Genomic DNA, 112,313 nt, shown 5'->3' on the forward strand with positions numbered 1-112,313 from the left:
GTTCGATGTCGGCAGCGGCCTTGCGATCCGGACCGCAAACGGGGAGGGCCGGCGCCATGGCTGACGTCACCCTGCGCAACGTCACCAAGCGCTTCGGCGCGGTCGAAGCGGTCCGCGACCTCTCGCTGACGGTGAGCGACGGCGAGTTCCTGGTCCTGCTCGGACCGAGCGGCGCGGGCAAGACCACGACGTTGCGGCTGATCACCGGACTGGAGAGCCCTGATACCGGCTCCGTCGTGATCGACGGCCGCGACGTGACCCACGATCCGCCCGGCTCGCGAGACATTGCGTTCGTGTTCCAGCAGTACTCGCTGTATCCGCATCTCACGGTCTACGACAATCTGGCATTTCCGCTGCGCTCGCCGGCGCGGCGGGTGGCTGAGCCGATCATCCGCAGGCGCGTCGAGCAGACCGCCGAGCTGCTGCATATCGCAAGCAAGCTGAACAACCGCGCCACCCGCCTCTCTGGTGGCGAGATGCAGCGTGTGGCGATCGGCCGTGCCCTGGTCCGCGATCCCTCGATCTATCTGATGGACGAGCCGCTGTCCTCGCTGGACGCAAAGCTTCGCAGCGAGCTTCGGCTCGAGCTCAAGCGGATCCAGATCGAGCTCGGCGCGACCATCCTCTATGTCACGCACGATCAGGTCGAAGCGATGACGATGGCCTCGCGCATCGGCGTGATCAAAGACGGCCAGTTGCTTCAGCTCGGCACGCCGCGGGAAATCTACGAAAGCCCGTCCAGCAGCTACGTCGCCTCGCGGCTCGGGACGCCGCAGATCAACTTCCTGCCGGCGCGCCTGCTCGCCGATGTCGCGATGCCGCCGGGAACCGAGACGGTCGGCATTCGCACCGAGCATCTTCAGCTCGCCGCGCGCAATGGCGGGCAGATGGTCGGTCGCGTGCACCGGGTCGAGCACCTCGGCGAGCAGAATCATATTCACCTGGACTATAAGGGCGAGACGCTGGTGACGCTGGCGGATCCGCATCAGCCGCTGCAGGCCGGCCAGGAGGTCGACTTGCATCTGGTGCACCCGTTGTGTTTCGACCGTGCGGGGCAGCGCATTGCTGCGGCGGTTCATTAGAGGGGCGAGAGGATCGAGGAGATGTCGGTGCCATCAGAGACATTCAAATCGTTGGTCAAGGCGGCCGCAGAGCAGGTCATCGCCAGCGCGCCGGAGCTGACGAGCCTCGATCAGGCGATCGGCGACGGCGACCACGGGACCAACATGAAGCGCGGTTGCGAGGCCGTGCTCGGCAAGCTCGATGCGATCTCGGCGCAGCCGCTCGACGAAGCGTTCAAGATGATCGGCAAGACCCTGGTGATGACGGTCGGCGGCGCCTCCGGGCCGCTCTATGGCAGCTTCTTCCTCGCCGCGGGCGAGGCGCTCTCGCACGACAAGCACCTGCCCGAGGATCTCGCCGATGTCTTCGGCAGCGCGGTGAACGCGGTGAGCGCGCGCGGCCGCTCGCATGTCGGCGAGAAGACGATGCTGGATGTGCTGGTTCCCGTGCTGGAGACGTTGAAGTCGGCGGCCGGCCAGCCGGACCTGATTGCGCGGGTGCGCAGCACCGCGGCCGAGGCGGTCGAGCGGACCGCGCCGATGCAGGCCACCAAGGGGCGCGCGTCGTTCCTCGGTGCACGCAGCGTCGGGCATGTCGATCCTGGCGCGCGGTCAAGCTGCGTGCTGGTGCAGGCGGTGTGCGCGGGGCTGGAGGCACGGGCATGACCGACACCGTAGGGATCGTGATCGTCTCGCACTCCAGCGACATCGCCAAGGGAACCGCCGACATGGTGCGGCAGATGGTCGGCAGCGAGGTCAAGGTGGCCTTCTGCGGCGGCAATCCCGATGGCGGATTGGGCACCAGCGTGCCGCTGATCATCGACGCCATCAATGCCGCCTGGTCTCCGAAGGGCGTCGCGGTGCTGGTCGATCTCGGCGGTGCCGAGACCAACAGCGAAATGGCGGTCGAGATGCTGGAGCCGGCGCGGCGCGACCTCGTTGTCGTCTGCAACGCGCCGATCGTCGAAGGCGCCGTGATGGCGGCGACCGAGGCGGCGGGCGGCAGCTCGTTGGCTCAGGTCAAGGCGGTGGCCGAGGAACTCTCTGCCGACTGAAATGTCGGCGATGCGATGAATGGATGATGAGCATGCTTGATAGAGCGGACGGACAGATCTTCACCGGCAATGTGCGGCTGGTGCATGCGGTCGGCATGCACGCGCGCCCGGCGGTCAAGCTGACCAAGCTCGCCAAGAAGTTCCAGGCCCAGATCTCGGTGCGGGTCGCGGGTGCGGGCGAATGGATCAACGCCAAGAGCGTGGCCAAGATCATGGCGATGCGAGCCGCGCACGGCAGCACGATCGAGATCAAGGCCTCCGGCAGCGACGCCGAGGCCGCCGTCGCGGCGCTGGTCGATCTGGTCGCCAGCGATTTCCCGGATGGAGCAGGCTAGCATGCAGGGCGGCGCTGCAGGATCGGCCTACCGCGGCAGGACCGCCTCGATCGGCTTTGCCCATGGTCCGCTGGTTCGCGTCGACGCGGGCGCGGGCGGCGAGCGGGTGGCCGGCACGCTGGTCGAGGAGGCGCTCGCTTGCGCAAGGCGATCGATCTCGCCAGCGGGCAGATCGCCGATCTTGCCGCCAGCGCCGGCGGTGAAGCCGCGCAGATCCTCGAATTCCAGGTCGCATTGCTGGAGGACGAGGATCTGATCGAAGCGATCTTCGCGTCGATCGGCGAGGGACGTCCGGCCGACGTCGCATGGCGTTCGACGCTCGACGAGCAGATCGCGGAGTACAATTCGGCGGCGGATGAGTATCTGCAGGCGCGCTCGTCGGACCTTGCGGACCTGCGCGACCGCGTGGTCCACATCCTGCGCGGCGACGAAGGCGAGCCGCTGAAGATTCCGAGTGGAGGCGTCGTCTGTGCCGACGACCTGCCGCCGTCGCGCTTCCTGGAGATCGACTGGTCCGGTGGCGGCGGCCTCGCGCTGCTGCACGGCAGTCCGACGAGCCATGTCGCGATGCTGGCGCGCGCGCGCGGCATCCCGATGGTGGTGCAACTCGGCGCCATTCCGGATGCCGGCGCCACGGCGCTGCTCGACGGCGAAGGCGCGACACTGGAGCTCGATCCCAGCGCCGAGCAGGTACGCATTTTCGAGAAGCGGCGCGAAAGCCATCGCAAGAGCCGGGCATCCGCGCGCGCGATCCTGCGGCGGCCGACCGCCTCGTGGCGCGGCGAGCACATCAAGCTCCTGATCAACATCCAGCGCGTCGACGATCTCGAGCATGCGGATGCGCAATATGCCGACGGCATCGGCCTGATGCGGACGGAATTCCTGCTCGCCGGGCACAGCGAGCTGCCGGATGAGGAGACCCAATTCCAGGCTTATGATGCCGTGTTGCGCTGGGCCGGGCAGCGGCCCGTGACGATCCGCACCTTCGATGCCGGCGGCGACAAGCCGGTGCCCAGCTTTACCTTCGACGGCGAACCCAATCCGTTCCTCGGCGTCCGCGGCTTGCGGCTCTGCCTTGCCCGGCCCGAGATTTTCGCCGTCCAGCTCCGGGCGCTCGCCCGCGCCGCGGTGCGCGGCAATCTCAAGGTCATGTTCCCGATGGTGACGCAGGCCGACGAACTCGAGGCGGGGCGGAAGCTGTTCGCCGACGTCGTGCAGCGCTTGCAGGCGGACGGCATTGCCGCGATGCTCCCGGAGCTCGGAATCATGGTCGAGGTTCCGGCGGCGGCCCTGGCGGTCTCGAGCTTCAAGGCCTCCTTCTTCTCGATCGGCTCGAACGATCTCGCGCAATATGTCCTGGCTTGCGATCGTTCCAACGGAGCTCTTGCCCCCCTGATGGACCCCCTGCATCCTGCAGTGCTCGAACTGATTTCGCGGACCGCGGAGCACGGCCGCCGCGCCGGCGTCAGTGTCAGCCTGTGCGGCGACATGGCGGGCGATCCGCGCTGTCTTCCCGCGCTAATGAATTGCGGCCTGCGCGAATTGTCCGTGAACGCATCGGCGCTGGCGCAGATCAAGCAGACCATCGACCGGCTGAGCAGCGGAGGCGGTGTTGGCTGATACGGCGGCCGATGAAGCGCCCGAAGCCGGCGCGGTTGCGGCCTACAAGCGCATCTTCAAGGAGGTGCTGGAGAGCCGTCCGTCAGGCATGCGGCTGCGCCTCGCCCATGCCATGGGCAAGAACCGCAGTTTCGTCAGCCAGATCAGCAATCCGGCCTATCCGGTGCCGATCCCGGTGCAGCATCTCAACACGATCTTCGATGTCTGCCACTTCCCGCCGCAGGCGAAGGCCGCCTTTCTTCGCGCCTATGCGCGGGCGCATCCGCGCCGCGTCGGCCGGCTCAGCGAAGGCTCGCACGAGCGGACGCTGACCTTGCATCTGCCGGATCTCGGCAGCGGCAAGCGCAACGCCGAGCTCGACACGCTGCTGCAGGAATTCACGCGGCGCCTGATCGGCATCATGCGGGAAAAATAGGCGAAAACGCCGGACCGACGAAGCGGGGAGGACACCATGAAGAAGTTCATCAATGCGATCGACAACGTGCTCAGCGAGAGCCTCGACGGCTTCGCGGCCGCGCATGCCGATCTGGTCACGCTGGGCGCCGAACGCAAATTCGTTCGCCGCCGCGAGCTGAACCGCAACAAGGTCGCGCTGGTCTCGGGCGGCGGCAGCGGGCATGAGCCGCTGCATGCCGGCTTCGTCGGCCACGGCATGCTGGATGCCGCCTGTCCCGGACAGGTATTCACCTCGCCGACGCCGGACCAGATCGTCGAGGCCGCGCAGGCGGTCGCGGGCGATGCCGGGGTGTTGTTCATCGTCAAGAACTATGCCGGCGACCGCATGAACTTCGAGATGGCGGCCGAGATCGCCGAAGGCCGTACCGCCACCATCGTGACCGATGACGACGTCGCGGTCGAGAAATCGACCTACAGCATCGGGCGTCGCGGCGTCGCCGGCACCTTGATCGTCGAGAAGATCGTCGGCGCCGCCGCCGAGAAGGGCGCCGATCTTGCGACCTGCGTGGCGCTCGGCGAGCGCGTCAACGCGCGGACGCGCTCGATGGGCGTGGCGCTGACCAGCTGCACCGTGCCTGCCGCGGGCACGCCGACCTTCGCGCTCGGCGAGGACGAGATGGAGATGGGCGTCGGCATCCACGGCGAGCCGGGCCGTCGCCGTGTCAAGCTCGCACAGGCCGACGCGATCGCTTCGGAAATGACGACCGCCATTGCGGAGGATCTCGCGGCCCCCGCGGGCTCCGAGGCCCTGCTGCTGGTCAACGGCTTCGGCGGCACGCCAACGATCGAGCTCTATCTGATGTACAATGCGGCGCGCCGCATGCTCGAGCAGTGCGGCCTACGCATCGCGCGCTCGCTGGTCGGCAGCTACGTCACCTCGCTGGATATGGCCGGCTGCTCGCTCACGGTAAGCCTGCTCGACGCCAAGACGGCCGCGCTGTGGGACGCCCCGGTGCGTACCGCCGCACTGAAATGGTGATCGTCGCCGCAACGAGAAACGCCTTCACGCTCGCCGCGTTTTGGCGAGCGGCCTAGTCCCGGCCAGCCTCAATGAACTTGTCCGCCGTCAGCCCGGGATTTGTCAGGAGCACTTCGTGACTCCCCGCCATGCCGACCAGACGGAAGACACCAAGCCGATTGGACAAGCGCGGGTGACGGCCCCATTCGCCTTGCGAAATATCGTTGTCTTCGTAGGGCGCGAGATAGCTGAACGCCGGCGGCACCTTGTCCCAACCGGTCATGTCGGCCTTGTCGGTGAACGCCCCGAACGGTTGCGGCCGGAGCATGTCGTAGGCCTCCCGGGCGTGTTCCGCCGTTCCGTCATTGAAAAACGCATCGCGCCAAACCATGAACGGCAGCACGACGGAGCCGTCCCTACGCTCGTCGGCGCTTGCCTGCAGCGCCGCGCGCAGGTGCGGCGGGATTTCGTCCACGAGCGCGCGCCCGTGCCCCGGCACGAACGCGGCGAAGAAAACAAGGCGGCGGACGCGCTCGGGCATTTCGATCGCCACACGCGATATCAGATAGCCGCCCCAACTATGTCCGACCAGCACATAGTCGCGCAGGTCGTGCTTTCTGATGTAGTCGATGATCGGCGCTGCTGCGCCATGCAGACCGACTTGCTTGTCGTCATGCGGGCCCAGCCCTCCGGCGGTTGGAGTATGAACCTCGTGGCCGGCCGTTTCCAGGTGGCTACGTACCGGATCCCAGAGTTCGCCGTAATGCCAGGCGCCATGAACAAGTACGAACCGCATGAGCCGCTCCATCGTTGCCGCCGTCCTGATGACGGCGTCGGATCGGCAGATGCTCCATCGATCGAAGCAATGTCGCTAGCGGCTTCACGAATATCGAAATCGGAAACGCGCATTTCTGCTGACGCTGCGATCGTTCAGGTCCGCTTCGCCAGGACGTCGGATGGCCTTCGGCCGTAGCGCGCCTTGTAGTGTGCGGCGAATTCTCCGAGGTGGAGGAAGCCCCAGCGCAAGGCGACGTCGGTGACGGAAACGCTTCCGGGCGCGGCTGACGACAGGATCGCATGAACCCTGTCCAACCGCTCGGTCCGCAGCCAACGGCCGGGCGAGGTGCCGAATTCGCGCTGGAAGGCGAGTTGCAGGCTCCGCAAGCTCAGGCCGGCGTGCCGCGCGACATCCGTGAGCCGGATAGGCTCCTCGATATGATCCCGCATATACTCGATGGCGCGGCGCATCTGCGCGGTAGATGCGTGCCGGCTGACTGCCATGATCGAGTTGGTGAAATTGTTCGGCAGCGAAAGCAGCAAGGATTGAATGATCAGCTCTTCAAGCTGGACGGACAGCCTTGCGCGATCAAGCGCCGAGCCAGCCATCGAAAGGCTCGCGGCTGCTTCGAGGAGGTACAGCCAGAAGGCTGGCATACCGGCGACCGGGAGTTGGAAATCGACGGATTGAGGCTTCGCAGCGCCGATCATCGTGGCGCAAATCGTTTCGACGCGGCGACGATTCAATCTCAGCACGACCTGGTCGAATGCAGCACCGATCTCGAAACGAAATTGACGATAGGGGCTGACAATGGCGCCATGTCCCGGCGAGACCGACGCATCCTCCGATCCGTATGCGAATCGCGCATTGCCTCGCAAGGGCAGTGTGATCAGGAAATTGTCTTCCTCCGGCACCGCCGGAGCAACAATCACATCGGCGCCGTAGTGCAGACGATTGAGCGAGAACGTGCCGATCGGGAGATGATGAAGTGTTGTCGAGAGTGTCGTCCTCCGGTCTGTGATGCGGAGCTGGTGCGGTCGCAGTGCCCGGGTGCAGCCGTCGACGACCTCATCGAGGTCGTTGCTGCTCAGGACGAGCGACTGCTGTTGGAAAAGCCTGTCAGCCAGTTGCACTGTGGGCATCGCCATCGGTCACCTCGTGTAACCTCGTGCCGGTAGACTACCGGTTCTCCCTCGACTTTTGCACGCCCTTTGTTCTTGAAGGTTGGTTCTTGAAGGTTGCTCCGCCGGCAGCCTCTGAATTGAAGCAGCCGACTGCCCGTCGACAGCGTAACGCGAGGCAGCCGCCTGCCGGCGTCACTGAGCCTTTCGAATCGTTGCGCGTCGCTTCTTGCGAGACTCCGGTGACGTTGCTGCGGAGGTCCGTTGATCCTCCTCAAACTTGAGCGTCGCCTTGACATGCTCCGCAAGTTTCACCGCGCTGTCGGCGTTCGACGCGAGGCGGGACAGCAGCTGAGACAGCACCTTGAACTCATCGCGCGTCAGCATCCCGAACAGCGCATCGTTGACGGGGCGTTGCAGGGCGGCAAGACGGGTCAATAAACCGAGGCCGTGCTGGGTGAGCGTGAGTTGCACGCGCCGCCGGTCGTCCGGATGCGGGCTCTTCTCGAGGAGGCCGTCGGAGACCAGCTTGTTGATCTCGTTGGTGACAAAGGCGCCGCTCAGATACAGCCGTTCGGCGACCTGATTGACTCCCATCGGCTCTTCCGCCGTCGAATTCTTGATTGCGATCAGGATCAGATACTGAGTGGTCGACAGGTCGACGAAGTTCGCGAATATCTCACGGCAGGCTTCAAGGCTGCGTCCGAAGGCGAAATAGTCGTAGAGGACGCCGCGAAGCGTTCGGTCTCCCTCCTTGTCGAGCAATTCGGGCTTCGACGCCGTCAAGAGCGCTTCGGTCACCGTCGTTCTCCCCGCGAAATCATAGGCTTGCGAATTTGCCTAAGAAGCACGCATGCGCGCGCCCATCAAGAGGGCTTGACATTTCCAAATAGCTTTGTCAGAAAGCTATCTGAAAATTATAAATCAGGGTCGAAGCAGCGAGGCAGGTGTCCCATGGAGGACCGTGCATTCAGGCGAGTGTTGGGGGAGTTCGCAACGGGCGTTGCGGTGGTCACCGCGCGCAGCCAGGGCGAGGAGCTCATCGGCATGACCATGAGCTCGTTCAACTCCGTCTCCCTCGATCCGCCGCTGGTCCTGTTCAGCGTCGACCGCAAGGCAAAGAGCCTGCCCGCGATGCTCGAAGCCAAGGGCTTCGCCGTCAACATCCTTGCCCGCGATCAGGAACAGATTTCCAATCAGTTCGCGCGCGCCCTTTCCAACAAGTGGGATCAGGTCAAGACGTCAGTCGGCCACGCCGAAGCCCCGCTGATATCGGGTGCCCTGGCTCATTTCGAGTGCGCGCCGTTCGCAAGCTACGACGGCGGCGATCACGTGATCTTCGTGGTCCGCGTCGTCCGTCACTCCGCGCGCAGCGAGCCGGCCGCGCCGTTGATCTTCTTCCGGGGCCGCTATCGCGACCTCGTCGACGAAACCGAGCGCGAGCCGACCTGGCCGCTTCCCATTCATTACTAGCTTCGAACCGGAGAACCGCGATGCGTAGCGCAAAGGAATATCTGTCTGGCCTGAAGGACGGACGGACCATCTACATCAACGGGGCTGCGGTCGGCGACGTGACCGCGCATCATGCCTATCGAAATCTCGCCAGCTCGATGGCGGGGCTGTTCGACTTCGCGAGCGCCAGGGAGAACGTCGATCTCATGACGTTCGAGACCGATGCCGGACGTGCCAACCGGATCTGGCAGCTGCCGACGTCCTATGCCGATCTCGTCCAGCGGCGGAAGGCACTGGAGGCATGGGCTGCGCTGCATGCCGGCTTCATGGGCCGGGCCCCGGACCATGTCGCGTCGTGCATCTCGGGTCTCTACATGGGGCTCGACGTCTTCAAGGCGTACGATCCGGCCCGAGCGGGCGCGCTCGAGAACTACTACCGCTATGCGCGCGACAGGGATCTCTACCTGACCTACGTGATCATCAATCCGCAGGCGGATCGTTCGAAGGGGGCCGCCGAGCAGGCCGATCCGTTCCTCACCGCCGGCGTCGTCGATCGCGACGCAGAAGGGATCACGATCCGCGGCGCCAAGATGCTCGCCACCGGAGGCGTGGTCGCCGACGAGGTGTTCGTCACGACCATCCAGCCGATGCGCCCGGGCGAAGAGCGCTATGCGATGTCCTTTGCGATCCCGATGAACGCGAAGGGCCTCAAGATGCTGTCGCGCAAGTCCTACGAGGATGCGGCCGGTGCGGTGTTCGACAATCCGTTGTCCAGCCGCTTCGACGAGAACGACTCGGTCCTCTACTTCGACGATGTGAAGGTTCCCTGGGATCGCGTCTTCGTCGAGGGCAACGTCGAAATGTGCCAGAAGCAGTTTCACGCCACGCCCTGCCACGTCTATCAGAACTACCAGGCGATGGTGCGGCTGAGCGTGAAGCTCAAGTTCCTGGCCGGCCTCGCGCATCGGACCGCCGAAATGAACGGCGTCACCCAGTTCCCGCAGGTGCGGGAGATGCTCGGTCAGCTTGCAGCCGAGACCGGCATGGTCGACGCCCTGGTGGCGGCAATGGAGGCAAAGGGCGCGCAGGTCGGGCCCTACTTCATCCCGGACCGGCACACGCTCTATTCCGCACAAGTGCTGACGCAGCAGCTCTACGCGCACATCATCAATACGCTGCGCGAACTCGCCGGCGGCGGCATGATCATGCTGCCGTCGTCGGTCGCCGACTTCGATAACCCCGAGATTGCGGCCTTGATCGGCAAGACCCAGCAGTCGCCGAAGGCCAATTCGCACGACCGCGTGAAGTTCTACAAGCTCGCCTGGGATGCGGTCGGGTCCGAGTTCGGGTCCCGGCATCAGCAATACGAGATGTTCTACGCCGGCGCGACCTTCGTCACCAAGGGACACTCCTATCGCACCTACGACTGGTCCGGCGCCGATCGCCTGGTCCAGACCATGCTCGATTCCTACGACCTCAACGGCATCTCGATCGCCAGCAAAGCCGCCTGAACCAACGGAGACGACACATGCCCGTCAACAAGAACCACGACGAATTCTACACGCTCGACATGACCACCGGTTGGGAAACGCCCGCAGGCTATCCTGCCGGCATCCAGCAGAAGATCCTCGCGGGCGCGCTCGACGAGGAGAACCGGCGCGGCACGCGAACCCGGCTGCTGCGCTTTGCGCCGGGCGTCTACACGACCGCACCGTTTTTGCACGAGTATTGGGAAGAGGTCTATCTCGTCTCCGGCGACCTGATCGTCGGCAATGACGAGAAGGGCGAGGGCGGCAAGAGCTTCCCGCCGAATACCTATGCCTGCCGGCCGCCGCACGCGCCGCATGGTCCGTTCAAGTCCGTCAACGGCTGCCTGCTTCTCGAAATGCATTATTTCGATCCGGTCTGAGGCCGGCCCGCCCACAACATCGTTCGACCGCTCCAAGGGGGAAAATATGGCGTTCAAAAACATCTCGCTCGCATTCGCGCGTTGCCTGTCCTCGCTTCAACCGCGCTTCCGGTTCAATTGGGAACTGCCGCACGCCAATCTCCGCGTGGTGGTCGATGGCCTTGCGGGCGCTCTTGTGATCGGCGTCGTGGCGGCAACTCCGGTCGCTGCGCAGGACAAGCCGAGCTCGGTGGGACTTGGCGTCTTCACGTTCACGTCCGGTCCCGCCGCGGCCTACGGCATGCCCGGCAAGAACGCCGCCGATCTCATGATTGACGAGATCAACGCCAAGGGCGGGATTGGCGGCGTTCCCGTCACCGCGACCTTCGTTGACGAGGCGCAGGGCGCGCAGGGCGTGATCGCGGAATATCGCCGGCTCGCCGGAGATGCGAAGAACCAGGTGATGGTCGCCGCCTTGTCGAGCGCGACCTGTCTCGCGCTGGCGCCGATCGCCGAGCAGCTGGAGGTTCCGACCGTCGGCTGGAACTGCGACACCCACCAGCTGCTCATGGACGGCAAGAGCAAGTACGTGTTCCGTCCCAACGGCAACACCGTGCCCGAATTCATCGCCTATGCGATCTACCTTCTGGATCGCAAGCCGGACGTGAAGACGGTGGCGATCATCAATCCGGACTACGCGTTCGGCCATGACGCGGCCAAGATCTTCACCGCGGCGCTCAAGGCGCTGAAGCCGGACATCGAGATCGTCGCCGAACTCTATCCGAAGCTCGGCTCGCCGAATTACCAGACCGAGATTTCGCGCCTCACCACCGCGCGCCCGGACGTCGTGTTCTCCAATCTCTGGGGCGCCGACCTCGAAAACTTCGTTCGCCAGGCGACGCCGCGCGGGCTGTTCACGTCCAGTCAGGTGGTGCTCGCGCTCGGCGAGACCGTGCTGCAGCGCGTGCCGTTGCCGGATGGCGTGATCGTCGGGGTTCTGGGTGACGGCTGGTGGATGTCGCCGGACGCCAAGGCCAATCCCGAGACGGTGAAGTTCGCCGAGGCCTACAAGTCGCGCTTCGGCGAGTACCCGGTGTTTCCGTCCATCAAGATGGCCAATGCGCTGATCTACGTGAAGGCCGCCTACGAGGCCGCCATGCAGAAGAATGGCGGAAAGTGGCCGACGCGTGCCGAGCTCGCCGCCGCCATGAAGGGCAGCAAGGTCGCAACCTTGACCGGCATCACGCAGACGCGGGCCGACAATGACGGTCTCGTCGACCAGATCGTCGGAGTCACCGTGAAGACGTCGGCGCAGCCGTTTCCCGTCATCGGCGACATGGTCCGCTACAAGGGCGACAGCCTGATGCCGCAGGCCGGCCAGGATCCGCTGGCCTGGATTTCGACACTCAAGCCCGAATTCGCCAAGAGCCTTCCGAAGCCGGGAAGCTACAAGATCGGCGAACGATAGCGTCCACTCGCAACCAATCACGCAGGCGTTAAGCCGATGTCGAACGCAATCATTCCCTTGCTGCTGGATAGCCTGGCCAGCGCCGCGTTGATCTTCTTCGCGGCGGTTGGCCTGACGCTGGTGTTCAGCGTGCTGCGCGTCCTCAACGTGGCCCACGGCAGTCTCTACTCGATCGGCGGCTACGTCGCGGCGTCGGCCTGCCTGTTCATCGCGAGCCGGCAGCTCAACCCCTATCTGTCGTTCGCTGCGCTGCTGTTCAGTGCGGTTTTCGTGGCCGCCATCTTCGGTCCGCTGATCGAGCGCAGCCTGGTCCGGTGGACGTACGGCAAGTCCGAAGCTGTCCAGATCCTGATCACGTTCGGACTGTTCCTCATCCTGGAGGACCTGCAGCGGCTCGTCTTCGGCGTGCAATCTCTCTACGAGGACGCGCCGATGCGATTGCTCGGCACGTCGAGCATCGGTGGCGTGGTTTACCTCAACTACCAGATTCTGCTGGTCGGGATGGCGGTCCTGGTCGTCGTCGGGCTGCGGCTCCTGATCAACCACACGCGGCTCGGGCGCCTGATCACCGCCGTCGTGACCGACCGTGAAATGGCGCAATCGATCGGTATCGATACCAACCGGATCTTCATCCTGGCGTTCTCGCTCGGCGTGTTCCTCGCCGCGCTCGGGGGAGCTTTGTCGACGCCGACATCGGGCATCGCCCCGGGGCTTGGCGCCGACACCATGGTGCTTGCCTTCGCGGTGGCGGCGATCGGCGGGCTCGGCCAGATCGAGGGCGCCGCGGTCGCTTCGCTGATCGTCGGCCTGGCGCGCGTGCTCGCGATCTATCTCGCGCCTTCGCTGGATGCCGTCGCGCCATATGCGGCAATGCTGGTCGTGCTTCTGATCCGCCCCTACGGCCTGTTCGGATCGGTCACCGCGCGGAGAATATGATGCGGATCATCCTGACCGCCGCCGCGGTGCTCACGCTTGCTGTCCTTCCCGTCGCCGCGCCGTGGCTGCAATTCGTGTTGACGCTTGCGATCGCCAAGGGCTTTGCCGCGCTCGGTGTCGCGGTGCTGCTGCGTGCCGGGCTGATCTCGATCGGCCACGCGATGTTCTTCGCGGCCAGCGCCTACGGCGTCGCCTTCCTGGCCCATGCCGGCATCAACGATCTTGGATTGCTGTTGGTGCTCTCGGTGCTGGTCGCCGCGTTGACCGGCGCGATCGCCGGCGCGTTCCTCGTCCGGTATCGCGCGATCTTCTTCGCGATGTTGAACCTCGCGGTCTCCATGGTGTTTTACGCGCTGTGCGCCAAGCTCTACGGCGTCACAGGCGGAACGGACGGCATGCCGGTTCCGATTCCGGCGGTGTTCGGCATCATCTTTGCCGAGCCGGCGTTCAAGAGCGTGCTGTTCTATCTCAGCCTGGCGCTGATGGTGCTCGTCGGTCTCGCCGTTCAGCGGTATCTCGACAGTCCGCTGGGCCATGCGCTATCGGCCGTCCACACCAACGAGATCCGGCTCGAATATCTGGGCATTCCGGTCTGGGCGGTGCTGCTGATCGCCTATGTGATCTCGGCGGCCCTCGCCGGGCTCGGCGGCGCGATCTCCGCCTTTGCGATCGGTCGCGTGGTTCCCGACTTCGCGTTCTGGACCGCATCCGGCCATCTCGTCCTGATCGCCGTGCTCGGCGGCATCGGCGGCGTGCCGGGCGCGTTCATCGGCGCCTTGTTTCTCGAACTGCTGCACAGCGCAGCCGTGACCGTAACCGATGCCTGGAATCTGATCGTGGGCATGGCTCTGATCATCGTGATCATGTTCATGCCGCAGGGCATCTATGGACTATTCGCGCGCAAGGAGGCGTCGAGCCCATGAGGCGTCCTATCCTGGAGGCCAACAACCTCTGCGTCGCTTTCAACGGGGTCAAGGCCGCCGACGGGGCGAGCATTGCAATCCACGACGGCGAGTTCCTCGCGATCATCGGTCCGAACGGATCGGGCAAGACGACGCTGCTCAACATCTGCACGGGTTACATCCGCCCGGTTTCAGGCAGCGTGCTGCTCGACGGCAACGACATCACCCGGCTGTCGCCGCGTGCCATTGCACGACGCGGCGTCGCGCGCGCCTTTCAGATCCCGCAACTGTTCTCCGCGCAGCGCGTGATCGACAACATGATGCTGGCGCTTGCGGCAACCGACGGGCTGTGGAGCGTGGTCCGGCCGCTCGAAACCGCGAAGCGGCGCGAGGAGGCCATGGCCCTGCTTGGACTGGTCGGGCTCGACGGCGATGCCGACCGGATCAGCAGTACGCTTCCGGAGGGTCATCGCAAGCTGCTCGACATCGCGGTTGCGCTGGCGCTCAAGCCGCGGCTCCTGCTGCTGGACGAGCCGACCAGCGGCGTGAGTGCGCTGGAGCGCTTTCCGCTGATGGAGGCCCTGATGAGCGCGCTGCGCCAGCGCCGCATCACCGCGCTTTTCGTCGAGCACGACATGGACGTGGTTGCGCGTTACGCAAGCCGCGTCCTGGTGTGGAATGCCGGGAATATCATGGCCGAAGGGCGGCCAGATGAGGTGTTCGGCAACGCGCAAGTCCGCGAACGCGTCGTGGGAGTGGCCTAATGCTCAGGCTCGACAAGGTCAGCGTCTCGATCGAGGGCGTCCGCGTGCTGCGCAAGGTCAGCTGCGAAATCATCGCGCGCAAGACGACGGTGTTGATCGGCCGCAATGGCGCCGGCAAGACCACGACGCTTCGCGCGATCATGGGGCTCATCGCGCATGACGAGGGCTCGATCCACCTCGATGCTGACGATCTCGGCAGCCGGCCGGCCTACACGCGCGCCCGGTCCGGCATCGGATATGCGCCGGAAGATCGCCGGCTGATACCGGAGCTGAGCGTCGAGGAGAACATCCGCCTTCCGGCACTGGCGCTGAACCTTGCCAAGCCGGAAATCGTTTGCCGGCTGGACGAGATCTATACGCTGCTGCCTGAGCTGCATGTGATGCGGTCCCGGCCTGCGGGCGGCGTTTCCGGCGGGCAGGGCAAGATGGTTGCGCTGGGCCGTGCGCTGATGGTGGCGCGCAAGGTCCTGTTGCTCGACGAACCCTTCCAGGGGCTGGCGCCGGCCCTGGCGCTCGATTATGCACGGACGCTCGGTGAGCTGCGCAAGCACCGGCCGGAGCTCGCCCTGCTGATCACGGAATCCTCGCCGGCCCTGCTCGACCGCGTCGCCGATCGCACGTTGCAGATCGAGCGCGGCGAGATTCTCGTTCCGTCTACCAAGGATGACAAAGCCCATGTTCATGAAGTTTGACCGCCTCGCGAAGGATCGGACCGATCACGTCGGCGTCGAAATCGAATCGCTCGTGATCGCGGGCTGGGCGGGCAGGAACGCGACGGCGATCGAGCACCACATTGAGGAGCTCGCCGCGCTCGGAATCCCGCGCCCGTCGACGACACCGCTCTACTACCGTGTCGCAGCCCAGACGCTGACGCAGGCGGATCGCTTGACCGTGCTCGGTCCGGACAGTTCCGGTGAGGTCGAGCCCGTCGTGGTCGCCATGGCTGGCGGACTCTGGATCGGAATCGGATCCGATCATACCGATCGCAAGGCGGAAGCCGCAGGTATCGCACTTTCGAAGCAGCTCTGCGGCAAGCCGGTCGGCCGTCAGCTCTGGTCCTATGCGGATGTCGAGCCGCACTGGGATGAACTGGTGCTTCGCTCGTGGGCGACGATCGACGGCAAGCGGGTTCTCTATCAGGAGAGCCCGGTTTCCTCGCTGAGAACGCCGCGCGATCTGATACGCCGCTACGCGAACGCCGACATCCTTCCCGCCGGGAGCTTGATGTTCTGTGGGACGCCGGGGGCGATCGGCGGAATTCGACCGGCAGCGCGCTTCGAAATGGAGTTGAGCGATCCAGTTCTCGGGCGCTCCCTAGTCCACGGTTACGACATCGACGTCCTCCCGGTCGTCTCTTGACCACCAACGTCCGGTGAGGAGCGTCGACCAATGACGTTAGCACATGACCAATCTCAACCCACCGCCGTGGCACGATTGGAAGCCGCATTGACGCGCGCGCAATCATCTGACGCGGCGAATGCCTTCACCGCCCTGTTCGAGGAGAGCGCCCGGTGCGAGGCCGAAGCCGCCGATCGGCGCGCCGCTGCTGGGACGACGCGTGGCCCGCTCGACGGTCGCATTGTCTCGGTCAAGGCTCTGTTCGATGTTGCCGGCACCGTGACGAGCTCCGGTTCCGCCGTCCTGCGCGCTTTGCCTCCCGCCGCTGAAGACGCGCTGGTCGTGAAGCGTTTGCGCGCGGCGGGAGCCGTGATTATCGGCAAGACGCAGATGACCGAGTTTGCTTTTTCCGCGCTCGGCACCAACCCGAACGACGGGGTGCCCGGCAACCCCCGGGACCGCCGGCGCGCTCCGGGAGGATCCTCGTCAGGGGCTGTCGTCTCGGTCGTCGACGGTATGGCCGACATCGCCATCGGGAGCGACACCGGAGGGTCGATCCGAATTCCGGCAGCGCTGTCGGGTGCAACCGGCTTCAAGCCGACGAGCGGCTTCGTGCCCACCGCCGGCGCGTTCTCGCTGTCGTCGAGCCTCGATACCATCGGTCCGATTGCCTCGAGCGTTGCGGACTGCTTCGTGGCCGATCAGGTGCTTTCGGGTGGCGACGTGGCGTCGCGGCCGCAGCTTGCGTCTCCCTACACCTTTCGGCTCACTATCGCTCGCGGCCGCCTGTTTCACGGTTGCGAGCCGGAGGTGCTTGGCGCGTTCGAGAATGCCGTCGAGCGGCTTCGATCGGGTGGCTTGCAGATCGCGGATGGATCGATCGAGACGGCTCTCGACAATGTCGCAGAGATCGACAGCATCGGCACTTTTCCGTCGATCGAGGTCGGCGCTACGCTGCGCAGTCTGGGGCTATCGAGCCTGGATGGGGTTGATCCGAAAACCCGCGTTCGAATCGAGGCGGGCGCCGGCATCCTCGGTATCGACTATGTGCGCATGGTGCGGCTGCGGGAAGCGGCCATCCGGTCCTTCGAGCAGTCGTTCGGCAATGACGAGGTTTTCATCCTGCCGACGACGCCGATCCGCGCGCCGCTGCTGTCGTCGGTCGAGGAGGACAGTGCGTTTCATCGAGCCAATGGTCTGGTGCTGCGCAATCCACGGGTGGCCAATCTGCTCGATTGTCCGTCGATCTCGTTGCCGCTGCCGCTCGATGGTCTTCCCGTCGGCCTGATGCTGATCGGCCGCAGGAATGCCGACCGGCGCTTGCTGGAGATCGCGTACAGCGTGGAAGCAATGCTGCGTGGCCATTCGGATACCGTTTAGGACTTTCGACCGCCGCATCCGTTTGAACGAAGAGGTTGTGCAAAAGCGCGCGTGAAGCTGTAGCTTGCCGATTGTCGATATCGGGCATGGGTGCCGAAGCAGGGCGCTTCTGCGGCGGTGACCAATAGCGGGTTTGCGATGCGGCAGAACCATGTTGCCGATAGCCGCGATATCGTGCGCCAATCAGCCGATTGCGCTATGGTTGCGATGTTAAGGTGTCGCCGACGATTGGAGAGGAGCAGCAGTGATGGCCGTGTCGACCTCGTTCATCGCAGGTCGTCTGTTCGACGCCAAGCACCTGGTTCTTGCGAGCGGTGACCTAGACGAGGTCGTCGACGGATGCAGCAGGATGCTCCGGCCGCACGACCTGGCTATGCGAGGGCGGCGCGCGACGCTCGCCGCGCGCTTGCATCATCTGCCAATAGGGCCGATGTCGCTCAACCGGCTGCGCTATGGCGGCGATGTCACGGTGGTGCCCGAATTGTCGGAGGAGGGGAATTTCCTCGTCACGCTGCCGGTGCAGGGCAGTGCGCAGTTTCGCTGTGGCACGGCGGTAGCCGAGGTGACACCGGGCCACGGCACGATCGTAGGGCCATACCGGGAATTTCGCCTCGACATCGATGGCGCGTTCGACCAGATCCTGCTGCGGCTCGACCGCCGGCGGGTCGAGGTGGCCTGCGCGAACCTTCTCGGCCTCGACAAGGCGATGCCGGTGCATTTCGATCTCGCGTTGCGCGGCGTCCCCGCGTTCTGGCACAAGCTGCTCGAGGCCGCCGCGAGCCTGTCGATGTTCAGTGAGGCGCTGGCGCATCCGAAGATGCTGGTGCGGCTCGAGGAACTGATCATCGAATCGCTGCTGATAGCGCAGCCGAACAATTTCAGCGGCCCGATCGCTGCGGCGAATGGGGCAGCGCCGTCGGCGCAGGTGCGCAAGGCGATGGACTATATGCGGGAGCACATCGCCGATGCGGTCAGCCTGGGGCAGGTCGCGCGGCACTGCGGGCTCAGCCTGCGCAGCCTGCAGACCGGATTCCAGCGCGATCTCGGGACGTCGCCGAGCCGATGGCTGCGCGCGCAACGGCTCGACCGGGTGCACGCCATTCTGTTGTCATCCGAACCCGGCAGTGTTGCGGTGACCGACGTCGCGCTGCAATGCGGCTTCTTTCACCTCGGCGATTTCTCGGCGCGGTTCAAGGAACGGTTCGGCGAGAAGCCGTCCGTCGTGCTGGCAAAACGCCGCTCGTAGCGCCGCGTGTCCACGAAAATTTTCGCGATTCCAATAGCCGTCTTCGCGCGTGCGATAGCGCCGCGCCGCCCTCCGTCCAACATTCCAGCCAACGAAACCTGCCGCCGCCGTCCGGTGATGAGAGCAGGAGGCATTGGATCGGAGGGGACATGTTTTCTACAGGGATATTTACCACAGGATTGACGGTCGGCCTGGCGATGGCTTGCACGCAGGCCTCTGCGTTCGAGGCCGGCTATATCGGCTCAGCGCAGAAGCCGGGCCTTGTACTTGGAAATGCCGCGATCACGCCGCCGGCCGGCCTCTACATGTTCGATCAGGCGGTGGCCTATTCGGGATCGATCGTCGGTCCGGGCGCGCCCACCGCCGCGGGCGGCGGCAAGACCTCCGTTCACATCGCGGCCGGGGCCGCAGGATTGCTCTGGGTACCCGGATGGACGGTATTCGGCGCAACCTACGATGCGGTGATCGTGCAACCGTTCATGATGCTCGACGTCGGCTCGCCGGCGAACGTCAATCCGCTCGGCATGCACAATACGTTCCTGGCGCCGGCGGAGCTGAGCTGGAAGCTCGGCGACAGCGGCGTGTACGTCAAGTCGGGTTTCGGCATGTGGATGCCGACCGGCACCACCTCAGGCCCGAACGGGCTTGGAAATGTCGGCGCGCCTGGTGGACCTTCCAGCCGAACCTCGTCGTCTCCTATTTCAAGGACGGTTGGAATCTCACCGCCAACCTGTTCGAGGAAATCAACACCGCGAGCTCGGTGACCGGCTACACCAGCGGCAACGTGCTGCATGCTGAATTCACCGCGACCAAAACCATCGGCAACTGGACGTTCGGTCCGGTCGGCTACTACGTCGGACAGGTGAGCGACGACAAGTCCAGCGCATTTTATGGCGGGGCGGTCAATCTCAAGCGTTACGACATCTGGGCCGCCGGCGCGCTGGTCGGATACAATTTCGGTTCCGCCGCGTTGAGCGTGTGGGCGACGCACGAGCTGTCGGCCAACGTTTCCGGAGGGACGGCAGTGCCCGGCATCGACAGCGCGGCCGTCTCGCGCGGTTTCACGGTGTTCGCCAACCTGAGCTACCGGCTGTGGGCGCCCGATGCGTCGGCCCCCGCGCCAACGCGTACATCGTTTCGCAAATAGCAGCATTCGCGTCCGCGCAACGCTCGACACCGCGCTGCGCGGCCGCGCGACCGCACATCGCGCCATCGAAAATTGGAGACCATTGATGTCCTATGCAGTTGAAAATTGGGGTGGTGGAGGGGACCGGATCGTCTTTGTCCACGGCAGCCTTGGCGTCGGCGCCGCCGCATTTGGCGAGCAGAAACCGCTTGCCGACACCTTCGCCCTTGCAGTCATGACCCGCCGCGGCTACGGCGACACCGCGCCGATCGATGCGGTGGATGTCCTTCGCGACGCCGCTGATGTCATCGAGTTGCTCGGCGACGGCGCGCATCTGGTCGGCACGTCGATGGGAGGGATGGTTGCGATGAACGCCGCGGGCCGGCGTCCGGACCTCGTGCGTTCGCTCACGGTGATTGAGCCGCCGGCCTTTGCGCTGGCGTCCGATCTCGCCCCGGTGCGCCGCGTGGCGGAGGCGATGCGCAAGCATTGGGCCACCGCCGATCGGACGAAGCGCCACGCCTTCGTGACCGGTTTCCTGGCGGCGCTCGAGATGAACATGCCGATGCCCGATCCGCTTCCCCCGCCGGTTAACGCTGCGGCCGGCGTCCTCGTCACCGAGCGTCCCTGGAGCGTCGATGTGCCGGTCGGCGCGGTCGCCGAGGCGCGCTTCCCGAAGCTCGTCGTCACCGGCGGCTGGAGCGAAGCGTTTGACAGCATCAGCGGGCGGCTCGCTGACCTGTTCAACGTCGAATGCCACTGCCTGCAAGGTGCCGGTCACGCGGTCCAGAAGGTTGGCGAGCCCTTCAACGCGCTGCTGCGGCGGCACATTGCGTCCGCCTGAATCCGTTCATTCAAATACTTAAACCCAAGGGAGACTATCGATGACCATCACGACCGAAGACAAGATCGACATCCAGGAACTCACCGCGCGCACCTATATCGGGCTCGACAGCGAGGATGCCGGCGGGTTCGCCTCCGGCTTTGCCGACGACGGCGTCTTCGTCGCCCCCTACGGCGAGTTCGTCGGTCCCGCCGCAGTGAAGGAATTCATCACCAAGCACATCGCGGCCGGCAAGGAAGACGGCGTGCGGCACTTCCTTACCAACCACGTCGTCGATGCCCACGAGGAGGGGGCACGCTATCGCTTCTACATCACCAAGATGAACATCGCGACCGGGCCGGTTGCAATCGCCACCGCGGGCGGCGATTGCATCGTGAAGCGGACGGGTCAGGGCTGGCGCTTCAAGCGCTTTCAGTTGACGATCGACCCGGCGATGTTCGGCGACGCCAAGCCGGTGGTCGCACCGGTCGCCAAGAGCGCGTGACGGTATCAATTAGCAGGGTCTTGCTCGGCGGGCCGATGAAGCAGCTTTGGGCACTGGCATTAGCGGTTCACACGAAAGGCCGTCGAATCCACGGCGGCCGCGAAAGTTGGCGACGCCGCAACGATCACGCCGGGACGTCGATATGGTCCGGCGCAAGGCCCGCCCGGTGACGCTCATGCATCGCGGTGTAGGCGGCCTCGACATGCCGGGCGAAACGTTTGGTATCGAACAGCGGTGCCGTCAGCCGATTGGCCGCCAGCCTGGTTTTGAGCGCCGCGAGCCTCGAAGGATGGGTCGCAAGATCGACCGCCATCTGCTCGTAAGCTTCCGGCGATTCCGCAATCAGCTCGGGCAGACCGGTCGCATGGAGCAGGCTCGCCCCGACCCGACTGGCAAACGTATCGCCGAGAATGGTCAGCACCGGCAGGCCGGCCCATAGCGCGTCGCTGGCGGTCGTGTGGGCGTTGTAGGGAGTATTGTCGAGGAACAGGCCGGCGAGGCGATGGCGTGCAAGATGGTCGGGCATCGATATGCGCTGTGCAAAGACAAGGCGCTTCGCCGCGACGCCACGCGCGACCGCTTCCTTTCGCAGATTTGCGGCAGACTCGGCGCTGGCTTCGAGCAGCCACAACATGCTGCCCTCGACGCGGCCGAGAATCCTCATCCACCGATCGAACATCTGCGGGTTGATCTTGTAGTTGTTGTTGAAGCAACAAAACACGAAGCCGGTCGGGGCCAGCCCAACCTCGCCGCGCGTGAACATACGTTCGGCAATGGCGCGCTTGTCGTCGTTGGCCTGATAGCTGTCGGGCAGAGCGACCACCTTTTCGCTGTAGAATTCGCGATGGTGCTCCGGGATCACGGTGCGATCGGCGATGATGTAGTCGATGAACGGGGCACCGAGTGTTCCCGGGTAACCGAGATAACTGACCTGGATGGGGGCAGGCCGGCGGCCAAGGACTCTGGTGCGGGATCCCCCGGTGAAGCCTTTCAGATCGACCAGGATGTCGATTTCCAATCGTTTGATCAGGTCGGCGACCGCATCGTCGTTCATGTCCCCGACCTCGACAAATCGATCGAACGACGCCTCCAGCCGTCGACGCATCTCCGTGGGGTCTTTGGGCGACCATGAGATTGCCACCGTCTCGAATTTCGACCGGTCGTGGCACTCGAACAGCCCTGCCATCAAATGCGACGTCGCGTGGTTGCAAAAATCCGACGAGAAATAACCGATGCGAATTCGATCGTGATGGTAGCGCTCGCCCCGCCAGCGCTGTCTTTCAGACGGCGGATGGTTCTTCGCGGTCCATCGCGTGGCGCATAGCAGCTGGTCGGCGGCCGATGAAGGCACGCTACAAAACAGAAACGGCGCCGCCGTCGCGTCCCGATTCCTGATCGCATCGATCAGTTGGTCGCACTCGGCGTCAAAGTTGGCCCAGTCGCAAATGTGAGATTTGGCGTGCAGGCGATAGCCTTCGATGTCGGCCTGGTCCGACTGCAGCGCTACGGCCTTGTCATAGGCCGCGAGTGCCTCCTGGTAGCGTGCCAGCATGGATAGAACCTTGCCGCGGTTGGCGTAGGCGGCCGCATCGTCGCCTTTGTGCTGGATCGCCTTGTCGATACTGGCGAGCGCCGCCTCATGATCCCTGAGCTTGAGCAGCGCCGTGCCGCGGTTGTTGTAGGCCTCGCCATAGTCGGGCCGCAGTGCGATCGCTTTGTCGTAACTTGCGACTGCCTCTTCGAGACGATCCAGTTTGATCAGCACGTTGCCGCGGTTGTAACACGCGCCGGCAATTCCAGGCGCCCGGTCGTAGCTGGCGAGCGCATCATCGAACCTTTCGAGGTCATTGAGCACGTTGCCGCGATCATTGTGCGCACCGGTATCGTTGGGCTTGAGCGCAATCGCCCTGTCCAGGCTCGCCAGGGCCGCCTCGAGCCGCCCGAGCTTTCTCAGCGCGGCGCCCCTGTTTCGATAGGCATCTGCATGGTTAGGCACCAGCGCGATCACGCGATCGTAGCTTGCGAGCGCCTCCTCGTGGCGGCCAAGGTCTGCGAGCGTAAGTCCGCGATTGTAGAGCGCCGGCGAAAGGTCTTGCTTCAGCGCGGTCGCCCTGTCGAAGCTCGCGAGCGCTTCGTCGAAGCGACGCAAGGCGCGCAGCGCATTGCCAAGGTTGTTGTGCGCGTCCGCGACGTTGCCGTTGAGCCTGATCGCGCGCCGGATCAGATCAATGCCGCGCTCGCTGCGGCCGGTCTGCGCGGAAATCAGGCCTAGCAGATGGAGCGCATCGAAGTTGCTTGGCTGCCGCCGGAGAATGTCTTCATAGATCTTCTCTGCCGCCGCCAACTGCCCCCGCTGATGCAGCGCGAGCGCCTGCGCGAACACGGGCTGAGAGGCGGTCGAATTGGATTTTTGGGGGTCACCTGTTTCGGGCATCCGACGTCTTCACGCGCTTCCAAAAATTGCAATACCAACCGCATTGCAATCTACCAACGCGGCTACCGCCGTATAGCAGCAAAAGCGGGCGAATGGCGGATGAGGCCCTGGCCGCCGTCCTCGCTCCCCGCGTCGCTTGAGCATCGCGTGGAGTCGTTGGCCGGCATTGAATTTCGAAGGTAAGTAGTTGATTTGTACCGGATTTTTGACGAAGCTCGCAGCCCTCTGCCAATGCAGCTACCAGCATTGTCGTGCCTAGCTCGGTCAGCTCTTTGAAGACCCCTTAGGCGGGTGCGCGCAAACGAAGGTCTGGCCTTTGTTCAGATGGAGGTATCAGTCCGCGATCCTGTCGAAGTCGCACACCATGAGCGCGGTTTCGGCAAGGCTGACGATATCCACCCGCAAGTCCGTGGTGGTCCCCTGACCGATAATGCCTTGCAGGGTCAGTTCTCCCCGTAGTGCTTCGATCATCCGCCTGATGCGTCGCTGGTACTTGGTGCTAGAGCGTTCGTCGTCGTGACTTAACATGTGGCGGTCTGCAATTTGCTTCTTATCGGTGAATCGCCGGGGGCAAATTGAGATGTCCAACATGGGCGTCGATTCCCGGAAAGGTGCTGTCGGACCGATTTGACGGTGATTTTTGGACACGGGCCGACCGGGATTTCCAAGTCAGTCCTTGAGCAGCCGCCGCAACAGCTTGCCCGCCGGTGAGCGCGGCAATTCGGTGACGAAGCTGACGTCCCGCGGCACCTTGTAGGGCGCCATGTTCTGGCGTGCCCATGCCACGAGCTGCGCCGAGGCCAGTTCAGTGCGCGGGGCCAGGACGATGAAGGCCTTCACCACCTCGCCCTTCGTTGCGTCGGGCACGCCGATCACTGCCGACGCCGCCACCGACGGGTGCTTGTTCAGGATCGATTCGACCTCTTCCGGGAAGACGCTGTAGCCCGAGACCTTGATCATCTCCTTGAAGCGTCCCATGAAGGTCAGATAGCCGTCGGCATCGAGGCGGCCCATGTCGCCGGTGTGGAGCCAGCCGTTGCGCAGCGTTTCCGCCGTCGCGTCGGGACGATTGCGGTAGCCCTTGAACACGCCCGCGCCGCGGATCACGATCTCGCCCGGGACACCGGCCGGCGTGTCTGTGCCCGAGTCCGGATCGACGATCCGGATCTCGTTGCCGGGTACAGGCTTGCCATGCGTGCCCCAGCGTACCGCCGTGCGCGGCATGAACGTGTCGACCGTATGTGTCTCGGTCAGGCCGTACGCGGCCTCGAAGCTTTCGCAGTTCGACGCGACGGCCTGCCATTGCCTGGCAAGCGCTTCGGTCCAGTCGATGCCGAAACTGGTCACGGGGTTGACGCGAAGGCTGCTCAATCTGAAATCGGAAATGTTCGGGAGCTGCGTGATCGCGACATTCATCGGCGCCACGCTGTACCACCAGCTCACCTGGTGGCGGTCGATCGCCTGCGCCGTCACGAGCGGATCGAACCGGTACAGCAGCACAGACGTCGCGCCCGCGTAGACCGGCGCGTTCACGCCCATCACCATGCCGGCGATGTGATAGAGCGGCGCGATCGAGAGCAGGACGTCATCGGCGCCGATCCCGTTGCAGTTCACGGTCGCCGCCGTCTTATAGATGACGTTGCGATAGGACAGCATCGCTCCCTTGGGCCGGCCGGTGCTGCCCGAGGTGTAGATCATCAGCGCCGTGTCGTTCATGTCGATCGCCACCGCGCCCGGCCTTGCACCGCTTGCCGTGACGGAGAGGAAGTCTTCGGTGTCGCCGGCTGTATCGACGGGCTCGGGCGCCGATCCCAGCAGTTCGTCCGGAACGCCGATCTGCGGCCGCTCGGGCAGCAGGTCGGCATAGCGAACCACGAACACATGCTCGAGCTTGGTCTTGTCGCGGACTTGCTGCACGATCGGCAGCAGCGGTTCGGCCGCGACGATCACGCGCGCGCCGAGATCGTCGAGCTGATAGGTGAGTTCGTGCTCCTTGTTCAGCGCGCCGCAAGGCGAGGCGATCGCGCCGATCTTCTGGATGCCATACTGCGCCATCATGTATTGCGGACAGTTGTTCATGAACAGCGCGACCGGCTCGCCCTTGGCGACGCCGAGCTGTTGCAGCCGCGCCGCAAATGCATCGCTGGCGCGGTCGAGTTCGAGGAACGTGACGGCACGGCCGTACCAGATGCAGGCCGGTTTCTCCGGCCGCTCACGGGCATGCTGCCGGAGTATTTCATGCAGCGGTCGTTCGTCATTGCCCTTGGGCGCGCTTGTATTGGTCATTGTCGAAAGGCTCTGCTCATGCCAGCTGGGAAAGGTGCAAACTGGCCGCTTCAGGGGTTATATTGGGACATTGGCACGCTTGGCTTGCTTGATCCGGCTCTCGCGTGCAGGACAGACGAGAGAAACGCGGCGCCCCGGCAAGGGCGGTTGCGGTGAAGTGCGAACCTTTGATTGAGCGAGCCGTCTGCATGAGGAATACCAAGATGCGATCCTATCCACGTCGCGTCAACTTCGAGAGCGGAGATGTCGAGTTCCGGTTGATGGGCGCTGCCGACGAGGCCGCCACCCTCAAATTCGCCAAGGCGCTTGCGGTGCACGACATGCTGTTCCTGCCGAGGAATATCAGCGAGCCGAAGGTGCTTTCGGCATGGATCAAGGAGATCGAACGCGGCTCGATCGTCAGCCTGCTCGCGGTCAGGGATGACGCAGTGGTAGGGTGCGGTGCGATCGTGCGGGACCCAATGTCGTGGTCGGCCCATGTCGGTGAGATCAGGACCGTGATTGCCTCGCATGTCCGCGGGACCGGCATCGGGCGGGCGCTTTCCAATGAGGCTTTCGATCTCGCGCTGTCGATGGGCCTCGAGCGCCTGACCGTGCAGATGACGTCGGACCAGACCCGGGCGATCGCGATCTTCGAGGCGCTCGGTTTCCGCGTCGAGGCGCTATTGCGCGATCAGGTGAAGGACCTCCAGGGCAAGACGCACGACATCGTGGTGCTCGGTGTCAACGTGTCGGAGGTGCAGAAGCTCGAGCCGAATGGCTCGTCCAGCGCGATCGAGTAGCACGGGCCACAATCGGAAAAATTGCGTCCTGCGCGCTGCATCCGAATGATGATCCGCGCGGCGGCTTGCACGGGCCGGACCGGCGTTCCGCGAGTGTTGCAAAAAATGCAACAGAAATCGGACACTTCGATCATTGATGCAACATGCGTTCTCCCCGATGCTGGGCGGGCAAGTTGGTTCACCATTCACCGCATTGTCTCGCAATCATTTCCTTGAGGTGTCCAGCACTATGACGTCGACCTCTTCTCCGTCCGCAGACCAGGCTGCTCAGGCAGTCGATTCCGCGAGCTCCAGCAAGCTCGCCTTGTTCGTTGCCGTTCTGATCATCGTTGCCGTCGCCGAGACGATCGGAATCGTCCAGTTCCAGATCGGCCCGGGCACGGTGCTGCTTCAACCGATGGTGTGGGCGCTGTTGATCGCCGCCGCATGGGGCCTTTCAGCGCGTTATCTGCCCGCCGCCGCGCGGATCGGGCCTGGCCTGCAGACCTATGCGGGACAACTGCTCAACGCAGGCCTGCTGCTCTTCGTGGTCAAGATGGCATTCACGGTCGGCGGTGCGCTTCCGGAGGTGCAGAAGGCCGGCTGGGCGCTGCTCTTCCAGGAGCTCGGACATACCTTCGGCACGCTGGTCCTTGGCCTGCCGATTGCGCTCTTGCTCGGCGTCAAGCGCGAGGCGGTCGGCGCGACCTTCTCGATCGGCCGTGAAGGCAATCTGGTGATCATCGGCGAGAAGTACGGCATGAACTCGGCAGAGGGGCGCGGCGTGCTGGCCGAATACATCACCGGCACCGTGCTCGGCGCGCTGTTCATCGCGCTGCTGGCCGGCTTTGTCGCCAGCCTGCACATCTTCGACCCGCGCTCGCTTGCGATGGGCGCCGGGGTCGGCTCGGGCAGCATGATGGCGGCCGCGATCGGCACCATCAACGGCCACAACCCGCCGGAGATGGCGAAGGAGCTGATTGCGATCGCTTCGGCGGCAAACCTGATGACCGCCGTCCTCGGGTTCTATTTCGCCTTGTTCTTCTCGCTGCCGGTGTGCTCCTGGCTGTATGACAGGCTGGAGCCAGTGCTCGGCCGGTTCTCGAACGCCAGGTTGGGAGATCTCGGGCCGTCGATCGCCAGCGCCGGTGAGGCAAAGCACGGCACGTTCGGCTTCTCGGACTCGCTGCTCGCCTGGGTCACCGTCGCGGGCGGCGTCCTGATCGGCAATTCACTCACCTACAAGGTTCCGCTGCTGCAATCGGGGGCAGGTCTCCTGGTCATGCTCGCCGTCGTGCTGCTGGTCGACGTTCTTGCCCGGCTGTTGACCAAGGTGCCGCACATTCTCATCCTTGTCGTGGTCACCACGGTGCTCGGCATCCCCGGCCTGCTGCCGTTCTCCAACGCGATGATCGGCGCGGTCGACAAGCTGAACTTTCTGGCCTTCACGACCCCCGTGCTGACGCTCGCCGGCTTCTCGGTGGCCAAGGACCTTCCGATCTTCAGGAAGCTGAGCTGGCGTATCGTGGTGGTCTCGCTGACGGCCGCCGCAGGCACGTTCCTCGGCGCGACATTGATCGCCGAATTCTTCCATCGCTAAGCAACGGACAGGTAGACCTACGCATGTCAAAGGAATTTGGAATCGCCGACGATATCTGTGCCCGGATGCGGGATTGGCGCCATGATATCCATGCCAACCCGGAAACCGCGTTCGAAGAGCACCGCACGGCCCAGCTCGTGGCCGATGCATTGATGGAAATGCAGATTCCGGTCCATCGCGGCCTCGGCGGAACGGGCGTGGTCGGAACGTTGAAGAACGGCGAGGGTCCGACGATCGCGCTGCGAGCCGACATGGACGCGCTTGATCTCCAGGAGCTGGGGGACCGCGCGTACAAGTCGACCCGCGCCGGCAAGATGCACGGCTGCGGTCACGACGGCCACACCACGATGCTGCTCGGGGCCGCCGTTCATCTCGCCCGTCACCGGCCGTTCCGCGGCACCGTCCATTTCGTCTTCCAGCCCGCCGAGGAGAATGAAGGTGGCGGCAGGAAGATGGTCGAGGAGGGTCTGTTCAAGCTCTTTCCGGCCGATGCGGTCTACGGCATGCACAACATTCCGAACATCCCGCGTGGAAAATTCGCGATCAGGACCGGCATTGCGACGGCCTTCCTCGATACGTTCGAGATCGTGGTGACCGGGAGCGGTTGTCACGCCGCGACGCCTGAGAAAGGCATCGATTCAATCCTGGTGTCGGCCGATCTCGTCTCCGCGCTGCAAGGTATCGTGAGCCGCCGGATCGGTGCGATGGACGCAGCGGTCGTGAGCGTCACCCAGATCCATGGCGGCGACACCTGGAACGTGGTGCCAGAAACCGTTACATTGCGCGGCACGGTGCGGACGCTGGACGCCGAGGTGCAGGATCAGGTCGAGGCAGCCATGAAGCAGGTCTGTGCCGGCGTTGCGCAAACCCACGGCGCAAAGATTGATCTGAGCTATATGCGAGGCTATCCGGGCGTGATCAACACGCCCGCGGAAACCGATGCCGCGGCTGCGGCGGCCACTGGCCTCGTCGGCGCCGAACAGGTGCAAACCGACATCAAGCCGGCGATGGGATCGGAGGATTTTGCCTTCATGCTGCAGGAGCGCCCAGGCGCCTATATCTGCATCGGCGCAGGCGAAACCGCCAACGATCCGCCGCTGCACAATCCATACTATGATTTCAATGACGCCATCCTGCCGCTCGGCGCCGCCTATTGGGTCGAACTGGTGAAGCAACAACTGCCTGCTGCCTGATGCTTTCGGTTTTCGACATCTTCAAGATCGGCATCGGCCCCTCGAGTTCGCATACGGTGGGGCCGATGCGCGCGGCCGGACAATTCGTCCGTGCGCTCGAGCGCGATGGCCTTCTGGAGAGAACGGTGCAGGTCCGCGCCGATCTCTACGGATCGCTGGGCGCCACCGGGCGAGGGCATGCGACCGACCTCGGCGTGATCCTCGGCCTGCTCGGCGAAAAGCCCGATACGGTCGATCCGGCCCAGGTCGCGCCGCGGCTTGCCGACATTCGGCGCTCCGGCGAGTTGCGGCTGCTCGATGTTCATCCGATCGCGTTCCGGCGCGGACGCGACATCGTGTTCAAGCCCGACAGCGCGCTGCCGGAACATCCCAACGGGATCCGCCTCGTGGCGTTCGCGGCCGGCGACACGCTGCTGGCGGAACGCTATTACTTCTCGATCGGCGGCGGGTTCGTGATCGAGCGTGGCTTTGATGATGCGCCTCAAGGTGCCGACGGCGCGCCTTCGATCTGGCCATATCCGTTCGGCACCGGCGCGGAGCTGGTGGCGCGCGCGCAGGAGAGCGGCCGCTCGATCGCCGAAATGATGCTCGCCAACGAATGCGTCTATCGGACCGAGGCCGAGGTCCGGGCCGGTCTCCTGAATATCTGGGATGCGATGAAGCAATGCGTCGAGCGCGGCTTCGGGATCGGCAATGCGGGCGCGGCCGAACCGTTGCCCGGCCCGCTGAACATTCGCCGCCGCGCGCCGGCGCTCTATCGCGAATTATCGGTCCGCAACAGCGATACCGAGGGCGTCGATCCGCTCGCTGCGATGGATTGGGTCAACGCTTTCGCGATGGCGGTCAACGAGGAGAATGCAGCGCGCGGACGGATCGTGACCGCGCCGACCAATGGGGCCGCCGGCGTGATCCCGGCTGTGCTGCATTATTACGTCAAGTTCAGTCCCGGCGTGACCGACGATGGCGTCATCACCTTTCTGCTCACCGCGGCCGCGATCGGCATGCTCTATAAGGCGAATGCCTCGATCTCCGGCGCAGAAGTCGGCTGCCAGGGCGAGGTCGGCGTCGCGTGCTCGATGGCCGCGGGCGGCCTGACGGCCGTGCTCGGCGGCACGCCGGCACAGGTCGAGAACGGGGCCGAGATCGGCATGGAGCACAATCTCGGTCTCACCTGCGATCCCGTCGGCGGATTGGTGCAGATCCCCTGCATCGAGCGCAACGCGATGGGCGCCATCAAGGCGATCAACGCCGCCCGAATGGCGTTGCGCGGCGACGGCAAGCACTATGTCTCACTCGATGCCGTCATCAAGACGATGCTGCAAACCGGCGAAGACATGAAGTCCAAATACAAGGAAACGTCGTTGGGCGGTCTTGCGGTGAACGTCGTGGAATGCTGACGCGAACCACGACTGCGGCGGAGCATCCGAGAACGAGCTCGAGCCGCAGGCACGGCCCTGTGGCCGCGCTCTCCCGAGGTTGGGGATAGCGGAGGCCCGCTGGCAGCCGCCAGCATTGCGAATGATTTCGATTTGGAGCTAGACTCTACGCCAGGAGGAGGACGACCATGAGCGCTGGAGGGCGCCCGCAAGACGCCATGCCCGCATGCCAATTGCCGCCGGATTTCGACCAGTATGTCTATTCGGCGCAGTTGATTGCGGCCATTATTGCCGAGCTTGGCAGGGTGGGCGTTCGATCGTCCGTGGCGCTGGCGGGCACGGGCCTGACCGAGGACAAGCTCGAAGCGCACACGACGCGTATCTCGTACCGGCAGATCGACATTGTGGTTCGCAATGCGCTGCGGCTGTCGAACGACCCGACGGTTGCGCTTCGCGCCGGACAGCGAATGCGCGTAACGGCGCATGGAATGTACGGGTATGCATTGCTGAGCAGCGCGACCTATGACGATGTGCGGACCTTCGCCAATCGATATCTCCGGGTCGTCGGCCCGCTTTGCGATGCGAAATATTCGTATGACGGCGCCGCTGTCGTCTGCGCGTTCGAGCCGCTGCATTGGCCGAATCCAACGCAGGACGTGCATCGCTTCGCGGCCGAGTTCGCGCTGTCGTCACACTTGACGACCATGAAGGATCTGGCGGGCGAATCGTTCCGCTTTTCGCGGATTTCCGTTGCCTATGGCGAACCGGCGCATGCTGGTGCCTATCAGGCGATCTTCGACTGTCCCGTTCTGTTTCAGCAGCGGGGCAATGAATACAGATATGAGCTGTCGCAAGCCGATGGTCCGGTGGCACTGGCGGACTCCCGCACCCACGGGATGGCGCGCGAGATGTGCGAGCAGGTGTTGTCCGAGGTCAACCAGGCGGGCGGGATCGCGGTGGACGTCCGGCGTGTGCTGATCGAGCAGCCGGGCAGGTATCCGAACATCGAGGCGATCGCCGAGAGGCTTTCGATGCATCCCCGGGCGCTGCGGCGAAAGCTCGAGGCCGAAGATACTTCGTATCGCGAACTCCTCGCCGAGGTGCGGACGCGCCTTGCGATCGAATACCTGCGCAAGACCGCGATGACCAACGAGGAAATCGCAAGCCGGCTGGGCTATAGCGACGCCGCCAACTTCCGGCATGCCTTTATCCGTTGGACCGGCAAGAGCCCATCCGATTTCCGGGTTTCTTCGCCGATGTGAAGGCCGCGGGGGCAGGGCAGCACGACGCTTGATCGTTCGTCATCGCGGGCTGTCCATAAGTCACCTCCGAACTGGCCTCGTCGAACCTCCTCGCGGACGAGCTTCGTGCATAGACTGGCCATCGACCGGAAACGCAATGGTTAGTCAAGGGGTTGAAATGTGTGGGGCGACGCGCGGTAAGGCGATCCATCGGTCGGCATTGGCGCACTTCAGGCTCTAGCTGATTCCTCTCGGAGGCGCCTTCCGAACCTCAGCTGCGCCGCACCGCCGCTGTGGTGCCCCCGGTTCGGGTGCCTCGAGACTGGCCGCGCTCCTCAACCGAGGGCGCGGCCTTTACTCGCGCGCCACGAACCTGCCAGGCATCGCCTGACGGTCAGCGTGTCATGCCAGGATCTTGCTGTCGCGCATCCCGGCGATGGCCGCGTCATCGTAGCCAGCCTCACGCAATATCTCTGTGCTGTGTTCGCCGACCGCGGGTGCCTTGCGCGGCTTCACCTTGGTCGCGCCGTCGACAAAGAACGGGCTGTCGATGGTCAACATTCCGTCGTTCTCGAACGGCACCAGCACGCCGGCTGCCAGCATTTGCCGGTCGGCGGACAGGTCGCCCATCTCGGCAACGCATTCGAAGACGATCCCTGCCTCATCGAGCCGCGCGCGCCACTCGTCGCGGTCGCGCGTCGCGAAGGCCGCGTCGAACAGGGCGATCAGTTCCGCCGAGCGCGCGAACCGGTCGGCTTGCTTGGCAAATCTGGGGTCTTCGAGCAGATTGTCGAGGCCGAGGCATTTCGCCACGGTCGGAAAGTCGCGCTGCTCGTTGACGATCGCGAGCAGCAGCCAGCGGCCGTCGCGACAGCGGTAGTAGCAGCCGAGCGCATTGAATAGATTCTCGCGCGGCGGTCGTGGCGTGAACGTCGCGCCGCACAGCGCCGCCTGCGCCATGATGCCGTTCGACCAGACGCCGTTCGCCAGCAGCGAGGAGCCGACCTGGGTACCGCGGCCAGTACGCTCGCGCTGATACAGCGCTACCGCGACCGCCGCGAACAGCGAAACGCCGGACGGATGATCGCCCATGCCGGCGAGCGCCCGTGCAGGCGGCGTGCTGGCGTCGCTCCGCACCATGTCCATCAGGCCTGAACGAGCCCAGTAGGCAGTAACATCGAAGCCCGGCTTTCCCGCCTCGTCGCCGGTTTCGCCATATCCGGTGAAGGATGCGTAGATCAGCCGATCGTTCATTCCAGCGAGCCGCTCGTAGCCGATCGAAAGCTTTCTGCGGACGGCGAGTGGATAATTGGTGATGAACACGTCCGCGGTCGAGGCGAGGCGGTGCAGCACCGCCTGGCCTTCGGGTTTTGACAGATCGAGCGCGAGGCCGCGCTTGTTGCGGTTATCGAGCAGCCAGCCATAGGGCTGGTCGGACCTCGGCATGCCCGGCAGCTTAGGCACCTGACGGAACGCGTCGCCTGCGCCGGGCGGTTCGATCTTGATCACGTCGGCGCCGAAATCTCCCAACAGCGTTGCCGCGGTCGGAGCGGCGATGAAGCTGCCGCAGTCGATGACCTTCAAACCTTCGAAGATGCTCATATGAGTCCGTCCCCGCTTGATTGCTTTGGAATCATCTCAGTTATGTGCGATCCCTTCCGTTGCGTGCCGCCAGCACGTGCAGCAGCGCCACCTGGGTGTCGTCTCGCGCGCGCTCCATCTGCGGGATCGGCGTCCTGCCGAACGATGCGGCGGCCTGGTCGATGATCCGGCGCTGCAGCGCCTCGTCGAGGTCGACTTGCGGAATCACCTTGAACGACGCAGCCATGTTCTTGCCGAGGTGCTGGAAGAACGATTCGAGCCCGTTCGGTCCGCCGCCCATGTGGAACGAGCTGAACGGCCCGTTCACCGCCCAGCGCAGGCCGATCGAGCTGGTGACGATATCGTCCAACTCGTCGACCGTGACGACGCCCTCCTGCACCAGATAGCAGGCCTCGCGCATGATCGCGCGCTGCAGCCGGTTGGCGACAAAACCCTGGATCTCCTTCTTGAGCACGCGCGGCACCTTGCCGAGCGCCTCATAGAACGCCACGGCGTCGGCGGTCGCAGCCGGATCGGTCCGGTCGCCGGGAACGACCTCGACCAATGGTATGAGATGCGGCGGATTGAAGGGATGGCCGACCAGCAGCCGGCTCGCATCCTTCATCTCTTGTGCCTGCTCTGTGGCGGGCCGCGCCGAGCTGGATGACAGCAACAGCGCATGTTTCGGCACCGCAGCCTCGATCCGCGCCCAGAGCTGCTGTTTCCATTCGGGCTTCTCCGGACCGTTCTCCTGCACGAGGTCGGCACCGGCGACAGCGCGCGCCAGATCCGGCTCGAAGCGCAGGTTGCGCTCCAATCCCTCATGCGGCAGACCAAGCTTCAGCAGCGTCGGTGCGATCTTGATCAGCGCGGTTTTGACGACGGCCTCGATGTCCGGCTGCGGGTCGTTGATGACGACGTTGAGCCCGTGCGCGAGAAACAGCGCTGCCCAAGAGGATCCGATGACGCCGGCTCCGATCACGCACACATTGCGATACCGGTTGAGCACGACGGCACGATCTGCGGATGATGGCATGGTTTCCTCCGGAGCGTCCGCTCAGCGCGGCTGATCGAGATAGTTGTGGCAGCGCTTGGCGCGGGACAGCGTCAGGTCGGTCATGATGTGGCTGCACGCGACGATCTCGCGCACCGGAAAGTCGGCCATCGGCGCCAATGCGTGGGCGAACAGCTCGAGCCGCGCCGGGCCGGTCCATGCGCCCTTGACGGTGATGTCGGTGATCTCGGAGCGCAGCAGCTCGCAGATGCGTGGCTCGCCCGCCGGCTTCGGGCTGTCATAGGTCCACAGGATCTTCAGCATGAAGGTCGGCACGCAGATCTCGGCCTTTGCTTTCTCGAGGTCCAAGGCACGGTGCTTGTAGCCCATCGTCGCGGTCGCAACCCGCAGCGTGCCGTAATCCATTGTGCCCACCAGCGTGTCGGAATCGACGTAGAGCTTCGGCTTGCCGATCACCTTGGGGTAGCCGCTGATTTCGCGCCCGGACGCCAGCGCCGGCAAATTGTCGAGGTACATCGCGTGAAGGTACTCACCCTTCTCGTCGCCAAAGCGCACCTGGACCGCCTGGCCGCATTCGGTGTAGTCGCCGAGGCCCGAGGTGTCGGGCATCCGCATGATCTCCCAGCGGACCAGCGGATCGTCGATCTCCAGCGGCTCGGGAACCACGGCGCGCAACGCGTCGATATCGGTGCGATACAAGATGTTGAGGTATTCGCGGTTGTTGAAGCGAAACGGTCCGCGGGGAAATGCCGGTGCGCCGATCGGCGTCGTCAGCTGCTTGAGAACGTCTTCCCGTCGCATCCGCTCCTCCCTTGATAACGCCTGGTCAATGCGCGCCTCCGGCTGCATGCCGGTTGTCGCGCAAGGCATCGCGAGCCTAGCGATCTCGCGAAACGGAGAAAGGTGCGATTGGACCGCCGACCGGGTGACTTCCGGACGCGGAAGGCGGCGCGTACGGCCCGCGCGATCCGATCATTGCGTCACGCACGCGATCGGGCTTACGCTCGGAATGGTTGATCAATAGCGGGGGAGGAGCGTGCGGAATGCCAGGGGGCAAGCGGTCGTCATGACCAGGCAAGATCCGCAGGCAAGCGAACCGTCAAATCGAACGTTAGCCGGTTTTTCGCAACGCATCTTCCCGCCGCATTCGATCGCGGCCATAGCGGCCGAGCTTCGCGAGCAGGGCATTGATCCATCGACGGTTCTCGAGGGGACCAGGCTTGGCATCACCCAGCTAGAATCCCATACGACGCGAATATCGTATCGGCAGCTCGACACGGTGATCCGCAATGCGCTGCGGTTGGCGAAGGACCCCGCTATTGCGCTGCACTCGGGCGCGCGAATGCATGTCACCGCCTATGGCATGTACGGATACGCGCTGCTGAGCAGCGCGTCGCACGCAGAGGCGCGCGACTTCGCGGCGCGGTACATCCGCGTGGTGGGTCCGTTCTGCGATTTTGGCCTCTCCTATAATGGCGAGAGGGTGGTGGCGACCTTCCAGCCCATGCATTGGCCGAATCCGACCGAGAGCGTGCACCGCTTCGCGGTGGAGTTCGCGCTGGCCGCGCACCTGACCACCATTCGCGACCGCTCCGGTCAGAGCTTCGGGTTTTCGCGTGTGCTGCTCGACTATGCGCCGCCGCCGTCCACCGCAGCGTATCAGAGCCTTTTCCAATGTCAGGTGCTCTTCAATCAACTTCATTGCGGATACGAATACGCGCGCAATGATGGTCCGCGGGCGCTGGCGGATCCGCGAACCCACGCCATGGCGCGGGAGATGTGCGAGGAGATACTCGGCGAGGTCAATCGCGCCGGCGGCGTTGCCGCAGATATCCGCCGGCTCTTGATCGAGCAGCCGGGTCGTTATCCAAGTATCGAGGCGATCGCCGAGCAGCTCGACATCTATCCCCGGGCGCTGCGGCGCAGGCTCGAGGCGGAGGGGACTTCATATCGCGATCTGCTTGCAGAGGTGCGCATGCGGCTTGCGATCGAGTATCTGCGCAAGACGCGTATGACCAATGAGGAGATCGCGAGCCGGCTGGGCTACAGCGACGCGGCCAATTTCCGCCACGCCTTTTTGCGCTGGACCGGCAGGAATCCCTCCGAGTTTCGAAGCGACGAGGGGCTGTAACCCCGGCATATCCAGGGGAGCTCTGTCCGTAGTTCACCGCCAAATTGGCTCAATCGAACCTTTTGTGCAGCGAAAGCGCGCCTATGCTCGGCGCCGTGATTGCGCTCGCGATCGCGTTCTCCCTACTTGGACCGCCCTCCCTCGGCGGTCTTTCTTTTGGCCGGTCCTGTCCGGAATTCACCTTCAAACACGACCAATCGAACCTTCCGCTGCCTGGTCCGGCTTACTAGCCTCCCAGCAGGTAGCGAGGAACCGGATTGCGGGGCTGGCAAAGCAGACGCTGAAGGCGGACGAGGAGGCTCGTGTATCACCCGTCACCAAATCTCCTGCAGTGTCTCTACTCGCCGCAACGAATCGCTGCGGTGGTGGATGTCCTGTCCGAGGACGGGATTTCCGTGTCGCGTACGCTCGCCGGCGCCAATTTGAGGAGTGCCGACCTCAGGGATTCGTCAGTGCGCGTCTCCTATCGGCAGGTCGAGACCGTGTTTCGCAATGCGATGCGATTGTCCCGGGATCCGGCGATCGCGTTTCGTGCCGGCGCACGAATGCATGTGCTGGCTTACGGCATGTATGGCTATGCCATGCTGAGCAGCCCGACCCGCGCCGAAGTCATTGACTTCGCGGCCAAGTACGGCCGCGTCCTGGGTACGGTTGCCGACATCGACTTTACCCGCAAGGACGATACGGTGAGCTGCCTGTTCGACCCTTTGCTCTCTCGCGATCCGGCTCATGACGTCTATCGATTCGCGCTTGAGTTCGCCTTTGCGGCCTATCAGACGCTGAGCCGCGACATCTATGGCGGCTCGTTCCGCTTCTCGAAGCTCAGCGCCGCTTACACCACGCCGCCCCACGCCAAAGCCTACGATCGGATCTTTCAGTGTCCGGTCGAGTTCGGCCAGTGCAAGAACGTGCTGGAGTTCGACACGGCCTGGATCGACCGTCCGGCGGCCCGCCCCGACGAGATGACCAGGGCAATGGCGGGCCGAATCTGCCATCAGCATCTTGATCGGATCGGGCATGACGACGGCCTTGCCGCCGACATCCGGCGACGGCTCCTCGAACATCCCGGCCGCTTTCCGAGCATCGAGGCAATGGCAGCGGAGCTCGCGATTCATCCGCGGACATTCCGCCGCAGGCTGCAACTGCAGCAGAAGACCTACCGGCAGGTCGTCTCCGAGGTCCGCATGCAGCTCGCGGTCGGCTATCTGCGCAACACCCAAATGACCAACGATGAGATCGCCGCGCGGCTGGACTACAGCGACGCGGCGAATTTCCGCCACGCCTTTGTGCGCTGGACCGGCAAGAGCCCGTCGGACTTCCGCAACGGCCGGGCACCCAGCGTCGCAGCACGCGCGCAGGATTCATTGGCGGATGTCCCAAACTAACCGCTCAAGCGGGCCAATTGCACCTTTTACCCATCTGACCCGCCCGATAGCGTTTTGAGACCAAAAGAATGCACGGCTGCGCGGTCGGATTGGTATGGAGCCGCTCGCGAAGCGTGACAACGATCAAAAATGACGGGTCGTGGGGACACTCCATGCGATCCGGGAGGGGACATTCTGACATGAACACGGCCGTCGACCGTTCCGCGCCGCCGTCGCAACTTCTGCTCGCGCTAGAGATGCGCGGGATCTGGGAGCTGCAGGCCTTCTTCGCGAGCTATCCGCTGCTTCGGCGCGCACCGCGCGGCGATGGACATCCGGTGCTCGTATTGCCGGGGCTCTCCGCCAGCGATATCTCCACGCGACCGTTGCGCACCTACCTGAAGGCGCAAGGCTATGCGGTGCACGGCTGGAAGCTCGGGCCCAATCGCGGACCGCGACCCGGCGTCGAGGCCGCCATGGACGCAAGGCTGGCCGAGCTCGCCGAACGATACCAGCGCAAGGTCAGCCTGATCGGATGGAGCCTTGGCGGGGTCTTTGCGCGCGAGATTGCACGGCGCACGCCCGAGCTGGTGCGTCAGGTGATCACGCTCGGCAGCCCGTTCGCCAACGAGCCGAAAGCGAGCAATGCGTGGCGTCTCTACGAAGTCCTGAGCGAACGCCGTGTCGACGACTGGCCCGATCGGGATACGATGAAGCTGCCGCCGCCGGTGCCCAGCACGGCGATCTACTCGCGCACCGACGGCATCGTCTCGTGGTGGGGCTGCCGCGAGCAGCATGCCGACCGGACGCAGAACATCGAGGTCGAAGGCAGTCATTGCGGGCTCGGACACAATCCGGCCGTGCTCTATGCGATCGCCGATCGGCTCGCGCTGCAGGAGGCTGAATGGTCGCCGTTCGACCGCAGCGGTCTCCGCGGCTTGGTGTACCCCGATCCTGATCGCGCCGACGACAGTCTCGCTTTGTTTCGGTCGCGCTCATCCGCGGCCTGACGCCGAGTCCACTGGACGGCGTTTCGCCGCCATCAGCCAAATACCAGAAGGAGGACATCGATGGGGACCGATGACAGCCAATCCGACGCAATGAGCATGGGCGCGATGCCCTGGCTCGGGGACCTGAAGAAAATGGCCGAGCGGTTCACGCTGCCCGGCATCGACATCGCCGCACTGATCGAGTGGCAGCGCAAGGACATGGAGGCGTTGGCGGAAGCGAACCGGCAGGCCTATGAAGGCATCCAGGCGATGGTCAGCCGACGCAACGAGATCCTGCAGGAAACGCTCGCGCAGTGGCAGGCGGGGATGAAGGACTTCGCGAGCGGCGAAGCCATGACCAAGCAGGCGGAGAACGCCAAGCAGCAGGTCGAGCAGGCGGTCGCGAACTTCCGCGAGCTGTCGCAGCTGGAGGCGCAGGCGCGCAACAACGCCTGGAAAGTCATGCAGGATCGCATGCAGGAGAATTTCGCGAACCTTCAGAAGTTGCTGCAGCCGAAGTAGCGCTGCGCGCGAGCGGAGCCAACCCACCGGAGGATGCCATGAGCCTGGCCAAGTTGCAGGACCTGACCGGCCGCGTCGCGCTCGTGACGGGCGGATCGAGAGGCCTTGGTCTTCAGATCGCCGAGGTGCTGGGCGAGCTCGGTGCAAGGGTCGCGATCACCGCTCGCAAGCACGACGAGCTCGAGACCGCGGCCACGCACCTGAAGGGACTGGGGATCGAGGCGCTGCCGGTGGTTTGCGACATGGGCAGGCTGGAGACGATCCCGCCGATGGTCGAGCAGGTCGTGGCCGCGCTCGGCCCGATCGACATCCTGGTCAACAATGCCGGTACGTCATGGGGCGCCCCGACGATCGAGCACGCGCTCGACGGCTGGAATAAGGTGATCAACCTGAACGTGACCGCGATCTTCGTCGCCACGCAAGAGGTCGGCCGCCGCTGCATGGTGCCGCGGCGGCGCGGCAAGGTGATCAACATCGCCTCGATCCAGGGACTGACCGGCTGCTATCCGGAAGGCACGCCGACGCTGGCCTACAACGCCAGCAAGGGCGCGGTCGTCAATCTGACCCGCACGCTGGCAAATGAGTGGGCGCCGCTCGGCATCAACGTCAATGCGATCGCCCCGGGCTATTTCCCGACCAAGATGACTGCGCAACTCGATCAGAGTGCGACCGCGCACATGGCGCCGATGAACCGCGAGGGCGGCCCCGAAGATCTCAAGGGCGTCGCCGCGCTGCTTGCCTCCGATGCGTGTGCATTCATCACCGGCCAGACCATTGCGGTCGACGGCGGCGTCACGGCCGTCTGACCTCAGAGACCATAGAGGGAGAGATCTCATGAACGACATGCCCTGGATCCGATCCTATCCCGACGGCGTGCACTGGGATATCGAGATCGCTCCCGGACCCGTGCAGGGGATTCTCGACGAGGCCGTTGCCAAATGGCCGATGCGTCCTGCCATCGATTTCATGGGCAAGCGGATCAGCTACGCCGAGCTCGGACGGCTCACCGATCGCGTGGCCAAGGGCCTGCAGCTGCTCGGCGTGAAGCCGGGCGTCCATGTCGGCCTCTATCTGCCCAACACGCCGCATTACATCATTGCGTTCTTCGGCATCCTCAAGGCCGGCGGCACGGCGGTCAATTACTCGCCGCTCGACGCCGCCAAGGTGCTCGAACACAAGATCGAGGACAGCCGCACGGATATCCTGATCACCCTCGACATGGCTGCGCTCTACCCGCAGATGGCGGCGATGCTCGGCAAGACGAGGTTGAAGAAACTCGTGGTCGGTTCGCTTGGCGAGATCACGGCCGATCCCGACGCCGTCATCAACGAGATGAAGGCGGCCAAGCAGCTGAGCGAAGTCAACTGGGATGATCATCACGTCAGCTTCGGCCAGCTGATCCACAATGACGGTGCCTGCGAGGCCTATCCGATTGCCGATCCGCGCGAGACGATCGCCGTTCTGCAATATACCGGCGGTACCACGGGGCTGCCGAAAGGCGCGATGCTCACGCACGCCAATCTGACCAGCGCGTGCCAGCAGTACCGGGCCACAACGGCGGGCTCGCCGCCGGTGCTGGTGGATGGGCAGGAGCGTTTCCTGGCCGTCCTGCCACCATTCCACATCTATGCGCTGTCCGTGAATGTGCTGTTCGGCGTCCTGATGGGCGCCGAGATCATCCAGCATGTCCGCTTCGACCCGAAGGCCGCACTCGAAGAAATCTCGACGAAATCGGTCAGCGTCTTCTGCGGGGTGCCGACGATGTTCACCGCGCTGATCAACCACCCCGAGACACCGAAGCACAGCCTGCGCACGCTCAAATATTGCGGGTCCGGCGGCGCGCCGCTGCCGCTTGAGGTGGCGCAGCAATTCGCGTCCATCACGGGCTGCAGCCTGAGCGAGGGCTGGGGTATGACCGAGACCTCGCCGAGTGGAACCTTCACGCCGGCGCAGCCGGGAGCGACGCGCAAGGCCGGCTCCTGCGGCATGCCGATGCCCGGGATCGTGATCAAGTTCCTCGATGTCGACAACAGCAGCAGCTACGTTCCGCTTGGCGAGCGTGGCGAAATCTGCATCACCGGCCCCAATGTGATGAAGGGCTACTGGAATAAGCCGGACGCGACCGCCGAGGTCACGACATCAGACGGGTTTCTGCGCACGGGCGATGTCGGCTACATGGATGAAGACGGCTTCATCTTCATCGTGGACCGCACCAAGGACATGCTCCTGTGTAGCGGATTCAACGTCTATCCGCGTGTCCTCGAAGAGGCGATCTACAAATATCCGGCGGTCGAGGAGGTCGCCGTGATCGGCATCCGCGACGAGTATCGCGGCCAGTCGCCGAAGGCCTTCGTCAAGCTGAAGGCGGATGCCAAGCCGTTCAAGCTCGAAGAGCTGCAGGCGTTTCTAAAGGACAAGCTGGGCAAGCACGAAATGGTGCACGCGCTGGAGATCCGCGCCGAGCTGCCGAAAACCGCGGTCGGGAAGCTTTCGAAGAAGGAGCTTTACGACGAGGAGGAGCGCAAAGCCCAGGCGCAGGCGGCGCCTGCGTGAACCGGCCGATGCTGGGAGCGGCCGAGGGAGAAGCCCGCCCTCGAACCCCGTTCGCCGGCATCGGGCCCTGACAGGAATGCGATGACCGCGGCCCCGCAAGGCTTGGGCACCGGTCGTCAGGTGCGGCGATTGCCGTCACAGCGCCACGGGAGGAAAGCATGGACCAACTCAGCAGCATGGATGCATCGTTCCTGCATCTCGAAACACCGGAAACGCCGATGCATGTCGGCAGCCTGATGATCTTCGATCTTCCCGAGGGCTACCAGGGCGACTACTACGAGGACGTCAAGGAGATGCTCGGCAAGCGGCTGCATCTCTCGGCATTGCTGAACCGCAAGCTGGCGCAGATGCCGTTCCAGCTCGCCGAGCCCGTCTGGATCGAGGATGACGATATCGAACTCGATTACCACGTCCGGACCGTCACGTTGCGGCGTCCGGGCACGATGGCACAGCTCGAGCAACTCGTCGCGCGGTTGCACGCCTCGCTGCTCGACCGCAGCCGTCCGCTGTGGGAGATGTATGTCATCGACGGCCTCGAGAACGGGCAGGTCGCATTCTACACCAAGGCCCATCACAGCGGGGTCGACGGCAAAGCCGGCGTCGAGCTCGCCAAGGTGCTTTATGACGTCACGCCCACGATGCGCGAAGTGCCGCCGCCGCGGCGCAAGCGAGCCGCTACGCAATACCAGCTCGGTGTAACCGAGCTGTTGCAGGCGGCGGCCAACAACGCGGCCCAGCAGTATCGCAAGCTGGCGGAACTGCTTCCGACGGCGGCCAAGGCGCTCGGCACCGCTGCAAGCGTGATGGCCAGTCAGCGGTCGGAGAAGGGGGAACGCTCGCTCAGTCTCGGCTTGGCGCCGAAGACGGTGTTCAACGATTCCATCACCAACCAGCGCTCCTATAGCACCATGACGTTGCCGCTCGCCGACATCAAGGCCCTGGGCAGACGCGTCGGCGGCACAGTCAACACCATCGTCATGGCGATGTGCAGCATCGCGTTGCAACGCTTCCTCACCGAGCGCGGCCTGTTGCCCAAGGAAGCGTTGATCGCGATGGTACCGGTCAGCCTGCGCGCCGAGGGCGACAAGGCGATGAACAACCAGGTCTCGGCGGTGCGCGTTGACCTCGCGACCGACATCGACGATCTGCCGACCCGCTTCAAGGCGATCCATGCCTCGTCCGAGGCGGCCAAGGCGGTTGTGCGCGAGCTCAAGCCGGTGCTCGGTGTCGATGTGCCGATCACGGGGTCGCCGTGGCTGATGACCGGGCTCGCTTCGCTGCTTGGCCGCTCCAATCTTGCAAGCCGCCTGCCGGCGGCGGGCAACGTGCTGATCTCCAACGTGCCGGGACCGGGGCAGCATCTCTACATGGCGGGCGCCCGGATGGTGCACTATTTCCCGGTCTCGATCCCCTATCACGGCAGCGCGTTGAACATCACGGTGCACAGCTATGCCGGCCTGCTCGAGTTCGGCCTGACCGCGTGCAGACGGGTGCTGTCGCAGGACGAGTCCTACGAGATGATCGAGCATCTGCGGGCGGCGCTGCGCGAGATCGAGGCTCTGCCGCAGGTCGAGATCGTCGAGTTGAAGACACCGGGTGTCGATCAATCGAAGGTCAAATCCGCACCGGCAGCTTCGGTAACGGTCATTCAGCCGGATGAGACAGCGCCGGTTGCCGCAAACGACAAGGCGAGCCGAGCCAGCTAGCAAGGGGTTACGCAATCACGTCCCAGGCGGGCGCGGCGCGGCCGGATCGCCGCCGGGTCTCGAAATTGAAGAACATTTGGAGGAAACCGCAATGCACCCGTCCGCTGCGAGCAAGGGATCGCTCTCTCTCCTGGAGAGCCCTGCGCATAAATCGCTGTTCTCGAAAATCGATTGGCGCCTGATACCGCTGTTGCTGATCGCTTATATGATCGCCTATCTCGACCGCATCAATATCGGCTATGCGCAACTGCAGATGAAGCAGACCCTGCCGTTCGACGAGGCGGTGTACGGCCTTGGTGCGGGTATCTTCTTTGTCGGCTATTTCCTGTTCGAGGTGCCCAGCAACCTGCTCCTGGAGAGGATCGGCGCCCGCAAGACGCTCTTGCGGATCATGCTGCTGTGGGGGCTGGCGGCAACAGCCATGATGTTCGTGTCGACGCCGTTCCAGTTCTATCTGGTGCGGTTCCTGCTCGGCGTGTTCGAGGCCGGCTTCTTCCCCGGCGTCATTCTCTATTTCACCTACTGGTATCCCTCGGTGCGACGGGGACAGGTGATCGCGACCTTCATGTCGGCGACAACCATCGTGTCTGTGATCGCCGGTCCGCTATGCGGCTCGATCCTGAAATACTTCGACGGTGCCGGCGGCCTTCATGGCTGGCAGTGGCTGTTCCTGGTGCAGGGACTGCCGGCGCTGATCCTCGGTGTCCTTGTCTATGTCCTGCTTGAGGACAAGCCCGAACAGGCCGCCTGGCTGTCGAAGGATGAGAAAGCCCTGCTCGCGGAGTCCTTCCAGCACGATGAGAAGGATGTCGAGAGCGAGCCCTCGGGGACGTTCGGGCAGATGCTGAAGGACCCCAAGGTCTATGTGCTGTCATTCGTCTATCTGCTGCTGCTCGGCGCGACCTACACGATGGTGTTCTGGCTGCCGACCCTGATCCAGAGCTGGGGCGTCAAGGATCTGTTCCTCGTCGGCGTATATGCCGCGATCCCGAATGCCGCAGGAGTGATTGGCATGATCCTGATCGGCCGTCATTCGGACAAATGGCACGAGCGGCGATGGCATTATGCCGCCTGCGTCGGCATCGCGGCTCTCGGCCTGCTCATCACGACGCTGCTCCAAGGGAATCTGGTCGGATCGATCCTTGCGCTGTCCTTTGCCGTGATCGGAATTGCGTCGGCGACGCCGCTGTTCTTCGCGTTGACCAGCGAATACCTCTCCACCGGCGCCGCCGCCGGCGGGCTTGCGCTGATCAGCAGCCTCGGAAACCTCGGTCCGGCTATCAGTCCCACGATCAACGGCCTGATCGTGCGCAGCACCGGCGACAACATCTACAGCATGTACTTCGTGATGGCGCTCTACGTGCTATCCGGATTGCTGTTGCTGCTGTCGGTGCGGCCTGCGCCGAGTGCGCGATTGGCGATGGCGTGACAAGAGCTCCGGCGAAGCCCGGCCAGCGCGGCGGAGAAGAGTCATCCGCGCTGGAGGCCGTCGCAATGCCGTTGGCGATCAGACTAGTATCGGGATGCAAGCAATGAGGATTGTTCTGCTGGGGCCGCCTGGCGCAGGCAAGGGTACGCAGGCGCGGCGCCTCGTTGAGGAGTACGGCATACCGCATCTCTCCACCGGAGATATGCTGCGCGCCGCAGTCGATGCGGAAACCTGCATCGGACGGAAAGTCAGGGAAACGATGGCGAACGGCGGGCTCGTTCCGGATCAACTCGTCATCGCCGCGGTGATCGAACGCATCTCTCAACCGGACACCGAACGCGGCTTTGTGCTCGACGGCTTCCCACGGACGATCGCTCAGGCGGTCAGCTTCGACGACCTGCTCGATACCGAGGGCCTCACGCTCGACCACGTCGTTGAGCTCAAGGCGGATGAAACGGTGTTGCTGGATCGGATCGAGCGAAGGGCCCGCGAGACGCGCGAGCAGGGCGCCGCGGCGCGCGCCGACGACAATCATGAAACGCTCAAGGCACGCATCGACGCCTACAACGAGCAGACGGCGCCGCTGGTCGACTATTATCGCTCGCGGAACCTGCTCAGGAGCGTCGATGGGCTGCAGCCGGTCGAGGTTGTGGCCTCTGACGTCTTCAGGGCGATCGCTCAAGCTTGATCGGGGATGTGATGCCGGTCACGCGAAGTCTCGACCCGCGATCCGGACCGTCCGGCCACGCCGTCCGGATCGACGTGCTTGAGCCTCTGCGCAAGTCGCTGGGCGAGGTGAAGGAAACGGCCGATCAATTCGAGCAAGCTCAGGCGCTGCTGCGGGCGATCGAACGATTCTCCTGCAAATATGCCGCTGATCGGAGGAGCGCCGGCGCGCCAGTCGATCCGGCGCATCGCGACCACCGCCGCCTGGTGCGCGGCAAGATTCTCGCCCGCGTCCTTCGCCGATCGCGCAGATCTGTCCTGGCAGCGAAAGGAACGACCTTATGTCGATGAGCGCAAATGAAGGTCAATGCGCGCTGGTGACCGGCGCGTCGGGCGGTATCGGCCTCGAGCTCGCGCGCGTGCTCGCGGCTAACCGCTTCAGCCTCGTACTGCTGGCGCGCAGCCGCGACAAACTGCAGGACATTGCCCGCGAGCTCAAGACCGATCATGGCACCAGGGTGACCATTGTCGCCGCCGATCTGAGCGAACCGTTGGCGCCGCAGGCGGTGTTCGATTCGCTGAACGACGCCGGCGTGCGGGTCGACCTCCTGGTGAACAATGCCGGCCTGTTGTTCGAAGGACGCTTCGACGCAATCGGCCTCGAGGACCAGTTGCGGCTGCTGCAGGTCAATATCGTGGCCATGACAGCGTTGACCCGCCTCTTCCTCGCGCCGATGCTCGAGCGCAACAGCGGGCGGATCCTGAACGTCGCCTCGGTCGCGGCGTTCATGCCGGTGCCAAACCTTGCGGTCTATGCCGCATCGAAGGCCTATGTGCTTTCGTTGGGCGAGGCATTGTCCCAGGAATTGAGCGGCAGCAAGATCACACTGACGACGCTGTGCCCCGGGGTGACGGACACCGGAATGGTCCATGGCACAAATCTCGGCAACATGCCGAGCATGATGATCATGGATGCGAAGACCGTCGCGCTGGAAGGCTTTCGGGCGTGCATGGCGGGAAAGCCGGTCCATGTCGCGGGGCTCGCCAACGAACTCGCGGTCCAATGGGTCAAGTATCAGCCGAGTTGGCTGTTGCGGGCGATCGGCGGCGTGTTTGGAAAGGCCGCAACACCGGGCTGAGGGCGGCCTGCCGGCCCGTATCCCCCGGCATGGAGCGCAGTTCTGGCCATCAACAATGGACATTCGTCATGGGACCTGAGGAGCAGACCGTCAAACCACCCTCGCTCGCTTTGCTTGCCGCCGAGGGGCGCGGCTTGCTCGACATTCCAGCGCTTCTTGCGGTCGCGGCCCCGCTTCTGGCGACCGCGCCGCGAGGGCAGTCGCACCCGGTGATGGTCCTGCCGGGATTGGGGGCCGATGACCGGTCGACGCTCGCCATTCGCTCGTTCCTCGAGTTTCTCGGCTACCAGGTCCATGGATGGGGCCGCGGCCGCAATGTGCGTACACCAGATGCGGATCTGTCCGCGGTGGCGGCGCGCGTCGTCGAGCTCGAACAGCAGAGCGGTTCGAAGGTCAGCCTGGTTGGATGGAGCCGCGGCGGCATCATCGCCCGCGAGGTCGCACGGCAGACTCCTGCGTCGGTGCGCACGGTCATCACGCTCGGCAGTCCGTTCGCGGCACCGGGCGCGAGCAATGTCCGCGCGATCTGGCGGCTTCTGACCGGACAAAAATATGAACCGCCGACACTCGCGCGGATCAGCCGCCTGGCGCAACCGATTCCGGTGCCGGCGACATCGATCTACACCCGCACCGACGGCGTGGTGGCGTGGCGCGCCTGTTTGGAGCCGGACGGCGAGGAGCGTGAAAACATCGAGGTGAACACGACGCATATCGGGCTTGGCTTTCACGCACCGGCGCTTTGGGTGATTGCCGATCGCCTCGCCCAACCGCCCGGCACCTGGAAGCCGTTTCGTCCGGCTCCGCAAGTTGCGATCTGGTTCCCCGCAACGACGCGTCGCGACTAGATCCTGTGAGTGCGCGTTTGCCGGTTTATCGCGCGCCGCTTGCCGGTGCGCGCATCTCGCCGACCATCATCCGCAGCAGCTTCATCGCGGCGGGCGGCAACGTGCGTCCCTGCCGCGAGACCACATGGGTGCGGCCGCGATGCAGCAGGGCATTCCTCAACGGCAGCGCCGTCACCTTTGCGGCATCTGCTTCCGTCATTGCAAGGCGCGAGACCAGCGCATAGCCGAGGCCCGCGGTCACGTAATGGGCAAGCGCGTCGAATGAGGCGGTCGTGAACGCGAAATTGAGGCGGACGCCTTCGCTGATCTCGGCGGCCTGGATGTGCTGGCGCAGGCCGTAGTTCGGATGCATCGCGGCTCCCGGATATGGCGCGAGGTCGGCGAGCCTGAGCGGCCGACCGAGCTGGATCAGCGGATGTCCGCGCGGCACCATTGCCTTGATCGGATGCGGCTGCGAATGATGCGAGCATAGCCGATCGTCACGGGGTGGATTGAAAAGGACGCCGATATGGGCGCGTTCGCTCACGACCTGCTGGACAATCTCGTCGGTGCTCCCGATGTCGAGGCTGATCGTGATCTTCGGGTGGGCTTGCATGAAGCGGCACAGGCTGGTCTTGGCCAGCCAGTCGACATAGCCTTCACCCGTCACGACGTCGATGTGACCAGTCTCGACCTTGCGGATGCTGTCCATCTGCGCGAGCAGTGCCTGCCGTTCGCTGTGCTGGCGGTGCAGGTAGGTGGCCAGCAGTTGGCCGGCGTCGGTCGGCGCAACGCCGCGGCCCCGCCTTTCGAGCAGGCGTGCACCATACTCCTGCTCGAGCAAGCTCAGCGCCCGGCTGACCGCCGAGGCATCCATGCCGAGGGCGCCGGCGGCGCCACGCACGGAGCCGCTATTGAGGACCTCCATGAAATAGTGCAATCGGCGCGGCTCGAGTTTGGCGTTCATCGGCACAGCCCTGATCAATGCAAGCAATGCAACGAATATTCAATTGTGCGGCTATTTATGCAAGGACGACGCCGTGGCGGCGCCAAGGATCGGGGCCAGGCATCGGGCCCAGCACGAGATCATGAGGACTGCTGAGCCGAGAACAAGGTCGCGCCCTGCGGTCCCGCTGCCCGCACACTTCCCCTTGCCGACATCTTCCGCAACGGGCTGGCGCGGCAGACCGTCAAGCCTTCGTATGGCTGATGAGCTACATGCTCTGCTACTGCGGCGTCGTCTCCTTTATTCTGATGCTGCTACTGCGGGATATGTATACGCCGGGTGAGCGTCGTTGACCTGCTCATCTCGTCGATGCACGCTTGGGAAAGGAGTTCGCGGCTGCGGTTCGTCGTGGCCCCCGAACGGCATTCCTAGCCAGTAGAATCGCGCAGCAGCAGGCGCGATCCAACCTCGACGATGGACCTGATCGCGGGAAGCAGTTCTTTCCCCAAATCGGTCAGTTCGTATTCCACGGTCGGTGGCGATGTCGGCATCACGTTGCGTGTCAGGACGCCACGTTTTTCGAGATCGCGCAGCCTGCTGGTCATCACCTTCGCCGAGATGAAGGGGTTGTCACGCCGCAGTTCGGAGAACCGGCGCGGCCCTTCGCTTAAGGACCAGAGCACCTCAGGGGTCCAGCAGCCGCCGAGCAGATCCATGCACTTCGACATGGGGCAGCCGGGCAGCGCCCGCACTTTCTTCCGTACCTTGAGAACCATCGCACATCCCTTGGCGGGCAGTTTCCAGCTGGTTACCGAAAAGTGGAGGTAACCGCAAGTTACGTCGTTTCCCGTGGTAAGGGTCGGCGTTATTCAAGGGCCCTTCAATCCCGCCACTACGAATGGACTGAACGATGTACGCAGTAACTGGAGCAACCGGACAATTGGGCCGCCTCGTGATCGAAGCTCTCCTCAAGACCATTCCCGCCGACAGGATTGTCGCGGCGGTTCGCAATCCGGCAAAGGCCAGCGATCTGGCTGAGCGCGGTGTGATCATCCGCGAGGCGGATTATGGCCGACCAGACACGCTGGCGCCGGCACTGGCCGGCGTCGATAAATTGCTGCTGATTTCCTCGACCGAAGTCAGCGGCCGCTTGCCGCGCCATCGAGCTGTGATCGACGCAGCGCGGCGCGCAGGGGTTTTGCTGATCGCCTATACGAGCATGCTGCACGCCGACACGTCTCCGGCGACGCTCGCGATCGAGCATCGGCAGACCGAGCAACTCATCGCAGCATCCGGCCTGCCCGCGGTCATCCTGCGCAACGGCTGGTACACCGAAAACCACCTGCTGGCGCTCCCGGCCGCTCTCGAGCACGGCGCCTTTGTCGGGGCGGCGAAGGACGGCCGCTTCTCATCCGCGGCGCGGATGGATTATGCCGAGGCCGCAGCCGTGGTGTTGGCGAATGATGGGCACGCCGGGACGACGTATGAGCTTGCTGCCGACCGCGCCTTCACTCTTGCCGAGCTTGCCGCGGAGGTCTCGCGGCAGTCGGGCAAGACCGTCGTCTACAACGATCTGTCCGAGGCTGCCTTTCGGGATGTGTTGACCGGCGCCGGGCTGCCGGCCGATCTCGCCGCTGTTCTGGCCGATGCAGACGCTGCAGCATTGCGCGGAGCCTTGTTCGATGACGGGGGCACCCTCGGTCGGCTGATCGGCCGCCCGACCACTCCGATGGACCATCTCGTCGCGGCTGCCCTGCGCGGTTGAAGCCGAGGCACGGGAGCTTGCCGCTCGCAACAGCTGCGCCCATGCCGTTCCGGTCTCCGCAATCGCCAAAGCATCCTGCGACAAGCGTCCAAATCAGTTGGCCGTTGCGCCGGCGGCTTTCAGGTTTGACTGGCTGGGATTGCCGCCGCCCGGTTGGACTTTCACGCCTCCCATCGTGGTGCTGCCCGCGCGCGTGTCCGATCCGCCGCCATCGCCGTAGTCCTTGCGCGCAAGGATCGATCCGGCAACAAGCACGCCGTCATCGCTGACATGGTTGTTGTTGTCGCCGCGGCCGTCCTGGCCATCTCCCTGGCCGGTGCGGCCGGACGCTGCGCCGGGAGCGAGCTGAGTGTTTTGTGTGCTGGCGGACTCCGTGCCGTTGTTATCCGCGCCGCCGCCCTGTCCCTTCCTGCCAAGCGAACTTCCGGCCGCCAGACTGCCGATATCGTGGCTGTTGCTGGAGTCGTCGTTGGGCGTGTTGTTCTTGCCGTCGCCGCCGGTCGTGGTCGTCGTGCTCGAGATGATCGCGCCGGTCTTCGGATCGTTATTGGTCGTCCGGGTCGTCGTCTTGCCGTCCTTGGTGGTGTACACGATCGTCGTCCGATCGGTGCCGGGGCCGGTCACATTCAGGATTGTCATCGTGCCGCCGTTGCCGTCGGATCCTGTCGACCACGAGGCCTTGACCGGCCGTCCCGTGTTGACGATCGGCTCAACGGGCCGGCCGGTATTGACGAAGTTCTGACCCGCAGCGCCTGCACCGGATTCGCCGTACTTGTCCGATTCCCGTTCGCCCGGCGCAAGACCAGCCGAAGTGTTCAGCGAATTGGCGCCGCCTTTGCCGGCGGTGTTCAACAACTGCTGGTCGGCCTGCTCCAGTTCGGAAAGTTTCTTGCTCGCATCGTTCACGCCATGCTGCTCCATCGAGCCCGGCAGGTTCAAATGCCCCGCGCCACCCGTTCCGTCGCCAAAGCCCGGGACCTCGCGTGGGCCTTTCTGCATCGCCGGCGTGCCGGGAAGATTGATATCGGGCCCATTGGGCACCTTGACGCCCGGTACGCTGGGCACATGGCCGTTGTCGGTGTGTCCCAGCGCGATCACCGTCGCGTCGGGGCCGGTCACATCGGGCACTTCGCCGAAACTGCCAGGCTTCGGCAGTCTTCCACGCCCATCCACCGCGCTGATCGTCTTGACCTGATTGCCGAGGGAATCGTTCGGCCTGATGATCGCGGCGGCATCGATCGACGGACGCTGGATGCCGTTGCCGGACGAAGTGACGGTTTGCGGCAATTGCGCGGGACGGACCACTGGCGTCGCAAGCTGGCTATTGCCAAGCGGTGCGATCGCGGCCGGGATGTGCGATGGCTGCAGACGCGCGCCAGCATTGCCGCCTCCGGCCGCTGGACCGCCGATCGACGACGCGGGCGCGAACCTGCTGCTGTCGAAATGGCCCATCGACGGGATCGGCGCTCGCGCAATCGAGGCGGCTGCGGGTGACCCGAAGACACGCGCAGGGCCGCCGCCAAATCCGCCGAAGCCGTGAGCCGAAGCCGGGCCGATGGCCGTGAGCGATCCGACCGCGAAGTAAATGGTGGTTGCAAGCAAGACAGAACGACGAGACATGACAGGCTCCTAATTGACAGGATGTGACCATTCACACCTTGTCCTTCAGTCGTCGTCCCCGCTTCGCGCGTTTCGTGGATTCAGACGCGTTTGCAGGCGTTTACGCCCGGTTCACACGCCATTAATCGCGCCGCAGACAGATTTGACGTGCTTCCGGCCTGCGTTCGCCGAAGCGACGGTCGTCTGCTTCCGGCCTGATCGCCGCGCCGCTCACTTCCGAAAGTTTTTGCTATAGTCGCCAGTGGAGGAGAGCCCGATGATCATGTCGCCTGGACTGCGATGTCCCGAGAGGGGATCCGACCGCCGAAAAATAACCACGTCAGCGAATCCAGCGCGCGCATGGTGAAGTCGGGAATCCTTGTTGTCGCCGACGACGCCTCGTTGCGAGCGACTCTCGCCCGTTGGCTGTCGCGGGCCGGCTATGCCGTTGAACTGGCCGAGAGCCCGCGGCGCGCGAACGAGGTGGCGTCAAAGGCCACCATCAGTTTGGCAATGATTGCGCCGCAGGGATTGGGTACGCCGGGCGCCGAGCTTGTCCACGAGCTCACGGATTTGGTCGAGCACGTCATCATGATCGGCGAGGCGGCCGGCGACAGCACGGCGTCGGGCGAACCGGCGGTTTGCATTTCGATGCCGTTGAGCGAGTTGGACGTGTTGGCCAAGGTCAGATCCGTCTTGCGCCCGGCTGTGGCGGTCAAGGAGGCGGTGTCAGGTCCGCAGATCCTTGGCTTCGAAGGCTACACGCTCGATGCGGCTGCGCGCACCTGCATCGATGCGCAGGGACAGCACGTGACACTGACCCGCGCGGAGTTTTCTCTTTTGCTGGCGTTCGCGCAAAGTCCGGGCCGGGTGCTGTCACGCGACGAGCTCACGCGCGTGGTGACAGGTCGCGGCGCGGAGCCCGAAGACCGCAGCGTCGACGTACTGATCTCGCGCCTGCGGCGCAAGATCGAGCCGGACCCGAAGACGCCGCGCTTCATCGTAACCGTTCCCGGCGAGGGCTACCGGTTCAGCGTCAAGCCACAGGCGGTCACTGCGCAGGATCAGGCGGCAACAGCTCAGGCGATGGATGCCGTCCAGACAGCGGATGCACCGGTCGTAGCACTTGATCAGCACCAGCCGCGTAAACGGCCGATGCTCGCTGCAATTGCCGCCGTCGCCGCAGTCCTGGTCATGGTGGGCGTGGGATGGAAGGAGTGGAGCAACCGTGGCGCCTTGCAAACGGTTGCCGAAGCATCGCCGCCCGGAGCCTCGCCCGAGATACGGCCTCCATCGAAGCCGGCGGGGTCTGCTCCATCCCGGGAAGAGCAGCGCGCCATTGTGTTCAAGCGGATGGTGGCGGCCATGCAGGATAACCAGTTCAACTGGCGCACGGTCGAGCGGTTGGCGATCTTGTCTGGTGTCGACGAGAGCGAGGCGCACGAAATATTGGCGGAGCATCCCAACGAAGTCGTGCTCGGGAAGTCTCAGGAGGGCAAGCTGCTTGCCAAGTTGGTCGCGCGCTGAGGCGTGACGTCCGTGCTCGAGATGCGATCAGCCGGCGGCTTCATTGGCAAGCGGCACGCGGTGCTCGCAAGAAAACGTGGGCAATGCCTTGGAGCGTTGCCCACGTTTTGACTGCCTTTGCTGCTTCACTTGGACTGATCCGCGGTTTTCACAGCGTCATTATTGACGACCGGTGTCCAGGCGAAGGTGCCGAGCCCGCATTGGAGCCAGATCTTCTGGTAGCCGAGATAGTACATGGCGACTTCTTCGATGTTACGCGCTGCCGCCACTTTTCCGTCCGTGGCCAGATCCTGGATCATCTGCCGGAGCTCGGTGACCTTGGCGAGGTCGTCCTTGGACAGTTGAGCAGTCGGCAGCAATTCATCGATCCCTGCCGCCAGCGCCGGAATGGTGCCGCTTGTCCCACAGTTGGAAGCGGCGGACGGAGTGGCGGCAGTCGGCCGCGCCTGTGTCGCGACGCCCGAGTTGGTCGTCGTCGCCACACGCACCGGAACGGCAACGGGGACAGTCACCGGTACTGCAACGGGCACCGGCGGCGCGAGGATCACGACCGTGCCATGGCCGTTGTCCGAATCGTCATCCTTCTGCTTCGGCGTCTTGGGCGGGCACTTGAGCGGGTCGAGCGGGCAGACGTCGTCGACCGGATGCGGCTTCAGCGGCGGAGCTGGCGGCAATTCCGAGACCGGGATTTGCGGCTGCTTCATGGTCGAGCTGCCGACCGGAAGTTTCGAGACCGGGATCTGCGCCGGTCCCAGCGACGTCTTTGGCGGCGTTGTCGGAATTTTTGGCGGCAGGTCGACCACCTTCTGGGGGCCCAGCACATGGCTCGCGTCACGGCCCGCTTGGATGCCGGGGGCTGCCTGAACGGAGGGGAGCTGTGTGGCGATGTGCGAGGTCCCGCCGCCAAAGACCTGCATGGGAAGTGCCGCCGCCGGCGTGGCCGCAGAACCGATCGCGGTGACACTGAGGGCGATTGCCAGAAAACCAGATGTGCGAAACATGACCTTCTCCTGTGGTTCGTCGTGGGTTGAGCATCCAGGGCGCTCGGCCCGTCTGGACGCGATGTGACCATTCACACCTGCACATCTGTAACGTCGCCAAATCTCAGCGTTCGAAGAATTATCAAGCGTTTACAGAAGTTTACAGTGCATTCACGGGTCGTTTACGGGGGCGGTGAGTGCGGCCTCGGAGGGATGCAGGGGACCGAATGCCAGTCTCGTCTTTGAGACACGAATGATTTCGCGGTCTCAGAACGAAAGAGGCCACCTGATGAGGCGGCCCGTTCCGTACCGATAATGTCCTGGTTCTATTCGCGAAGGAGAGACGCTTGCCCGGAGCTAGTCGTTGGGCCAGCAGTATTTTCCTTCGTAACCCAGATGGTATCCCGCCGGACAGGCGCGCGGGCGATTTGGCCAGCAGTATTTGCCTTCGTAGCCGACATGCGTCCCGGGAGGACACGAGATCGCGGCGGCCTCGACCACACCAGATTGAATTGCGATCGAGAAATTGCCGAGCGGCGAGGCCGCAGCAATTCCAGTCGAGATGGCGAGTGCGAAGCAGGTTTGGGCGAGAAGCAACAGGCCTGATTTGCGTGACATGACTTTCTCCAATGGTTGGTCCCGGTTGAACATCCAGCGGCTCGCGGCCTGTCTTGGATGGGATGTGAACATTCACACCATGCCGATCTGTCATGCCGTGACGTTGCGACGTTCGAGAGATTCTTGAACGTTTGCTGCCGTTTACATTCGGTTCACCGGCCATTAACGGCCCGCCAGCCTGAAGCGACTACCGCCGGCGCGCAAGCCGTGCACAATGCTGCCGTGCCGCGTGGGCCTTCATCAAAGGAAGAACGTCGTGATGGGTGTTCGCCTTGTGCTGCTGCTTGTCGCATTTGCCTGCGGTGCGGCGTCATCCGCGTGGTCCGACGAACTGACGGAGATGCAGGCCACATTTCCCGTCACGGTGGGTGGAAATACGTTTCGGCTGGAAGGGCTCATCATCAGGAAGACGGATGCGCAGGGCCGGCTGCCGATCGCGCTGTTGACGAACGGTGGCGCGGCAACCGCAACGGGCGGAGTGAATGCGACCGCCGCGGCCTATGCGCACTATGCCCGGGATCTGGCGCGGCGCGGGTGGTTGGCGGTCGTCACGATGAGGCGCGGCTTTGGCCAGTCCGAAGGACCGAAGCCGGCGCCGATCACCTGCCAGGCGGCTTCGCTCGATGCCTGGGCGGGCGCCGCAGCCGACGATCTACAGGCAACCATCGACACTATTGCGAAACGGCCGGATGCCGATGCGAGCAAGGTGATCGTGATTGGATCTGAAATTGCGGGCGTTGCGGCGGTGGCGCTGTCGGCGCGCAATCCGCCCGGATTGGTCAGCGTCGTATCCGTCTCGGGCGGGCTGCAATCTGAATCGAACTGCCCGATCAACGATCTCCTGGTGGAAGGATACAAGAGCTTCGGAGCGAAGAGCCGCGTCCCGAACCTGTGGATCTATTCCAGCAGCGACCGGCTGTTCGGCCCCGATCTCGCCGAACGCTTGCACACCGCGTTTCTCGATGCCGGCGGCGACGTCAAATTCGTCATGTTCTTTCATGACGGCAATGTGGGCACCGCCGTGTTCGGCCAGGCCACGGAGGTGTGGTACGTCCAGATGGATGGCTTCCTGCGCGCCCACAATTTGCCGACATGGCGCACGACCGATGTGTGGAGCGTGATCGATCGATTGAAGATCACGGACAGGATGGAGCGGCAGAATTTCGCGGGCTCAATGATCCAGCACTATTTTGCCGCGCCAGGCGAAAAGGCGATCGCCATTTCACCGACAGTGCAGGCGGCATGGACACGCCCGCAAGACAAGCTCGGCGACGGGCCACCCCTGCCGCTGAATTACCAGACGGGATCGAGGAGCCTGGATGACGCCCGCAACGGCGCCCTCGCAGCTTGCCAGAAGGCAGCGCAGGATTGTGCCATCGTCATGGAAAACTTTCACTGGGTCGGTGACACGCGATGACGAACCAACCGGCGTTCCATCGAACCGCAACATTAGGTGCGACCATCGCAGGCGCGATCGTTGCCCTCGTCATCTCGCTCTCGGCGCTTCTCCCGGCGATGGCGGGCGATCTTATCCAGGAACGCCAATATCTGCGCGTCAAGATCGGCGGCAAGGACGTCCGCCTGGAAGCACTCTTTGTCAAACGCGCCGATGCAAGGGGACGTTTGCCGATCGCGTTTTTCAATCACGGCAGGCCCGCCGTTCGTGCCATGGCGGTGGACCAAAGTCTCTTTGACGATCCCGGCATTAATCTCATCGCCGATATCGCGCGCCGCGGATGGCTTGTCGTGGCAATCAATCGGCGTGGATACGGGCTGTCCGACGGCCCGGTCCAATCGGACTCACCTTGTGCCGCCGATACGTTCATGTCGTGGATGAACGCGGATGCCGACGACATCGAGCCTCCATCGGAGCCGTCGCGCGACGCGCCGACGCCGATCCGGCAAGGATGATCGCGATCGGCACATCGGCCGGCGGAGCGGCCTCGCTCGCGCTGGGCGCGCGAAGTCCTCCAGGGCTGCTGGCGGTGATCGACATCGCGGGTGGGGAACATCTGGGCGGGTGCCCGGTGGTTGCCGATTCCGTTCCCGTCGATTTCAGGGCTCTCGGATCGCGCAGCCATGTTCCCAATCTTTGGGTGTTCGCGAAGAACGATCCAAATCACCCGATTGATCAGATCGAGGTGATGCGGGCGGCGTTCACGGGAGGCGGTGCGGATCTCAAGCTGGCGTTGCTCGAACCGATCGGCGAAGACGGCCACACCGGCCTCGGATCAAATGCCGGTCGTGCGCAATGGCTGGTGGAAATCGACAGTTTTCTCAGGGCGCATAATCTTCCGACCTGGCCGATCTCCAACGTGGACGTCGTGCTCCAGAGACTGCAATGGCCACAATCGTCGCGCAACTATGTGCAGGCTTATCTGGCCGCGCCGGGCGAGAAGGCTTTCGCTCGAACGCCCGGAAAGCAGAATGCCTCATACCGGACCGCGCTCACGCTCGACGACGCGCGCCGGCTCGCCTTGGATGCCTGCCAGCAAAAAGGCGAGCCTTGCGTCATCGCGATGGAAGACGATCGCTGGATCGGATCGCAGTGATCCGATCCAGCCGTTGAAGAGACGCAGGTTCATAGCGGCTTCTTCTTGCTGGGCGGGCGATACATCGTCTTCCCAGGCGACGTAACCGGGTGGAGATGAGCAGGCATCAGTTCCTTGTGGGCACTGAAAACCTGCAAGGATGCCGCCGATGCCGGCGCGTTCGCGGACCCCATCATCAGAATGCCAAATGCGGTCGCCAGGAAAATGGATGTTCGAAACATGACTTTTCTCCTTCACGAGATGGTTGAGCATTCGGCAGGCACCGCCTACCTGGCGGGACGAGGTGGCCCCATCAGTCTTATCACCATCGGTTCGTACGACGGCCCGACCGACGTCCTCATGTGAGGGTTGTAGGCCTTGGACACCTGCGGCGTTTTCTTGAAAGATGCCGCGGCCGGCGTGGTGGCAGACGCGATCGCCGCAAGGCCGAGGGCAATCGCCAACAAGATCGATTTGCGTAACATGACTATCTCCTGTGGTTGGTCGGGGTTGAATGTCCGGGAGGTCGCGGCCGGTTCAGCCGCGGCCCCGCGTGTCCGGTGGTATGATGCAATTGGTCAGTTCGCAGTGGGTCGGAAGCACCTTCAGGACACGTGGCGGCAACGGCAACTGCCCCGCCCGGACCTCGACCGGTTTCACCGTCGTGCTCGTGTGTGAAAATGCCGCCGCCGGTGCGACAGAACTGACCGACGCCAGACTGAGTGCGATCGCCAGCAAACCTGAAGTGCGCAACATGACCTTCTCCTGTGCTTGGTCCGAGGTGGTTTGAGCGTCACGACCTCCGGACGGGGTGTGACCATTCACACCTGCTCATCTGTCGCCTTGCTAAGTCCTGGGTTCGGGAGATGCCACAGCGTTTGCAGCCGTTTACATCGGGTTTGCAGCGCGTTTACGCGGTACATCACGCTATCGAGGTGTCTTCTGATCTTCGAAGCTCTATTTCCGTCACCTGCGTCTGCCGTCTCGCTGCTGGCCAATCCAGCGAAGGCGTCGATGCCTTCAGCATCGTCGCCGCGATCGTCGCTTGCGTCGGATACGAAGACAGCGCGGATCGGCTAGCGTCGCCTCGGAAAGAACACGGTGTCGCAGACCAGCTTGAAACCGATTTCGGCGTAGCATCGATTGGAAGACGGATTCCGCAAATCCGTGTTCAGGCACGCCATCGTCTTTCCTTCCTCAAGCAGATGCTCGACCACCGCCGCGGTTACGGCCCCGGCGTAGCCCTTGCCCCGCAGCCGCAATGGCGTGAAGACGGCAGCGATGCCGCCCGAGTGGCGGGTCCGCCGCACGATGGCCGCCATCGACACTGGCTCCTCGCCGGTCGTCCATACGAAGTACCTCCCGGAGAAGACACCCTTCTCCACACTCGCGCGCGACGGCGCGATCTCATGGGGCGAGGCTTCGCCAACGAAAGAGGCCAGCCAATCTGTCAGGAGGGCCACATCGCGCGACATCGCTTGTCTGGCATATCCCGCAGCCACCGGATGAATCGGCCGCTCCGACAGACTGTGGATACGCTGCGGCATCGGCTCGAGGAATTCGGCGCCCAATTCACGCGCGCGCCGCGTGAACCAGATCGCGGTTTGCTCCGGACCGATGATCCCGGAATAGTCGATATGCGCTGTCGCTTCCGCTAACCGACGGCACTGCGGCTCCTCGAGATCTGCGAGAAGTATCTGTCCGCCCGGCTTCATGATCGCGCACTGGCCGGGTTGGCCGAGAGTCCAAGTCTGGACGCCCTCCGGCTGCGCAGCTGTCATCGACGTAAGCACGCCCAGCATCATCATGTGCCGTGCCTCGTCTTGCTCCAGGGCGGGTAAATGGATCGTGCAAAACTCTGCTATCGACATCGCTTCTGCTCTGCTTCGCGTATCGGCTTGTCAATTTTAACGGGACTGCTGTCGGATTTGGGCGATCCACGATCCACGCAGGATCATCGGGATACGACGGAGGCAACACCTTGGCGCGTTGCCTCCGCCAGATCGGCCGTCATTTCACTTGGCCTGACTGGCCTGTGTGGTGGCGGGTAGCGATTCCCAGTCGAACGTGCCTTGGCCGCAGCGGAGCCAGACCTTCTGGTAGCCCAGAATGTTCATTGCGACTTCCTCGACATCGCGCGCGGCCGCTTCCTTGCCGTCCGTGGCCAGCAGCTGGATCGTCTGCCGCAACTCGGTGACCTTGCTCATGTCGGCGTCGGACAACCGGGCGGCGGGCAGCAACTGGTCGATGCCTGCGGCAAGCGCGGGATTGTCGGCCGCCGTCATGCAATGCGGCGTGACGAGGGGGTGCGCCTGTGTTGTCGCACCGGAGCTGGCGCTTCCTGCGGTCACACGCGCCAGCGTGCTGTAGGGGACCGTGACGGGAACGGCAACCGGCACGCGGACCAGCACCTGCGGCACCACGAGCACGACCGGACCGCTGCCCGATCCCTTGCTGGTGCCTGTACCTCCGGTGCTGCCGCCGCCCGCGCTGCCACCGCCCGCACTCCCGCCGCCGGCGCTGCCGCCGCCCGAGCTGCCACCGCCTGAACCGCCGCTGCCGCCGGAGCCGCCGCCGCTGCCACCAGGACCGCCGCCGCCGCTGCCCTTGCAGAAGGCGAGGTACGGATGCGTCGCGCAGAGGTCAACCGGTGGCAGATCCTGTTTCGGAAGCTCAGCGTTCTTGATGCTGGTCAGGTTATGAGACACCGGGATCGGCAGCTCGGCATTGGAAGGGACCTTCGACAGGCCTGCCTTCGGTGGGATGACCGGCGGAGCCCCCAGCACGTGGACGGCGCCCTGGCTCGGGTGCACGCTGGTTGATACGGGCGCCGCCGCAGCGAGTTGGGACAGGTGGTTGCTGCCGCCGTCGAAAACCTTCAGCGGCAGGGCCGCCGACGGCAGCGTGGCAGAGCCGATCGCCGTAATGCTGAGTGCAATCGTGAGGAAACTTGAAATGCGTGACATGACCATCTCCTGTGGTTGACCGTCGGTTGAGCATCCAGGGCTCACGGCCCGTTGGGATGCGATGTGAACATTCACACCATGCCGGTCTGTCACGCCGCCCGGCCCACGCGTTCAGGAGATTGCCTAGCGTTTACAGTCGTTTACACCGAGTTTACAACCCGTTTACGGGACACTCGCGGGCCGTCGGGCTAGATTGATCGAAGAGCGATGCGGGGAAACCTGCATGGATTTCGCGCTCGCCGTTCAGCTAGGCTTCCGATCGTTTGGGATCGATCATTTGAGGTGCCAACATGATTTCGGCTCGCTCGCTTTTCCTGGGTCGGTTCATGGCCGTCACCGCCGCGGTGGTCCTTTCGGTCGCCGCCGCGCCGCCCCCGATCGGGCCGCTCCCCGATCGCGTGACGTTCCCGAGTGCCGATGGCCAGACCACGCTGGTCGGCTACGTCTTCAAGCCGGAAGGCCCGCATGCGGCGCGGAGCCCGGCCGTGGTCATGATGCACGGCCGCGCCGGGCCTTATTCATCGCTTGCGAACGGCAGGTACGATGCGTCGACGCTCTCGCAGCGGCACCAGAAATGGGGCCATCTCTGGGCTCAGCAAGGCTATCTCGCCATTCTGGTGGACGGGTTCGGGCCGCGCGGTTTTCCGGAGGGCTTTACCCATCAAAGCTACGAGCAGCGTCCGGAAAGCGTGAACGAGGTGATCGTACGGCCGTATGATGCCTATGGTGCAGTCGCTTATTTGCGCACACGCAACGATGTCGCGGCCGATCACATCGCCCTGCAGGGATGGTCGAATGGTGCAAGCGCCACGCTTTCCACCATGTCGTCGACTACGCCGGCGCTGGCTTCGCCCTCGTCAACCACCGGCTTTCGCGGCGCGCTGGCCTTCTATCCCGGTTGCGGTCTGAAAGGAAAATTCAAAACCGGCCTTATCCCCTACGCCCCGGTCCACGTGTTCGTCGGGACTGCCGATGAGGAAATATCGCCACAGGAATGCAGCGATCTGGTCGACAAGAGCCGCACGGAGCACGCTAACATCAGTCTCAAGATCTATCCCGGCGCGACGCATGATTTCGACGATCCCAGTGCAAGCCGACAAGACAATCCCGCCAATGTCGCGGCAACCCGCGATGCAACCGCGGACGCGATCGAGTTTTTTGCCGCGATCCTGCGGCACTGATCGCACCGCATTCGTGGACTCCAGTCTCTTCGCGAGGCGTCATGACGAACCAGTATCGAACCCAGACGTCACACTCGGCGGAATATTTTGGCGGTACGCGCGACTATTGGTGGAACATAGACTTTCTCGGACTGATCGCCGATCGACTGTCGTTCAAGCAAATCGGCAGTGTGCTTGACGTCGGCTGCGGCGTCGGTCACTGGGGCCAATTATTGGCGCGCCTCCTGCCGCAGGACCCGCGCCTTGATGGCGTCGATCGTGATCCCCACTGGGTCGAGCAAGCCACCGCGCGCGCCGCTGCGCGCGGACTAGGCCACCGCTGCAGCTACAGTGTCTCGACTGCTGAACGCCTGCGGTTCGAGGACGCCAGCTTCGATCTGGTGACCTGTCAGACCCTGCTCATCCACGTGGCGGATCCGGCTGCCGTTGTTGCCGAGATGACTCGCGTCGTGAGGCCCGGCGGACTTGTGCTGGCCTCGGAGCCCAACAATATCTCGAGCGCCCTCGTGCTGAACTCGGTCAGCTCCGGACGTCTGCCGGACGATATCCTCGCTGCCGCGCGCTTGCAGTTGCTCTGCGAGCGCGGCAAGGCGGCGCTCGGCGAAGGTAACAATTCGATCGGCGATCTCGTCCCGGGCCTCCTTGCCGCCAGCGGACTTGTCGACGTGCGGGTCTATCTCAATGACAAGACAAATCCACTGATCCCACCGTATGACACGGCCGAGCAGCGCGCGATGCTCGAAGAATGGTCCGATATGAAAAGCCGCGACTTTTGGATCTGGAGCCGCGACGACACTTACCGTTTTTTCCTGGCAGGCGGCGGTCGCGAGGACGAGTTCGACCGCTTATGGGCCACCGTTACGGCGCAGGGCGACGAACTCACCAAGGCCGTTGCGGATCGCAGCTATTGGGGTCCGGGAGCGTCAATCCAGTATCTCGTTGCAGGTAGACGCGCGTGATCACCCGAATTGCTACGCAAATCGACCACTCCCAACGGAAGAGGTGAACCTCCGACGGTGTTGCCGCGCCATCGAATGCTCCATCGCTGCTGCCTGCAAGCAGATGGCACGGAGATTCGCCTCTGACGCGAAGCTAGGGATGCGGACTTGTGACTCAGGACACGAGCCTGCTCTTGTCCGGCAACGAAGAGATAGAGACCGACGCCGGTCACGTCCGAGATCTTGGCGGGGCTCCGCGCGCGCCTTGTCGAAATTTCGGTCGGACGGCGGGGCAGTCGACATGTTCGGGCTGGCGCTCGCGCCATGGATCTTGCGGGCCATCCGCTCAATCTTTCGTTCGGAAAAGCGGAAGTTTGCTAAAACAAAGCGCATCACGGTGAGATCGCTTCCCGTTCGTCCGATTTGTACGCTACAGCGCGCGGCGATTGCGGCAGCATCAAAAGGTCTTTTGATTGGGCGCCCCAGGCGACGCAGATCAAGGCATCGGGAGCAGACGTTCCGTGATCCGACTCCGTCCCGATGGCTCCGTCAATCTACCCTGCCAGCGTAGTTTCACAGCGGTCGAGATCCAGCCTCTGCCCGACGAAGACCGTGTCGCTCTTCGTGGCGATCGCCGCGACCGCCATTTGTGCGCGACGGCTGACCGACATCAAAATGAACGTGCGGCTTGAGGACCAGCGTCCCTCTGGAAGTCAAATGGCGCTCCCTGCCGGCGTGCTCGCTGAAATTGGGTTTGATTCAGATCAACTCACGATACGGCTTCGATGCTTTCGCTATCGCGCGAGATCCTGGTCAATGGGGAGCGACGTGGCAGCCAAGAAGCGCGCTTTGAGGGGCCTCCACGCGGCATTTATCAACGACCACGCAAAGAGCCGGAACGCCACGCATTGGTTGTTGCGGTCACCTCGAAGCGATACCGCAGCGCGTCCAGTTCATTCCCGAACAGGAGCAGGTCGGCCGATGCGAATTGCAGGGTGCGTCTTGAACGCCGTACTCGTGCTGATGTCGACGAACCGCCTCGCGATGGAATTTTCCCGTGTCTCTGGATGCTTCGGAGATGTCGTAAAGCTCAGGGGCGACATTCGGGACGCGGACTTTGTCCATTTCCGCGGTTACCTTGGTACAGAGCGGCGGATCGTCGGGCTGGACCTCGATTCCGGCGGAGGGTCTCTCTACGAGGGTTTCCGGATCGCCATGCTTGTGCACCAGAAACAGATCGCCACTTACGTTTCAGGAGAATGCGACTCGGCATGCGCTTTTATCTTCCTGGCGGGCGCGAAGCGTTACGTGGCGCCGGATGCCAAGATCGGCGTCCATTCGGTTTCCAACATGCATGGCAACGAAGACATCGGCACGCTTCGCGACACAATCAAATTGGCGAGGCTATCGGCCAAGCTCGGTGTTCCTCCGTCGGTGATCGGCAAGATGGTGATGACCCCGCCAGGAAGGATGGCGTATTTGAACAGGGAAGAGCTCGCTTCGCTGAAGGTTGTGGAGCGGAACCCGTTTGATCGCGTCGCTCACACGGCGACCTCTGGATCAAAGAGCTCCATATGTGGCGCGGAGCCCTCGAAGAGCGCGTCGGAAGAGGAACGTCCGACGCGGATTACCGCAGGCTCGAAAGGAAGCTAGAGACGGACCTCCGTCAAGTGAGAGGCGAACGTCAGGCGGAGGTGTCTCGAGATCTGTCGTTCCGGCTTGAGCGATCCAGCTCTGGTGGTGGGCCGCCAAGCCGCTGATGCCAAGCCGCTAATACATTGCCTCAGCCATGTTGCGGCGGGACCAGGCCGCCCGCATAGCCAAATTGGGTTATCGACTCTGCCGCATCTGGGCTTGATGGATTGGCACAAGCTGCACTGGTCACCACGTTGCACCGTGATCTACAGTGGCAATCATGGGGCACGACCGCGATAAATCCTGGCAAGTGCTTGGCGCAGGCCGGCAGGCTGGCGTTCGCAATAGACTGCGTGATTGGCTTGACGTGGTCGACGGCGATATTGCCTTCAGGGTCGTGGTCATGACCGCCGGGATGCTGTCGAGTGTGGCGATCGCCTTTGGATTGCTGTCGTCCTGAACGGCTTTTTATGTGAAGTTGAGCAAGCTGATGTCCGCGACGAAATCCGCGCCCGCCATCAGAGGCGCGCCATTTCAGCACGACACGAATACTCCCGGCGGCAATGAATGCGTTTCAGATCAGCTGCAAATTCGAACGGGCGTCGAGACCGTCCGGTGGCAAGTCCAGGTGTCGGGGCCTTCGCCACGATCGTCCTGATTGGCTGCGCGCAACAGACGGTCGCTCAGCCGCTGACGCCGTTCCGGTATGAAGCCCAGGCCCAGCGGCATTGTCCTGGCGATACCGTGGTCTGGCTCGATTTCCGCCGCGGACGCTACTACCTCAAGGGCCAAAGCCGCTATGCCAGGGGCTTCGATGGCAGCTACGTGTGCAGCAATGAAGCGCGCGAGAGCGGCTATCGGCGTTCGTTGTTCGGGCTGCGGTGACGTCACCGAAGGCCGGGATTGGGATGGCCTACCAGCCGTAATAACGCGGTTGGTAGTAGCCGTAGCCTCCGCCGGGCGGGCAATAGCCGTATCCGGAGCCATAGCCGTAACCATATCCGGCGCCGTAATAGGGATACCCGCCATAGTAAGCGGAGCTCGCGATGGCTCCGCCGACGATCGCGCCGGCAGCAGCCGCGCCCCAGCCGCGATAGCCCCATCCTCGATATCCGCCCCACCCCCCGTAGCCTCGCCAGCCGCGGTAGCCCCAGCCGCCGCCGCGCCAACCGCCGCCCCAACGAACCTGAACGGTGGCATTGTCGACCGCACCCTTCATGGCAACAACGTTGGTCGGTAGTGGGGCCGCCTGGCCCGCGCCAATACCGATCGTGCTCGCGAGCAGGGCCAAGGCCAGCAAGGTTCTGGTGTTCATCATGACGTCCTCTACATCGGCGTGACACAGGCGGTCGTGATCGCATGGCAGCCAAAAAACGAAAGCCGGCTTCTCGTTTATGCGCAGCCGAGCTTCGTAGCCAAGCGCGAGCCGACGCTTGATCTGGATCAAGCTGTGCGTGGCAGGGCGATGGCACCGATTCCTGCGTGCCTGCTGACGCTCAATCGAAAGCATGCCCTTGAAAACCTTGCGCCAGCTTGTAACCGGAGACGAGTTCATCCAGCTCGCAATTCGCCTCGGATTGCTGGCGCTGCTGATCACCTGGTCGTTCGTCCTGGTTCGGCCGTTCGTGCCGATCCTGGCCTGGAGCGTGGTGCTCGCGGTCGCGCTCTATCCCGTCTTCAATTGGCTTGCAGCCATGCTCGGCGGTCGCGCCGGCATCGCGGCCCTCGTCTTGACCTTGATCTCGCTGGGCGTCGTCATCGGGCCGGCGACCTGGCTCGGGATTGGAGCCGTCGAGGGAGTGAGGGAGCTCGCCGGACAATTGAGCGCCGGCAACGTTGTCGTGCCGTCGCCTCCGCCGGAGGTGAAGGATTGGCCGCTGATCGGCGGTCCGCTCTATGATGTCTGGGATCGGGCATCGACCAATCTGCGCGCCGTGCTGCGCGAGGTCGTGCCGCATCTGAAGCCGCTGGCCGGGACCCTGTTTGCGTTCGCCAGCAATGCCGGGGTCGGGATGCTGAAGTTCCTGCTGGCGGTCGTCCTGGCAGGCTTTCTGTTTCCCTATGGCTTGCAGCTTGCCGCGGCGTGCCGAAGCTTCCTGTCCCGCATCGTGCCGGAACAGAGCGAGCATTTCCTCGACCTTGCAGGCACAACCATTCGGGCGGTCTCCCGCGGCGTCATTGGCATCGCCGTTCTGCAGTCACTGCTGGCCGGCATCGGCTTCAAGCTGGCCGGAATTCCGAGTGCGGGACTCTTGGCGTTTGTCGTGATGCTGCTGGCGATCGTGCAGGTCGGGGCCGCGATCGTGCTCGTTCCGGTTATCATCTGGCTCTGGTCGGCCAAGGACTTTACGACGGCGCTCGCCTTGACGCTCTTCTTCCTGGTTGTCGGCGTCCTCGACAATGTGCTGAAGCCGCTGGTGATGGGGCGGGGCCTCACCACGCCGGCACCCGTCATCCTCGTCGGCGTGATCGGCGGGACGCTCGCCCACGGCATCATCGGCCTCTTCATCGGCCCGATCATTCTCGCGGTCGCCTGGGAGTTGATCACGGCGTGGATCCGGGACGACCGCGCCCGACTGGCGGGAGAGTGATGATCCTGTTTCAACTCATCGTGGGGTCGGCGGTCAGCGCGATCAATATCGTGCTCCATTCGTTGTTCACCGTCGCGGTGATCGGGCTGGTGCGGAAAGTCTCCCTGAGCGCGGCTGGCCAGCCGGGGCTGCAGCTCAGCGGTGTGATGGTGGCTAGCGCGCTGATCTTGATGCTGGCTCATACGCTGGAGATCGTGGTGTGGTCACTGGCCTATCTCGCGATCGGCGCAGCGCCCGCCGGTAGCGATCTGCTCTATTTCGCCTTTGTCAACTACACCACGCTCGGCTACGGCGACGTTCTCCCGGTCAAGCAGTGGCTGCTGGTCGGACCGATGGCCGCCATGAACGGCATTCTCATGTTCGGCTGGTCGACGGCGGTCTTGTTCGAGGTGCTGCAAAAGACCATTGAGCGCCAAGCGGCGCTCGGCAAGTCCGGGTAATGCCGGTCAGTTGTCCAGCCTGGACAGCTGGTCGCGGTCAACCAGCGTGATCTCGCGCTGATTTGAGGCGAGAAAATCAAGTGCTCCGTAGGCGTGCAGCTTGGACAGCGCACGCGATACGGTCTCGAGTGTGAGCCCGAGGTAGTCGGCGATATCGCGCCGGCACATCGGCAAGACGACGACGCCGACACCGGCCAGCCGGCGATCCATTTCAAGCAGGAACGCAGCGACCCTCTCCAGCGCGGTCTTGCGACCGAGCAGTAGCATGTGATCTTCGGCGTGCCGCAAGTTGCTGGTGGTCATGATCAGCAGGTTGCGAGCGAGGTCCGAGTCGAAATGAGCCACGCGCTCGAGGCTCATCCGTTTCATCAGGCGCACGGTCGTGTCGACAATGGCCTCAGCCGTGAACCGATGGGTTTCGGCATTCTCGAGCCCGAAAATGTCTCCGACGAGGTGAAAGGCGCCGATCTGGCGGCGTCCGTCGGACAGGAGCTTGTAGCTGCGGACCGCTCCTGAAACGATCTGGTAGACATATTCCGCCGGCTCCTTTTCCCCGTAGATCTCGGAGCCCTTCCTGTAGTGGAATTCGCTTGTGATGCAGTTGGCGTGCTGGGCGGTCAGCCCGCCGAGGATGCTCGGTCTATTGGCCGGTCTGACATTGACGTGAGCGAACATGGACTAACTCTCTTGGGTAACGACTGTTGCGGCGTCCGCGGCGGCTCGAAATGCGTGTCCGCGCGCAATGTCTACGACAGGGCCCGGCCAGTCTCTATTGGCCCTGAGGTCATTGTCCCAAAGGACAGGGTGCGCGAAATGCGGCAATTTGTTCGCAATTGATGCGCACCGTCTTAGATTACTTTTCAATTTTCACGACGATAACCGGGTGCTAGATTTTCAACCTGTTGGTCTCCGGCTCCGAACGCCATGGGCAGTGCAATTCGGCTCTCTGGACTGATCATCCTGCTGGCTATGTTGTTGGCGCCGGCTGGGCTTCGGGCGCAACAGATGCGCCCACATTCCATGCTGGTGCTGGACCAGTCCGATCGGCGTGGGCCCTTCTATTACCAGGTGTTCGTTGGGCTGAGGGACGCGGTGAGCGCCCACGGTCACGCGCCGACCACCGTCTACACCGAGAGTCTCGACCTCAATCGCTTCGGCGGTGAAGCCTATCAGGAGGATTTTCGGCGGTTTCTCGCGGCGAAGTATCGCGATCGGCCGATCGGTGTCGTGGTCACGGTTGGCGCAGCTGCGCTAGAACTTGCGCTCCGCTGGCGCCCGCAGCTTTGGCCCGACACGCCAATCGTATTCGCACTGGTCGAAGAGGCCGATTTCAAGCGATTGCGGCCGCCGGCCTATGCCACCGGCGGCATCGTGACCTCGAAGCTCGGGGATGCCGTCACGGCCGCCCGCGCCGTGGTGCCGGGTCTCAGGTCTGTGGTGCTGGTTGGTGCGGATTGGGATCGGCAGGTTCTGTTCCGGAACTGGAAAGACCAGGTTGCTGCCGGCATTCCGGGTCTCGACATCATCGAGGTCATCGGACGTCCGATGCCCGACGTCATTGAGCGCGTCAAAGCGCTCCCCGATCATAGCGCGATCATCTACACGGGCCTCTATAGCGACGGCAAAGACAACTACTATCCGCCCTCGGATGCCCTCGCATTTGTCGCCGCAAGAGCCAATCGCCCAATTGTCGTTGCGTCTGAGACTTTCCTCGATCCCGGCGGCATAGGCGGGTTCACCATTGTCCCCACGCTGATCGGTGCCGAGGCGGCGCGGCGGTCGCTGCGGATTCTGGATGGCGAGGCGCCGGAAAACCTGCCCCCGTCGGTGGTCGATGTCGTGCATCCGATCTTCAACTGGCGGCAGATGCAGCGCTGGAATGTCAGCGAAGCGAACCTGCCAAAAGGCAGCGAAATCCGCTTCCGTGAGCCGACCTTCCTGGAAAAATATCGCTGGCGGGCGGTCGCCCTGGTCACGGCACTCCTGGTTCAAACCACGCTGATTGCATTCCTGCTGCACGAGCGGTTCATGCGGCGGAAGGCCGAGGTCGAATCCCGCAATCGCCTGTCTGACCTCGCCCATATCAATCGGCAGGCGACTGCCGGAGAACTCTCGTCATCGATCGCCCATGAGCTCAACCAGCCCCTGGGCTCGATCCTGACCAATGCCGAGACCGCGGAACTGATCCTCGGCTCGCCGAGACCTGATCTTCAGGAGGTGCGGGAAATCATTTCCGACATCAAGCGCGATGATCTGCGTGCAAGCGAGGTCATCCGCAGGATGCGCAGCCTGCTGAAGCGTGTGCCGTTCGAGAAGAAGGAGATCGATCTCAACCAGACCATGCGGGAAGCGTTTGACTTCCTCAAGCTGCAGGCCTCTGCGCGCAACGTCGCAATCTACCTGCAGACCTCACCGCAGACCCTGCGGGTGAAAGGTGACCCGGTGCAGCTGCAGCAGGTGATCCTCAACCTTGTGGTCAATAGCATGGATGCGATGGCCAAAATGCCCTACGGACGCACGATCATCGGCCGGACTGAGGTCAACGGCGATGCGTCGGCGGTGATTTCGATCTGCGATTCCGGTCCTGGAATTCCCCAGGACAGACTGAACGATATTTTCGATCCGTTCTACACCACGAAGGAGCAGGGCATGGGCATTGGCCTGTCCATCGCACGGACGATCGTTCTGGCGCATAGCGGCCAGCTCTGGGCTGAGAACCAGTCCGGCGGAGGGGCGGTATTTCACCTTTCGCTGCCGCTGGCGGCATAGTGCGTTTGGGTCTTGTTTGAGCAGGCGCAAGGTTCGATTTAGATCAACGCGTATAGTTAGATCGCCGTAGATGATCATGCTATGAAGAGCGGCGATTGGAGTGGAGCGGCAATGCATGCTTACGTGCACATAGTCGACGACGATTGTTCGTTTCGCAAAGCGCTCGAGCGCCGGCTCAAGCTCGCCGGCTATCGTGTTGGCACGTACGCATCCGCCAGGGAGTTGCTCGATCAATTGCCTGACGACGAAGAGGCTGGCTGTATCCTGCTCGACGTGCGCATTCCCGGAATGAGTGGTCCGGAGCTGCAACGTCGTCTCAACGAGCTGGAGTCGACGCTTCCGATCGTATTCCTGACCGGGCACGCCGACACAGCGATCACCGTCCAGGCTATCAAGGCGGGTGCCGAGGATTTCCTGACCAAGCCGATCGCATCGGAGCAGCTGATCGAGGCAATCAATCGCGCCGTCGCGAGGCACGAACTGGTCCGGGACCAGAGAACCCGGCTTGACTCGCTCCGCGCGCTGCTCGCGAAGTTGACCCCCCGCGAGCGGCAGGTATTCGACCTGATCGTGTGCGGTCGGATCAACAAGCAGATTGCGCACGAGCTTGGTACGACCGAGCGCACGATCAAGGCGCATCGGCACCAGGTCATGGAAAAGATGAAGGTGCAGTCACTCGCCGAGCTGGTTTCGATCGCGGAAAGGCTCGGCACGCGCGCCTCCGGTGGCGCAGTCAAGGCTTGATCCACCGGCAGCGCTGCCGTTCTTGTCCCATGGTACAATATGAAAGCTGTGTGACGGGGCTTATCTCGGATATTGGCCGCGACAACGTTGCGTGCCGATAGCTGCTTGATGTGTCCTTCATCCGAGAGTGGACGAAGGTCATTCAGCGATCAGGGTGAGGCCTCAAAATTTGCCGACCGCGAAATTCGTCTTTGTCGTGGATGATAATCCCTCGATGCTCCGTGGAATCGGACGGCTTCTGCGGGAATATGGCTTTGCATCCAGGCTGTTCGAGACCGGAAGCGCCTTACTGAGGGACGGCAGCTTTGAAAGCGCGGTGTGTCTCGTCCTGGACATCAATCTCAGCGATGGGTCCGGGATCGAACTGCGCCACCGACTGGCGGATCTCGGCATCGACGTTCCGGTCATCTACATCACGGGAAACGACAACCCGGCGACACGCATGGCGGCCATGGCATCAGGATGCGTGGCCTATCTGACCAAGCCTTTCACGGCAAATTCGTTGATCCAGCCGATCGAGCGGCTGTTGGCCGGCGTCGCCTAGCGACAGCGGGTTCCGATCATTCATCGATGGCTTGATCAAGCGTCAGCGCGGGGGCGCCCTTGCGCACGGTCGCAAAGCGATCGAGCGGTACCGAGGTCGTCACCGTCAGAATGCTGCTGTCGACAACCTCGATCGAGAGCGCCTTTCCGCCATCCATGTCCTCGAGCAGCTTGGGATCGGCGACATCGGCCGCAATGCACATGTTGGTGACGCACCAGGTATAGGGCAGGCGATGAACAGCCTTCTGGTCGACCGATAGTTTGACCCCTGCCTGCAAATACATCCCGACCGGGAGGAAGAGCTGGACGCGGTCGGTGCCGTCCTCGCGTTCGACCAAATCGACGCGAACGGCGGTCTGCCCGGTGGCGAAGGTGCCGGTGATTGTCGTTCGGCACAAAGTTTTGGCTCCCGCGGCGTTGAAGCAGAGCTTTCGCCACTCGCCATACTTGATGTCCCGGACCGGCGAGCGCGTCCCCCGCGGGGCCACCTCGCCGCCGTCTTTGACCGCGGCGGGCGGTGAAGGCGTCTGTTGGCTTTGAGCAGCACTGATGCCGGCCGCGAACAGCATCAACTTGGCCAAGACTCCATATCGGACCATGGATGCTCCTCCAGCGGGGCGTGACTACCTAGCGAACGTTGCCCAGAAATCGTTCGACCAATGGCGACCAGGTGGGAATGGAATCGGGAGAACCGATCAGGAAGTGCCCTTCGTCGCCGAACGGCGGCAACAGATGATACTCGGCACGGCCGCCCGCGGCGGTGAACGCCTCGTACATCCGCTTAGACAGGGCCGGACCGAAGAACGTGTCGTTCTCGATGTAGAACCACAGCATCGGCACCCGTGAGGTGTGGCCGAACGCGCCTGTCGCTTCGACCAGTTTGTCGGGATTGCAATTGTTGTTGGGCTTGCCATCGACACGGCCGCCGCGGCCTGCCGCGAAGGTGATGATGGCCTTGACTTGCGGTGGATTGAGGCTCGACAGCGCGATCGCTGCCCAGCCGCCGGCCGATTGTCCGACCACGATGACGTCCTTCGGCACGATGCGCTTCTCGGCGGCCATGTAGTCGATGATCCAGAGGTCGACCTGCGCGACGGCAAGGCCCGCATCGAGGAAATTCGGATTGGTGCATTTGCCGATCTTGGAGAAGAACGGGCCATACAGTCCGCGTTCGGGAATATCGATCGCCGCCGCGCCATAGCCGGTCCCGACCGGTGCCACCACGAGATAGCCCCGCCGCGCGAACCACATCGCGGCATCGCGAAACTCGACCAGCGGGAAGAAGCTGCGATCCCTCGCATTCAGCGAGACGCCGTGGTTCATGATGACCAGCGGGAAGGGGCCTTCGCCGACTGGACGAACCAGATAAGCGAACATCGGCAGCGGTAGCGGCAACACCCAGATCTCTTCCTGGAGGCGCTGGGATGACCCCTTGTCGTCGACACGCGCAGGAGAGGTCAGGCCAAGCAACAGCAGCGCGGCGATTGCGAGGGTCTGTAAGCTGTGCTGACGCATGCCACGCGCTCCAGCGATCGTCAGGAAAAATGGGCAGGTCACGACAAGCGGGCCGAATACGACCAGAAGCACATTGCCGGTCGCGAGGGCTTGATCTGAATCAACGAGCATCGGGCCCGCTCGCGCAACCAGATGCGAGCATTGCGGCGTCACACGGCGGGGCCTGATGTCAATCCAAGGGAAAACGAGTTGGTTTCCGCCGGCGAGCTGGTTGGCCGACTACCGCGCATCCTGGCTTGGGGCGGACGCAATCGCCGGGGTCACGCTGGCGGCTTACGCGATCCCGGTGTCGCTGGCCTATGCGGGGCTCGCCGGCCTGCCGCCGCAGATCGGCGTCTATGGCTATCTGCTCGGCGGCGTGGGTTACGCCTTGCTGGGCTCGTCCCGGCAACTCGCGGTGGGACCGACTTCGGCGATCTCGCTAATGATCGCCGGCGCCGTCGGCATATTGGCCGCCGGCGATGCCACGCGTTATGAGCAGATAGCCAGTCTCGTGGCCTTCAGCGTCGCAGCGCTCTGCCTGATAGCGTGGCTGTTCAAGCTCAGTCTGCTGGTGAGGCTGATCAGCGACAGCATTCTGGTTGGCTTCAAGGCCGGAGCGGGGCTCACCATCATCATGAGCCAGCTGCCGAGCCTGTTCGGCGTCGCAGGAGGTGGCCACAACTTCTTTGACCGCGCGATCAAGCTTGCCGGCCAGCTTGGCGATACCAGGCCGCTGGTGCTCGGCATTGGCGTGGCTGCAATTGTACTGCTCTTGCTCGGCGAGCGCGGGCTGCCTGGAAAGCCCGTAGGGCTGGCCGTGGTGGCGATATCGATCTTCACCGCCGGCGCATTCGGGCTCGCAGAGCTGGGATTGCCGGTGACCGGGGTCATTCCGACTGGGTTACCGACCATTGCGGTACCGACCTTCGGTCTGCTCGAGTTTGACGATCTGTTTCCCATCGCTGCCGGATGCCTCGTTCTGGCCTATGTGGAGGGCGTGTCCGCAGCGCGAAGCTTCGCGGCCAAGCACGGCTACGCGCTGGACGTACGGCAGGAGTTTCTGGGGCTCGGCGCGGCCAATCTCGCCGCAGCCTTCGGGCATGGCTATCCCGTCGCGGGCGGACTGTCTCAATCGGCTGTGAACGACGCTGCCGGCGCGCGGACACCGCTGGCGTTGGTGCTCTGTTCGGCAACGCTTGCGCTCTGCCTGCTGTTTTTCACGGGCCTTCTGACCAATCTGCCGAAGACCGTGCTTGCCGCGATCGTTTTTTCAGCCGTCTACAAGCTGGTCGATTTCCCCGCGCTCATCAGGATGTGGCGGATCAGCCGGATCGATTTCTATGCCGCGGCCATCGCGCTGGTGTCCGTGCTGTTCCTGGGGATCCTACAGGGCGTGCTGCTGGCGGCGGTCGCCTCGATCTTCCTGCTGCTGTTCCGCGCGTCGCAGCCCAATGTCGCATTTCTGGGCCGTCAGGCTGCCAGCGGCCGCTATTCCGACCGCGCGCGACATGACGACGTGGAGCCTTTGACCGGGATCATCGCGTTCCGCCCGGAAACTTCTCTACTTTATGTCAATGCCGAGACGATCTTCGACACGGTGATGGCGGCACTGCAGGTGTCCGCCGACGTCAAGCTGGTGGCCTGTGATCTGTCGGCCTCGCCGTTTATCGATCTTGCCGGGTCGCGCATGCTGCATGACCTTCACCAGGAACTCGCATCGCGCGGAATCACATTCTGCATCGTCGGCGCGCACGCGCAGCTGCGGGATCTACTTCAGGCGGATGGTCTTGCCGGCAAGACCGACAGCGGCGACTGGATGCGCACGCTTGACAGCGTGTTGAGCAACAGAACGCCGCAGGCAAGCACTTAGTGCGCAGCGATACGGACTGTTTCCCGATATTGCGGCCTTGTTGCGTCGCAAGACGTCGCGATCACGCGCTGGCGCACGGTTCGTCTCAATCCGGTAGCGCCTTGACTTGGATCAAAGAGGCGATGGGCACGGGTTCTTACGATCAGGCAGCACCAGCGCCAAGATCGGGAGACAGTGATGGCAAACGAGGCGAAGCCGGTACAGCAACGCATCGATCAGTTCTTCTCGGGACCCGGTGGACGGGCCGACAATTGGCGCGATCTGGTTGAGGCGGCAAAGGTGTGGAGCAGGGGCGGCGACCGCGCGCCGTACGACGCCGCGCTGTCGGCGCTGGCGGTGACCGAGGAATTTCACGGCTACCCGGGGCTCCGCTTGATGGCGGCGCTGAAGGAAGCCGCCGCGACGGGCGATGCTGCCACCTCGCATATGCTCGCGACGCGGATCGGGCAGGCGCTTCAGACCAAATCCTTCCGCCAGCATGCCGGTGACTGGAGCACGCAGGACGAGGCCAACGGCGATGTTCCCGACCTGCTGCCGCCGGCGCTCGGACAAGCGGCGGCGCGCCGACCGTATTTCGAGACCCTGATCGTGACCGGGGTGCCGGCCGGCAACTGGCCGGGACTGCTGGCCGAATGGCGCAAGCTGCGGCGTCCGGTCGACGCCTTCATCTATGAGCCCGTGGTAGTGGGTAGCCTCGAGGATGCCTTCTGTGCGGCAATGCTCAACCCCAACATCGCGGCGGTGGTGATCAATGAAGGCTTTGGCTTGCGCTCGCGCCACGATGCGCCAGTGCTTCGCGCCATGACCGGCGCCATGGGGCTCAGCGAAGAGTCAGACGCGTCTGCGCTGCGGCTGGCCCACATCCTGAAGCGGATCCGTCCCGAGCTTGACCTCTACCTCATGTCCAATCGCGACGTTGAGGAACTGGCCGGCAATCCCGAGGCTGACGTGGTACGCCGGGTGTTCTACTCGGTCGAGGATATTCTCGAGCTGCACCTTTCAATTCTGGAAGGCGTGCAGGATCGCTTCGACACGCCGTTCTTCGACAATCTGAAGAAATACGCGCAGCGGCCGGTCGGGACCTTCCACGCGCTCCCGATCGCGCGCGGCAAGTCCGTGTTCAAGTCGGACTGGATCCGCGACATGGGCGAATTCTACGGGCTGAACCTGTTCCTTGCCGAGAGCAGTGCCACCACCGGCGGCCTCGACAGCATGCTGGAGCCGACCGGCAACATCAAGAAGGCGCAAGAGAAGGCTGCGCGTGCGCTGGGCGCCGATCGCGTCTACTTCGTGACCAACGGCACCTCGACATCGAACAAGATGGCGGTGCAGGCGCTACTCGGCCCCGGCGACATCGCGATCGTCGATCGCAACTGCCACAAGTCGCACCACTACGGCATGGTGCTGGCCGGCGCGCAGCCGCTCTACGTCGAGGCATTCCCGATGACGGAATATTCGATGTACGGCGCGGTACCGCTCAAGACGATCAAGCAAGCGCTTCTGAACGCCAAGGCCGATGGCCGGCTCGACCGGGTCAAGATGATCGACCTGACCAACTGCACCTTCGACGGCCACATCTACAACACGCGGCGGGTGATGGAGGAATGCCTTGCGATCAAGCCTGACCTGATCTTCCTCTGGGACGAGGCCTGGTTCGGCTTCGCGCGGTTCTCGCCGTTCCTGCGACGGCGAACCGCGATGGGCGCGGCGAACGAGATCGAAGCCTGGATGCGCGATCCCAAGTCGGTCGCCGCTTACGAAAAGCAGCACGCCGAGCTCGGCAAGAACCCCTCGGACGAGGTGCTGCTCAAGACCAGGCTGATTCCCGACCCGCGCAAGATCCGGTTGCGGGTCTATCAGACCAACTCGACGCACAAGTCGATGTCGGCGATCCGGCAGGGCTCGATGCTGGCCGTCAAGGACATCGAATTTCACACCGTCGAGGCGCAGTTCAAGGAGGCCGTCTTCACCCACGCCTCGACCAGTCCGAACCAGCAGCTGATCGCAAGCCTCGACGTCTCGCGCCGGCAGATGGAGCTCGAGGGGTACGGACTGGTGGCCAACGCCATGGAGATCGCGTTCGCCATCCGCAATGCGGTCAACACCAACCCGCTGATTTCCAGGTACTTCCGCGTGCTCGGCGCCGACGCCATGGTGCCCAGGGAATACCGACAGAGCGGCTTCACCGATTATCTCGCAGCCGGAACCAACTGGGCGAGTGCGCTGAAGAGCCTGAACGACGACGAGTTCTGCCTCGATCCAACCCGCATGACGCTGGTCTGCGGCACGGCCGGCTACGACGGGACGTCGTTCAAGGGTCTGCTTGCCAGCCGCTACAACATCCAGGTCAACAAGACTTCGCGCAACTCGGTCCTGATCCAGTCCAACATCAACAACACACGGAGCGATGTTGCGCATCTCGTGCGGGTGCTGGCTGAAATTGCCGGTGAGATCGATCGTGGGCTCGCCAAGGGCGGAGCGACCGCCAGGGTCGATTTCGACATGCGGGTCAACAGCCTGATGAAGGATGTGCCCGACCTGCCGAACTTCTCGCATTTCCACGCCGCCTATCGCGGCGATGCCGGCACCAAGACGAACGAGGGCGACATCCGCGGCGGCTTCTACTCGGCCTATGATGCCGCCGGGTGCCAATACATTCGCCTGAACGATCCCGAGATCGACCGGCGTCTGAAGAACGGGCCTGATCTCGTCTCGGCGAATTTCGTGATCCCCTATCCGCCCGGCTTCCCGATCATGGTGCCCGGCCAGGTCATAACGCAGGAAACCATCGACTTCATGCGCAAGCTGGATGTGAAGGAAATCCACGGCTACGACGCGGCCGAAGGCCTGAAGCTCGTGAAGACCGAGGCTTTGGCCAGGATGGGCAAGCCGAAGGCGGCGGCACCGAAGCTCAAGGCTGCATCATAGACTGTCAACACAACAGGTCCCTGGAGGGAAAACATGAGGGAAGCGAGTTTGATCGGAGCTCTTGCTGCACTGGCGATCGGCGTGGCCGGCTTCAGCGCGCCGTCGCTGGCTGAGACCGGCTCGGTCGCCGTCATCTTTACCAAGGGTGGGTTCATCGTTGGCGTCGGAGGCGGCGAGGGCGTCTTGACGCTGCGCGGCAAGCACTACCCGTTCACGGTCTCGGGCATGAGCGTCGGTTTCACGATCGGCGCCTCGACGACCAAGCTTGTCGGACGGGCCCTCAACCTCCGGGGGCCGGCTTCGATCGAAGGCTCCTACAGCGCCGCAGGTGCCGGCGGGGCAATCGCCGCAGGCGCGGAGGCGTGCAATTGCAGAACGCCAACGGCGTGATCCTGCAGCTCAGCGGCCCGAAGGTCGGTGCCGAGGTCTCGGCCGCCGTGGGCGGCGTTTCGATCCGCCTGAAATAGGTCCGAAGAACCCAGGCCGCGCTCGGCGCGGCCTGGGCTTTCAGTAGCGTTCCTCGACGAACTTCATCCCACGCAGACCAGCCTGATCGTTGTAGCGACCCTTGGTGGAGCGCCTGGGCAACTTGACTTTGTCGCGCTTGACCCGTCCGTGCGGAATCGTCTTCAGCAGGAATGAGATGCAGTTCAGCCGCGCCCGCCGCTTGTCGTCGGAGCGGATCACGTTCCATGGCGCGTGCTTCGAGCTCGTCGCCTTGAACATCAGGTCGCGCGCGCGGGAGTAGTCGTACCAGCGCCGGTAGGATTCCGTGTCCATCGGGCTCAGTTTCCACTGCCGCATCGGATCGTCGATCCGCGCCCTGAAGCGCCGCTCCTGCTCCTCCATCCCGACCTCGAGCCACAGCTTGATCAGGACAATGCCGCCCTCGATGATGTATTGCTCCATCTGCGGGCAGAGCGAGAGGAAGCGCTTGTGCTCCGCCGGCGTGCAGAACCCCATCACATATTCGACGCCGGCGCGATTGTACCAGCTGCGATCGAAGATCACGATTTCCCCGGCCGCCGGAAACTGCTGCATGTAGCGCTGGATGAAGAGCTGGGACTTCTCGCGATCGGACGGCGCGGGCAGGGCGACCACGCGAAACACGCGCGGGCTCACCTTCTCGGTGAGGGCCTTGATCGTTCCGCCTTTGCCGGCGGCGTCGCGTCCCTCGAACAGGATGATGACCCTGAGCTTGTTCGCCTGCACCCAATCCTGCAGACGGCAGAGCTGGACCTGGAGCTTCTGCAGCTCCTCTTCGTAGTCCTTGCGCTTCATCTTCTCAGCGGACTTGTCTTTCGCCATGGATATCCCGTCCATCGTTTGAGCTAATCGCCCCAGGCAATGACGATGCCGATGTCGCCAGGCATGCCGCCGGGGTAATCGACGACCTGGTAGCGGATGCGGTAGCCGCGCGGCTGCAGGTAGTCCGCCCAGAGCTGGTAGATTTCCTTGGGAATCCCTGTCAGCGTCTTCTCCCAGCCGGCCTCCATCTGATTGATGGCCCGCCCCTTGTCGCTGCACAGCGAGTTCGGGAAACGATAGACCTGCACTTCGCTGAGGCCGTTGCGCACCGCGCGCTGAATCACCGTCGATGCCAGCTTGACCTTCTCGTCCTCGGTGAGCCCTGAAGGCTTGCTCAGCCGCTCGATCAAGGCGAGCTTTTCGGCTTCGATGGTGGCCGCACGCTTGGCGTGCTCCTCGGCCTTTTCGGCTTCCTTGGACGCGGCCTGCTGCTGGATCTCTTGTGCGTTCGGGATCAGGTCATCGATCTTGTCTCGCATGGCTGGGGACTCCTAAGCCAGGTCATCCACCTTGCTCCGGAAACGGTAGGGACGAGCCAACCGCCATCCTTGATCCAGATCAAATCAGGGCGATGGGACGACACCTAATGTCGATCAAGGATCGCAGGCGACTCGATCGCTGCAGGGAGGCTTGGCTTGAGCGAACAGATGCATCCGCTGGCTCCGCACCATCTGCCGTTTTTTATTCCCGGCGCCGACGGGTCGGACACCCTGACGGTGGTGATGGGCATTTTTCTTGTAGCTACGGTCTTATGGGTTGGCACCCTTTACTGGAAGCTGCACAGCCTGCCGGAGCGCATGGCGCACAAGTCTCAGAAGCTTCAGTTCGAGATCGTCGCGGTCCTCGGCCTGATCTCGCTTTTCACCCACATGCATATCTTCTGGATCGCTGGCCTGCTTCTGGCACTCATCGACTTGCCGGATTTCGGCACGCCGATCCGCAGCATTGCCGATTCCGTCGAGCGTATCGCCGATGCCACGCCGAGCACGCCTGCTGACGAGTCCGAAGTACCCGGCGGCGGTCCCGACGTTCGGGCTCCGGCGAAGCCAGTGGTGCACGACCATGCTTGAGCTCATGATCTGCTCGTTGGTGACGATCCTGCCGGATTATCTCTACCGCCGCTATCGGCAAGGCAAGCGGTTCGGCAAAGAGATCACGTTCTTCTCCGTCTGGTACGAGCTGAGGTGGGGTATCACCGGCTGCCTGATGCTCACGGTTTCGCTGATCACGATGATCTTCTACTTCCATCCCTCGACCACCTCCGCGGCGCTCTACTTCAGGACCGTGCCGATCCTGCCTGAAGGGTCCGGCCGCGTTGTCGAGGTCAATGTCGACTTCACCGCGACGGTGAAGAAGGGGGACGTTCTGTTCCGGCTTGATAGTTCGAAGCAGGAGGCTGCACTCGAGACCGCCAAGCGAAAGATCGCCGAGGTGGATGCGTCGTTGACCGCGGCGCAGGTCGACGTCGTGAAGGCGGACGCTCAGATTGGGGAGGCGAAAGCCTCTTTGCAGCAGGCCAAGGATGAGCTGGAGGTTAAGAGCGAATTGCAACGCCGCAATCCCGGCATCGTGCCGCAACGTGACATCGAGAAGCTGCAGGTTCTGGTTGATCAGCGGCAGTCCGGCGTCGATGCAGCCAGTGCCGCCAAGGAGTCGGCGACGTTGCGCGTCTCCACGCTTCTGCCGGCCGAGAAGGCGAGCGCCGAGGCCGCGCGCGCACAAGCGCAGGTTGATCTTGACAAGACCTTCGTCCGAGCAGGCGTTAACGGCCGCGTCGAGCAATTCCTCGTTCGCCCCGGAGATCTCGTCGCCCAGATCATGCGGCCGGCCGGAGTCATGATACCCGAAGAAGCAGGCCGGAACCGGCTGCAGGCGGGGTTCGGGCAGATCGAGGCCCAGGTGATGAAGCCCGGCATGATCGCGGAAGCCACTTGCATGTCGAAGCCCTGGGTTATCATTCCGCTGGTTGTCACCAGCGTGCAGGATTTCATCGCCGCCGGCCAGTTTCGGGCCAGCGAGCTGTTGATCGACCCGCAGAACCTGCAACAGCCAGGTTCAATCCTCGTGTTCCTCGAGCCGCTCTACAAAAACGGCCTTGATGGCGTGACGCCGGGCAGCAGTTGCATCGTCAATGCCTACACGAGCAACCATGACGAGATTGCCGATCCGAAAACCAGCGCGTTGAAGGGCTTCGCCCTGCACGCCGTCGATGCGACTGCCCTCGTTCATGCGTTGCTGCTTCGGATCCAGGCTCTGCTACTGCCGATCAAAACGCTGGTGCTCAGTGGCCATTGACGGGCGCGAACAGGGAAACAGCAGATGAATCTGGATGGCAAGTTTCGCGCAATCGTGGTGACGGGTGTGATCTTCGCACTACCGGATCGTGCCGCCGCCTTCGATCTCACAGGCGCCTGGGCGACAAGTGCCGAGCAATGCCGAAAAGTGTTCGCGCACAAGGGCAGGGCGAACCAGCTGACCTTCTCGAACTTCTCGGGCGTCTATGGTGGAGGATTCATCGCCGAGCCGGATCGCCTGCGGGGCAAGTTCGAGAACTGCAAGATCAAGTCGCGCAAGGACGACGGCCAGAACATCAACATCATCGTCGGTTGTGCGTCTGGAATCATGGTGTCGAATGTGCAGTTCTTCCTGAAGGCTGTCGACGACGATACGATTACGCGCCAGTTCCCGGGCATCGAGGGGATGGAGGTCAATTATCATCGGTGCAAGATCTAGCCTGTTGCTCCCGCACCGGCTCAGGTCTGCAAGACCGTTGTTGGCTGACGCCGATCCGATTGGGTTACGTGACGTGGATCCGAGCAGGTTGCCGAGGTCATTGCGCATCGCCCTTGTGGTTGGGCTTGTCCTTCTGGCAGGCGGCGCCGGCCTGTTGGGCTACCGCTGGTATGAGCGGCCGACCACCTTGACGATCGCGGTGGGTTCGCTGGATGGCGAAGCGGCCGGCTGGTGTCAGCGATCGCCGCAAGGTTCGCACAGTCGAAAGCGCCGGTCCGCCTCAGTCTGGTCCAGACCCCGGGACCGCTCGAATCGGCCGCAGCCTTCGCGTCCGGAAAGGTCGACCTCGCCATCGTCCGTGGCGATGTCGGTGATCTCTCGCAGGCCCAGGCCGTCATCGTACTGGCCCACGCCACCGTGCTGATGGTTGCGCCGCCCGGCACGTCGATATCCGATGTTGCGGAGCTGAAGCGCGCCACGATCGGTGTGATCGGCGCCGAGGCCAATCAGAAGCTGATCAAGGTGCTGACCGACGAATACGATTTGACGCGCGCAGGTGTGATGTTCAAGCCGCTGGCCCCGGCGGACGCGCGCCGGGCGCTCGAGGCCAAGGAAGTGCGGGCGATCCTGCTCGTAATGCCCCTCACCGAGAAATATCTTGCGCTGCTGCGCAATGTCGTCCCGCACACTGCGCGGGCTGGCCCGGTGATGATCGCCATCGGGTCTGCCGGCGCGATCGCCGAAAAGGAGCGCGCCTATGAAAGCTTTGATGTACCGAAGGGAACCTTGCGCGGTTCACCGCCGATTCCTTCTGACGATCTAACCACGTTGCAGACGTCGTTCTATCTGGTAGCGCAGAAGAAGCTCGGGAATGATCTGATCGGCGACCTGACGCAGTCGATCATGAATGCGCGGCGGGACTTGCTTGCTGAATTGCCGGCGCTCTCGCAGATCGCAACGCCCGATACCGACGCAGGCGCCTACATCCCCGTGCATCCCGGCGCGGCGGCGGTGTATGAGGGAACCAGGGAGAGTTTTCTCGACCAATGGGGCAACGCGATCTTCCTGGCGCCGATGATCGCAGGCGCCCTTGCGTCTGTGCTCGCGGCGGCGTGGAAGTTCCTCCGGCCGGTCGGGAAACCGAGCCGCAAGGAGGCGCTCGATACACTCTATGCGCTGGGTCCTCGCATTCGGGCGGCCGAGCATGAGGCGGAACTGGAAGAGATCGAGCACGAAATCGACCAGTTGCTGCGTACGCAGCGCGAGCAGCCGGTCGCGGACGACAAAGCCGAGCGCGCGGTAACGGCAGTCAACGTTGCCGCTCATCGGCTCGAGAACCTGATCCATGATCGCCGCATCCATCTCGCGTCGCAGCAGCCGGGTCGAAGCTGGGTGGACGGACATTTTCCTTGATCTCGATCAAAGAGGGGGCATGGCCGTGGCCGATGCTAACGACCGTTGGCGTCGATGGAGGTCGCGATGGTCCGTTGGGGCAAGACTCTGCTCGCGGTCGTGCTGGTGTCGATGACATCGGTCGCCGCATTCGCGCAGACGGCTGACAAGCCGCCAGCCCAAACCGGTCAGCCCGCTCAGGCGAGCCAGCCGGCCGCGACCCAGCCGGCCGATCAACTGCTGAAGCCTGAACAGCTGGAAGCCCTGGTGGCGCCGATCGCGCTCTACCCGGATTCGCTGCTGGCCAATGTGCTGGCGGCATCGACCTATCCGCTTGAGGTGGTGCAGGCCGATCGCTGGCTGAAGGAGCGCAAGAGTCTGAAGGGAGATGCGCTGAAGACCGAGGTCGACAAGCAGGCCTGGGATGACAGCGTTAAGGCACTCGCGAGCACCGCCGACGTGCTCGCGATGATGAGCGACAAGATCGATTGGACGAAGAATCTCGGTGATGCCGTGCTGGCCCAACAGGCCGATGTCATGGATGCGATCCAGCGGCTGCGCAGCAAGGCGCAGGCCAACAACAAGCTGGTGACGACCAAGCAGCAGAAGGTCAGCGTCCAGACCCAGGAGAACAAGCAGGTCATCGTCATCGAGCAGACCGATCCGAACACGGTCTACGTGCCCTATTACGATCCCGCCACGGTCTACGGCGCGTGGCCCTATGCTGCCTACCCGCCGTACTATTTCGGCTATCCCTCCTATATCGGCGCCGGTGTCGTCGCGGCGGGCCTTGCCTTCGGTGCGGGATGGGCGATCGGACGCTGGGGCAATTACTGGGGCGGCGGCTTCAACTGGGGCAATCGCAACGTCTATGTCAATCACCGGACCACCAACATCGCAAACGGCTGGCAGCACAATCCGGCGCATCGCCAGGGCGTCCGCTACAACAACAGCAATGTGCAGCAGCGCTTCGGTGGCAACAGCAACCGGGCCGGTGTCAGCGACCGGATGAACTATCGCGGCCGCGACGGTCAGCAGGTCCTCAATCCCGGCGGCGATCGCCAGGGTGCAGATCGCGCAGGTGATCGGGCAGGAGACCGCGGCGGCGATCGCGCTGGCGATCGTGGCAGAGGTGGCGACCGTGCCGGTGCGGGCGATCGCGCCAAAGGAGGCGACCGCTCGGGTGCAGGCAACAAGGGCGGTGGCGATCGCGCAAAGGCCGCCAACCGCGGCAGCGCCGGTAACCGCGCAGCTGCGGCGAATCGTGGCGGCGGCAATCGCGGCGGGGCCATGAACGTGTCGTCTGGACGGGCAGCTGCGGCGGCGTCGGCGCGCGGGCGATCGAGCATGGCCAGCATGCCGCGCGGCGGCGGCGCAAGTTTCGCGGGCCGTGGCGGCGGTGGCTTCGGCGGCGGAGGTGGCGGTGGTTTCCGCGGCGGTGGCGGAGGTGGCGGCTTCCGTGGCGGCGGCGGTGGCCGACGTTCCGACATCGCGCTCAAGCACGATATCGAGCTGCTTGGATATCTCGCCAACGGCCTCGGCTACTACCGCTTCAGCTATCTCGGCAGCAGCAAGGCTTATGTCGGCGTGATGGCGCAGGAGGTCGGGCAGGTCATGCCGGCGGCTGTGACGCGTGGCGCCGACGGCTATCTCAGGGTCTATTACGACAAGCTCGGGATCAAGTTCCGCAGTTACCACGACTGGTTTGCCGCCGGCACAAAGATTCCATCCCCGTCGGAGGCATCACGATGACAGGCTCTTCGTACTTGCGATTGGATCGTATTGCTTCCATCAGCATGGCTGCAGCAACGGCGCTCGCCGTGCTGCTGTCTCCGGCTCGTGCCCAGCAGGGCTTCCCCAACCCTGAAGACGCGGCGTCCGCCCTGGCAACCGCCGTCAAGGCTGGCACGAGCCGGGCCATGCTGAAGGTGCTGGGCCGTGACGCGGCCGATATCATCGAGTCCGGCGACGATGTCGCCGACGCCAACGCGCGAGAGAGCTTTCTTTCAGCCTACGACGCCAGGCATTCGATCAAGACTGACGGCAACAAGAAAGCCATTCTTATTTTGGGAAAGGACGACTTCCCGTTCCCGATCCCCCTCGTCAACAACAACGACGGCTGGAGTTTCGACGCGGATGCGGGTCGTCGCGAAATCCTCTACCGCAGGATTGGCCGCAACGAGCTGGCTGCAATCCAGACCAGTCTGGCCTATGTCGACGCGCAGAACGAATACGCCGAGAAGGATCGCGGCGAGGGTGTCGGCGCCTACGCCCAACGCATTGTCAGCCGGCCGGGCAAGACCGACGGATTGTTCTGGCGCGACGACAAGGATCCGAGCCCGCTTGGTGAACTGGCGGCGCAAGCCGCTGCGGAAGGCTACAAGGTCGGCGAGCAGAGCGCGCCGTACCACGGATACTACTATCGGATCCTGAAGGGTCAGGGTTCCGATGCCCCCGGCGGCGCACTGAACTATGTCGTGAAGGGCAAGATGATCGGTGGATTTGCACTGGTCGCCTGGCCGGCTGAATACGCAAATTCCGGCGTCATGACCTTCCTCGTCAACCACGCAGGCACCGTCTATCAAAAGGATCTCGGGTCACGCACCGATTTCCTGGCCAAGCGCATGATCGCTTTCGATCCGGATCACACCTGGAAGAAAGTGGACCCGACAAATCCCTGAGCGAAGAGGGTTGCAGCGATGCGAGGCATGATCCGTCACGTAATACCGGCGCTGGTCGCGCTGGTCCTGCTGGCCGCGCCATGCTTCGCCCAGGCGACAGGCCACGTTCAGGTCAAGTTCGTGAAGGCCGCGCTCATCGTGGGTGGTGGCGGCGGGACCGGCACGCTGATCTACCGCGGGCGGCATTATCCGTTCATCGCGTCAGGCTTCAGTCTCGGGGTATCCGCCGGCACCTCCGTGACTTGGCTGGAAGGGACCGCCACCGGCATCAGGGACGTCAACGATTTCGCCGGCAGCTACGCGCTGGTCGGAGCAGGCGGCGCATGGGCCGCAGGCGCAGGCGGGGTAAGCCTGCGAAATGAACATGGCGTGGTTCTCTTGCTCAAAGGGCCGAAAGCGGGACTGGAGTTTGCTGCTAATCTGGGCAGCCTCACGATCTCGCTGAGGTGAATTCAGGCTCCGCTTGCCTCGATGTCGAATGCTATTTTGGAAGACATTCCACATTGTAAGCAATGATGATCTGCGCCGGGTCAGCCTTGCCGATGCTTTTCAAGTCTTCCATGCCGCTTCTTAGCCTGGCTCCAGCCTCCTTCAGGCTGTCCTCGAGTGTAGCCTTGGCGGTGCGGCATCGCTCCTCACTTGTGAACTCCTGAAAGACCACGGTTGGCAGGAGCCTCCGTTCGGCCTTGTCGCTCGTGGCAGCCGGGTTAACCGAATAGGAGAACACATACATCAGCACCCACATCTGCATGCGCCCGCTGTGATGCGAGACCGGATTGGTTCGCGAACCTTCGTCGTCGAAATTTCGCTACGAAACTCCCGCGTGGACCATGATCTAGATCAAGCGTGCGAGCCGATCTGCATGATTTGGCGATCGGAGTTGTTTCGGCTTCACGTCGATTGGTGGCGTCCGGCGGGCGCGCGCCGGGCAAATCGATTGATCTATCTCAAGACCGGATCCGAAGCTCAGCCTACATTTGGCAGACAGCGATAAGTCGTCCAGACAATCGGGAGGTCAAGGCATGTACCGGCACATTCTCATTCCAACAGACGGCTCGGAACTGGCGGAGCATGGGCTCAGGCATGGGCTGGCGCTGGCAAAATCCCTCGGCGCCAAAGCATCGGTCATCTTCGTTGTGGAACCGCTCTCGGAGATAGGAGGGCAGTACCGTGAATTGCTCGCGAGATACTCCGAGATTCGCAAGGAAGAAGCGGCGGGCGCGCTGGATCGCGCCACACGCGCGGCAAAAGAGGCCGGCGCTGCCTGCGAGACAAGCCTGGTGGAGAGCGGGCGACCCGATCAAGCCATCATCGCAGCAGCCAAGGACAAAGGCTGCGACCTCATTGTCATGTCATCGCACGGGCGCAGCGGCCTCTCCGCCCTTCTCATCGGCAGCGTGACCAACAAAGTGCTGACGCAGGCAAAGACCCCGGTACTTGTCTGTCAGTGAGCGTGCAGGTTGCCCAGAAGCAAGCACGTCCGGCGCGATTCATGACATCGTTCCGACCGGCAAGGCCATTGGTGCAGGCCGTGCGCGCGTATCGAGGGTGCGCCAGATCCGGGCGGCGGAAACCGTCGCCCGGGCATCGAGGCGGCACACCAGGGCCAGCAGGATAGCAAGTGGCAGACATGTACCGTCAGCGCTTCGCGGCTGCGCCCTTCGCCGCCTCGTAGGTGTCGCGATAGCCCCTGGCGATGGTCCGGACGCCTCGTCCGATGTCGTCGTAGACATCATCGGGCAGGTTCGCGAGCGACACGCGAAGCGACCATTCGGGTGCGTCGAAGCCGCCTCCGTTCAACAGCACGATTCCGTGGGCTTCGGCCAGCCTGAATGCGAGGTCCAGCGGGTGAATACTCTTCTTCAGGTGTTCGACGGCCTCGTCGCCGATGTTCTTACGGGCCCAGAATTCGAAATCGATCAGGGCGTAGTAAGCATCATAGTTCGGATTCGGGGTCAGCTTGTCGGCCAGTCCGAGGCCGTCGAGCAGCGACCACAGGCGCTTGTTGACGATTTCCATACAGGCGGCTTGATAGGCCTTCTTCACGTCCATCATCTCGGCTAGAGAGAACAGGCTCATCATCACCTGCTGCGGCAACGACAATCCGGCGGTGTGATTGAGCGCCACATCGCGGCTATCGGCGACGATGCGGTCGATCAGCTTGAGCTTGCGCGGTTCAAGCGTGAGCGGCCCGTAGCGTTTGTCCAGCGCCTTCACGGCCTCGTCCGGAAGGTTGGCGATCTTCTTGTCGAAGATGTTGTCCTCATGGATGGCGATGGCTCCCAACCGCCATCCCGTGCAGCCGAAATACTTCGAATAGGAGTAGACGCCGATAGTGTTGTGCGGCAGCTCGCCGAGCAGCGAACGGAAGTTGTGCACGAAAGTGCCGTAGACGTCGTCGGTAAGGATCATCAGGTCGGGACGCTTGGTCCTGACCAGATTGGCCAGCTTGGCTACCGTTTCCTTGCTCAATGCCATCCCCGGCGGGTTGGACGGATTGACGACGAAGAACGCCTTGATCTTCGGATCCTCCAGCTTCCTGATTTCCTCGTCGGTGAACTGGAATTTGTTTTCCTGCGGCGCCCTGATCTGAACGACCTTCAGGTCGTAGTCTTCAAGGTGTGTCATCTCGATGTAGGGCGTGAAGATCGGCGTCGCCAGCGCAATCGTATCGCCGGGCACCAGCAGCCGATTGGCCTTCAGCGACTTAAAGAGATAGCACATCGCCGCCGTGCCGCCCTCGACCGCATAGATGTCGAACTTCCCAGCCGGCCGCGGCTCGCCGCAGACCGCCCACATTAGATATTCGTGCACGATCTTCTCGTTGTGCACCAGCATGCGGTCCGGCACCGGGTAATTGTCGCCGATGATCGAATCGACCAGTTCGTGGACGAAGGCGTCGGGCTCGAAGCCGAATTTCTGCACCGTAAAGGGCAGCATCTCGGTCAAGAAACCAGCGCCGGGCATGTCCTTGTGCTGTTTGAGCCATGCCTCGAACCGTCCGGCGATGCCGTTTGCCTGCGGCATGCCGCCGATGCCGGCGGGGTGTTCCATCACCCGCTTGCTCTCGGTGATGGCGAACTGTCCGAGCAGGAAGAAGCCTTCGCGCGGCGTCGTGGCGACCCAGTTCGGGTTGCCTCGCCCGGCGTTCAGGAAGGGCATCTGACTCCGCTTCGAATTGGTTTTCGCGAGATTGATCAGCTCGTCTTTGATCTCGAAGGGGCTCAACGCCTCGAATTTCTTTAAGGTCAGAAGATCGGCCATTGTGACACTCCCGGGGCGATGCAAGCTGTTGGAATGGAAGCGACAGGCTCTGTTGCCTGCGCGATCGCGCGCAGCATGATCGGCAGCCGGTGACGACCCTTGATCTATGTCAACGGTCTCGTGCTCGCGCCCCTGAGAGATCGTCGCGTCGCGATGCAATGCGCGAGATCCCGCACGCGGCAAGACGATGAAGCTGCAAGGCAATTGCGGTCGCGATTGACATAGATCAACATCCGTCTCGCCCACCATTGCCTCATGTGCACCGACACGATGCTTCGCCCCGGCTTCGGCGCACCCAGCGCAAGATCGAAGTGGGCGCAAGCCGAAGCTCCGGGACAGCACGAACGGGTGACATCATGATCGATTGGTTCTTCCAGACGCTCCGCACCTATCCCGAAATCGCGATCTTCCTCTCGCTGGCGCTGGGCTACTATTTCGGATCCTTCACCTACAAGGGTCTCGGTCTCGGCGCGGTGACCGCGACATTGATCGCCGCTGTCATCATCGGCCAGATCGGGATCACCATTTCGGGCCCGCTCAAGCCGTTCTTCTTCCTGATGTTCCTGTTCGCCATCGGTTATGGCGTCGGACCGCAATTCGTGCGCGGCATCGCACAGGACGGCATTCCGCAGGCGATTTTCGCGGCCGTGGTGTGTGTCTTCTGCCTGATGTCCGCCTATCTCGGTGCAAAGGTTGCCGGCTACGACGTCGGATCGGCGGTCGGGCTCTATGCCGGTTCGCAGACGATCTCCGCATCGATGGGGCTCGCGACCGACGCCATCAATCGCCTCGGTCTGCCCGCGGATGAAGCCAAGAAGCTGCTCGATGCCATGCCGGTCGCCTATGCCGTCACCTATATCTTCGGCACGGTCGGCTCGGCGATCGTCCTGGCCCTGCTCGGACCTGCGCTGCTCGGGATCGATCTCGAGACCGCATGCAAGAAATATGAGGAAGAGCACGGCGGCAAGAAGCAGTTGGGTGGCCCGGGGACGGCCTGGCACCAGTTCGATGTGCGTGCCTATCGCGTTCATGAGCGCGGACCCGTCGCCGGCAAGACAGTCGGGCAGGCGGAGGCACTGCTTCCCGATCATCGCATCTTCGTCCTCCGGCTCCGGCAAGCCGGGAGGATTGTTGAGGCAACTTCGGACACCGTGATTCATGCCGGCGACATCGTCGCCGTTGCAGGCCGCCGCGATGTGCTCGTCCAGCTGATCGGCGAGCAGGCCGAGGAAGTCGACGATCGCGAGCTGCTGGCGGTGCCGATCGAGGGCGTCGATGTCTACGTGACCAGCAAGGACGTCGATGGCAAAACGCTCGAGGAGCTGGCGAAAGAACCGGGCGCCCGCGGCGTATTCCTGCGCAAGATCGCCCGCGGCGCGATCGCGATCGAGATTCCGATCCTGCCGAACACCAGGATCAACCGGGGCGACATTGTCACCCTGGTGGGCCGCACATCCGATGTCGCTGCCACCACAAAGATGCTGGGCCGGCCGGACCGCGCAACCGACGTTTCTGACGTTGCCTTCATCGGGGCGGCGATTGCGATCGGCGCCCTGGTCGGCGCCTTCGTCTACAAGATCGGGAGCGTGCCGCTCACACTGTCCACCTCCGGCGGCGCGCTGATCTCCGGCCTGTTCTTCGGCTGGCTCCGGTCCGTGCACCCGACCTTTGGTCGCATTCCGTCACCCACCGTGTGGTTCATGAACTCGGTCGGCCTGAACGTCTTCATTGCCATCGTCGGTATCTCCTCGGGTCCGGGGTTTGTCGCCGGCCTGCAAAAGCTCGGCTTCAGCCTGTTCCTCTGGGGCGTCGTCGTGACGACAGTGCCGCTGATCCTGGCGATGTTCGTCGGCAAGTACGTGTTTAAATTCCACGACGCGATCCTGCTCGGATGCTGCTCCGGCGCGCGGACGACGACCGCTTCGCTGGGCATGATCAACGACCGGGCGAAGAGCCAGATTCCGGGCCTCGGCTACACCGTCACCTACGCGGTCGGCAACACGCTGCTGACGATCTGGGGCATGGTGCTGGTCATGATGATGACATAGCCGCAGCGAACGCCGATGTTGATCTGGCTGCAGCAGTTTCTCGTCCGTTATCCGGAGCTCGCGCTGTTCCTGGTGATCGCGGCGGGCTACTGGATCGGCAGCTTCAGGATCGGCGCTTTCAGCCTTGGACCGGTGACGAGCGCGCTGTTCGCGGGACTTGTGGTCGGCGATTTCGCGCATGTGCCCGTTTCCGGCATGACCAAGTCGTTCCTGTTCCTGCTGTTCCTGTTCGGGGTGGGCTATTCGGTCGGTCCGCAATTCGTGCTGGCGATGAAGCGGGACGGGCTTAAGCCGATGCTGATGGCTGTTGTCGTGAGCATCACCGGGCTAGCGGCGGCGATCATCGTGGCACGCGTGCTGCGACTCGATCCCGGGTTTGCGGCCGGGCTCATGTCCGGCGCCCTGAGCCAGAGCGCGGCAATGGGAACGGCGACCGACGCGGTCAACGGGCTGGCCGTGCCCGAAGCACAGCGGGCGTTGTTTGTGTCGCACATCGCTGTAGCCGATGCGGTCTGCTACATCTTCGGCTATGCCGGCGTGATCACGTTCTGCACGATTGTCGTTCCAGCGCTGCTGAAGATCGATCTGAAGACGGAAGCGCTCAAACTGGAGCAAGCGTTGGGCATCACGCGTGCGAAGCCCGGCCTGGCATCCGCCTGGCGCAAGTTCGAGCTCCGTGCCTACCGGCTGGACCATGGCGCCGCGATCGCCGGACTGACGGTTGCGGTTGCCGAATCCCGGGTGCCCGGACAACGCGTGTTCATCCACCGCATTCGTCGCGGAGAGCGCGTCCTCGAGGCAGAGCCCGGAACGATGCTCGCGGCCGGCGACGTCATCGCGCTGTCCGCGCCGCGCCAGATCATCGTCGAACTGATCGGACAGCGAGGCGAGGAAGTGGAGGACCAGGAGCTGCTCGATATCCCCGTGGTCTCGACCGACGTTTTCCTGATCAACGCGAAGCTCGCAGGCCGCAGTCTCCAGCAGGTGTCGGAACAGGACTGGACGCGTGGCCTTTATTTGCGCTCGGTGAGCCGGGGCGGTGAAGCTCTCCCCATCGCGGCCGGAGTGATGCTTCAGCGCGGCGATCTGCTTCGCATCGTTGGTCCTGAAACCGTCGTGCAGAACGCGGCCAAGAATATCGGCGTCATTGTTGCACCGAGCACAAGCATCGATTTCGTCGTATTAGGGCTCGCGATTTTCTTCGGCGGCCTCGTGGGCGTTCTCGTGAGCTTCTCGGTTGGCGGTGTGACGATCTCGCTGAGCACCAGCGTCGGCACACTGCTCGCCGGACTGCTGGTCGGCTATCTCCGCACACGCCTCCCTTATTTCGGCCGGATCCCCGACGGCGCCGTTAGCCTTATGACGTCACTCGGACTGGCTGCCTTCGTCGGTCTGACCGGGATCCATGCCGGGCCGGTCTTTCTTTCGGCGATACGGGAGTCGGGCATCGGCCTGCTTCTGGGCGGCATGATCGTAACCCTGTTGCCTCAGATCGTCGGCTTCTGCTTCGGCCATTTCGTGCTGCGCATGAACCCGATCCTCCTGCTCGGCGCATTGACGGGAGCGCAGACGGTAACGGCCGCGATGGCCGCCATCCAGGAGCGTTCGGGCAGCTCCGTGGTGGTGCTCGGTTATACGCCTGCCTATCCGGTCTCGAACATTCTGCTGACGACCTGGGGATCGGTTATGGTCGTCGTCTTCGCGGGATGATGGGGCAGGGACGGCGAACGGTGTCACACTTGTCGATCATCGCAGGGAAGATTTCGTAAAATTCGAGGCCAATATGCGCAATGTCTTGCCCGCTTCCTGAAAAGAGCTTCGATTGGTGACCTGACAGCAACTGAGGTTGAGCACGGTTTGGCAGCATAGACTCCCAGTCGCAGGTCAGGTCGCGCTTGATCTCCGCGAGCGGCCGAACGAGACGGGAGCGCACGAATGAGTCCAAGGCAGCTCCCACTGGTTGGAGCCAAATGCCTACGCTTGGTGGCGCGACGGGAGCGAGTTGCCGTCAATAATATCTGCCCGAACGTCCATCTTTCCGGTATCCGCCATCCTGCCGTCGAGTACGGCATTGACACGGGTCAGATCGAGTTCGCCTTCGCTCCGCGCGATCACGATGGTGGCCACGCCGTTGCCGATCACGTTCACCAGGGCTCTCGCCTCGCTCATGAAACGGTCGATGCCGAGAATGAGCGCCATGCCCGCGACCGGGATTGTGGGGACGACCGACAGCGTGCCGACCAGCGCGATGAAGGAAGCGCCGGTCACTCCGCTTGCACCCTTCGAGGTCAGCATGGCGACCGCGAAGATCGCGATCTGCTGCGAGAGCGAGAGGTCGGTGTTGGTAGCCTGGGCGACGAACAGGGCCGCCAGCGTCATGTAGATCGACGAGCCGTCGGTGTTGAAAACATAGCCCGTCGGAACAACTAGACCGACGACGGGCTTTGAACAGCCGAGGCGCTCGAGCTTCTCCATCAGCGTCGGCAGCACCGGATCGGACGAGGAGGTTCCCAGCACGATCAGGATCTCCTCCTTGATGTAGACGAGGAATTTCCAGATGCTGAAGCCCGACAACCATGCGATTGGCCCGAGAACGCCGAACACGAACAGTGCAGACGTCAGGTAGAAGAGCCCGACGAGCTTGACGAGCGGGCCGAGCGAGGCGATGCCGTAGCGCCCCACGGTGAACGCCATGGCCCCGAACGCGCCGATCGGTGCGAAGCGCATGATCACGTTGATGGCGCCGAAAATGAGCATCGATCCCGCATCGATCGTGTCACGGATGGGTTTCGCGCGCTCGCCAAGGCGGGACAGGACGCAGCCGAACAGGATCGAGATCAGCACCACCGGAAGAATGTCGCCACGTGCGAAGGCGTCCATGACGGTGTTCGGGATGATGTTGAGCAGGAATTCGACGATGGTCTGCTCCTTCGCCTTGCCCGCATATTGCGCGACAGCCTTCGCGTCCAGTGTCGCCGGATCGACGTTGAAGCCGGAGCCGGGCGCCGCAACATGGGCGGCGACGAATCCGAGGATCAGCGCCAGGGTCGAGAGGACCTCGAAGTAGAGAAGCGCCTTGCCGCCGATGCGGCTCACTTTCTTCATGTCCGACATGCCGGCGATGCCGGTGACCACGGTGCAGAAGATTGCGAGCGCGATCACCATCTTGATCAGCTTGATGAAGCCGTCGCCGAACGGCTTCATGTCGACCGCAATAGCCGGCCAGTAATGGCCCAGCACGATCGCGACTGCGATCGCGGCTAGCACTTGCACGTAAAGAACCTTGTAGAACGGCTTCTTCGATCGTCCTTTGGCCGAAATTGCGCTCATCGTTGTCTCCCTAGCGTTATGTTGATCACAGGCCGCGCTGGCGCTCGTCGGCCGAGAGCGGCATCACCAGAAGGACCGTCACCGGCGAGCCTGATCTGTTGGTCAGCATGCGGTCCTCGCCGCCGGCGAAGCGGCAGGAATCCCACTTGCCGAGCGCGACCTCGTCCTCGCCATCTGAAACATGGAGCGTTCCGTCCAGCGCGACGTACATCTTCTCCAGCGGCGAGGAGGACAAGGTGGTCCCGCCGCCCGGTGCGATCACCGACACGCCGATCCAGAGATCGGAGGAGGGGCCGGCCTCTCGTCCTTGCAGGCGGGCCATTGCCATGTCGATGTGGCCCGGTGCCGTGTATGGTGGCGCCTCGGCGAAGCGGACGACGTGCATGATCATGCTCCCGGGCGCAGCACGATGCGATCGCGTGACGATCCGATCACGGCGGCATACGCCGCTTTTGCATCGATCAGGGGATAGATCGAGCTGTCCTTGATCGGAAACGGACGAAGGAAGCCGCCGGCAAAGCCGGGCAGCACGCTGCGCAGCACGTCGGCGCTCTCGACCGAGGAGAAGGCGAGCGTGTCGATTCCGACGTAAGTGTGCCGGCCGCGATAAAACTCGAGGATGTTGAACTGCACGACCTTGTGGACCGCCGCGATCAGGATCTGCCGCCCGGCCTTGGCAAGAGAATGATGGGCATCGTCGAAATAGGGATCGCCGACCGTGTTGAAGACGATGTCGGCGCCTTTCCCGTCGGTTAGCTCGCGCACGCGTTCTGCGACATCCGTCGTAGCGGAGTTGACGATCTCGATCGGTGCGTTGGCGTGGCCTTCGTAGGTTTCGTCCTTGCGGACCACGCCGATGACCTTGGCACCCCGCCATGTCGCGAGTTGCGCTGCCGCCTGACCGACCTTGCCGTTCACGCCCATGATGAGGACGTGCTCGCCCAGCCTCGGCATTTCCGCCCGCCTGAAGCCTTCGATCGCGGTCACGAAGGGTACGCCAATTCCTGCGGCCTCATCCATGGAGATGCCGGCCGGCTTTTCCACGAGTGCGGCAGTCTCGACGACGAGATGCGAGGCATGGGTGCCGTCGCGGCGGATGCCGAGATCGCCCGACGTGCCGAACACGGACTTGCCGATCCATTCGCGCGGGCCGTCGATCACTCGTCCAGAGAAGTCGCGACCCGGGGTGCGCGGAAACACCGCATACGGCATGAGTCCGGTTGCAGCCTTCACGTCCGACGGGTTGACGCCCGCGGCCTCGATCGCCACCACGACCTCGTCTTGCCGCCGCGACAGCGAGTGCTGCTCGATCCGCGGTTCGATCGATGCGGCGTCGGCCGCCCTGGCATTGAGCCGCACGCAGGTCGCCTCGACGGCCGGCTTTGCTTCGGCCGTTACACCGGTGATAGCGTTCATCGCTCGCTCCTATGCTGCGCTTTTAGTGGGGCGCACCGGCAGGCCGACGATGCGGCGGGCGTCCTCGACCGTGGCGATCGAGCCACCGAGGTCCTCGACGATACGGCGTGCCTTGGCGACCATCTCCGCGTTGGAAGTCGCAAGCTGCCCGCGGGACAGATAGACGGAATCCTCGAGACCGACCCGCACGTGACCTCCGGCAAGATAGGACTGCGCCACGGTCGTGAACGCGGCCTTGCCGATTCCGATGGCGGTGAATTCCGTATCGTGGGGCAGCAAGTCGCGCGCATAGAGCACGGTCTCGGGAGAGGGCTGGAAGCCGTAGCGCACGCCCATCACGAACGAGCAGAGCAGCGGGCCCTGCAACGTGCCGTCGGTGAGCAGGTCGCGCATGAGTGCGATGTCGCCGGAATCGAACAGCTCGATCTCCGGCTTGACGCCGGCCTCAGCAATCACTTTCGCCATTCGGCGGACATTGCCGGGCGTGTTGATCACCACTTCGCGGCCGGAGTTCATCGTGTTGAGATCGAGGGTGCAGATATCAGGGCGTAGCGCGGTGATGTGCTCGACCCGCTTCTCCGGTACCATCAGGGTGGTGCCTTCGGCCGCCACCCTTGGATCGTCCTGCGATGGCACGAAACGTCCGCCAGGACCGGTCGTGATGTTGAGGATCAGCTCGGGATTGCGGGTGCGGATGCGCTGCACGACGTCGACATAGTGGTCGAGCAGCATCGATGGGCGTCCCGTCAGCGGATCGCGCACGTGGATATGGACGATCGCAGCGCCCGCATCCGCCGCGCCAAGGCATGCTTCGGCGATCTGCGCCGGGGTGACCGGCAGGTGAGGCGTCTGCTCCGGCGTCGTCAGATTGCCGGTGACAGCGCAGGTAATGATGACCTTGTCGCGTGGCGAACGCATGGAAATTCCCTTCAGAGCGAGCGGCCGCCGTCGACCACGAAGGTCGTTCCGGTGGCAAAGCCGAGTTGCGTGGCGCAGGCGACGATCGCGGAGGCGATGTCCTCGGCCGTCGCGATCCGCTTCAGCGGCGTGGTCGCCGCGGTCTTTGTGTTGAAGTCGGCGCCGCGACCCGGAACGAAACCGGTGTCGACGACACCTGGGGCCACGGCGAGCACGCGGACATCAGGTGCGAGCACGCGGGCCAGCGATTTGGTCATCACATCGATGCCGGCCTTGGCAGCGCAGTAGACGATCGACGATCCAATGCCGTTGGTGCCCGCGATCGATGAGATCGAGACGATCAGCCCGTCTCCCGATGCTTTGAGGAGCGGGGCGAAGGTGCGGATGGCTGCGAACTGCCCGCGCCAGTTGACGGCGAACATCCGGTCGATCAGCTCGTCGTCGAGGGCGTCCAGATCGGCGTGCGGCACCGGCTTTGTGAAGCCGGCGGCGTTGACCAGGACATCGAGCCGCCCGAAGTGGCGCTCGATTTCGGCCCGCAGCGCCTCCAAGGTACTGGTTCTCGCGACATCGGCAATCAACGCAGCATGGCCTTCGCCGGGCAGCGCCTGCACCACTTTTGCAGCCGCCGCCGCTTCCTCCGGGGTATCGCGATGGCTGATCGCAACGCGGGCGCCTAGCTCGGCGAAACGCCCCGCGGCAACCGCTCCGATGCTGCCGGCGCCGCCAACGACGAGCACGACCTTGCCTTTCATGGACTGGTACATCTTGTGTCACTCACTTGATCGGTGGCTTGGGAAGGATGGCTTCGCCTGGTTCCATGACGAAGCGGTAGTTCAGCGTGTACCAGGGCGCCTCGACGCCGGGCGCCGGCGGCTCGCCCTTGTCGTTGCGGCGATAGTCACCAACGAGCGCGCGCGTCACCCCGAACACCACGTCGCTTTCAAGGTGCGCATCGTCATCGACGAAAACTTGCGTGATCAGCGACTTGTAGCCGGGCTTGAAGCCGAGGAAATGGATATGCGCCGGCCGGTAAGGGTGCCTGTTCTGGGCGCGCAGCATTTCGCCGACGGGGCCGTCGGTAGGAACCGGATAGCCGGCGGGCTTCACCGAGCGAAACGAGAAACGTCCCGCAGCGTCGGTCGTTAACTTGCCACGCAGGTTCATGTCCGCTTGTGTGTCGTCCTGGTTTTCGTAAAGGCCGATGGGAGAGGATTGCCAGACATCGATATCGACGCCCGCTAGCGCCTTGCCGCCGACATCGACGACTTCGCATGTTACGAAGAGCTCGGGGCCTGGCGTCGGCGAGCGTACGATCGATCCGCCGTTCGCCGTCCGCGGCGAGTTCGCGCGCCAGAACGGGCCAAGTAGCGCGGCCGCGGTTTCGGTTGCGCCGGCATTGCCGTTGTTGATCAGACAGACCAGCGTCGAGAACCCGATCGCATCGGCAAAGAGGATGCCCTCGTTGTGGCTGTCGTGGGTGGCCTGTCCGATCCGGTTCAGGAAGTCGATACCGAGATCGTATTCGGCTTCCGTAAGGTTCACCTCGCGCGCGAAGGCATGCATGTGTCTGACGAAGGCTTCCATCACCGTTTGAAGCCGGACGTTGTCCGCGCCGGACATCGCCCGCAGCACGTTTGGCGTCACGTCTTCGACTGTCTCGATGATCCCTGCTGCCATTGTTTTGGCTCCTGCAATCGATTGCATTCCGATTGCAATCGTTTGCATTTTATATTGCAATCGATTGCAAATCGTCAAGTCGGCCTGTATTCTCGATTTCGTGAATTAGCTAACGGACGGAAATGGTTGGATGAATCGACCTGTCACCACCATCAAACAAATCGCCGACGCCAGTGGGGTACACCCGTCCACGGTGTCGCGCGCGCTCGACCCGAAGAAGCGCCATCTTGTTGCCGCTGACGTGGCCGAGCGGATCGTCTCGCAGGCGGAGGCGCTTGGCTATCAGCCGAACCGTCTGGCTGCGAACCTGCGCCTCGGCCGGTCCGACCTGATCGGCGTTCTGCTGCCCGACATCGCCAATCCGGTCTTCGCCCCGATCCTCGGCGGCATCGCGGAAACACTCTCGGCGGAAGGGTACGCGCCCATCGTGGCAGATGCCGGCAATGCTACCACGCAGCAGATTTCGTTCGTTGAGACCCTGCTCAGTCAGCGCGTCGACGGCCTGATCCTGGCGACGGTTTCGCAGGACGACGAACTGGTCGGCTTCTGCATTCGGCGCGGCCTGCCGGTGATCCTCGTCAACCGATCCGAGGCGCGGGATCGCGTGTCGTCGGTCGTGTCCGACGACGATCTCGGAATGCAGCTTGCGGTCGACCATCTGGCCGGCCTCGGCCACCGCCACATCGCGCATGTGGCCGGTCCGTTGTCGACGTCGACAGGGGCGTTGCGCCGCGACGGCTTCGTGCGCGCCATGGCTCATCATGGATGGCGAGGCGTCGTGCGCGAGGCGGCAGGCTACACGCGTGAGGCGGGCGCTCGAGCGGCGGCGGCGCTGCTCGATGGCGAAGCAACATCACAGCCATCGTCGCTGCCAACGATCTGCTCGCCCTCGGTGTGCTCGACGTGCTGAAAGAGCGGGGGCTGCGCTGTCCTGAGGACATTTCAGTGGTGGGCCATAATGACATGCCGTTGATGGACGTCGTCTCGCCGCCGCTGACCACGATCCGGATCGAGCACCGGGAAATGGGGCAGATCGCCGCCAGGATGCTGGTCGAGACGATCAAGGGAGGTTCGACCGAAATCCGGCATGTGGTACTTCGTCCGGAGCTGGTCGTTAGAAGATCGACCCAAGTAATCAACCCTGAGCAGGACCAGGCGCGACCATAGCAACTACTTCCGGCACTGTCGTGCCGCGGCGCCCGATCACGAGGACCGAAGCCGGGCCGCTATAAGATGGGTAACTTTAGGCTCGGTGGCGGCGCCGAACTCGCCGATGGTGTCCTGAACAACGTGATCCGCATTCGTCACACGCTGATGCTGCCGAAGATGCTCAAGCCAGGACGCGACCATGAACGTTTCCAGGAAGTGTCCGCTCTCGGCCGCGTCCTCGAATACGTCCCAGGCATAGGCCCCGTCTCGCCGTCTCTGTTGCCCCAATTCTGCGACAACTGAAAGGAAGGCGTCGCGCTTCTCGGGAGCGATGAGGTACTCGACCGTGACCAACACCGGACCGCGATCCGCATCGGTATCAGAAGCCAATATCGGCGCCGGCCAATGCATCGAAGGCGCAAGGTCGACGCTCGCTCCCGCTTGAAGTTTCCAGCGCCAAGTCAAAGCGATCCCCACGATGGCGCCGGCTGCCGCTATGAAGTGCGCCGCCGCCAAGCCAAGTCCTGACGCGAGTTGTCCCCAAAGCGCGCTGCCTGCGGTCATCGCACCGAAGAACACGGTGACGAACATGGCCAAGCCGCGACCGCGGACCCAATCGGGCAGGGAGACCTGAACCGAGACGTTCACTGTCGCGAGGACGGCGATCCAGGAGATGCCTGCGATCAGGCACGCCAAAAGACCGATTGCGGCGTGGTGGGCGATGCCGAGCAGGACCAGGCTGAGCGCGGTGCCGGCCGTGCCGCCCGCAACCAATCGGTCCGGTCCGAGCATCGCCTTAATCCATGCGAGCGCAAACGCGCCGACGACGGCGCCAATGCCGATCGCTCCGAGCAAAATGCCGTAGAGCTCCGGTCCGCCTGCGATCTGATTGCGCGCCACGAGCGGGAGCAGAGCCCAATAGGCGCTGGCGAAGAAGAAAAATGCGACCGCTCGGACCAGCGTAGCGCGGAGATTCGAATTGAACCGCGCATGGCGGAATCCGATCACCATGGCGCCGACGAGACGTTCTGGCGGCAGGCCGCTACCTTGAGAAGCGGTCGGGCGCCACCAGAGGAGAGCGCCGATCACGGCGAAATTGCTCAACGCATTGAACCAGAATGGTGCCGCGATGCCCAGTCCGCCGATCACGACACCGCCTAGCGCCGGTCCGATAGCTCGGCTGATGTTGACCCCGACCCCGTTGCTCGCAACTGCCGCCGCGAGATCCTCCTTTGGTACAAGCTGCGGGACGACCGATTGCCACGCCGGCGCGGTGAATGCGGCGCCCACGCCGAGCAGGAACGTGAACACCAGCAGGATGGTCGGCGTGACGAGGTCGAGCCCGACGAGCACCGCGCTCGCGCCCGCGACGACCGTGAGTGCGATCTCGCAACCAATCAGAAAACGACGCTTGTCGACAGTATCCGCCAGCGCGCCGGCCGGCAGCGCGAACAGAAACATCGGGAGACTGCTTGCAACCTGAACCAACGAGACGGTGAGCGGATCGGCGTCGAGGCTTGTCATCAGCCATCCGGACGCAGCGTTGTACATCCAAGTGCCGACGTTGGCGACGACGGTCGCAATCCACACGACCGTAAATGTGGCATGCCGAAATGCGATCCATGGGGAAGCGTTGGTCGCAGCGGACGATGTTGTGGACTTCTGATCGGTTGAAGACATCATGTTCACTCGATTAATCGAGTCTGGCGCAACAGGCGGCGGCGATCGGCTCAAATGCCGCATCCGCGCAAGTCCGGAGCGATCACCCGACAGTTCGAGGCGAGCACCGGAATCTGGAAGCGCCAGGCAAAGCTGGTTTCCGGGAAGCCGTGGAGCAGGACAATCGATGGTCCGGCTCCGGCCTCAAGGTAGAACTGCCTGATGCCGTTGGCCCGGCATGTAGTTCGCCGAATTGCGGTCACGGGTCTCGTCTCCTGGCCGCGAAGTGGGCTGGCCAACCTTCGACGAGCTGCCAAGGGGAGAGATTGCAGGTTTTGGCTGTGCTTAGTACGATTGCGTCGCGGCGGCGTGATGCAGGTCTCTTACCGTTAGGATTTTGGCCTTTGTGGCACTTTCATAATCGGGGAAGAGTCCAAGACTTGGAACATCTTCTCGGGGTTGTGTATTCTGGGGACGCAAGGATTACGGTATCTGAGGCCGGAAATATGGCTTTCTGGCAGGATTGCCACTTGGCCGAAAGATCGTTGATTGGATAATAGCCACGTGAACGCGCGCGGACTTCATCATGTCACGGCGATCATAAGCGATGTACGCCGCGCCTCCGACTTCTATGCAGGAGTCCTGGGGTTAAAGCGCGTCAAGAAGACCGTCTGCTATGACGACCCCGGCAGCTACCATCTGTACTATGGCGACGATGCGGGAAGCCCAGGAGCCGTGATGAGCACGCTTGCCTGGAACTGTGTACCACCGGGGATGATGGGCGTCGGCGAAGTCGTGCAGACAGCCTTTCGGGTGGCGCCGAGTTCACTTGATGCGTGGGAGAATCGCCTCAATTCATTTGATGTCCGCAGTCGACTGGAAACGTCGCCTTTCGGCGAACGCATGCTGTGCTTTGCGGACCCTGACGGCACCGAACTTTCGCTGGTCGAAACATTGGTGGACACGTGGGCGGCTAAATCCGGGCGAGCGGATCAGAAGCCTCAGGCCGATTTCGCGCTGCGCGGACTTCATGGTGTCACGTTGAACGTCCGCGAGGAGGACGAAACCATCGATATCCTTCAGAAGGTGTTCGATTTCCGGTTGGTCTCTCATAGGGACAACACCATGCGCTTCGTCGCTCATGATGGTCCAGGTGGCGCGATCACCTTGTGCATGATCGGAAAATCCTCGCGGGGACGTCTCGGTGGCGGCACCATCCGTCACGTCGCCTTCCGCTCGAGGGATATCGATGATCGCTCGCAAATGGTCGAGAAGCTCCGATCGGCATACGGCATCGTCGTCAGCGAACCCATCGAGCGCACCTACCTCAATGCGGTCGGCTTTCGCGCGCCTTGCGGAGTACTTTTCGAGATCGCAACCGACGGTCCGGGATTCGCGGTCGACGAGACGCCGGAACGGTTGGGTCAGACGCTCCAGCTTCCGACATTTCTGGAAGAGCGCCGTGCCGAGCTGCAGTCGATCTTGCCACCGCTCAGCTAGTGGTTGCCCCCGGGGCATCGTGTCTCAACTTTCACCTATCCTTCCACATCGTTTCCTATTTCGAATCAATTTCTAAGCTAGTGCGCCATTGTGGCTCACTACCCAATCGTCGACTTGAACGACGACGGTTATCTCTCTATGAGAAAATTGTTCTACATGCGCTTACCGGGAATACAGTGGATAGAATGACCCATGGGAGGACGCAGCAATGAGGCAACAGTCTGACAGCGCGTCCGACGGCTTCTACGGTCGTCGCCTTAGTCAGCACCTCGGCATGGAGGGAGACTGTTTGCTGCGCGTCGATCGCGAGGGACAGTTGGCGCTCGCGATGACACGGCTGACCTGCTCTCGCTTTGTTCGGGAACGGACGGCGGCCATTCCTTCCGAGCCCGCCTTCAGCGTGTTGCACCAGCTCGGTGATCTCGAAAAGCATTCCTGCTGGCTCGCCGGCAAGCCACGGTATTCGGGGGCCTTCGGCGCCGGGACGGTCAGCGTCATTAATCTGATGGACAATCCTCAGTGTGAGTTCAAAGGTCCGTTCGACGCCGTCCAGTACTACGTTCCCCGGCGGGCCCTTGACGAATTCGCCCGAGAGCACAATGCCAAGCCGGTTTCGACCCTTAAATGGAGCAGGGACCAGCGTGATCCTTACCTCTCGACCTTGTCCAGCATGCTGCTCAGCGCAGTCGAGCAGGATCCGGCAACCAATCAGCTCTTCGTAGACCAGATCGGTTTGGGCCTGCTCGCTCACTTCGCGCAGACCTATGGCGGCTTGCGCCCGCAGGATAGTGCGGTCGGCGGCGGCCTCGCGCCCTGGCAGGAGCGCCGCGCCAAGGAGATCATGCGGGCACGGCTCGCCAGCAGCCTGACGATCGCCGACGTCGCCATGGAATGCAAATTGACACCCAGCCATTTCGCAAGATCGTTCCGGCGCAGCACGGGTGTCGCCCCGCACGAATTCCTCTCGCAACTGCGAATCGACGAGGCCAAGCGCCTCATGCTGAGCACGAAGCTTCCGCTCGCCGACATCGCGCTGATCTGCGGCTTCGGCGACCAAAGCTACTTTACTAGGGTGTTCTCCCGCAACGTGGGCGCAAGCCCTGGAGCTTGGCGGCGGGCCCGGACCGAGGGGTAGATCCGGGCGCGCCCGGCTCTCAGGCGGGGTGAATCATATCGCGGGCGTAGGCGAGACCGATACCATATCCTCCGGCATGCGACTCGACGATGGCGCGCGCGCCATCGTACGTTTCGTGTCGCGTCCAATCCCGCTGCATCTCGAGCAGGACCTGGATCCAGGAGGTGAGACGGGCGCCCGCGGCCTGCATCCGGCTGAGAGCGAGTTCGTGGCTTGCGGTCGTGAGGCCTCCACAGGCGTCTCCGACGACATAGACCTCGAGGCCGGCCGACAGCGCCGAAAGCACTGCGAAGGTCACGCATGCTTCGCTGAGCAGGCCCGAGACGATCAAGCGACGCCGACCGGTGGCGAGAACGGCCTCGCGCGCCTTGTCGTCCTCCCACACATTCATGCTGCGCCGATCGATCGGTTCGATGCCCGGCAGCGCCGACTTGATGGCCGGCATTAGCGGCCCGCTATACACCTTCGTGGCCGAGGTGGATGCCACGACCGGCAGCCCGAACACCGTCGCGGTTTTCGCAAGCGCGAGACGTTGTTCATGAGGGCCTGCCGATCGATCGATCCCACACCGAAGGCCAGTCCGGCCTGTTGGTCAACCAGAAGTAGAGCGCAGTCCTTCGGCTCGAGCAGATAAAGCGGATTGATTGCCATCATCTTTCTCCGTCCACTAGGCTTGCAGGAACGCGAGCAGGTCCGCATTGACCTGATCGGCATGGGTCGTCGCGGTGGCGTGCGGAGCGCCCGGATAGGTCTTCAGCCGGGCGCCTTTGATCATCTCGGCTGCCAGCTTCCCGGTGTAATGCAGCGGCACGACCTGATCGTCTTCGCCGTGAATGACCAGGGTGGGCACATCGATCCTGGCCATATCGGGCCGGAAGTCGGTTTCCGAAAATGCGGTCACGCAGTCGATCGTCGCCTTGATCGAGGCTTGCAGCGCGATCTGAAGGGTTTGCTTGAATACGCCCTGAGACACCTTCGTGCCATGATTGGTGCCATAGAACAGGGGATTGAAGTCGTCGAGGAACTGCGCGCGGTCCTTGACCAGTCCCGTCTTAATTCCGTCGAACACCGACTTGTCGACGCCGTCGTGGTCCGCAGTCTTGACGAACAGGGGCGTTACCGCGCTGAGCAGAACGAGCTTGGCCACCCGCGAGCTGCCGTGGCGTGCTACGAAGCGCGCGATGTCTCCGCCACCCATCGAAAATCCGACCAATGTCACATCCCGCAGATCGAGATGTTTGATGAGATCGGCGATGTCATCGGCAAAGGTGTCGTAGTCATAGCCCGTCCAAGGCTGGCTCGAGCGGCCGAAGCCCCTTCGGTCGAATGCCACGGTTCGATATCCATGCTCGGCGAAGAACAACATCTGCGCGTCCCACATATCCGCGCTGAGGGGCCAGCCATGGCTGAACAGGATCGGCTTTCCGCTTCCCCAGTCCTTGTAATAAAGCTCGGTACCGTCCCGCAATTTCAGCAAGGCCATCGTTCGCTCCTGTGACGAAGTCAAGAGGGCCGACATGAGCAATCTGAGGGCTCGTCCGGCTCCGGCGCGCAAACTCGTCGATCAAGCGCCCGCCGGATTGGACGGTCTGCGCGTCCTTTGGACATGCTGGCGATGGCAAGCGAAGACCGATCGACTGACGGGCAATTGGTCGCATCGCGACGAGACATCGGGCGTCAGTCCAAGCCGCGACGCAATCGTCCAAGCTCAGGCCGGCCTCACGGTCCACCATCCCAGCCGCTTCAATCCTCCCCTTTCGTACGATCGCTCATGCCGATCGCAAGGAGACCATCAGATGTCGAAACTCGATATGCTCACCCCGGACAACTCCGCCATCGTGCTGATCGACTACCAGCCGGCGATGTACCAGGGCGTCCAGTCGCATGATCGCTTGGGCGTGTTCAACAATGTCCAGATCCTGGCGAAAGCCGCCAAGCTGTTCAAGATTCCGACTGTCCTGTCCACGGTCGCCAAGGATTCGTTTTCCGGCCCCTTCATGCCGGAAGTCATCGATCTGTTCCCCAATCACGACGTCATCGATCGCACATCAATGAACTCGTGGTTGAATGCCAATTTCCGCAAGGCAGTTGCGGCCACCGGACGCAAGAAATTCGTGCTGGGAGGTCTTTGGACCGAAGCTTGCGTGATGTTTCCCGCGTTGGACATGCTCAAGGAGGGCTACGAGGTCTATGTCGCGGCCGACGCCTGCGGGGATCTTTCGGTGGAGGCGCACAATCGTTCAATGGATCGGCTCGTTCAGGCCGGCGCCGTTCCGATCACGTCATGCCAGTACGCGTTTGAATTGCAGCAGGACTGGGCGCGCACGGAAACCTACGACGGCATGATGGAGATCCTGAAGGCGCATTCGCCCTACGGAATCCAGATCCGCTTCTCGAAGTGGGCGCTTGGCGAGCACGCTTCCGAGGCGGGCACGCAGGCCGCCTGACCACTCCCATCGTCCCAATCGGGAGTGATGCGATGAAGATCTACCTCCTGTCACTCGGCGCCGGCCTTCTGGTCGGCGTCATCTACAGCCTGTTGAACGTGCGTTCGCCGGCCCCGCCGCTGGTGGCCCTGGTGGGTCTTCTCGGCATCTTGGCCGGCGAGCAGATCGTTCCTGTCGGCCGGCAACTGATGTCCGGGCACGGGCTCGCATCCGCTTGGCAACAGGCGAAATGCGCGCCGCACATGTTCGGGATGTTGCCCGGACGCCAAAGCGCGCCGTCGAAAAGCGCCTCTTCGCTCGAAGGTCTGGAGAAACACTCATGAGCTCGGCACCCGACGTCATCCTGCATCGTGGCTTGTTCACGACTCTCGATCGCTCGAATCCGATGGCATCAGCCGTTGCAATTGCCAACGGACGGTTCGTCGCCGTCGGACACGATCAGGACGTGATGAAGCTCGCAGGTCCGAATACAAAGATTGTCGACCTGAAGGGACGTCGGGTCTTGCCGGGCCTGATCGACAACCATCTGCACATCATCCGTGGCGGTTTGAACTTCAACATGGAGCTGCGATGGGACGGCGTGCGCTCGCTTGCCGATGCCATGGACATGCTGAAGCGACAAGTAGCGATCACGCCGCCGCCGCAATGGGTGAGGGTGGTCGGCGGATTTACCGAACATCAGTTTGCGGAAAAGCGGCTTCCGACGATCGAGGAGCTCAATGCGGTCGCTCCGGATACGCCGGTATTCCTGCTGCACCTTTACGATCGGGCTATCCTGAACGGCGCCGCGCTGCGGGCCGTGGGCTACACCAAGGATACGCCGGAGCCGCCGGGTGGCGAGATCACGCGCGATTCGAAGGGTAATCCGACCGGCTTGTTGCTTGCCAAGCCGAACGCCAATATCCTCTACGCCACGCTCGCCAAGGGGCCAAAGCTGCCGTTCGAATACCAGGTCAATTCGACACGTCACTTCATGCGGGAACTGAATCGGCTTGGCGTGACCGGCGCGATCGATGCCGGTGGTGGATTCCAGAATTATCCGGAGGACTACGCGGTCATCCAAAAGCTGAACGAGGACGGGCACCTGACCATTCGGCTCGCCTACAACCTCTTCACCCAGAAGCCCAAGGGCGAGAAGGAGGACTTCCTCAACTGGACCAAGACTTCGAAGTACAAGCAGGGCGACGACTACTTCCGGCACAATGGCGCCGGCGAGATGCTGGTGTTCTCGGCGGCCGATTTCGAGGATTTTCGCGTCGCGCGTCCGGATATGCCTCCGGAGATGGAGGGCGAACTCGAGGAAGTTGTCCGCGTCCTCGTCCAGAACAAATGGCCATGGCGGCTCCATGCGACCTATAACGAAACGATCTCCCGCGCCCTCGACGTGTTCGAGAAGGTGAATCAGGACATGCCCCTGGAGGGACTGCACTGGTTCTTCGATCACGCCGAAACCATCTCGGACCAGTCGATCGACCGGATCGCGGCGCTGGGCGGCGGCATTGCCGTGCAGCACCGGATGGCCTACCAGGGCGAATACTTCGTAGAGCGGTATGGCGTGGGCGCCGCCGAGGCGACGCCACCGGTCAAGAAGATCCTCGACAAGGGCGTCAAGGTGTCGGCCGGCACCGACGCGACTCGCGTGGCGTCCTATAATCCGTGGGTATCGTTGTCCTGGTTGGTAACCGGCCGCACTGTCGGTGGGCTGCGGATCACGCCGCAGCGCAATTGCCTGGATCGCGAGGCGGCCTTGCGGATGTGGACCGAGAACGTGACCTGGTTCTCGAACGAGGAGGGCAACAAGGGCCGCATCCAGGTCGGTCAGCTTGCCGACCTCGTCGTGCCCGACCGCGACTACTTCTCGTGCGGCGAAGCCGAGATCGCCGATACGACGTCGTTGCTGACCATGGTCGGCGGCAAGATCGTGTTCGGTGCGGGTGATTTCGCGAAGCTGGACAGCGACGCGCCGCCGCCTGCGATGCCGGACTGGTCGCCGGTGCGTCGCTTCGGCGGCTACGCGGCCTGGGCCGACGACAAGGCGAAAGCCAGGGAAGGCAGCCTCGCCATGAAGGCCATGCAGATGTGCGGCTGTGCCAATTCGTGCGGCGTACATGGGCACGACCACGCTACGGCCTGGTCGAGCCGTTTGCCGGTTTCCGATTTGAGGAGCTTCTGGGGTGCCCTCGGTTGCGCTTGCTGGGCGGTCTGACATGTCGCCCGGATCGTCGCCGCACTGGATTTCCGCGATTCTGCGCTGGCCGCTGCTATGGCACGCGGCCAGGCTTGCCCTCGTGTCTGCCTACGTCCTGGGCGGACTTGCGAAGCTGCTCGACTTCGCAGGGGCGGTCGCCGAGCAGGAACATTTCGGGCTGTACCCCGGCTGGCTCTGGGCGGGAGCTGCGATCGCAGTGGAGCTTGTCGGCTCGCTGCTAGTCGCGATCAACCGCTACGTCTGGCTGGGAGCGGGCGGACTCGGCGTCCTTACCTTCGTGGCGATGCTCACGGCCAACGCCTTCTGGACGATGGGAGGCCATGAGAGATTCATGGCCTCAAACGCCTTCTTCGAACATCTCGGATTGATTGCAGGCCTTGTCGTCGTATCGATTCTGTCGGACGAGGCCCGTGCCCACCCGAATCGCGCTGCGCGATCTCAAACCGTCTAGGGAGTTTTCCGATGGATCAAATGAAGCTCTTCGCATCGCTGGCGCTTGCGGCGGCCGTCGTAACGACCACGCCGGCTGCCGCGAAAGACACCGCGAAATCCAGGGAGGCGGCGGTTGCGGTGGCTCCGCAATACGACACGACACACGTCTACGTGGCACCGGAGGACGTGGACAAGTTCGTGACGAGCTTCCTCGCGACTTTCGGCGGCAAGAGCACTAAGCAGGTGGTGGCGACGGTGACGCCGACGCCGAGCAGCACCACGTCGCAACTGCTCCAGACACCAGTCGGTACCGTCTCGCTGTTCGGCTTCAAGACGCCGATCCCGTATCCTTTCGGTACGGAGCGCAACGGCTATCTCGTCACCGACATGGACCAAGCGGTCAAGGCCGCACGAGCCGCTGGCGCCGACGTGATTGTGTCGACGTTCCCCGACCCGATTGGGCGCGACGCTGTGATCCAATGGCCCGGTGGCGTCAACATGCAAATTTATTGGCATACGACGAAGCCGGACTATGCCGCCTTCGAACGCATTCCGGAGAACAGGGTCTACGTCTCGCCCGATCGCGTCGGTGCATTCTCCCGAAGCTTTCTCGCATTCTCCCGCGGCAAGATCGTTGCCGACGATGCGAAGGCGCCGGGCGTAGAGATCGGCAGGCCGGACACGACCTACAGACGAATGCGGATCGAGTCCGCCTTCGGCAAGATGATCGTTATGGTCACGGACGGGCACTTGCCCTATCCCTACGGACGGGAGACGACAGGCTACGAAGTGGCCGACCTTGCTGCGACGATCGAGAAGGCGAAGGGCGCCGGCGCCACGGTGCTCGTCGAGCCCTATGCCTCGGAAGGCCGCTCCACGGCGTTCGTCATGTTCCCGGGCGGGTACATCGCCGAGCTCCACTCGCTCGGGCCGAAGAGCGCAGCGCGCTGAGAAAAAGCGGGGGTGACGTCGGCCGATGGCGGCAATGCGAGATCAGCGGAGCTTTGGGATAATCTTGGCGCTTGTGGCCTTTGCCGCAGGCGCTGCTCCGGTGCGGGCTGATGAAGCCACGGCAGTCGCGATGCGGCCGGAGATCCAGGCGAACCGCTGGGCGGAGGATTGGTCGGTTCTCGCCGATCCGAGACTGCGCACCGAACCGTTCGACGGCCTCAAATATATCCCGCTCTGGGCCACCGACCCGAAGAGCTACATCTCCCTGGGCGCCACGTTGCGCGAGCGCTTCGAGAGCAACAATGCGGCGGGCTTCGGTATCGCGGGAACGCCGTCGGATAGCTACTTTCTGCAGCGGCTGCAGGTTCACGCGGACATTCATTTCAATGCAAACTGGCGGGCGTTCGTTGAGCTGGAGGACGACCGCGCTTTCGGCAAGCAAATCATCTCTCCGGTAGACCAGGATCGGCTCGACTTGCGCCTCGCCTTCATCGAGTACGTCAACACCTTTTCGGGTGGGACCTTGAAGGCGCGAGCAGGGCGGCAGGATTTCGCTTTCGACCTGCAGCGCTTCGTGTCATCGCGAGATGGCCCGAACGTCAGGCAGTCGTTCGATGCGCTCTGGGCTGACTGGGAGACCGGGCCGTGGCGTTTCATCGGCTTCGTCAGCCGTCCGGTCCAATATTTCGATAATCGCCCCTTCGACGACACCTCGAATGACAGCTTCCGCTTCAGCACGCTGCGGATCGAGCGCAAGGTGCTCGGCGACAAGGAGCTGTCCGGCTACTACTCGCTGTACGAACGGAGCAACGCCAAATATCTCGACGCTTTCGGCGCCGAGCACCGGCACGTCTTCGATGTCCGCTTCGCGGGCAACGCCCAGCATATTGATTGGGACCTCGAAGCCATGGGGCAGGTGGGTCAGGTGGGCACGGCCGATATTCGTGCCTGGGCGGTAGGTGCACGTGCGGGATACACGCTTGCAGACGTGCTGTGGCAACCTCGGCTCGGAATCCAGTTCGATGCGGCCTCCGGAGACCATCACCCCGGGGACGGGGTCGTGGGGACGTTCAATCCGCTGTTTCCAAACGGCTACTATTTCACGCTGGCCGGTTACACCGGATACGTGAACCTGGTGCATCTCAAGCCTTCGATTACCGTCAGTCCGGCGAAAGGGCTGAAGGTGATGGGCGCCATTGGGCTGCAGTGGCGCGAAACCACGGCCGACGCCATCTACGTCCAGCCCAATGTGCCGGTCGCCGGTACTGCCGGAAAGGGCCGCAATTGGACCGGCGCCTACGGCCAGTTGCGCGTCGACTACGCGTTCAACGACCATCTGACGGGCGCGATCGAAGCGGTGCATTTCGACGTCGGGGACACCATCATTCGCGCGGGGGGACACACGAGCAACTATCTGGGCGTTCAGCTCCAATATGGGTGGTAAGATGCCCCGGCAAATCCTCCTGCTTCCACTTCTGATGAGCCTGAACGCGGGCTTCGTCGATACGGCCGGATTTCTGGCGCTCCAGGGGTTGTTCACCGCGCATGTCACCGGCAACTTCGTCACGTTCGGCGCGTCCATGGTGCTCGGGACTTCGGGCGCCCTCGCGAAGCTCCTAGCGCTACCGGTATTCTGCCTGGTCGTGATCGGCACGCGCGTATTCAGCTTCCTTCTGCCCGCGATCGGATTACCGATTTTCCGCTCGATGCTCGCCCTCAAGGTGCTGCTTCTGGCGGCAGGGGCCGTGTGTGCAGTCCACTTTGGACCATTCGTAGAGGGCGATAGCTGGCAGGCGATCTGCACCGGCATGATTCTGGTCGCAGCCATGGCAATTCAGAACGCCGCACATCGTATTCATATGGGGACGGAGCCTCCAACCACGCTCATGACGGGCACCACCACCCAGATCATGATCGACGTCGCTGATGTGCTGCGAGGCGCTCCGGCTACGGTCTTGACGGTTGCCAAGC

113 protein-coding genes and 2 pseudogenes (2 of these 115 running past the window's edge) are annotated in these 112,313 nt (G+C 63.3%); 80 read left to right on the forward strand and 35 right to left on the reverse strand.

Features of this window, described 5'->3' with window-relative positions; translation table 11 throughout:
* The 8 genes from AKN84_RS03515 to dhaK form a co-directional block, all read left to right on the forward strand.
* Positions 1-64 carry the 3' end of an ABC transporter ATP-binding protein gene (locus AKN84_RS03515; RefSeq protein ID WP_050419389.1) on the forward strand. It extends 1,034 nt beyond the left edge of the window, so the window shows 64 of its 1,098 coding nt (coding positions 1,035-1,098); its start codon lies beyond the left edge, outside the window; it ends in the stop codon at positions 62-64.
* Positions 57-1,082 carry an ABC transporter ATP-binding protein gene (locus tag AKN84_RS03520; RefSeq protein WP_050419390.1) on the forward strand — a complete coding sequence of 342 codons (1,026 nt, stop codon included), beginning with the start codon at positions 57-59 and terminating at the stop codon, positions 1,080-1,082. Before AKN84_RS03515 ends, AKN84_RS03520 begins: the two co-directional genes overlap by 8 nt.
* Positions 1,083-1,103: 21 nt before the next feature.
* Positions 1,104-1,727 (forward strand): dihydroxyacetone kinase subunit DhaL, encoded by a 624-nt coding sequence (dhaL, locus tag AKN84_RS03525; protein WP_050419391.1) that lies wholly within the window; start codon positions 1,104-1,106, stop codon positions 1,725-1,727.
* A complete protein-coding gene (gene dhaM, locus AKN84_RS03530) occupies positions 1,724-2,116 on the forward strand; it encodes a dihydroxyacetone kinase phosphoryl donor subunit DhaM (RefSeq protein WP_050419392.1) in 393 nt (130 codons plus the stop codon). The genes dhaL and dhaM overlap by 4 nt, the downstream gene beginning before the upstream one ends.
* Before the next feature lie 32 nt (positions 2,117-2,148).
* Positions 2,149-2,451 (forward strand): HPr family phosphocarrier protein, encoded by a 303-nt coding sequence (locus tag AKN84_RS03535; protein WP_430649884.1) that lies wholly within the window; start codon positions 2,149-2,151, stop codon positions 2,449-2,451.
* 138 nt (positions 2,452-2,589) lie between these two features.
* Complete coding sequence (ptsP, locus tag AKN84_RS03540; protein ID WP_347337293.1) at positions 2,590-4,071, forward strand: phosphoenolpyruvate--protein phosphotransferase; 1,482 nt, start codon at positions 2,590-2,592, stop codon at positions 4,069-4,071.
* Positions 4,061-4,486, forward strand: a complete 426-nt coding sequence (locus tag AKN84_RS03545) for a hypothetical protein (RefSeq protein WP_430649885.1) — start codon at positions 4,061-4,063, stop codon at positions 4,484-4,486. The genes ptsP and AKN84_RS03545 overlap by 11 nt, the downstream gene beginning before the upstream one ends.
* A gap of 36 nt (positions 4,487-4,522) precedes the next feature.
* Positions 4,523-5,506 carry a dihydroxyacetone kinase subunit DhaK gene (dhaK, locus tag AKN84_RS03550; RefSeq protein ID WP_050419395.1) on the forward strand — a complete coding sequence of 328 codons (984 nt, stop codon included), beginning with the start codon at positions 4,523-4,525 and terminating at the stop codon, positions 5,504-5,506.
* A 52-nt stretch (positions 5,507-5,558) separates the two neighbouring features.
* Here the strand turns inward: dhaK and AKN84_RS03555 are convergent, their stop codons facing one another.
* The 3 genes from AKN84_RS03555 to AKN84_RS03565 all read right to left on the reverse strand — a co-directional run bounded on the left by AKN84_RS03555 (position 5,559) and on the right by AKN84_RS03565 (position 8,185).
* The gene (locus AKN84_RS03555) at positions 5,559-6,281 is read right to left on the reverse strand and encodes an alpha/beta fold hydrolase (RefSeq protein WP_128970391.1); all 723 of its coding nucleotides are present in this window, start codon (positions 6,279-6,281) and stop codon (positions 5,559-5,561) included.
* A gap of 134 nt (positions 6,282-6,415) precedes the next feature.
* The gene (locus tag AKN84_RS03560; protein WP_128970392.1) at positions 6,416-7,411 is read right to left on the reverse strand and encodes an AraC-like ligand-binding domain-containing protein; all 996 of its coding nucleotides are present in this window, start codon (positions 7,409-7,411) and stop codon (positions 6,416-6,418) included.
* Positions 7,412-7,579: 168 nt separating this feature from the next.
* Positions 7,580-8,185 (reverse strand): MarR family winged helix-turn-helix transcriptional regulator, encoded by a 606-nt coding sequence (locus AKN84_RS03565; protein WP_050419398.1) that lies wholly within the window; start codon positions 8,183-8,185, stop codon positions 7,580-7,582.
* Between the two features lie 153 nt (positions 8,186-8,338).
* Between AKN84_RS03565 and AKN84_RS03570 the strand changes: the two genes are divergently transcribed.
* From AKN84_RS03570 to AKN84_RS03640, 15 genes and pseudogenes are all read left to right on the forward strand, one after another.
* Positions 8,339-8,857 carry a flavin reductase family protein gene (locus AKN84_RS03570; protein ID WP_050419399.1) on the forward strand — a complete coding sequence of 173 codons (519 nt, stop codon included), beginning with the start codon at positions 8,339-8,341 and terminating at the stop codon, positions 8,855-8,857.
* A 20-nt stretch (positions 8,858-8,877) separates the two neighbouring features.
* Entirely contained in the window at positions 8,878-10,347 is a 1,470-nt protein-coding gene (locus tag AKN84_RS03575) for a 4-hydroxyphenylacetate 3-hydroxylase family protein (RefSeq protein ID WP_050419400.1), read from the forward strand.
* Between the two features lie 17 nt (positions 10,348-10,364).
* The gene (locus AKN84_RS03580; RefSeq protein WP_050419401.1) at positions 10,365-10,745 is read left to right on the forward strand and encodes a hypothetical protein; all 381 of its coding nucleotides are present in this window, start codon (positions 10,365-10,367) and stop codon (positions 10,743-10,745) included.
* Positions 10,746-10,791: 46 nt separating this feature from the next.
* The gene (locus AKN84_RS03585) at positions 10,792-12,192 is read left to right on the forward strand and encodes an ABC transporter substrate-binding protein (protein WP_244484911.1); all 1,401 of its coding nucleotides are present in this window, start codon (positions 10,792-10,794) and stop codon (positions 12,190-12,192) included.
* Between the two features lie 36 nt (positions 12,193-12,228).
* Positions 12,229-13,128 (forward strand): branched-chain amino acid ABC transporter permease, encoded by a 900-nt coding sequence (locus AKN84_RS03590; RefSeq protein WP_050419402.1) that lies wholly within the window; start codon positions 12,229-12,231, stop codon positions 13,126-13,128.
* Positions 13,128-14,051, forward strand: a complete 924-nt coding sequence (locus tag AKN84_RS03595; protein WP_050419589.1) for a branched-chain amino acid ABC transporter permease — start codon at positions 13,128-13,130, stop codon at positions 14,049-14,051. The genes AKN84_RS03590 and AKN84_RS03595 overlap by 1 nt, the downstream gene beginning before the upstream one ends.
* Positions 14,048-14,794, forward strand: a complete 747-nt coding sequence (locus AKN84_RS03600; RefSeq protein ID WP_050419403.1) for an ABC transporter ATP-binding protein — start codon at positions 14,048-14,050, stop codon at positions 14,792-14,794. Before AKN84_RS03595 ends, AKN84_RS03600 begins: the two co-directional genes overlap by 4 nt.
* Positions 14,794-15,486, forward strand: a complete 693-nt coding sequence (locus AKN84_RS03605) for an ABC transporter ATP-binding protein (protein ID WP_050419404.1) — start codon at positions 14,794-14,796, stop codon at positions 15,484-15,486. Before AKN84_RS03600 ends, AKN84_RS03605 begins: the two co-directional genes overlap by 1 nt.
* Positions 15,470-16,153 carry a DUF2848 domain-containing protein gene (locus AKN84_RS03610; protein WP_050419405.1) on the forward strand — a complete coding sequence of 228 codons (684 nt, stop codon included), beginning with the start codon at positions 15,470-15,472 and terminating at the stop codon, positions 16,151-16,153. Before AKN84_RS03605 ends, AKN84_RS03610 begins: the two co-directional genes overlap by 17 nt.
* 87 nt (positions 16,154-16,240) lie before the next feature.
* Positions 16,241-17,512 carry an amidase family protein gene (locus tag AKN84_RS03615; protein WP_244484912.1) on the forward strand — a complete coding sequence of 424 codons (1,272 nt, stop codon included), beginning with the start codon at positions 16,241-16,243 and terminating at the stop codon, positions 17,510-17,512.
* Positions 17,513-17,759: 247 nt separating this feature from the next.
* Positions 17,760-18,758, forward strand: a complete 999-nt coding sequence (locus tag AKN84_RS03620; RefSeq protein ID WP_050419407.1) for an AraC family transcriptional regulator — start codon at positions 17,760-17,762, stop codon at positions 18,756-18,758.
* A 305-nt stretch (positions 18,759-19,063) separates the two neighbouring features.
* Positions 19,064-19,390, forward strand: a pseudogene (locus AKN84_RS49900) (transporter); the annotation flags it as partial.
* Positions 19,366-19,905, forward strand: a complete 540-nt coding sequence (locus AKN84_RS49905; RefSeq protein ID WP_157863243.1) for a transporter — start codon at positions 19,366-19,368, stop codon at positions 19,903-19,905. The pseudogene AKN84_RS49900 and the gene AKN84_RS49905, both read left to right, overlap by 25 nt.
* 85 nt (positions 19,906-19,990) lie before the next feature.
* Entirely contained in the window at positions 19,991-20,728 is a 738-nt protein-coding gene (locus AKN84_RS03635; RefSeq protein WP_050419410.1) for an alpha/beta fold hydrolase, read from the forward strand.
* A gap of 40 nt (positions 20,729-20,768) precedes the next feature.
* Positions 20,769-21,212, forward strand: a complete 444-nt coding sequence (locus AKN84_RS03640; RefSeq protein ID WP_050419411.1) for a nuclear transport factor 2 family protein — start codon at positions 20,769-20,771, stop codon at positions 21,210-21,212.
* 124 nt (positions 21,213-21,336) lie between these two features.
* Here AKN84_RS03640 and AKN84_RS03645 read toward each other — a convergent pair whose 3' ends face one another.
* The 3 genes from AKN84_RS03645 to AKN84_RS03655 form a co-directional block, all read right to left on the reverse strand.
* Positions 21,337-23,646: a tetratricopeptide repeat protein gene (locus AKN84_RS03645; protein WP_128970395.1), complete on the reverse strand. Its 2,310-nt coding sequence runs from the start codon at positions 23,644-23,646 to the stop codon at positions 21,337-21,339.
* Between the two features lie 333 nt (positions 23,647-23,979).
* Positions 23,980-24,237, reverse strand: coding sequence for a hypothetical protein (locus AKN84_RS03650; protein WP_050419413.1), 258 nt, complete (start codon positions 24,235-24,237; stop codon positions 23,980-23,982).
* Between the two features lie 78 nt (positions 24,238-24,315).
* Positions 24,316-25,932, reverse strand: coding sequence for an AMP-binding protein (locus AKN84_RS03655; protein WP_050419414.1), 1,617 nt, complete (start codon positions 25,930-25,932; stop codon positions 24,316-24,318).
* Positions 25,933-26,120: 188 nt separating this feature from the next.
* Between AKN84_RS03655 and AKN84_RS03660 the strand changes: the two genes are divergently transcribed.
* From AKN84_RS03660 to AKN84_RS03680, 5 genes are all read left to right on the forward strand, one after another.
* Entirely contained in the window at positions 26,121-26,714 is a 594-nt protein-coding gene (locus tag AKN84_RS03660) for a GNAT family N-acetyltransferase (protein ID WP_050419415.1), read from the forward strand.
* Between the two features lie 304 nt (positions 26,715-27,018).
* The gene (locus AKN84_RS03665; RefSeq protein ID WP_202814660.1) at positions 27,019-28,293 is read left to right on the forward strand and encodes a DUF3100 domain-containing protein; all 1,275 of its coding nucleotides are present in this window, start codon (positions 27,019-27,021) and stop codon (positions 28,291-28,293) included.
* Positions 28,294-28,316: 23 nt separating this feature from the next.
* Positions 28,317-29,486, forward strand: coding sequence for a M20 aminoacylase family protein (locus AKN84_RS03670; protein ID WP_050419590.1), 1,170 nt, complete (start codon positions 28,317-28,319; stop codon positions 29,484-29,486).
* Positions 29,483-30,883 (forward strand): L-serine ammonia-lyase, encoded by a 1,401-nt coding sequence (locus AKN84_RS03675; RefSeq protein ID WP_050419591.1) that lies wholly within the window; start codon positions 29,483-29,485, stop codon positions 30,881-30,883. Before AKN84_RS03670 ends, AKN84_RS03675 begins: the two co-directional genes overlap by 4 nt.
* Before the next feature lie 167 nt (positions 30,884-31,050).
* On the forward strand, positions 31,051-32,124 hold the full coding sequence (locus tag AKN84_RS03680; protein WP_193399627.1) for an AraC family transcriptional regulator: 1,074 nt from the start codon (positions 31,051-31,053) through the stop codon (positions 32,122-32,124).
* A 381-nt stretch (positions 32,125-32,505) separates the two neighbouring features.
* On the opposite strand, the gene AKN84_RS03685 is transcribed toward AKN84_RS03680, so the two are convergent.
* Genes AKN84_RS03685 through AKN84_RS03695 form a run of 3 tightly spaced genes read right to left on the reverse strand, consistent with a single transcriptional unit; the run spans position 32,506 to position 35,500 of the window.
* Positions 32,506-33,705, reverse strand: a complete 1,200-nt coding sequence (locus tag AKN84_RS03685) for a CaiB/BaiF CoA transferase family protein (protein ID WP_050419417.1) — start codon at positions 33,703-33,705, stop codon at positions 32,506-32,508.
* Positions 33,706-33,745: 40 nt separating this feature from the next.
* Positions 33,746-34,720, reverse strand: a complete 975-nt coding sequence (locus tag AKN84_RS03690; protein ID WP_050419418.1) for a 3-hydroxyacyl-CoA dehydrogenase NAD-binding domain-containing protein — start codon at positions 34,718-34,720, stop codon at positions 33,746-33,748.
* A gap of 21 nt (positions 34,721-34,741) precedes the next feature.
* A complete protein-coding gene (locus tag AKN84_RS03695; RefSeq protein ID WP_050419593.1) occupies positions 34,742-35,500 on the reverse strand; it encodes an acetoacetate decarboxylase in 759 nt (252 codons plus the stop codon).
* A gap of 265 nt (positions 35,501-35,765) precedes the next feature.
* On the opposite strand from AKN84_RS03695, the gene AKN84_RS03700 reads away from it, so the two are divergent.
* From AKN84_RS03700 to AKN84_RS03755, 12 genes are all read left to right on the forward strand, one after another.
* Complete coding sequence (locus tag AKN84_RS03700) at positions 35,766-36,830, forward strand: AraC family transcriptional regulator (protein ID WP_128970396.1); 1,065 nt, start codon at positions 35,766-35,768, stop codon at positions 36,828-36,830.
* Between the two features lie 395 nt (positions 36,831-37,225).
* A complete protein-coding gene (locus tag AKN84_RS03705) occupies positions 37,226-38,215 on the forward strand; it encodes an AraC family transcriptional regulator (protein ID WP_244484913.1) in 990 nt (329 codons plus the stop codon).
* Positions 38,216-38,394: 179 nt separating this feature from the next.
* Entirely contained in the window at positions 38,395-39,204 is an 810-nt protein-coding gene (locus tag AKN84_RS03710) for an esterase/lipase family protein (protein ID WP_050419419.1), read from the forward strand.
* Positions 39,205-39,264: 60 nt separating this feature from the next.
* On the forward strand, positions 39,265-39,705 hold the full coding sequence (gene phaP, locus AKN84_RS03715) for a phasin family protein (RefSeq protein WP_244484914.1): 441 nt from the start codon (positions 39,265-39,267) through the stop codon (positions 39,703-39,705).
* Positions 39,706-39,743: 38 nt separating this feature from the next.
* The gene (locus AKN84_RS03720) at positions 39,744-40,511 is read left to right on the forward strand and encodes an SDR family oxidoreductase (protein WP_050419421.1); all 768 of its coding nucleotides are present in this window, start codon (positions 39,744-39,746) and stop codon (positions 40,509-40,511) included.
* Positions 40,512-40,539: 28 nt separating this feature from the next.
* Positions 40,540-42,258: a long-chain-fatty-acid--CoA ligase gene (locus AKN84_RS03725; RefSeq protein ID WP_050419422.1), complete on the forward strand. Its 1,719-nt coding sequence runs from the start codon at positions 40,540-40,542 to the stop codon at positions 42,256-42,258.
* Between the two features lie 158 nt (positions 42,259-42,416).
* Entirely contained in the window at positions 42,417-43,964 is a 1,548-nt protein-coding gene (locus tag AKN84_RS03730) for a WS/DGAT/MGAT family O-acyltransferase (RefSeq protein ID WP_128970397.1), read from the forward strand.
* A 91-nt stretch (positions 43,965-44,055) separates the two neighbouring features.
* On the forward strand, positions 44,056-45,393 hold the full coding sequence (locus AKN84_RS03735) for an MFS transporter (protein ID WP_050419423.1): 1,338 nt from the start codon (positions 44,056-44,058) through the stop codon (positions 45,391-45,393).
* Positions 45,394-45,496: 103 nt separating this feature from the next.
* Positions 45,497-46,081: an adenylate kinase gene (locus AKN84_RS03740; protein ID WP_050419424.1), complete on the forward strand. Its 585-nt coding sequence runs from the start codon at positions 45,497-45,499 to the stop codon at positions 46,079-46,081.
* 11 nt (positions 46,082-46,092) lie between these two features.
* Positions 46,093-46,410: a hypothetical protein gene (locus AKN84_RS03745; RefSeq protein ID WP_050419425.1), complete on the forward strand. Its 318-nt coding sequence runs from the start codon at positions 46,093-46,095 to the stop codon at positions 46,408-46,410.
* Positions 46,401-47,198, forward strand: coding sequence for an SDR family NAD(P)-dependent oxidoreductase (locus tag AKN84_RS03750; protein ID WP_050419426.1), 798 nt, complete (start codon positions 46,401-46,403; stop codon positions 47,196-47,198). Before AKN84_RS03745 ends, AKN84_RS03750 begins: the two co-directional genes overlap by 10 nt.
* A 68-nt stretch (positions 47,199-47,266) precedes the next feature.
* Positions 47,267-48,043, forward strand: a complete 777-nt coding sequence (locus tag AKN84_RS03755; RefSeq protein ID WP_050419427.1) for an esterase/lipase family protein — start codon at positions 47,267-47,269, stop codon at positions 48,041-48,043.
* Positions 48,044-48,068: 25 nt separating this feature from the next.
* Here the strand turns inward: AKN84_RS03755 and AKN84_RS03760 are convergent, their stop codons facing one another.
* A complete protein-coding gene (locus AKN84_RS03760; protein ID WP_050419428.1) occupies positions 48,069-48,989 on the reverse strand; it encodes a LysR family transcriptional regulator in 921 nt (306 codons plus the stop codon).
* 407 nt (positions 48,990-49,396) lie between these two features.
* Positions 49,397-49,744, reverse strand: coding sequence for a winged helix-turn-helix transcriptional regulator (locus AKN84_RS03765; protein ID WP_050419429.1), 348 nt, complete (start codon positions 49,742-49,744; stop codon positions 49,397-49,399).
* 134 nt (positions 49,745-49,878) lie between these two features.
* Here AKN84_RS03765 and AKN84_RS03770 point away from each other — a divergent pair, with 134 nt between their 5' ends.
* Positions 49,879-50,733: an SDR family oxidoreductase gene (locus AKN84_RS03770; protein ID WP_050419430.1), complete on the forward strand. Its 855-nt coding sequence runs from the start codon at positions 49,879-49,881 to the stop codon at positions 50,731-50,733.
* Between the two features lie 93 nt (positions 50,734-50,826).
* Here AKN84_RS03770 and AKN84_RS03775 read toward each other — a convergent pair whose 3' ends face one another.
* Complete coding sequence (locus AKN84_RS03775) at positions 50,827-52,353, reverse strand: hypothetical protein (RefSeq protein ID WP_128970398.1); 1,527 nt, start codon at positions 52,351-52,353, stop codon at positions 50,827-50,829.
* A 339-nt stretch (positions 52,354-52,692) separates the two neighbouring features.
* Between AKN84_RS03775 and AKN84_RS03780 the strand changes: the two genes are divergently transcribed.
* Positions 52,693-53,859, forward strand: coding sequence for a response regulator transcription factor (locus AKN84_RS03780; RefSeq protein ID WP_050419432.1), 1,167 nt, complete (start codon positions 52,693-52,695; stop codon positions 53,857-53,859).
* Positions 53,860-53,984: 125 nt separating this feature from the next.
* On the opposite strand, the gene AKN84_RS03785 is transcribed toward AKN84_RS03780, so the two are convergent.
* Both AKN84_RS03785 and AKN84_RS03790 read right to left on the reverse strand, forming a co-directional pair.
* A complete protein-coding gene (locus tag AKN84_RS03785) occupies positions 53,985-54,935 on the reverse strand; it encodes a hypothetical protein (RefSeq protein WP_128970400.1) in 951 nt (316 codons plus the stop codon).
* A gap of 261 nt (positions 54,936-55,196) precedes the next feature.
* On the reverse strand, positions 55,197-55,457 hold the full coding sequence (locus tag AKN84_RS03790) for a hypothetical protein (RefSeq protein ID WP_050419434.1): 261 nt from the start codon (positions 55,455-55,457) through the stop codon (positions 55,197-55,199).
* Between the two features lie 259 nt (positions 55,458-55,716).
* On the opposite strand from AKN84_RS03790, the gene AKN84_RS03795 reads away from it, so the two are divergent.
* The 5 genes from AKN84_RS03795 to AKN84_RS03815 all read left to right on the forward strand — a co-directional run bounded on the left by AKN84_RS03795 (position 55,717) and on the right by AKN84_RS03815 (position 58,778).
* A complete protein-coding gene (locus AKN84_RS03795; protein WP_050419435.1) occupies positions 55,717-56,874 on the forward strand; it encodes a dienelactone hydrolase family protein in 1,158 nt (385 codons plus the stop codon).
* Positions 56,871-57,368: an alpha/beta hydrolase family protein gene (locus AKN84_RS03800; protein ID WP_050419436.1), complete on the forward strand. Its 498-nt coding sequence runs from the start codon at positions 56,871-56,873 to the stop codon at positions 57,366-57,368. The genes AKN84_RS03795 and AKN84_RS03800 overlap by 4 nt, the downstream gene beginning before the upstream one ends.
* Positions 57,365-58,009 (forward strand): alpha/beta hydrolase family protein, encoded by a 645-nt coding sequence (locus AKN84_RS03805; RefSeq protein ID WP_050419437.1) that lies wholly within the window; start codon positions 57,365-57,367, stop codon positions 58,007-58,009. Before AKN84_RS03800 ends, AKN84_RS03805 begins: the two co-directional genes overlap by 4 nt.
* A gap of 114 nt (positions 58,010-58,123) precedes the next feature.
* Positions 58,124-58,354, forward strand: coding sequence for a hypothetical protein (locus AKN84_RS03810; protein WP_050419438.1), 231 nt, complete (start codon positions 58,124-58,126; stop codon positions 58,352-58,354).
* A gap of 202 nt (positions 58,355-58,556) precedes the next feature.
* Positions 58,557-58,778 carry a hypothetical protein gene (locus AKN84_RS03815; protein ID WP_128970402.1) on the forward strand — a complete coding sequence of 74 codons (222 nt, stop codon included), beginning with the start codon at positions 58,557-58,559 and terminating at the stop codon, positions 58,776-58,778.
* A gap of 286 nt (positions 58,779-59,064) precedes the next feature.
* Here the strand turns inward: AKN84_RS03815 and AKN84_RS03820 are convergent, their stop codons facing one another.
* Both AKN84_RS03820 and AKN84_RS03825 read right to left on the reverse strand, forming a co-directional pair.
* Positions 59,065-59,859, reverse strand: a complete 795-nt coding sequence (locus AKN84_RS03820; RefSeq protein ID WP_050419440.1) for a GNAT family N-acetyltransferase — start codon at positions 59,857-59,859, stop codon at positions 59,065-59,067.
* 144 nt (positions 59,860-60,003) lie between these two features.
* The gene (locus tag AKN84_RS03825; RefSeq protein WP_128970403.1) at positions 60,004-60,954 is read right to left on the reverse strand and encodes a hypothetical protein; all 951 of its coding nucleotides are present in this window, start codon (positions 60,952-60,954) and stop codon (positions 60,004-60,006) included.
* Between the two features lie 326 nt (positions 60,955-61,280).
* Between AKN84_RS03825 and AKN84_RS03830 the strand changes: the two genes are divergently transcribed.
* From AKN84_RS03830 to AKN84_RS44535, 3 genes are all read left to right on the forward strand, one after another.
* Positions 61,281-62,135 carry a dienelactone hydrolase family protein gene (locus tag AKN84_RS03830; RefSeq protein ID WP_050419442.1) on the forward strand — a complete coding sequence of 285 codons (855 nt, stop codon included), beginning with the start codon at positions 61,281-61,283 and terminating at the stop codon, positions 62,133-62,135.
* Positions 62,136-62,176: 41 nt separating this feature from the next.
* Positions 62,177-63,094, forward strand: coding sequence for a class I SAM-dependent methyltransferase (locus tag AKN84_RS03835; protein ID WP_050419443.1), 918 nt, complete (start codon positions 62,177-62,179; stop codon positions 63,092-63,094).
* 591 nt (positions 63,095-63,685) lie between these two features.
* Complete coding sequence (locus AKN84_RS44535; RefSeq protein WP_128970405.1) at positions 63,686-64,726, forward strand: COG3904 family protein; 1,041 nt, start codon at positions 63,686-63,688, stop codon at positions 64,724-64,726.
* Positions 64,727-64,856: 130 nt separating this feature from the next.
* Here AKN84_RS44535 and AKN84_RS44540 read toward each other — a convergent pair whose 3' ends face one another.
* Entirely contained in the window at positions 64,857-65,249 is a 393-nt protein-coding gene (locus AKN84_RS44540; RefSeq protein ID WP_128970406.1) for a hypothetical protein, read from the reverse strand.
* A gap of 26 nt (positions 65,250-65,275) precedes the next feature.
* Here AKN84_RS44540 and AKN84_RS03850 point away from each other — a divergent pair, with 26 nt between their 5' ends.
* Positions 65,276-65,593, forward strand: a complete 318-nt coding sequence (locus AKN84_RS03850; RefSeq protein WP_050419446.1) for a hypothetical protein — start codon at positions 65,276-65,278, stop codon at positions 65,591-65,593.
* A 28-nt stretch (positions 65,594-65,621) separates the two neighbouring features.
* Here the strand turns inward: AKN84_RS03850 and AKN84_RS03855 are convergent, their stop codons facing one another.
* Complete coding sequence (locus AKN84_RS03855; protein ID WP_050419596.1) at positions 65,622-66,026, reverse strand: hypothetical protein; 405 nt, start codon at positions 66,024-66,026, stop codon at positions 65,622-65,624.
* Between the two features lie 190 nt (positions 66,027-66,216).
* Between AKN84_RS03855 and AKN84_RS03860 the strand changes: the two genes are divergently transcribed.
* Positions 66,217-67,299: an AI-2E family transporter gene (locus AKN84_RS03860; RefSeq protein WP_050419447.1), complete on the forward strand. Its 1,083-nt coding sequence runs from the start codon at positions 66,217-66,219 to the stop codon at positions 67,297-67,299.
* On the forward strand, positions 67,299-67,739 hold the full coding sequence (locus tag AKN84_RS03865) for an ion channel (protein ID WP_050419448.1): 441 nt from the start codon (positions 67,299-67,301) through the stop codon (positions 67,737-67,739). The genes AKN84_RS03860 and AKN84_RS03865 overlap by 1 nt, the downstream gene beginning before the upstream one ends.
* 6 nt (positions 67,740-67,745) lie before the next feature.
* Here AKN84_RS03865 and AKN84_RS03870 read toward each other — a convergent pair whose 3' ends face one another.
* Complete coding sequence (locus AKN84_RS03870) at positions 67,746-68,414, reverse strand: helix-turn-helix domain-containing protein (protein ID WP_050419449.1); 669 nt, start codon at positions 68,412-68,414, stop codon at positions 67,746-67,748.
* A 330-nt stretch (positions 68,415-68,744) separates the two neighbouring features.
* Between AKN84_RS03870 and AKN84_RS03875 the strand changes: the two genes are divergently transcribed.
* The 3 genes from AKN84_RS03875 (at position 68,745) to AKN84_RS03885 (ending at position 71,796) form a co-directional block, all read left to right on the forward strand.
* Positions 68,745-70,508: a sensor histidine kinase gene (locus AKN84_RS03875; RefSeq protein ID WP_162240843.1), complete on the forward strand. Its 1,764-nt coding sequence runs from the start codon at positions 68,745-68,747 to the stop codon at positions 70,506-70,508.
* 111 nt (positions 70,509-70,619) lie between these two features.
* The gene (locus AKN84_RS03880) at positions 70,620-71,252 is read left to right on the forward strand and encodes a response regulator transcription factor (protein ID WP_128970408.1); all 633 of its coding nucleotides are present in this window, start codon (positions 70,620-70,622) and stop codon (positions 71,250-71,252) included.
* 169 nt (positions 71,253-71,421) lie between these two features.
* Positions 71,422-71,796: a response regulator transcription factor gene (locus AKN84_RS03885; RefSeq protein ID WP_050419451.1), complete on the forward strand. Its 375-nt coding sequence runs from the start codon at positions 71,422-71,424 to the stop codon at positions 71,794-71,796.
* 16 nt (positions 71,797-71,812) lie between these two features.
* Here AKN84_RS03885 and AKN84_RS03890 read toward each other — a convergent pair whose 3' ends face one another.
* Together AKN84_RS03890 and AKN84_RS03895 are read right to left on the reverse strand one after the other, a co-directional pair.
* Entirely contained in the window at positions 71,813-72,364 is a 552-nt protein-coding gene (locus AKN84_RS03890) for an invasion associated locus B family protein (RefSeq protein WP_244484915.1), read from the reverse strand.
* Positions 72,365-72,422: 58 nt separating this feature from the next.
* Positions 72,423-73,310 (reverse strand): alpha/beta hydrolase family protein, encoded by an 888-nt coding sequence (locus tag AKN84_RS03895; protein WP_050419598.1) that lies wholly within the window; start codon positions 73,308-73,310, stop codon positions 72,423-72,425.
* A 166-nt stretch (positions 73,311-73,476) separates the two neighbouring features.
* On the opposite strand from AKN84_RS03895, the gene AKN84_RS03900 reads away from it, so the two are divergent.
* The 3 genes and pseudogenes from AKN84_RS03900 (at position 73,477) to AKN84_RS03910 (ending at position 78,557) form a co-directional block, all read left to right on the forward strand.
* Complete coding sequence (locus AKN84_RS03900; protein WP_050419453.1) at positions 73,477-75,162, forward strand: SulP family inorganic anion transporter; 1,686 nt, start codon at positions 73,477-73,479, stop codon at positions 75,160-75,162.
* 177 nt (positions 75,163-75,339) lie between these two features.
* Complete coding sequence (locus AKN84_RS03905; RefSeq protein WP_050419454.1) at positions 75,340-78,090, forward strand: aminotransferase class I/II-fold pyridoxal phosphate-dependent enzyme; 2,751 nt, start codon at positions 75,340-75,342, stop codon at positions 78,088-78,090.
* A 33-nt stretch (positions 78,091-78,123) separates the two neighbouring features.
* Positions 78,124-78,557, forward strand: a pseudogene (locus AKN84_RS03910) (hypothetical protein).
* A 40-nt stretch (positions 78,558-78,597) separates the two neighbouring features.
* On the opposite strand, the gene ppk2 reads toward AKN84_RS03910, so the two are convergent.
* A complete protein-coding gene (gene ppk2 / locus AKN84_RS03915; RefSeq protein WP_050419455.1) occupies positions 78,598-79,398 on the reverse strand; it encodes a polyphosphate kinase 2 in 801 nt (266 codons plus the stop codon).
* 23 nt (positions 79,399-79,421) lie between these two features.
* A complete protein-coding gene (locus AKN84_RS03920) occupies positions 79,422-79,877 on the reverse strand; it encodes a hypothetical protein (RefSeq protein ID WP_050419456.1) in 456 nt (151 codons plus the stop codon).
* A gap of 156 nt (positions 79,878-80,033) precedes the next feature.
* On the opposite strand from AKN84_RS03920, the gene AKN84_RS03925 reads away from it, so the two are divergent.
* The 7 genes from AKN84_RS03925 (at position 80,034) to AKN84_RS03955 (ending at position 86,654) form a co-directional block, all read left to right on the forward strand.
* Positions 80,034-80,468, forward strand: a complete 435-nt coding sequence (locus AKN84_RS03925; RefSeq protein ID WP_128970409.1) for a hypothetical protein — start codon at positions 80,034-80,036, stop codon at positions 80,466-80,468.
* Positions 80,461-81,693 (forward strand): HlyD family secretion protein, encoded by a 1,233-nt coding sequence (locus AKN84_RS03930; protein ID WP_050419457.1) that lies wholly within the window; start codon positions 80,461-80,463, stop codon positions 81,691-81,693. Before AKN84_RS03925 ends, AKN84_RS03930 begins: the two co-directional genes overlap by 8 nt.
* Before the next feature lie 24 nt (positions 81,694-81,717).
* Positions 81,718-82,131: a hypothetical protein gene (locus tag AKN84_RS03935; RefSeq protein WP_050419458.1), complete on the forward strand. Its 414-nt coding sequence runs from the start codon at positions 81,718-81,720 to the stop codon at positions 82,129-82,131.
* A 231-nt stretch (positions 82,132-82,362) separates the two neighbouring features.
* Positions 82,363-83,544 carry a TAXI family TRAP transporter solute-binding subunit gene (locus AKN84_RS03940; RefSeq protein ID WP_347337294.1) on the forward strand — a complete coding sequence of 394 codons (1,182 nt, stop codon included), beginning with the start codon at positions 82,363-82,365 and terminating at the stop codon, positions 83,542-83,544.
* A 66-nt stretch (positions 83,545-83,610) separates the two neighbouring features.
* Positions 83,611-85,275: a DUF3300 domain-containing protein gene (locus tag AKN84_RS03945; protein WP_050419600.1), complete on the forward strand. Its 1,665-nt coding sequence runs from the start codon at positions 83,611-83,613 to the stop codon at positions 85,273-85,275.
* Positions 85,276-85,319: 44 nt separating this feature from the next.
* Positions 85,320-86,204, forward strand: coding sequence for a DUF2950 domain-containing protein (locus AKN84_RS03950; RefSeq protein WP_128970411.1), 885 nt, complete (start codon positions 85,320-85,322; stop codon positions 86,202-86,204).
* Between the two features lie 27 nt (positions 86,205-86,231).
* Positions 86,232-86,654, forward strand: a complete 423-nt coding sequence (locus AKN84_RS03955) for a hypothetical protein (RefSeq protein ID WP_244484916.1) — start codon at positions 86,232-86,234, stop codon at positions 86,652-86,654.
* Between the two features lie 31 nt (positions 86,655-86,685).
* Here AKN84_RS03955 and AKN84_RS03960 read toward each other — a convergent pair whose 3' ends face one another.
* A complete protein-coding gene (locus tag AKN84_RS03960) occupies positions 86,686-86,955 on the reverse strand; it encodes a hypothetical protein (protein WP_244484917.1) in 270 nt (89 codons plus the stop codon).
* A gap of 271 nt (positions 86,956-87,226) precedes the next feature.
* Between AKN84_RS03960 and AKN84_RS03965 the strand changes: the two genes are divergently transcribed.
* Entirely contained in the window at positions 87,227-87,655 is a 429-nt protein-coding gene (locus AKN84_RS03965) for a universal stress protein (protein WP_050419461.1), read from the forward strand.
* A gap of 187 nt (positions 87,656-87,842) precedes the next feature.
* Here the strand turns inward: AKN84_RS03965 and aspD are convergent, their stop codons facing one another.
* Positions 87,843-89,468 (reverse strand): aspartate 4-decarboxylase, encoded by a 1,626-nt coding sequence (gene aspD, locus AKN84_RS03970; RefSeq protein WP_050419462.1) that lies wholly within the window; start codon positions 89,466-89,468, stop codon positions 87,843-87,845.
* Positions 89,469-89,824: 356 nt separating this feature from the next.
* Between aspD and aspT (AKN84_RS03975) the strand changes: the two genes are divergently transcribed.
* Complete coding sequence (gene aspT, locus AKN84_RS03975; RefSeq protein ID WP_050419463.1) at positions 89,825-91,516, forward strand: aspartate-alanine antiporter; 1,692 nt, start codon at positions 89,825-89,827, stop codon at positions 91,514-91,516.
* Positions 91,517-91,531: 15 nt separating this feature from the next.
* On the forward strand, positions 91,532-93,226 hold the full coding sequence (aspT, locus tag AKN84_RS03980; RefSeq protein WP_050419464.1) for an aspartate-alanine antiporter: 1,695 nt from the start codon (positions 91,532-91,534) through the stop codon (positions 93,224-93,226).
* Positions 93,227-93,490: 264 nt separating this feature from the next.
* Here aspT (AKN84_RS03980) and AKN84_RS03985 read toward each other — a convergent pair whose 3' ends face one another.
* From AKN84_RS03985 to AKN84_RS04010, 6 genes are read right to left on the reverse strand one after another with little or no spacing between them, the layout of a single operon-like run.
* Entirely contained in the window at positions 93,491-94,846 is a 1,356-nt protein-coding gene (locus AKN84_RS03985; RefSeq protein ID WP_050419465.1) for a dicarboxylate/amino acid:cation symporter, read from the reverse strand.
* A gap of 25 nt (positions 94,847-94,871) precedes the next feature.
* On the reverse strand, positions 94,872-95,231 hold the full coding sequence (locus AKN84_RS03990) for a cupin domain-containing protein (protein ID WP_050419602.1): 360 nt from the start codon (positions 95,229-95,231) through the stop codon (positions 94,872-94,874).
* 2 nt (positions 95,232-95,233) lie between these two features.
* Positions 95,234-96,262: a quinone oxidoreductase family protein gene (locus AKN84_RS03995; RefSeq protein WP_050419466.1), complete on the reverse strand. Its 1,029-nt coding sequence runs from the start codon at positions 96,260-96,262 to the stop codon at positions 95,234-95,236.
* A gap of 9 nt (positions 96,263-96,271) precedes the next feature.
* Entirely contained in the window at positions 96,272-97,180 is a 909-nt protein-coding gene (locus tag AKN84_RS04000; protein WP_050419467.1) for a beta-keto acid cleavage family enzyme, read from the reverse strand.
* Between the two features lie 11 nt (positions 97,181-97,191).
* On the reverse strand, positions 97,192-97,935 hold the full coding sequence (locus AKN84_RS04005; protein ID WP_244484918.1) for an SDR family NAD(P)-dependent oxidoreductase: 744 nt from the start codon (positions 97,933-97,935) through the stop codon (positions 97,192-97,194).
* Between the two features lie 22 nt (positions 97,936-97,957).
* Positions 97,958-98,860, reverse strand: coding sequence for a dioxygenase family protein (locus AKN84_RS04010; protein ID WP_050419469.1), 903 nt, complete (start codon positions 98,858-98,860; stop codon positions 97,958-97,960).
* 130 nt (positions 98,861-98,990) lie between these two features.
* Between AKN84_RS04010 and AKN84_RS04015 the strand changes: the two genes are divergently transcribed.
* Positions 98,991-99,770 carry a LacI family DNA-binding transcriptional regulator gene (locus tag AKN84_RS04015; RefSeq protein ID WP_347337295.1) on the forward strand — a complete coding sequence of 260 codons (780 nt, stop codon included), beginning with the start codon at positions 98,991-98,993 and terminating at the stop codon, positions 99,768-99,770.
* Positions 99,740-100,027 (forward strand): substrate-binding domain-containing protein, encoded by a 288-nt coding sequence (locus AKN84_RS50265; RefSeq protein WP_347337296.1) that lies wholly within the window; start codon positions 99,740-99,742, stop codon positions 100,025-100,027. Before AKN84_RS04015 ends, AKN84_RS50265 begins: the two co-directional genes overlap by 31 nt.
* Before the next feature lie 36 nt (positions 100,028-100,063).
* Here the strand turns inward: AKN84_RS50265 and AKN84_RS04020 are convergent, their stop codons facing one another.
* Positions 100,064-101,689: an MFS transporter gene (locus AKN84_RS04020; protein WP_050419603.1), complete on the reverse strand. Its 1,626-nt coding sequence runs from the start codon at positions 101,687-101,689 to the stop codon at positions 100,064-100,066.
* Positions 101,690-101,739: 50 nt separating this feature from the next.
* On the reverse strand, positions 101,740-101,931 hold the full coding sequence (locus AKN84_RS44545) for an alpha/beta fold hydrolase (protein ID WP_283805487.1): 192 nt from the start codon (positions 101,929-101,931) through the stop codon (positions 101,740-101,742).
* A 301-nt stretch (positions 101,932-102,232) separates the two neighbouring features.
* Between AKN84_RS44545 and AKN84_RS04025 the strand changes: the two genes are divergently transcribed.
* Together AKN84_RS04025 and AKN84_RS04030 are read left to right on the forward strand one after the other, a co-directional pair.
* A complete protein-coding gene (locus tag AKN84_RS04025; protein ID WP_050419470.1) occupies positions 102,233-103,168 on the forward strand; it encodes a ring-cleaving dioxygenase in 936 nt (311 codons plus the stop codon).
* Between the two features lie 208 nt (positions 103,169-103,376).
* Positions 103,377-104,303: a helix-turn-helix domain-containing protein gene (locus AKN84_RS04030; protein ID WP_050419471.1), complete on the forward strand. Its 927-nt coding sequence runs from the start codon at positions 103,377-103,379 to the stop codon at positions 104,301-104,303.
* A 19-nt stretch (positions 104,304-104,322) separates the two neighbouring features.
* Here the strand turns inward: AKN84_RS04030 and AKN84_RS04035 are convergent, their stop codons facing one another.
* Together AKN84_RS04035 and AKN84_RS04040 are read right to left on the reverse strand one after the other, a co-directional pair.
* Complete coding sequence (locus tag AKN84_RS04035; protein ID WP_244484920.1) at positions 104,323-104,808, reverse strand: isochorismatase family protein; 486 nt, start codon at positions 104,806-104,808, stop codon at positions 104,323-104,325.
* A gap of 162 nt (positions 104,809-104,970) precedes the next feature.
* Positions 104,971-105,786, reverse strand: a complete 816-nt coding sequence (locus AKN84_RS04040; protein ID WP_050419472.1) for an alpha/beta fold hydrolase — start codon at positions 105,784-105,786, stop codon at positions 104,971-104,973.
* 313 nt (positions 105,787-106,099) lie between these two features.
* Between AKN84_RS04040 and AKN84_RS04045 the strand changes: the two genes are divergently transcribed.
* The 7 genes in view from AKN84_RS04045 to AKN84_RS04075 are tightly spaced (at most 32 nt apart) and all read left to right on the forward strand, a layout consistent with a single transcriptional unit that may run on beyond the window.
* Positions 106,100-106,750, forward strand: coding sequence for a hydrolase (locus AKN84_RS04045; RefSeq protein WP_050419473.1), 651 nt, complete (start codon positions 106,100-106,102; stop codon positions 106,748-106,750).
* Between the two features lie 32 nt (positions 106,751-106,782).
* Complete coding sequence (locus tag AKN84_RS04050) at positions 106,783-107,073, forward strand: XapX domain-containing protein (protein ID WP_050419474.1); 291 nt, start codon at positions 106,783-106,785, stop codon at positions 107,071-107,073.
* Complete coding sequence (locus AKN84_RS04055) at positions 107,070-108,956, forward strand: amidohydrolase (RefSeq protein WP_050419475.1); 1,887 nt, start codon at positions 107,070-107,072, stop codon at positions 108,954-108,956. The genes AKN84_RS04050 and AKN84_RS04055 overlap by 4 nt, the downstream gene beginning before the upstream one ends.
* A 1-nt stretch (position 108,957) precedes the next feature.
* Complete coding sequence (locus AKN84_RS04060; RefSeq protein ID WP_050419476.1) at positions 108,958-109,410, forward strand: DoxX family protein; 453 nt, start codon at positions 108,958-108,960, stop codon at positions 109,408-109,410.
* Positions 109,411-109,421: 11 nt separating this feature from the next.
* On the forward strand, positions 109,422-110,342 hold the full coding sequence (locus AKN84_RS04065) for a VOC family protein (protein WP_050419477.1): 921 nt from the start codon (positions 109,422-109,424) through the stop codon (positions 110,340-110,342).
* A gap of 25 nt (positions 110,343-110,367) precedes the next feature.
* Complete coding sequence (locus AKN84_RS04070; protein WP_050419478.1) at positions 110,368-111,786, forward strand: alginate export family protein; 1,419 nt, start codon at positions 110,368-110,370, stop codon at positions 111,784-111,786.
* Position 111,787: 1 nt separating this feature from the next.
* Positions 111,788-112,313 carry the 5' portion of a YoaK family protein gene (locus AKN84_RS04075; protein WP_050419479.1) on the forward strand. The gene runs 155 nt beyond the window's last position, so 526 of the gene's 681 nt are visible here — the first part of the coding sequence; it begins with the start codon at positions 111,788-111,790; its stop codon lies beyond the right edge, outside the window.

The organism is Bradyrhizobium tropiciagri (assembly GCF_001189845.1).
Taxonomy (GTDB): domain Bacteria; phylum Pseudomonadota; class Alphaproteobacteria; order Rhizobiales; family Xanthobacteraceae; genus Bradyrhizobium; species Bradyrhizobium tropiciagri.

What these genes read in the sequence shown, in the direction of transcription:
- AKN84_RS03825 (WP_128970403.1), bottom strand. Translation starts at nt 60,954, where the DNA reads ATGTCACGCATTTCAAGTTTCCTCACGATTGCACTCAGCATTACGGCG.
- AKN84_RS03710 (WP_050419419.1), top strand. Translation starts at nt 38,395, where the DNA reads ATGAACACGGCCGTCGACCGTTCCGCGCCGCCGTCGCAACTTCTGCTC.
- AKN84_RS03960 (WP_244484917.1), bottom strand. Translation starts at nt 86,955, where the DNA reads ATGCAGATGTGGGTGCTGATGTATGTGTTCTCCTATTCGGTTAACCCG.
- AKN84_RS03875 (WP_162240843.1), top strand. Translation starts at nt 68,745, where the DNA reads ATGCGCCCACATTCCATGCTGGTGCTGGACCAGTCCGATCGGCGTGGG.
- AKN84_RS03930 (WP_050419457.1), top strand. Translation starts at nt 80,461, where the DNA reads ATGCTTGAGCTCATGATCTGCTCGTTGGTGACGATCCTGCCGGATTAT.
- AKN84_RS04000 (WP_050419467.1), bottom strand. Translation starts at nt 97,180, where the DNA reads ATGCGTTCGCCACGCGACAAGGTCATCATTACCTGCGCTGTCACCGGC.
- AKN84_RS03985 (WP_050419465.1), bottom strand. Translation starts at nt 94,846, where the DNA reads ATGAGCGCAATTTCGGCCAAAGGACGATCGAAGAAGCCGTTCTACAAG.
- AKN84_RS04070 (WP_050419478.1), top strand. Translation starts at nt 110,368, where the DNA reads ATGGCGGCAATGCGAGATCAGCGGAGCTTTGGGATAATCTTGGCGCTT.
- AKN84_RS03795 (WP_050419435.1), top strand. Translation starts at nt 55,717, where the DNA reads ATGGGTGTTCGCCTTGTGCTGCTGCTTGTCGCATTTGCCTGCGGTGCG.
- AKN84_RS03640 (WP_050419411.1), top strand. Translation starts at nt 20,769, where the DNA reads ATGACCATCACGACCGAAGACAAGATCGACATCCAGGAACTCACCGCG.
- AKN84_RS03595 (WP_050419589.1), top strand. Translation starts at nt 13,128, where the DNA reads ATGCGGATCATCCTGACCGCCGCCGCGGTGCTCACGCTTGCTGTCCTT.
- AKN84_RS03520 (WP_050419390.1), top strand. Translation starts at nt 57, where the DNA reads ATGGCTGACGTCACCCTGCGCAACGTCACCAAGCGCTTCGGCGCGGTC.
- AKN84_RS04030 (WP_050419471.1), top strand. Translation starts at nt 103,377, where the DNA reads ATGAGGCAACAGTCTGACAGCGCGTCCGACGGCTTCTACGGTCGTCGC.
- AKN84_RS03685 (WP_050419417.1), bottom strand. Translation starts at nt 33,705, where the DNA reads ATGAGCATCTTCGAAGGTTTGAAGGTCATCGACTGCGGCAGCTTCATC.
- AKN84_RS03585 (WP_244484911.1), top strand. Translation starts at nt 10,792, where the DNA reads ATGGCGTTCAAAAACATCTCGCTCGCATTCGCGCGTTGCCTGTCCTCG.
- AKN84_RS03805 (WP_050419437.1), top strand. Translation starts at nt 57,365, where the DNA reads ATGATCGCGATCGGCACATCGGCCGGCGGAGCGGCCTCGCTCGCGCTG.
- AKN84_RS03555 (WP_128970391.1), bottom strand. Translation starts at nt 6,281, where the DNA reads ATGCGGTTCGTACTTGTTCATGGCGCCTGGCATTACGGCGAACTCTGG.
- AKN84_RS03575 (WP_050419400.1), top strand. Translation starts at nt 8,878, where the DNA reads ATGCGTAGCGCAAAGGAATATCTGTCTGGCCTGAAGGACGGACGGACC.
- aspT (WP_050419463.1), top strand. Translation starts at nt 89,825, where the DNA reads ATGATCGATTGGTTCTTCCAGACGCTCCGCACCTATCCCGAAATCGCG.
- AKN84_RS03820 (WP_050419440.1), bottom strand. Translation starts at nt 59,859, where the DNA reads ATGTCGATAGCAGAGTTTTGCACGATCCATTTACCCGCCCTGGAGCAA.
- AKN84_RS03765 (WP_050419429.1), bottom strand. Translation starts at nt 49,744, where the DNA reads ATGGTTCTCAAGGTACGGAAGAAAGTGCGGGCGCTGCCCGGCTGCCCC.
- AKN84_RS03965 (WP_050419461.1), top strand. Translation starts at nt 87,227, where the DNA reads ATGTACCGGCACATTCTCATTCCAACAGACGGCTCGGAACTGGCGGAG.
- AKN84_RS04065 (WP_050419477.1), top strand. Translation starts at nt 109,422, where the DNA reads ATGGATCAAATGAAGCTCTTCGCATCGCTGGCGCTTGCGGCGGCCGTC.
- dhaM (WP_050419392.1), top strand. Translation starts at nt 1,724, where the DNA reads ATGACCGACACCGTAGGGATCGTGATCGTCTCGCACTCCAGCGACATC.
- AKN84_RS03855 (WP_050419596.1), bottom strand. Translation starts at nt 66,026, where the DNA reads ATGATGAACACCAGAACCTTGCTGGCCTTGGCCCTGCTCGCGAGCACG.
- AKN84_RS03780 (WP_050419432.1), top strand. Translation starts at nt 52,693, where the DNA reads ATGGTGAAGTCGGGAATCCTTGTTGTCGCCGACGACGCCTCGTTGCGA.
- AKN84_RS03535 (WP_430649884.1), top strand. Translation starts at nt 2,149, where the DNA reads ATGCTTGATAGAGCGGACGGACAGATCTTCACCGGCAATGTGCGGCTG.
- AKN84_RS03900 (WP_050419453.1), top strand. Translation starts at nt 73,477, where the DNA reads ATGTCAATCCAAGGGAAAACGAGTTGGTTTCCGCCGGCGAGCTGGTTG.
- AKN84_RS03870 (WP_050419449.1), bottom strand. Translation starts at nt 68,414, where the DNA reads ATGTTCGCTCACGTCAATGTCAGACCGGCCAATAGACCGAGCATCCTC.
- AKN84_RS03600 (WP_050419403.1), top strand. Translation starts at nt 14,048, where the DNA reads ATGAGGCGTCCTATCCTGGAGGCCAACAACCTCTGCGTCGCTTTCAAC.
- AKN84_RS04005 (WP_244484918.1), bottom strand. Translation starts at nt 97,935, where the DNA reads ATGAAAGGCAAGGTCGTGCTCGTCGTTGGCGGCGCCGGCAGCATCGGA.
- AKN84_RS03950 (WP_128970411.1), top strand. Translation starts at nt 85,320, where the DNA reads ATGGCTGCAGCAACGGCGCTCGCCGTGCTGCTGTCTCCGGCTCGTGCC.
- AKN84_RS03775 (WP_128970398.1), bottom strand. Translation starts at nt 52,353, where the DNA reads ATGTCTCGTCGTTCTGTCTTGCTTGCAACCACCATTTACTTCGCGGTC.
- AKN84_RS03880 (WP_128970408.1), top strand. Translation starts at nt 70,620, where the DNA reads ATGCATGCTTACGTGCACATAGTCGACGACGATTGTTCGTTTCGCAAA.
- AKN84_RS03580 (WP_050419401.1), top strand. Translation starts at nt 10,365, where the DNA reads ATGCCCGTCAACAAGAACCACGACGAATTCTACACGCTCGACATGACC.
- ppk2 (WP_050419455.1), bottom strand. Translation starts at nt 79,398, where the DNA reads ATGGCGAAAGACAAGTCCGCTGAGAAGATGAAGCGCAAGGACTACGAA.
- AKN84_RS03680 (WP_193399627.1), top strand. Translation starts at nt 31,051, where the DNA reads ATGAGCGCTGGAGGGCGCCCGCAAGACGCCATGCCCGCATGCCAATTG.
- AKN84_RS03995 (WP_050419466.1), bottom strand. Translation starts at nt 96,262, where the DNA reads ATGAACGCTATCACCGGTGTAACGGCCGAAGCAAAGCCGGCCGTCGAG.
- AKN84_RS03740 (WP_050419424.1), top strand. Translation starts at nt 45,497, where the DNA reads ATGAGGATTGTTCTGCTGGGGCCGCCTGGCGCAGGCAAGGGTACGCAG.
- AKN84_RS03655 (WP_050419414.1), bottom strand. Translation starts at nt 25,932, where the DNA reads ATGACCAATACAAGCGCGCCCAAGGGCAATGACGAACGACCGCTGCAT.
- AKN84_RS03730 (WP_128970397.1), top strand. Translation starts at nt 42,417, where the DNA reads ATGGACCAACTCAGCAGCATGGATGCATCGTTCCTGCATCTCGAAACA.
- AKN84_RS03590 (WP_050419402.1), top strand. Translation starts at nt 12,229, where the DNA reads ATGTCGAACGCAATCATTCCCTTGCTGCTGGATAGCCTGGCCAGCGCC.
- AKN84_RS03890 (WP_244484915.1), bottom strand. Translation starts at nt 72,364, where the DNA reads ATGCTGTTCGCGGCCGGCATCAGTGCTGCTCAAAGCCAACAGACGCCT.
- dhaK (WP_050419395.1), top strand. Translation starts at nt 4,523, where the DNA reads ATGAAGAAGTTCATCAATGCGATCGACAACGTGCTCAGCGAGAGCCTC.
- AKN84_RS03670 (WP_050419590.1), top strand. Translation starts at nt 28,317, where the DNA reads ATGTCAAAGGAATTTGGAATCGCCGACGATATCTGTGCCCGGATGCGG.
- AKN84_RS03905 (WP_050419454.1), top strand. Translation starts at nt 75,340, where the DNA reads ATGGCAAACGAGGCGAAGCCGGTACAGCAACGCATCGATCAGTTCTTC.
- AKN84_RS03725 (WP_050419422.1), top strand. Translation starts at nt 40,540, where the DNA reads ATGAACGACATGCCCTGGATCCGATCCTATCCCGACGGCGTGCACTGG.
- AKN84_RS03695 (WP_050419593.1), bottom strand. Translation starts at nt 35,500, where the DNA reads ATGCGACGGGAAGACGTTCTCAAGCAGCTGACGACGCCGATCGGCGCA.
- AKN84_RS03860 (WP_050419447.1), top strand. Translation starts at nt 66,217, where the DNA reads ATGCCCTTGAAAACCTTGCGCCAGCTTGTAACCGGAGACGAGTTCATC.
- AKN84_RS03790 (WP_050419434.1), bottom strand. Translation starts at nt 55,457, where the DNA reads ATGTCACGCAAATCAGGCCTGTTGCTTCTCGCCCAAACCTGCTTCGCA.
- AKN84_RS03720 (WP_050419421.1), top strand. Translation starts at nt 39,744, where the DNA reads ATGAGCCTGGCCAAGTTGCAGGACCTGACCGGCCGCGTCGCGCTCGTG.
- AKN84_RS03760 (WP_050419428.1), bottom strand. Translation starts at nt 48,989, where the DNA reads ATGAACGCCAAACTCGAGCCGCGCCGATTGCACTATTTCATGGAGGTC.
- AKN84_RS03750 (WP_050419426.1), top strand. Translation starts at nt 46,401, where the DNA reads ATGTCGATGAGCGCAAATGAAGGTCAATGCGCGCTGGTGACCGGCGCG.
- AKN84_RS03955 (WP_244484916.1), top strand. Translation starts at nt 86,232, where the DNA reads ATGATCCGTCACGTAATACCGGCGCTGGTCGCGCTGGTCCTGCTGGCC.
- AKN84_RS03570 (WP_050419399.1), top strand. Translation starts at nt 8,339, where the DNA reads ATGGAGGACCGTGCATTCAGGCGAGTGTTGGGGGAGTTCGCAACGGGC.
- AKN84_RS04040 (WP_050419472.1), bottom strand. Translation starts at nt 105,786, where the DNA reads ATGGCCTTGCTGAAATTGCGGGACGGTACCGAGCTTTATTACAAGGAC.
- AKN84_RS03815 (WP_128970402.1), top strand. Translation starts at nt 58,557, where the DNA reads ATGCAATTGGTCAGTTCGCAGTGGGTCGGAAGCACCTTCAGGACACGT.
- AKN84_RS03745 (WP_050419425.1), top strand. Translation starts at nt 46,093, where the DNA reads ATGCCGGTCACGCGAAGTCTCGACCCGCGATCCGGACCGTCCGGCCAC.
- phaP (WP_244484914.1), top strand. Translation starts at nt 39,265, where the DNA reads ATGGGGACCGATGACAGCCAATCCGACGCAATGAGCATGGGCGCGATG.
- AKN84_RS03770 (WP_050419430.1), top strand. Translation starts at nt 49,879, where the DNA reads ATGTACGCAGTAACTGGAGCAACCGGACAATTGGGCCGCCTCGTGATC.
- AKN84_RS03635 (WP_050419410.1), top strand. Translation starts at nt 19,991, where the DNA reads ATGTCCTATGCAGTTGAAAATTGGGGTGGTGGAGGGGACCGGATCGTC.
- AKN84_RS03830 (WP_050419442.1), top strand. Translation starts at nt 61,281, where the DNA reads ATGGCCGTCACCGCCGCGGTGGTCCTTTCGGTCGCCGCCGCGCCGCCC.
- aspT (WP_050419464.1), top strand. Translation starts at nt 91,532, where the DNA reads ATGTTGATCTGGCTGCAGCAGTTTCTCGTCCGTTATCCGGAGCTCGCG.
- AKN84_RS03660 (WP_050419415.1), top strand. Translation starts at nt 26,121, where the DNA reads ATGAGGAATACCAAGATGCGATCCTATCCACGTCGCGTCAACTTCGAG.
- AKN84_RS03935 (WP_050419458.1), top strand. Translation starts at nt 81,718, where the DNA reads ATGAATCTGGATGGCAAGTTTCGCGCAATCGTGGTGACGGGTGTGATC.
- AKN84_RS03895 (WP_050419598.1), bottom strand. Translation starts at nt 73,310, where the DNA reads ATGCGTCAGCACAGCTTACAGACCCTCGCAATCGCCGCGCTGCTGTTG.
- AKN84_RS04045 (WP_050419473.1), top strand. Translation starts at nt 106,100, where the DNA reads ATGTCGAAACTCGATATGCTCACCCCGGACAACTCCGCCATCGTGCTG.
- AKN84_RS03650 (WP_050419413.1), bottom strand. Translation starts at nt 24,237, where the DNA reads ATGTTGGACATCTCAATTTGCCCCCGGCGATTCACCGATAAGAAGCAA.
- AKN84_RS04060 (WP_050419476.1), top strand. Translation starts at nt 108,958, where the DNA reads ATGTCGCCCGGATCGTCGCCGCACTGGATTTCCGCGATTCTGCGCTGG.
- dhaL (WP_050419391.1), top strand. Translation starts at nt 1,104, where the DNA reads ATGTCGGTGCCATCAGAGACATTCAAATCGTTGGTCAAGGCGGCCGCA.
- AKN84_RS03700 (WP_128970396.1), top strand. Translation starts at nt 35,766, where the DNA reads ATGACCAGGCAAGATCCGCAGGCAAGCGAACCGTCAAATCGAACGTTA.
- AKN84_RS03945 (WP_050419600.1), top strand. Translation starts at nt 83,611, where the DNA reads ATGGTCCGTTGGGGCAAGACTCTGCTCGCGGTCGTGCTGGTGTCGATG.
- AKN84_RS03645 (WP_128970395.1), bottom strand. Translation starts at nt 23,646, where the DNA reads ATGCCCGAAACAGGTGACCCCCAAAAATCCAATTCGACCGCCTCTCAG.
- AKN84_RS03800 (WP_050419436.1), top strand. Translation starts at nt 56,871, where the DNA reads ATGACGAACCAACCGGCGTTCCATCGAACCGCAACATTAGGTGCGACC.
- AKN84_RS03990 (WP_050419602.1), bottom strand. Translation starts at nt 95,231, where the DNA reads ATGCACGTCGTCCGCTTCGCCGAGGCGCCACCATACACGGCACCGGGC.
- AKN84_RS03920 (WP_050419456.1), bottom strand. Translation starts at nt 79,877, where the DNA reads ATGCGAGACAAGATCGATGACCTGATCCCGAACGCACAAGAGATCCAG.
- AKN84_RS03690 (WP_050419418.1), bottom strand. Translation starts at nt 34,720, where the DNA reads ATGCCATCATCCGCAGATCGTGCCGTCGTGCTCAACCGGTATCGCAAT.
- AKN84_RS04055 (WP_050419475.1), top strand. Translation starts at nt 107,070, where the DNA reads ATGAGCTCGGCACCCGACGTCATCCTGCATCGTGGCTTGTTCACGACT.
- AKN84_RS03850 (WP_050419446.1), top strand. Translation starts at nt 65,276, where the DNA reads ATGCGTTTCAGATCAGCTGCAAATTCGAACGGGCGTCGAGACCGTCCG.
- aspD (WP_050419462.1), bottom strand. Translation starts at nt 89,468, where the DNA reads ATGGCCGATCTTCTGACCTTAAAGAAATTCGAGGCGTTGAGCCCCTTC.
- AKN84_RS03835 (WP_050419443.1), top strand. Translation starts at nt 62,177, where the DNA reads ATGACGAACCAGTATCGAACCCAGACGTCACACTCGGCGGAATATTTT.
- AKN84_RS04015 (WP_347337295.1), top strand. Translation starts at nt 98,991, where the DNA reads ATGAATCGACCTGTCACCACCATCAAACAAATCGCCGACGCCAGTGGG.
- AKN84_RS03560 (WP_128970392.1), bottom strand. Translation starts at nt 7,411, where the DNA reads ATGGCGATGCCCACAGTGCAACTGGCTGACAGGCTTTTCCAACAGCAG.
- AKN84_RS03735 (WP_050419423.1), top strand. Translation starts at nt 44,056, where the DNA reads ATGCACCCGTCCGCTGCGAGCAAGGGATCGCTCTCTCTCCTGGAGAGC.
- AKN84_RS03755 (WP_050419427.1), top strand. Translation starts at nt 47,267, where the DNA reads ATGGGACCTGAGGAGCAGACCGTCAAACCACCCTCGCTCGCTTTGCTT.
- AKN84_RS03865 (WP_050419448.1), top strand. Translation starts at nt 67,299, where the DNA reads ATGATCCTGTTTCAACTCATCGTGGGGTCGGCGGTCAGCGCGATCAAT.
- AKN84_RS03610 (WP_050419405.1), top strand. Translation starts at nt 15,470, where the DNA reads ATGTTCATGAAGTTTGACCGCCTCGCGAAGGATCGGACCGATCACGTC.
- AKN84_RS03620 (WP_050419407.1), top strand. Translation starts at nt 17,760, where the DNA reads ATGGCCGTGTCGACCTCGTTCATCGCAGGTCGTCTGTTCGACGCCAAG.
- AKN84_RS04010 (WP_050419469.1), bottom strand. Translation starts at nt 98,860, where the DNA reads ATGGCAGCAGGGATCATCGAGACAGTCGAAGACGTGACGCCAAACGTG.
- AKN84_RS03605 (WP_050419404.1), top strand. Translation starts at nt 14,794, where the DNA reads ATGCTCAGGCTCGACAAGGTCAGCGTCTCGATCGAGGGCGTCCGCGTG.
- AKN84_RS04050 (WP_050419474.1), top strand. Translation starts at nt 106,783, where the DNA reads ATGAAGATCTACCTCCTGTCACTCGGCGCCGGCCTTCTGGTCGGCGTC.
- AKN84_RS04020 (WP_050419603.1), bottom strand. Translation starts at nt 101,689, where the DNA reads ATGTCTTCAACCGATCAGAAGTCCACAACATCGTCCGCTGCGACCAAC.